The 115,343-nt window shown below is 34.7% G+C and carries 115 protein-coding genes and 1 other RNA gene (1 of these 116 running past the window's edge); 49 read left to right on the top strand and 67 right to left on the bottom strand.

Annotated elements, in window-relative coordinates:
• Positions 1-283 carry the 5' portion of a SnoaL-like domain-containing protein gene (locus JMA43_RS06360; protein ID WP_342155617.1) on the bottom strand. It extends 146 nt beyond the left edge of the window, so only the first 283 of its 429 coding nucleotides appear in the window; its start codon is at positions 281-283; its stop codon lies off the left edge, out of view.
• A 169-nt stretch (positions 284-452) separates the two neighbouring features.
• On the opposite strand from JMA43_RS06360, the gene pyrR reads away from it, so the two are divergent.
• The 8 genes from pyrR (at position 453) to JMA43_RS06320 (ending at position 7,512) form a co-directional block, all read left to right on the top strand.
• Positions 453-992 carry a bifunctional pyr operon transcriptional regulator/uracil phosphoribosyltransferase PyrR gene (pyrR, locus tag JMA43_RS06355; protein WP_342155616.1) on the top strand — a complete coding sequence of 180 codons (540 nt, stop codon included), beginning with the start codon at positions 453-455 and terminating at the stop codon, positions 990-992.
• Between the two features lie 7 nt (positions 993-999).
• Positions 1,000-1,929, top strand: a complete 930-nt coding sequence (locus JMA43_RS06350) for an aspartate carbamoyltransferase catalytic subunit (protein ID WP_342155615.1) — start codon at positions 1,000-1,002, stop codon at positions 1,927-1,929.
• Positions 1,930-1,934: 5 nt separating this feature from the next.
• Positions 1,935-2,267, top strand: coding sequence for a ribonuclease Z (locus JMA43_RS06345; protein WP_342155614.1), 333 nt, complete (start codon positions 1,935-1,937; stop codon positions 2,265-2,267).
• A 29-nt stretch (positions 2,268-2,296) separates the two neighbouring features.
• Positions 2,297-3,211: a ribonuclease Z gene (locus JMA43_RS06340; RefSeq protein WP_342155613.1), complete on the top strand. Its 915-nt coding sequence runs from the start codon at positions 2,297-2,299 to the stop codon at positions 3,209-3,211.
• 21 nt (positions 3,212-3,232) lie between these two features.
• Entirely contained in the window at positions 3,233-3,886 is a 654-nt protein-coding gene (gene pdxH / locus JMA43_RS06335; protein WP_342155612.1) for a pyridoxamine 5'-phosphate oxidase, read from the top strand.
• Between the two features lie 108 nt (positions 3,887-3,994).
• Entirely contained in the window at positions 3,995-4,480 is a 486-nt protein-coding gene (locus JMA43_RS06330; RefSeq protein WP_342155611.1) for a SixA phosphatase family protein, read from the top strand.
• Complete coding sequence (gene ppk1, locus JMA43_RS06325) at positions 4,481-6,586, top strand: polyphosphate kinase 1 (protein ID WP_342155610.1); 2,106 nt, start codon at positions 4,481-4,483, stop codon at positions 6,584-6,586. It begins immediately after the preceding gene.
• An 8-nt stretch (positions 6,587-6,594) separates the two neighbouring features.
• Positions 6,595-7,512 (top strand): Ppx/GppA phosphatase family protein, encoded by a 918-nt coding sequence (locus JMA43_RS06320; RefSeq protein ID WP_342155608.1) that lies wholly within the window; start codon positions 6,595-6,597, stop codon positions 7,510-7,512.
• Between the two features lie 3 nt (positions 7,513-7,515).
• Here JMA43_RS06320 and miaE read toward each other — a convergent pair whose 3' ends face one another.
• Positions 7,516-8,097 (bottom strand): tRNA-(ms[2]io[6]A)-hydroxylase, encoded by a 582-nt coding sequence (gene miaE / locus JMA43_RS06315; RefSeq protein WP_342155607.1) that lies wholly within the window; start codon positions 8,095-8,097, stop codon positions 7,516-7,518.
• Positions 8,098-8,158: 61 nt separating this feature from the next.
• Positions 8,159-8,662, bottom strand: a complete 504-nt coding sequence (locus JMA43_RS06310) for a hypothetical protein (protein WP_342155606.1) — start codon at positions 8,660-8,662, stop codon at positions 8,159-8,161.
• Between the two features lie 106 nt (positions 8,663-8,768).
• On the opposite strand from JMA43_RS06310, the gene JMA43_RS06305 reads away from it, so the two are divergent.
• Positions 8,769-9,776: a hypothetical protein gene (locus JMA43_RS06305; protein ID WP_342155604.1), complete on the top strand. Its 1,008-nt coding sequence runs from the start codon at positions 8,769-8,771 to the stop codon at positions 9,774-9,776.
• A complete protein-coding gene (locus JMA43_RS06300) occupies positions 9,736-12,042 on the top strand; it encodes a hypothetical protein (protein ID WP_342155603.1) in 2,307 nt (768 codons plus the stop codon). The genes JMA43_RS06305 and JMA43_RS06300 overlap by 41 nt, the downstream gene beginning before the upstream one ends.
• Before the next feature lie 7 nt (positions 12,043-12,049).
• On the opposite strand, the gene dnaX is transcribed toward JMA43_RS06300, so the two are convergent.
• On the bottom strand, positions 12,050-13,765 hold the full coding sequence (dnaX, locus tag JMA43_RS06295; protein WP_342155602.1) for a DNA polymerase III subunit gamma/tau: 1,716 nt from the start codon (positions 13,763-13,765) through the stop codon (positions 12,050-12,052).
• An 853-nt stretch (positions 13,766-14,618) separates the two neighbouring features.
• On the opposite strand from dnaX, the gene rnpB reads away from it, so the two are divergent.
• An RNA gene (rnpB, locus tag JMA43_RS06290) (RNase P RNA component class A) lies at positions 14,619-14,913 on the top strand.
• Positions 14,914-14,923: 10 nt separating this feature from the next.
• Here the strand turns inward: rnpB and JMA43_RS06285 are convergent.
• The 3 genes from JMA43_RS06285 to JMA43_RS06275 are packed head-to-tail and all read right to left on the bottom strand — an operon-like array spanning position 14,924 to position 16,921.
• The gene (locus JMA43_RS06285; RefSeq protein WP_342155601.1) at positions 14,924-15,463 is read right to left on the bottom strand and encodes an RsmD family RNA methyltransferase; all 540 of its coding nucleotides are present in this window, start codon (positions 15,461-15,463) and stop codon (positions 14,924-14,926) included.
• The gene (locus JMA43_RS06280) at positions 15,463-16,293 is read right to left on the bottom strand and encodes a DUF3822 family protein (RefSeq protein WP_342155599.1); all 831 of its coding nucleotides are present in this window, start codon (positions 16,291-16,293) and stop codon (positions 15,463-15,465) included. Before JMA43_RS06280 ends, JMA43_RS06285 begins: the two co-directional genes overlap by 1 nt.
• Positions 16,271-16,921, bottom strand: coding sequence for a hypothetical protein (locus tag JMA43_RS06275; protein WP_342155598.1), 651 nt, complete (start codon positions 16,919-16,921; stop codon positions 16,271-16,273). The genes JMA43_RS06280 and JMA43_RS06275 overlap by 23 nt, the downstream gene beginning before the upstream one ends.
• A gap of 109 nt (positions 16,922-17,030) precedes the next feature.
• On the opposite strand from JMA43_RS06275, the gene JMA43_RS06270 reads away from it, so the two are divergent.
• The 6 genes from JMA43_RS06270 (at position 17,031) to JMA43_RS06245 (ending at position 22,265) form a co-directional block, all read left to right on the top strand.
• Complete coding sequence (locus JMA43_RS06270; protein ID WP_342155596.1) at positions 17,031-18,452, top strand: ATP-dependent DNA helicase; 1,422 nt, start codon at positions 17,031-17,033, stop codon at positions 18,450-18,452.
• Between the two features lie 94 nt (positions 18,453-18,546).
• Positions 18,547-19,113, top strand: a complete 567-nt coding sequence (locus JMA43_RS06265) for a DUF4126 domain-containing protein (protein ID WP_342155595.1) — start codon at positions 18,547-18,549, stop codon at positions 19,111-19,113.
• 48 nt (positions 19,114-19,161) lie between these two features.
• Positions 19,162-19,890, top strand: a complete 729-nt coding sequence (gene kdsB / locus JMA43_RS06260; protein WP_342155782.1) for a 3-deoxy-manno-octulosonate cytidylyltransferase — start codon at positions 19,162-19,164, stop codon at positions 19,888-19,890.
• Entirely contained in the window at positions 19,881-20,588 is a 708-nt protein-coding gene (locus JMA43_RS06255) for an HAD family hydrolase (RefSeq protein ID WP_342155594.1), read from the top strand. Before kdsB ends, JMA43_RS06255 begins: the two co-directional genes overlap by 10 nt.
• Positions 20,589-20,634: 46 nt before the next feature.
• A complete protein-coding gene (locus tag JMA43_RS06250) occupies positions 20,635-21,717 on the top strand; it encodes an iron-containing alcohol dehydrogenase family protein (RefSeq protein WP_342155593.1) in 1,083 nt (360 codons plus the stop codon).
• Positions 21,717-22,265, top strand: a complete 549-nt coding sequence (locus JMA43_RS06245; RefSeq protein WP_342155592.1) for a 1-acyl-sn-glycerol-3-phosphate acyltransferase — start codon at positions 21,717-21,719, stop codon at positions 22,263-22,265. Before JMA43_RS06250 ends, JMA43_RS06245 begins: the two co-directional genes overlap by 1 nt.
• Positions 22,266-22,359: 94 nt before the next feature.
• On the opposite strand, the gene JMA43_RS06240 is transcribed toward JMA43_RS06245, so the two are convergent.
• The 4 genes from JMA43_RS06240 to JMA43_RS06225 all read right to left on the bottom strand — a co-directional run bounded on the left by JMA43_RS06240 (position 22,360) and on the right by JMA43_RS06225 (position 25,217).
• A complete protein-coding gene (locus JMA43_RS06240) occupies positions 22,360-23,079 on the bottom strand; it encodes a YebC/PmpR family DNA-binding transcriptional regulator (protein WP_342155591.1) in 720 nt (239 codons plus the stop codon).
• 75 nt (positions 23,080-23,154) lie between these two features.
• A complete protein-coding gene (locus JMA43_RS06235; RefSeq protein ID WP_342155590.1) occupies positions 23,155-23,439 on the bottom strand; it encodes a 4a-hydroxytetrahydrobiopterin dehydratase in 285 nt (94 codons plus the stop codon).
• 96 nt (positions 23,440-23,535) lie between these two features.
• Entirely contained in the window at positions 23,536-24,240 is a 705-nt protein-coding gene (locus tag JMA43_RS06230) for an outer membrane beta-barrel protein (protein WP_342155588.1), read from the bottom strand.
• A gap of 137 nt (positions 24,241-24,377) precedes the next feature.
• Positions 24,378-25,217, bottom strand: coding sequence for a hypothetical protein (locus tag JMA43_RS06225; protein WP_342155586.1), 840 nt, complete (start codon positions 25,215-25,217; stop codon positions 24,378-24,380).
• A 118-nt stretch (positions 25,218-25,335) separates the two neighbouring features.
• On the opposite strand from JMA43_RS06225, the gene JMA43_RS06220 reads away from it, so the two are divergent.
• The 10 genes from JMA43_RS06220 to yidC all read left to right on the top strand — a co-directional run bounded on the left by JMA43_RS06220 (position 25,336) and on the right by yidC (position 37,925).
• A complete protein-coding gene (locus JMA43_RS06220; RefSeq protein ID WP_342155585.1) occupies positions 25,336-26,214 on the top strand; it encodes a PPK2 family polyphosphate kinase in 879 nt (292 codons plus the stop codon).
• Positions 26,215-26,217: 3 nt separating this feature from the next.
• Entirely contained in the window at positions 26,218-27,615 is a 1,398-nt protein-coding gene (locus JMA43_RS06215) for a M20/M25/M40 family metallo-hydrolase (RefSeq protein ID WP_342155583.1), read from the top strand.
• An 18-nt stretch (positions 27,616-27,633) separates the two neighbouring features.
• Positions 27,634-27,999, top strand: a complete 366-nt coding sequence (locus tag JMA43_RS06210; RefSeq protein ID WP_342155581.1) for a DUF1801 domain-containing protein — start codon at positions 27,634-27,636, stop codon at positions 27,997-27,999.
• A 1-nt stretch (position 28,000) separates the two neighbouring features.
• The gene (locus tag JMA43_RS06205; RefSeq protein WP_342155579.1) at positions 28,001-29,371 is read left to right on the top strand and encodes a glycosyltransferase family 39 protein; all 1,371 of its coding nucleotides are present in this window, start codon (positions 28,001-28,003) and stop codon (positions 29,369-29,371) included.
• A gap of 79 nt (positions 29,372-29,450) precedes the next feature.
• Positions 29,451-30,980 (top strand): glutamine-hydrolyzing GMP synthase, encoded by a 1,530-nt coding sequence (guaA, locus tag JMA43_RS06200; RefSeq protein ID WP_342155578.1) that lies wholly within the window; start codon positions 29,451-29,453, stop codon positions 30,978-30,980.
• 83 nt (positions 30,981-31,063) lie between these two features.
• Positions 31,064-33,040, top strand: a complete 1,977-nt coding sequence (locus tag JMA43_RS06195; RefSeq protein ID WP_342155576.1) for a PBP1 and LysM peptidoglycan-binding domain-containing protein — start codon at positions 31,064-31,066, stop codon at positions 33,038-33,040.
• Positions 32,997-33,401 carry an OsmC family protein gene (locus tag JMA43_RS06190; protein WP_342155575.1) on the top strand — a complete coding sequence of 135 codons (405 nt, stop codon included), beginning with the start codon at positions 32,997-32,999 and terminating at the stop codon, positions 33,399-33,401. Before JMA43_RS06195 ends, JMA43_RS06190 begins: the two co-directional genes overlap by 44 nt.
• Positions 33,402-33,961: 560 nt before the next feature.
• Positions 33,962-34,189 (top strand): DUF3820 family protein, encoded by a 228-nt coding sequence (locus JMA43_RS06185; protein WP_342155574.1) that lies wholly within the window; start codon positions 33,962-33,964, stop codon positions 34,187-34,189.
• Between the two features lie 135 nt (positions 34,190-34,324).
• Positions 34,325-35,941, top strand: a complete 1,617-nt coding sequence (locus tag JMA43_RS06180) for a CTP synthase (RefSeq protein ID WP_342155572.1) — start codon at positions 34,325-34,327, stop codon at positions 35,939-35,941.
• A 103-nt stretch (positions 35,942-36,044) separates the two neighbouring features.
• Complete coding sequence (gene yidC / locus JMA43_RS06175; protein WP_342155571.1) at positions 36,045-37,925, top strand: membrane protein insertase YidC; 1,881 nt, start codon at positions 36,045-36,047, stop codon at positions 37,923-37,925.
• A 158-nt stretch (positions 37,926-38,083) separates the two neighbouring features.
• Here yidC and JMA43_RS06170 read toward each other — a convergent pair whose 3' ends face one another.
• Complete coding sequence (locus JMA43_RS06170) at positions 38,084-39,907, bottom strand: fasciclin domain-containing protein (protein WP_342155569.1); 1,824 nt, start codon at positions 39,905-39,907, stop codon at positions 38,084-38,086.
• A gap of 341 nt (positions 39,908-40,248) precedes the next feature.
• Between JMA43_RS06170 and mnmA the strand changes: the two genes are divergently transcribed.
• Positions 40,249-41,436 carry a tRNA 2-thiouridine(34) synthase MnmA gene (gene mnmA, locus JMA43_RS06165; RefSeq protein WP_342155567.1) on the top strand — a complete coding sequence of 396 codons (1,188 nt, stop codon included), beginning with the start codon at positions 40,249-40,251 and terminating at the stop codon, positions 41,434-41,436.
• A 114-nt stretch (positions 41,437-41,550) separates the two neighbouring features.
• Entirely contained in the window at positions 41,551-42,492 is a 942-nt protein-coding gene (locus tag JMA43_RS06160) for an NAD(P)H-dependent flavin oxidoreductase (protein ID WP_342155566.1), read from the top strand.
• A gap of 6 nt (positions 42,493-42,498) precedes the next feature.
• Here JMA43_RS06160 and JMA43_RS06155 read toward each other — a convergent pair whose 3' ends face one another.
• The 10 genes from JMA43_RS06155 to JMA43_RS06110 all read right to left on the bottom strand — a co-directional run bounded on the left by JMA43_RS06155 (position 42,499) and on the right by JMA43_RS06110 (position 56,472).
• Entirely contained in the window at positions 42,499-42,753 is a 255-nt protein-coding gene (locus tag JMA43_RS06155; RefSeq protein WP_342155565.1) for a DUF1456 family protein, read from the bottom strand.
• Between the two features lie 20 nt (positions 42,754-42,773).
• Complete coding sequence (locus JMA43_RS06150) at positions 42,774-43,205, bottom strand: GNAT family N-acetyltransferase (RefSeq protein WP_342155564.1); 432 nt, start codon at positions 43,203-43,205, stop codon at positions 42,774-42,776.
• Positions 43,206-43,316: 111 nt separating this feature from the next.
• On the bottom strand, positions 43,317-45,116 hold the full coding sequence (locus JMA43_RS06145) for an acyl-CoA dehydrogenase family protein (RefSeq protein ID WP_342155563.1): 1,800 nt from the start codon (positions 45,114-45,116) through the stop codon (positions 43,317-43,319).
• Positions 45,117-45,231: 115 nt separating this feature from the next.
• Positions 45,232-46,416, bottom strand: coding sequence for an acetyl-CoA C-acyltransferase (locus tag JMA43_RS06140; protein WP_342155561.1), 1,185 nt, complete (start codon positions 46,414-46,416; stop codon positions 45,232-45,234).
• 46 nt (positions 46,417-46,462) lie between these two features.
• Positions 46,463-46,810: a four helix bundle protein gene (locus JMA43_RS06135; protein ID WP_342155559.1), complete on the bottom strand. Its 348-nt coding sequence runs from the start codon at positions 46,808-46,810 to the stop codon at positions 46,463-46,465.
• Positions 46,811-46,851: 41 nt separating this feature from the next.
• Positions 46,852-49,257, bottom strand: a complete 2,406-nt coding sequence (locus JMA43_RS06130) for a 3-hydroxyacyl-CoA dehydrogenase/enoyl-CoA hydratase family protein (RefSeq protein WP_342155558.1) — start codon at positions 49,255-49,257, stop codon at positions 46,852-46,854.
• Positions 49,258-49,286: 29 nt separating this feature from the next.
• A complete protein-coding gene (locus JMA43_RS06125) occupies positions 49,287-49,724 on the bottom strand; it encodes a MarR family winged helix-turn-helix transcriptional regulator (RefSeq protein WP_342155556.1) in 438 nt (145 codons plus the stop codon).
• A 162-nt stretch (positions 49,725-49,886) separates the two neighbouring features.
• Positions 49,887-51,662 carry an AMP-dependent synthetase/ligase gene (locus JMA43_RS06120; RefSeq protein WP_342155555.1) on the bottom strand — a complete coding sequence of 592 codons (1,776 nt, stop codon included), beginning with the start codon at positions 51,660-51,662 and terminating at the stop codon, positions 49,887-49,889.
• A gap of 295 nt (positions 51,663-51,957) precedes the next feature.
• A complete protein-coding gene (purL, locus tag JMA43_RS06115; protein WP_342155553.1) occupies positions 51,958-55,617 on the bottom strand; it encodes a phosphoribosylformylglycinamidine synthase in 3,660 nt (1,219 codons plus the stop codon).
• 171 nt (positions 55,618-55,788) lie between these two features.
• On the bottom strand, positions 55,789-56,472 hold the full coding sequence (locus JMA43_RS06110; RefSeq protein WP_342155551.1) for an SGNH/GDSL hydrolase family protein: 684 nt from the start codon (positions 56,470-56,472) through the stop codon (positions 55,789-55,791).
• A gap of 315 nt (positions 56,473-56,787) precedes the next feature.
• Here JMA43_RS06110 and JMA43_RS06105 point away from each other — a divergent pair, with 315 nt between their 5' ends.
• Positions 56,788-57,261 carry a GyrI-like domain-containing protein gene (locus JMA43_RS06105; RefSeq protein ID WP_342155550.1) on the top strand — a complete coding sequence of 158 codons (474 nt, stop codon included), beginning with the start codon at positions 56,788-56,790 and terminating at the stop codon, positions 57,259-57,261.
• Here the strand turns inward: JMA43_RS06105 and JMA43_RS06100 are convergent, their stop codons facing one another.
• Both JMA43_RS06100 and JMA43_RS06095 read right to left on the bottom strand, forming a co-directional pair.
• On the bottom strand, positions 57,262-58,047 hold the full coding sequence (locus JMA43_RS06100) for an endonuclease I family protein (protein WP_342155549.1): 786 nt from the start codon (positions 58,045-58,047) through the stop codon (positions 57,262-57,264).
• Positions 58,048-58,218: 171 nt separating this feature from the next.
• Entirely contained in the window at positions 58,219-59,430 is a 1,212-nt protein-coding gene (locus JMA43_RS06095) for an RsmB/NOP family class I SAM-dependent RNA methyltransferase (protein ID WP_342155548.1), read from the bottom strand.
• Positions 59,431-59,616: 186 nt separating this feature from the next.
• Here JMA43_RS06095 and JMA43_RS06090 point away from each other — a divergent pair, with 186 nt between their 5' ends.
• Complete coding sequence (locus JMA43_RS06090; protein ID WP_342155547.1) at positions 59,617-60,654, top strand: WD40/YVTN/BNR-like repeat-containing protein; 1,038 nt, start codon at positions 59,617-59,619, stop codon at positions 60,652-60,654.
• An 18-nt stretch (positions 60,655-60,672) separates the two neighbouring features.
• Here the strand turns inward: JMA43_RS06090 and JMA43_RS06085 are convergent, their stop codons facing one another.
• The 7 genes from JMA43_RS06085 to JMA43_RS06055 all read right to left on the bottom strand — a co-directional run bounded on the left by JMA43_RS06085 (position 60,673) and on the right by JMA43_RS06055 (position 68,037).
• Positions 60,673-61,125, bottom strand: a complete 453-nt coding sequence (locus JMA43_RS06085) for a hypothetical protein (protein WP_342155546.1) — start codon at positions 61,123-61,125, stop codon at positions 60,673-60,675.
• Positions 61,126-61,163: 38 nt separating this feature from the next.
• Positions 61,164-61,670 carry a hypothetical protein gene (locus JMA43_RS06080; RefSeq protein WP_342155545.1) on the bottom strand — a complete coding sequence of 169 codons (507 nt, stop codon included), beginning with the start codon at positions 61,668-61,670 and terminating at the stop codon, positions 61,164-61,166.
• Positions 61,663-62,208 (bottom strand): RNA polymerase sigma factor, encoded by a 546-nt coding sequence (locus tag JMA43_RS06075; protein WP_342155544.1) that lies wholly within the window; start codon positions 62,206-62,208, stop codon positions 61,663-61,665. The genes JMA43_RS06080 and JMA43_RS06075 overlap by 8 nt, the downstream gene beginning before the upstream one ends.
• A 574-nt stretch (positions 62,209-62,782) precedes the next feature.
• Entirely contained in the window at positions 62,783-64,609 is a 1,827-nt protein-coding gene (locus tag JMA43_RS06070) for an ABC transporter ATP-binding protein (RefSeq protein ID WP_342155542.1), read from the bottom strand.
• 140 nt (positions 64,610-64,749) lie between these two features.
• On the bottom strand, positions 64,750-66,468 hold the full coding sequence (locus JMA43_RS06065; protein WP_342155541.1) for a phospho-sugar mutase: 1,719 nt from the start codon (positions 66,466-66,468) through the stop codon (positions 64,750-64,752).
• Between the two features lie 26 nt (positions 66,469-66,494).
• Positions 66,495-67,481, bottom strand: a complete 987-nt coding sequence (locus tag JMA43_RS06060) for a glycosyltransferase family 2 protein (protein WP_342155539.1) — start codon at positions 67,479-67,481, stop codon at positions 66,495-66,497.
• Between the two features lie 34 nt (positions 67,482-67,515).
• The gene (locus tag JMA43_RS06055; RefSeq protein ID WP_342155538.1) at positions 67,516-68,037 is read right to left on the bottom strand and encodes a DUF4199 domain-containing protein; all 522 of its coding nucleotides are present in this window, start codon (positions 68,035-68,037) and stop codon (positions 67,516-67,518) included.
• A 171-nt stretch (positions 68,038-68,208) separates the two neighbouring features.
• Between JMA43_RS06055 and JMA43_RS06050 the strand changes: the two genes are divergently transcribed.
• The 3 genes from JMA43_RS06050 (at position 68,209) to mtaB (ending at position 71,396) form a co-directional block, all read left to right on the top strand.
• A complete protein-coding gene (locus tag JMA43_RS06050) occupies positions 68,209-68,460 on the top strand; it encodes a type B 50S ribosomal protein L31 (RefSeq protein WP_342155537.1) in 252 nt (83 codons plus the stop codon).
• Between the two features lie 206 nt (positions 68,461-68,666).
• Positions 68,667-69,842 (top strand): GlmU family protein, encoded by a 1,176-nt coding sequence (locus tag JMA43_RS06045; protein WP_342155536.1) that lies wholly within the window; start codon positions 68,667-68,669, stop codon positions 69,840-69,842.
• A 216-nt stretch (positions 69,843-70,058) separates the two neighbouring features.
• Positions 70,059-71,396, top strand: coding sequence for a tRNA (N(6)-L-threonylcarbamoyladenosine(37)-C(2))-methylthiotransferase MtaB (gene mtaB, locus JMA43_RS06040; RefSeq protein WP_342155534.1), 1,338 nt, complete (start codon positions 70,059-70,061; stop codon positions 71,394-71,396).
• 51 nt (positions 71,397-71,447) lie between these two features.
• Here mtaB and JMA43_RS06035 read toward each other — a convergent pair whose 3' ends face one another.
• On the bottom strand, positions 71,448-71,825 hold the full coding sequence (locus tag JMA43_RS06035; RefSeq protein WP_342155533.1) for a nuclear transport factor 2 family protein: 378 nt from the start codon (positions 71,823-71,825) through the stop codon (positions 71,448-71,450).
• Positions 71,826-71,856: 31 nt separating this feature from the next.
• Positions 71,857-72,543, bottom strand: coding sequence for a phosphoadenylyl-sulfate reductase (locus tag JMA43_RS06030; protein WP_342155532.1), 687 nt, complete (start codon positions 72,541-72,543; stop codon positions 71,857-71,859).
• Between the two features lie 169 nt (positions 72,544-72,712).
• Here JMA43_RS06030 and JMA43_RS06025 point away from each other — a divergent pair, with 169 nt between their 5' ends.
• On the top strand, positions 72,713-73,117 hold the full coding sequence (locus tag JMA43_RS06025) for a TerB family tellurite resistance protein (protein WP_342155530.1): 405 nt from the start codon (positions 72,713-72,715) through the stop codon (positions 73,115-73,117).
• 128 nt (positions 73,118-73,245) lie between these two features.
• Entirely contained in the window at positions 73,246-73,677 is a 432-nt protein-coding gene (locus JMA43_RS06020; protein WP_342155529.1) for an Hsp20/alpha crystallin family protein, read from the top strand.
• Between the two features lie 53 nt (positions 73,678-73,730).
• Here the strand turns inward: JMA43_RS06020 and JMA43_RS06015 are convergent, their stop codons facing one another.
• Positions 73,731-74,120: a barstar family protein gene (locus JMA43_RS06015; protein ID WP_342155527.1), complete on the bottom strand. Its 390-nt coding sequence runs from the start codon at positions 74,118-74,120 to the stop codon at positions 73,731-73,733.
• An 11-nt stretch (positions 74,121-74,131) separates the two neighbouring features.
• Complete coding sequence (gene uvrB / locus JMA43_RS06010; RefSeq protein ID WP_342155526.1) at positions 74,132-76,123, bottom strand: excinuclease ABC subunit UvrB; 1,992 nt, start codon at positions 76,121-76,123, stop codon at positions 74,132-74,134.
• Between the two features lie 89 nt (positions 76,124-76,212).
• Between uvrB and JMA43_RS06005 the strand changes: the two genes are divergently transcribed.
• Both JMA43_RS06005 and JMA43_RS06000 read left to right on the top strand, forming a co-directional pair.
• The gene (locus tag JMA43_RS06005) at positions 76,213-76,824 is read left to right on the top strand and encodes an alpha-ketoglutarate-dependent dioxygenase AlkB family protein (protein ID WP_342155525.1); all 612 of its coding nucleotides are present in this window, start codon (positions 76,213-76,215) and stop codon (positions 76,822-76,824) included.
• Between the two features lie 63 nt (positions 76,825-76,887).
• Positions 76,888-78,312 carry an L-serine ammonia-lyase gene (locus tag JMA43_RS06000; protein ID WP_342155524.1) on the top strand — a complete coding sequence of 475 codons (1,425 nt, stop codon included), beginning with the start codon at positions 76,888-76,890 and terminating at the stop codon, positions 78,310-78,312.
• A 410-nt stretch (positions 78,313-78,722) separates the two neighbouring features.
• Here the strand turns inward: JMA43_RS06000 and JMA43_RS05995 are convergent, their stop codons facing one another.
• From JMA43_RS05995 to JMA43_RS05985, 3 genes are read right to left on the bottom strand one after another with little or no spacing between them, the layout of a single operon-like run.
• Positions 78,723-80,879 carry a T9SS type B sorting domain-containing protein gene (locus tag JMA43_RS05995; RefSeq protein ID WP_342155521.1) on the bottom strand — a complete coding sequence of 719 codons (2,157 nt, stop codon included), beginning with the start codon at positions 80,877-80,879 and terminating at the stop codon, positions 78,723-78,725.
• A 6-nt stretch (positions 80,880-80,885) separates the two neighbouring features.
• Entirely contained in the window at positions 80,886-81,716 is an 831-nt protein-coding gene (locus JMA43_RS05990) for an ABC transporter permease (RefSeq protein ID WP_342155519.1), read from the bottom strand.
• A 49-nt stretch (positions 81,717-81,765) separates the two neighbouring features.
• The gene (locus JMA43_RS05985) at positions 81,766-82,659 is read right to left on the bottom strand and encodes an ABC transporter ATP-binding protein (RefSeq protein ID WP_342155517.1); all 894 of its coding nucleotides are present in this window, start codon (positions 82,657-82,659) and stop codon (positions 81,766-81,768) included.
• Between the two features lie 99 nt (positions 82,660-82,758).
• On the opposite strand from JMA43_RS05985, the gene JMA43_RS05980 reads away from it, so the two are divergent.
• Positions 82,759-83,829, top strand: a complete 1,071-nt coding sequence (locus JMA43_RS05980; protein ID WP_342155516.1) for a hypothetical protein — start codon at positions 82,759-82,761, stop codon at positions 83,827-83,829.
• Positions 83,830-83,989: 160 nt separating this feature from the next.
• Here JMA43_RS05980 and JMA43_RS05975 read toward each other — a convergent pair whose 3' ends face one another.
• The 5 genes from JMA43_RS05975 to JMA43_RS05955 form a co-directional block, all read right to left on the bottom strand.
• Positions 83,990-85,048, bottom strand: coding sequence for a porin (locus JMA43_RS05975; RefSeq protein ID WP_342155515.1), 1,059 nt, complete (start codon positions 85,046-85,048; stop codon positions 83,990-83,992).
• A 148-nt stretch (positions 85,049-85,196) separates the two neighbouring features.
• Positions 85,197-86,426 (bottom strand): ammonium transporter, encoded by a 1,230-nt coding sequence (locus JMA43_RS05970; protein ID WP_342155514.1) that lies wholly within the window; start codon positions 86,424-86,426, stop codon positions 85,197-85,199.
• Positions 86,427-86,456: 30 nt separating this feature from the next.
• Positions 86,457-86,795 (bottom strand): P-II family nitrogen regulator, encoded by a 339-nt coding sequence (locus tag JMA43_RS05965; protein ID WP_342155512.1) that lies wholly within the window; start codon positions 86,793-86,795, stop codon positions 86,457-86,459.
• Between the two features lie 690 nt (positions 86,796-87,485).
• Complete coding sequence (locus JMA43_RS05960) at positions 87,486-88,607, bottom strand: SRPBCC family protein (RefSeq protein WP_342155510.1); 1,122 nt, start codon at positions 88,605-88,607, stop codon at positions 87,486-87,488.
• A gap of 101 nt (positions 88,608-88,708) precedes the next feature.
• A complete protein-coding gene (locus tag JMA43_RS05955) occupies positions 88,709-88,903 on the bottom strand; it encodes a hypothetical protein (protein WP_342155509.1) in 195 nt (64 codons plus the stop codon).
• A 421-nt stretch (positions 88,904-89,324) separates the two neighbouring features.
• Between JMA43_RS05955 and JMA43_RS05950 the strand changes: the two genes are divergently transcribed.
• Entirely contained in the window at positions 89,325-89,711 is a 387-nt protein-coding gene (locus JMA43_RS05950; RefSeq protein ID WP_342155508.1) for a nucleoside triphosphate pyrophosphohydrolase family protein, read from the top strand.
• A 136-nt stretch (positions 89,712-89,847) separates the two neighbouring features.
• Here JMA43_RS05950 and JMA43_RS05945 read toward each other — a convergent pair whose 3' ends face one another.
• On the bottom strand, positions 89,848-90,918 hold the full coding sequence (locus tag JMA43_RS05945) for a branched-chain amino acid aminotransferase (protein WP_342155505.1): 1,071 nt from the start codon (positions 90,916-90,918) through the stop codon (positions 89,848-89,850).
• Between the two features lie 283 nt (positions 90,919-91,201).
• On the opposite strand from JMA43_RS05945, the gene JMA43_RS05940 reads away from it, so the two are divergent.
• The 3 genes from JMA43_RS05940 to JMA43_RS05930 all read left to right on the top strand — a co-directional run bounded on the left by JMA43_RS05940 (position 91,202) and on the right by JMA43_RS05930 (position 93,420).
• On the top strand, positions 91,202-91,693 hold the full coding sequence (locus tag JMA43_RS05940; protein WP_342155504.1) for a DUF4920 domain-containing protein: 492 nt from the start codon (positions 91,202-91,204) through the stop codon (positions 91,691-91,693).
• Positions 91,694-91,695: 2 nt separating this feature from the next.
• On the top strand, positions 91,696-92,373 hold the full coding sequence (gene mnmD, locus JMA43_RS05935; RefSeq protein WP_342155502.1) for a tRNA (5-methylaminomethyl-2-thiouridine)(34)-methyltransferase MnmD: 678 nt from the start codon (positions 91,696-91,698) through the stop codon (positions 92,371-92,373).
• 108 nt (positions 92,374-92,481) lie between these two features.
• Complete coding sequence (locus tag JMA43_RS05930; RefSeq protein WP_342155500.1) at positions 92,482-93,420, top strand: TIGR01777 family oxidoreductase; 939 nt, start codon at positions 92,482-92,484, stop codon at positions 93,418-93,420.
• Positions 93,421-93,445: 25 nt separating this feature from the next.
• Here JMA43_RS05930 and JMA43_RS05925 read toward each other — a convergent pair whose 3' ends face one another.
• Positions 93,446-94,114 carry a YceI family protein gene (locus tag JMA43_RS05925; RefSeq protein ID WP_342155499.1) on the bottom strand — a complete coding sequence of 223 codons (669 nt, stop codon included), beginning with the start codon at positions 94,112-94,114 and terminating at the stop codon, positions 93,446-93,448.
• Between the two features lie 216 nt (positions 94,115-94,330).
• Between JMA43_RS05925 and JMA43_RS05920 the strand changes: the two genes are divergently transcribed.
• The 6 genes from JMA43_RS05920 to JMA43_RS05895 all read left to right on the top strand — a co-directional run bounded on the left by JMA43_RS05920 (position 94,331) and on the right by JMA43_RS05895 (position 100,894).
• Positions 94,331-94,909 (top strand): nucleotide exchange factor GrpE, encoded by a 579-nt coding sequence (locus JMA43_RS05920; RefSeq protein WP_342155498.1) that lies wholly within the window; start codon positions 94,331-94,333, stop codon positions 94,907-94,909.
• A gap of 117 nt (positions 94,910-95,026) precedes the next feature.
• The gene (dnaJ, locus tag JMA43_RS05915) at positions 95,027-96,163 is read left to right on the top strand and encodes a molecular chaperone DnaJ (protein ID WP_342155497.1); all 1,137 of its coding nucleotides are present in this window, start codon (positions 95,027-95,029) and stop codon (positions 96,161-96,163) included.
• Positions 96,164-96,369: 206 nt separating this feature from the next.
• The gene (locus JMA43_RS05910; protein ID WP_342155496.1) at positions 96,370-97,296 is read left to right on the top strand and encodes an ABC transporter ATP-binding protein; all 927 of its coding nucleotides are present in this window, start codon (positions 96,370-96,372) and stop codon (positions 97,294-97,296) included.
• The gene (locus tag JMA43_RS05905; protein ID WP_342155494.1) at positions 97,297-98,634 is read left to right on the top strand and encodes an ABC transporter permease; all 1,338 of its coding nucleotides are present in this window, start codon (positions 97,297-97,299) and stop codon (positions 98,632-98,634) included. It abuts the gene before it with no gap.
• 84 nt (positions 98,635-98,718) lie between these two features.
• A complete protein-coding gene (locus tag JMA43_RS05900; protein ID WP_342155492.1) occupies positions 98,719-99,567 on the top strand; it encodes a mechanosensitive ion channel family protein in 849 nt (282 codons plus the stop codon).
• 163 nt (positions 99,568-99,730) lie between these two features.
• Positions 99,731-100,894, top strand: a complete 1,164-nt coding sequence (locus tag JMA43_RS05895; protein ID WP_342155490.1) for a sigma-54-dependent transcriptional regulator — start codon at positions 99,731-99,733, stop codon at positions 100,892-100,894.
• Between the two features lie 159 nt (positions 100,895-101,053).
• On the opposite strand, the gene JMA43_RS05890 is transcribed toward JMA43_RS05895, so the two are convergent.
• The 22 genes from JMA43_RS05890 to JMA43_RS05785 form a co-directional block, all read right to left on the bottom strand.
• Positions 101,054-101,413, bottom strand: coding sequence for a DUF2200 domain-containing protein (locus JMA43_RS05890; RefSeq protein ID WP_342155488.1), 360 nt, complete (start codon positions 101,411-101,413; stop codon positions 101,054-101,056).
• An 18-nt stretch (positions 101,414-101,431) separates the two neighbouring features.
• Positions 101,432-101,848, bottom strand: a complete 417-nt coding sequence (locus tag JMA43_RS05885; protein WP_342155487.1) for a hypothetical protein — start codon at positions 101,846-101,848, stop codon at positions 101,432-101,434.
• Positions 101,845-102,045, bottom strand: coding sequence for a hypothetical protein (locus tag JMA43_RS05880; protein WP_342155486.1), 201 nt, complete (start codon positions 102,043-102,045; stop codon positions 101,845-101,847). The genes JMA43_RS05885 and JMA43_RS05880 overlap by 4 nt, the downstream gene beginning before the upstream one ends.
• Positions 102,046-102,279: 234 nt before the next feature.
• A complete protein-coding gene (locus JMA43_RS05875) occupies positions 102,280-102,816 on the bottom strand; it encodes an RDD family protein (RefSeq protein ID WP_342155485.1) in 537 nt (178 codons plus the stop codon).
• Positions 102,817-102,821: 5 nt separating this feature from the next.
• Positions 102,822-103,337, bottom strand: coding sequence for a GNAT family N-acetyltransferase (locus tag JMA43_RS05870; protein WP_342155483.1), 516 nt, complete (start codon positions 103,335-103,337; stop codon positions 102,822-102,824).
• Between the two features lie 14 nt (positions 103,338-103,351).
• On the bottom strand, positions 103,352-103,729 hold the full coding sequence (locus JMA43_RS05865) for a PH domain-containing protein (protein ID WP_342155482.1): 378 nt from the start codon (positions 103,727-103,729) through the stop codon (positions 103,352-103,354).
• 46 nt (positions 103,730-103,775) lie between these two features.
• Complete coding sequence (locus JMA43_RS05860) at positions 103,776-104,204, bottom strand: PH domain-containing protein (protein ID WP_342155481.1); 429 nt, start codon at positions 104,202-104,204, stop codon at positions 103,776-103,778.
• An 83-nt stretch (positions 104,205-104,287) separates the two neighbouring features.
• Positions 104,288-104,764 (bottom strand): thioredoxin family protein, encoded by a 477-nt coding sequence (locus JMA43_RS05855; protein WP_342155479.1) that lies wholly within the window; start codon positions 104,762-104,764, stop codon positions 104,288-104,290.
• 137 nt (positions 104,765-104,901) lie between these two features.
• A complete protein-coding gene (locus JMA43_RS05850; RefSeq protein WP_342155478.1) occupies positions 104,902-105,492 on the bottom strand; it encodes an FEKKY domain-containing protein in 591 nt (196 codons plus the stop codon).
• A gap of 93 nt (positions 105,493-105,585) precedes the next feature.
• Positions 105,586-106,095 (bottom strand): hypothetical protein, encoded by a 510-nt coding sequence (locus JMA43_RS05845; protein WP_342155477.1) that lies wholly within the window; start codon positions 106,093-106,095, stop codon positions 105,586-105,588.
• 206 nt (positions 106,096-106,301) lie between these two features.
• Positions 106,302-106,838 carry a DUF1697 domain-containing protein gene (locus tag JMA43_RS05840; protein ID WP_342155475.1) on the bottom strand — a complete coding sequence of 179 codons (537 nt, stop codon included), beginning with the start codon at positions 106,836-106,838 and terminating at the stop codon, positions 106,302-106,304.
• Between the two features lie 25 nt (positions 106,839-106,863).
• Complete coding sequence (locus JMA43_RS05835) at positions 106,864-107,904, bottom strand: methyltransferase (RefSeq protein WP_342155473.1); 1,041 nt, start codon at positions 107,902-107,904, stop codon at positions 106,864-106,866.
• Positions 107,905-108,216: 312 nt separating this feature from the next.
• Positions 108,217-109,032, bottom strand: a complete 816-nt coding sequence (locus JMA43_RS05830) for an IS3 family transposase (protein WP_342155781.1) — start codon at positions 109,030-109,032, stop codon at positions 108,217-108,219.
• A 44-nt stretch (positions 109,033-109,076) separates the two neighbouring features.
• Entirely contained in the window at positions 109,077-109,448 is a 372-nt protein-coding gene (locus JMA43_RS05825; protein ID WP_342155471.1) for a transposase, read from the bottom strand.
• A 187-nt stretch (positions 109,449-109,635) separates the two neighbouring features.
• Positions 109,636-109,929 carry a type II toxin-antitoxin system RelE/ParE family toxin gene (locus JMA43_RS05820; protein ID WP_342155470.1) on the bottom strand — a complete coding sequence of 98 codons (294 nt, stop codon included), beginning with the start codon at positions 109,927-109,929 and terminating at the stop codon, positions 109,636-109,638.
• Positions 109,920-110,147, bottom strand: coding sequence for a hypothetical protein (locus JMA43_RS05815; protein WP_342155468.1), 228 nt, complete (start codon positions 110,145-110,147; stop codon positions 109,920-109,922). The genes JMA43_RS05820 and JMA43_RS05815 overlap by 10 nt, the downstream gene beginning before the upstream one ends.
• A gap of 633 nt (positions 110,148-110,780) precedes the next feature.
• Positions 110,781-111,665 carry a hypothetical protein gene (locus JMA43_RS05810; protein WP_342155466.1) on the bottom strand — a complete coding sequence of 295 codons (885 nt, stop codon included), beginning with the start codon at positions 111,663-111,665 and terminating at the stop codon, positions 110,781-110,783.
• Positions 111,666-111,852: 187 nt separating this feature from the next.
• A complete protein-coding gene (locus tag JMA43_RS05805; protein ID WP_342155465.1) occupies positions 111,853-112,170 on the bottom strand; it encodes a type II toxin-antitoxin system RelE/ParE family toxin in 318 nt (105 codons plus the stop codon).
• Positions 112,161-112,403 (bottom strand): hypothetical protein, encoded by a 243-nt coding sequence (locus tag JMA43_RS05800; protein WP_342155463.1) that lies wholly within the window; start codon positions 112,401-112,403, stop codon positions 112,161-112,163. The genes JMA43_RS05805 and JMA43_RS05800 overlap by 10 nt, the downstream gene beginning before the upstream one ends.
• 216 nt (positions 112,404-112,619) lie before the next feature.
• Complete coding sequence (locus JMA43_RS05795) at positions 112,620-114,053, bottom strand: ApeA N-terminal domain 1-containing protein (protein WP_342155462.1); 1,434 nt, start codon at positions 114,051-114,053, stop codon at positions 112,620-112,622.
• A 170-nt stretch (positions 114,054-114,223) separates the two neighbouring features.
• Positions 114,224-114,541 carry a helix-turn-helix domain-containing protein gene (locus JMA43_RS05790; protein ID WP_342155461.1) on the bottom strand — a complete coding sequence of 106 codons (318 nt, stop codon included), beginning with the start codon at positions 114,539-114,541 and terminating at the stop codon, positions 114,224-114,226.
• Positions 114,541-114,885 (bottom strand): type II toxin-antitoxin system RelE/ParE family toxin, encoded by a 345-nt coding sequence (locus JMA43_RS05785; RefSeq protein ID WP_342155460.1) that lies wholly within the window; start codon positions 114,883-114,885, stop codon positions 114,541-114,543. The genes JMA43_RS05790 and JMA43_RS05785 overlap by 1 nt, the downstream gene beginning before the upstream one ends.
• Positions 114,886-115,343: the final 458 nt, after the last annotated feature.

The following is a 115,343-nucleotide window of genomic DNA, read 5'->3' as shown; positions in this document are numbered from 1 at the left end:
GTCTGCCAATATCAGAAAAAGTAATATCGCTTGTCATTTTTACCACAAAATAATGGTCGGCTATCAAAGGATCGGAAATAAATTGGCGGTGTATGGCAACGATATTTTCTTCATTTTCGAGATAGTCGTTTACAATGTTGTGTTTTCCTTCCGTAGTAATAGTTTTAGGAAATCCAATTTCACTACTAATGGCATTGATGTCGTACAGTTCGTGATAAACTTGCAAATACAACCCTTGTCTGCAAAGCGAAACAAAGCGTTCGGCAATTTGTTTTGTGTTCATGGCAATATTTTTCAGTAAAGATATAAAGTGTTGTTATTTAAAAAGTTACCTTTACGTTAATCCTGAATTATATTGTTGAGAACTCGGAAAGTTTAACTAAATTCTGTAAATACATCTGTTTTCTCCTTAAAAATATGTAATTTTACAAACCATATATTTCCATTATAATATGAGTCAAAAAGTCTTGCTTTCCGCGAAAGAAATCAATATCATACTTCATCGATTGGCTTGTCAACTCATTGAAAATCACAAAGATTTTAAGAATACCGTTTTAATAGGAATTCAGCCTAGAGGCGTTTTTTTGGCAGAACGTTTAAAGAAACTTCTTGAAAACGAATATCAAATTGCCAATATTGAACTCGGGTACTTGGATATTACTTTTTATCGAGATGATTTTAGACGAGGCGATAAACCTCTTGAAGCCAATAAAACTAAGATTGATTTTTTAGTTGAAGATAAAAATGTGGTTTTTATCGACGATGTTTTGTACACCGGAAGGAGTATTAGAGCGGCTTTAACCGCTATACAATCGTTTGGGAGACCAAATGAAATTGAATTGCTAACCCTTATCGATAGACGTTTTAGCAGACATTTACCTATTCAACCCGATTATAGAGGACGACAGGTAGATGCTATTAACAATGAAAAAGTGAAGGTGATGTGGGAAGAGCAAGAAGGAGAAGATAAAGTATACATGATTAATAAATAGCTGCAAGATGAGCGAATTAAGTGTAAACCACTTACTAGGAATTAAATATTTAAATGAAGCGGATATTCAATTGATTTTTGAAACAGCCGATCATTTTAAAGAAGTAATTAACCGCCCTATAAAAAAGGTTCCTTCTTTACGAGATATTACCATTGCCAATTTGTTTTTTGAAAATAGTACGCGTACTAAACTTTCGTTTGAGTTGGCAGAGAAAAGGCTTTCTGCAGATGTGATTAATTTTTCAGCGGGACAATCTTCAGTAAAAAAAGGAGAAACTCTTATCGATACTGTAAACAATATTTTATCGATGAAAGTTGATATGGTAGTAATGCGACACCCAAATCCTGGTGCAGGCGTGTTTTTATCTAAAAATGTAAAAGCAAGTATTATAAATGCAGGAGATGGAGCACACGAGCATCCAACGCAAGCACTTTTAGATTCGTATTCAATTAGAGAAAAACTGGGCGATGTAGCAGGGAAAAATGTAGTGATTGTGGGAGATATTTTGCATTCGCGTGTAGCGTTGTCAAATATTTTTGCTTTGCAATTGCAAGGAGCAAATGTTAAAGTATGCGGACCAAAAACACTGATTCCAAAATATATTACTTCGTTGGGCGTTGAGGTAGAAACCGATTTGCGAAAAGCGTTAAATTGGTGTGATGTTGCAAACATGCTACGCGTACAAAACGAACGAATGGATATAAGCTATTTTCCTTCAACGCGCGAGTACACGCAACAATTTGGAGTTAACAAGGCGTTGTTAGACTCTTTAGATAAGGAAATTGTAATTATGCACCCAGGGCCAATTAACCGCGGAGTGGAAATTACAAGTGATGTAGCCGACTCAAAGCAAGCTATCATTCTCAATCAAGTTGAAAACGGAGTAGCTGTGCGAATGGCGGCAATTTATTTACTAGCTTCAAAAATTAAACAATAGGGATTATGATAATCGATAGAAATGGAAATACTACGGTAATTACCCAAGAAAGTGTTTCGTTGGCAAAATTTATTGAGCGTTTAAACGAATCGTATGCTACTTATAAAAACGATCATTTAATACTTAATTTACTTTCGTTGAGTAATTTAAAATCGGCCGATTTGGTTGAGTTTTTAGAATTGTCTCGCGATCATCGTGCTGCTAAAAAATCGTTTGTAATAGTTTCTGATTCGGTTGATTTTACCGATGTTCACGACGAACTTGTAGTGGCACCAACACTTGGTGAAGCTTACGATGTTATTGAAATGGAAGATATTGAAAGGGATCTAGATTTTTAACAGCTTGTTAGAAGTCTTCAGAATAAAAAATGAATAATGTAAAACTACATATATTAGGTTGCTACAGCGCAACTCCAAGAGCTTTTACCAACCCAACAGCTCAAATTTTAGAAATAAAAGGGCATGTTTTTTTGATTGATTGTGGTGAAGGAACGCAAGTGCAACTCCGCAAGCAAAAAATTAAATTTTCTCGTATAAAACACATTTTTATTTCCCATTTACACGGCGATCATTTTTTTGGACTTCCAGGTTTGTTGTCTACATTTCGACTTTTAGGAAGAGATACTCCTTTACATGTGTACGGACCAAAAGGAATTAAAGATGCCGTAACTTTAATGCTGAAAGTAGGCAGTGCATGGACAAATTATCCGCTTATTTTTCATGAGTTAACCGAGCCTACTTCCGAAGTAATTTTTGAAGATGAAAAAGTAACGGTAACAACAATACCACTTAAACATCGAGTGTACACCAATGGTTTTTTGTTTGAAGAAAAAGTTGGTGACCGAAAGTTAGACATCAATGCGGTTTTGAACTACAATATCGATAAGTGTTATTATCAGAATATAAAAAAGGGAAAAGACGTAACCTTGGAAGATGGTACCATTGTTAGCAATGAAAAGCTAACACAAGATCCGCCAAAACCTAAAAGTTATGCATTTTGTAGCGATACTTCTTACAAGGAAGATATTGTACCGATAATTAAAGGAGCAACTTTGTTGTACCACGAATCTACTTTTTTAGAGCCACATGAAAAGTTAGCGCTCGAAACGGGGCATTCAACCGCTAAACAAGCGGCACAAATAGCAAAGCAAGCCGAAGTAGGGAAGTTGATTTTAGGGCATTATTCAACCCGTTACAGCAGTTTGGAAGAATTTAAAGAAGAAGCTGCGCAAGTTTTTAGTAATGTGGATCTTGCTGAAGATGGAAAAGAGTTTTTATTTTAAAAACCAGAAAAAAAGAAACAAATGAAAAGCGAAAAAGACCTTAGTGATTATAGAAAAGTGTATCAGAAAAGTGAGTTGTTGGAAGCACAACTTACCGATAATCCGATGCAGTTGTTTCAGACTTGGTTTTATGAAGTTGAGCAGCACGGTGGTGTTGACGAGGCAAATGCCATGACAGTTTCTACAATTGGGTTGGATGGTTTTCCGAAGAATAGAGTCGTACTTTTAAAGAAATATACCGAAGAAGGATTTATTTTTTATACCAATTACCACAGCGAAAAGGGGAGGGCAATTGAAGCAAATCCTAAAGTTTGCGTTTCGTTTTTTTGGCCAAATATAGAGCGACAAGTAATTATAAAAGGAGAGGCAGAAAAGATAGCTGAAAATCTTTCGGATGGGTATTTTGAGTCGCGCCCTAGAGGAAGTCAGCTCGGAGCGATTGTTTCTAACCAAAGTGAAGTAGCAGCTTCCAGAGAAGAGATTGAAGAAAAGTTAAAAGCCTTAGAGGAAGCGTTTGAAGGAAAAACCATAGAACGTCCAGACAATTGGGGAGGTTACATTATCAGGCCTGTTTCTATTGAGTTTTGGCAAGGAAGACCAAATCGACTACACGACCGAATTCGATATACGCTACAAGCCGATTTTAATTGGAAAATGGAGCGTTTAAATCCGTAGAATTCTTTTAAAATAAAGCCTTTCGAAGCTTGATATTTGTAAAAGTTTCCTTAATTTCAAGCATTGTAATTTCGTTTCAATTCCGAAGAAATTAATAACCGAAAACACATGAAACAGCTTTATTTGGTAAGGCATGGAAAATCTTCATGGGACTATAACGTAGCCGATCGCAATCGACCTTTGCAAGAGCGCGGTATTAACGATGCTTTGTTGGTTGCAAAACACCTGAAATCAAATTTCATTCAGCCAGATATAGTTTTTTCGAGTCCAGCAAATAGGGCGTTGCATACCTGTACTATTTTTATGAATTCCCTTGGAATTCCATTGTCAAAATTGCAGGTGAATGAGCAATTATACGATTTTGAAGGACGCGCTGTAGGTGATTTTATAAAAGCATTGGACAATGCTTTTTCTAATGTTATGATTTTTGGACATAACCACGCATTTACAGCAATTTCTAATATCTTTGGAAGTGAAACTATAGATAATCTTCCGACAGCTGGCGTAGTGAAAATTAATTTTGAAGTACAAAACTGGGAAGACATAACAAGCGGAAATACAGAATTAATCATTTTTCCAAAGCAATTAAAATAGATGAACGAGGTAAAACATCAATATATAAATAGAGAAATTAGTTGGTTACAATTTAATGCTAGAGTATTACAAGAAGCTGCAGATACCACGGTTCCGCTAATCGAAAGACTTCGGTTTTTAGGGATTTTCTCCAATAATTTAGATGAGTTTTTTAAAGTGCGTTATGCTACCGTGAAACGTATTGCACTTTCTGGAAAAACAGGAAAAAGTGTTTTGGGAGGTGCGAAAGCTAAAGATTTGATGGATGATATTACGCAGATTGTAATTAACCAACAAACCGAGAGTTTACGCATTTTAAATGATATTGAGCAAGAGTTAGAAGCTGAAAATATTTATATCATCAAAGAAGATGAGGTAACCCCAGAACAAAACGATTTTGTAAAAAATTATTTTTACGATAAGGTGAGTCCTGCGTTGGTAACCATTATGTTGAATGATTTAGATGAAATTCCAAACTTAAAAGACAGTGCGGGGTATTTGGCGGTAAAAATGACCATGAAGTCAACCCAAAAAGTTGAAGGTGTAAAGGGGCTTTTTAAAGGAAATCCAAAGGAGGTACGTTATGCTTTGGTTGAAATTCCGAAAACCATAGAACGTTTTGTAGTGTTGCCAAGTCAAGGAAACAAGCAGTACATTATTATTTTAGATGATTTGATTCGTTATTGTATGGGAGGTATTTTTAATATTTTCGATTACGAATCGCTTTCTGCACACATGATAAAAATTACAAGAGATGCCGAATTGGATATCGATAGTGATTTGAGTAAGAGTTTTATTGAGAAAATTTCGTCGAGTGTAAAAGGAAGAAGAATAAGCGAACCTGTACGTTTTGTATACGATAAGGAGATTGAAAAAGATACACTCAAGTTTCTAAAAGCAAAAATGGGAATAGACGATACCGATAGCGTTATTCCTGGTGGAAGGTACCACAACCGTAGAGATTACATGGGATTCCCGAGTTTGGGAAGAGCCGATTTGATGTATAAAAAGTTTCCGCCATTACCTGTTAAAGGGCTCACTCACGATGGAAGTTTGATAGAAGCAATCGCTAAAAAAGACTATTTGCAGTATGCGCCTTATCATACGTTTTCGAATGTTATTAAGTTTTTACGAGAGGCAGCAATCGATCCGAAGGTAAAAAATATAAAAATTACTGTGTACCGTTTGGCGAGAAACTCTCAGGTGGCGAGTTCGCTTATCAATGCGGTGAAAAATGGAAAAGAAGTAACAGTACAAATTGAGTTACAGGCGCGTTTTGATGAAGAGGCAAATATCGAATATGCGGAGATGCTTCAGTCGGAAGGTGTAAAGTTGATTTTTGGAGTTCAAGGCTTAAAAGTCCACAGTAAAATATGTGTGATTGAGCGTTTGGAAGAAGATAAAATGGTACGTTATGGTTTTGTAAGTACAGGGAATTTTAACGAAGCAACAGCCAAAATTTATACCGACTATACGCTTTTTACTGCCGATCAAGCATTATTAAAAGAGCTAACCAAAGTTTTCGACTTTTTCGAAACAAACTATAAAATCAATAAATACAAACATTTAATTGTTTCACCACATTATACAAAAAGGGCATTTTCAAAATTAATCGACAACGAAATTGAGAATGCAAAAGCAGGTAAAGAGGCTTATATTAAAATTAAAATGAACAGCTTTACCAGTTATAAAATGGTTGATAAATTGTACGAGGCAAGTAAGCATGGCGTAAAAGTACAGCTTATTATCCGTGGGATTTGTTGTTTAATCCCTGGGGTACCTGGTATGAGTGAAAATATTGAAGCCATTAGTATTGTGGATAGATTTTTAGAGCATCCGCGATTGTTTATCTTCGGAAATGGAGGCAACCCTTTGTTTTATATTTCTTCTGCCGATTGGATGACTCGAAACCTCGATTTTAGGGTAGAAGTAGGATGTCCAATTTATGATGAGGATATTAAAAAAGAACTTTTAGAAACCTTCGAAATTTGTTGGAAAGACAATGTGAAAGCACGTGTTTTTTCTGAACGTCACGACAATGCGTACAGAAAGGTAAAGGGCGTAAAATTTAGATCTCAATTTGAGACTTACGAGTATTATTTAAGAAAACAAATTGTAAAAGACTAAGCGTATAGATGTTGAAAATAAGAAAATTTGCCGCAATCGATATTGGCTCAAATGCCGTTAGATTATTAATAAATAACGTAATTGAATACGATCATAAAGAAACTCAGTTTAAAAAGAGTTCGTTAGTGAGAGTTCCCGTTCGTTTGGGACAAGATTCTTTTACCGTTGGCGAAATTTCTAAACAAAATTCCGAACGCATGATTGATACCATGAAAGCCTTTAAGTTGTTAATGAAGGTTCATGGAGTTGAAAAATACATGGCTTGTGCAACATCGGCAATGCGCGAAGCAAACAATGGGAATGAGTTGGTGGAAACCATCAAACGTAAATCGGGTATTGAAATCGAAATTATCGACGGAAAAAAAGAAGCAGCTATTATTGCTTCAACCGATTTGCATGCGCTTATCGAAAAAGATAAAACCTATTTGTACATTGATGTTGGTGGCGGAAGTACCGAGTTTACCATTTTTAGTGAAGGGAAAATTGTAGCTTCAAGGTCTTATAAAATAGGGACCGTACGTTTATTAAACGAAATGATTTCTGCTGAAACTTGGAAAGATATTGAAAAGTGGATTAAGAATCATTCGAAAAAGTATAAGAGTATCGAGATTATTGGTTCCGGAGGAAACATTAACAAGCTCTTTAAAATGTCTGGAAGAAAACCAGGCGAACCGTTGTCATACATTTATTTGAATGCCCAATATCAGTTTTTACAAGAAATGAGTTATGAGGATAGAATTTCTGAACTCGGACTCAATCCAGACCGTGCTGATGTAATTATTCCTGCTTCTCGAATTTATTTGAATGCTTCAAAATGGAGTGGCGCTAAGAAAATACATGTGCCTAAAATCGGACTTTCAGATGGGATAATAAAATTACTTTACAATACCGAGAAAGAACAAAATATGCCTTTGATAAATCAGTAGTTTTTACCCGTGAATGGTTTCCTTTGTTCCGAGGTCTTTCATTATTTGAGCTTCAAAATCTAAAAGTGCTTGCCATTTTTTATTTGTTTCTTCAATACCACCATATTTTCTAGCAAATTGTAAAAACATGGTGTAATGGTTGGCTTCGCTTACCATTAAATTTCTGTAGAAAGTACGAAGTTCTTCATCTTCCAAATGTTCCGATAAAAGTCGGAAGCGTTCGCAACTTCTCGCTTCAATTAAAGCAGCATACAGCAGTTTGTGTACCAAAAATGTAGTTCGGCTTCCGCCTTTAGGGAAAAACGTCATTAATCGGTTTACATACTCGTCTTTTCGGTCGCGTCCTAGTTTCCAACCGCGTGCTATAATTTTATCGTGCACCATTTTAAAATGACTAATTTCTTCTTTTACTAAAGCTGTCATTTCTTGTACGATGTCGGTATATTCAGGAAAAAGAACAATAAAAGAAATTGCAGTACTCGTTGCTTTTTGTTCGCAAAAGGCGTGGTCTGTAAGGATTTCTTCAATGTTTTTTTCAACTATATTAACCCATCTTGGGTCTGTAGGAAGTTTTAAACCGAGCATGGTGCTTAATTTTAATGATATCGCAAATATACCAACTTTCTAATAAATGCAGTAGCGTTACTTATGGCGTTCGTGTTTGCTTTAATTGTGTTGCTACTTCGTTATTTTTTGTTTGAATTAAAACAGCACCTTTTTCACTATGAGCTCCAAAGAGAGCGGCGGCCGTTTTGGGCTCCATGTATTGGATGCTTTTAATATTGCTAGCTGTAATATTTCTTACAATCGGACTCAACGCTGGTTGTTCGTTAATGTCAATTTTATGCGAGTCTATCGTAAATAATATTTTACGACCACATAAGTTATTATTGATATCTGTGTAATTTATTATTGTGGAGCTATGCGGGGTTGTTATTTTAGATTTAAACCTTGTGTATACGGAATCTGCTATTATTTTTTGTTGAATTAATTCTAATTGTTCGGCAAGCGAATTTGTTTGTTTGAACTTTGCCAACCACACTTCGTTTTCCTTTTGAAGATTACATTCTGTTGAAGATTGTGCTTGTGCAATTGAAGTTGTAAAAATTAAAGTGAAAACAATGAGTGTAGTTATGTTTTTTAAATTCATTATCCTGATTTTATTGATGTGTAATGTCATTGCTTTATAGTGGTAAGGAAGTGAATTAATGTGGTATATTTGTGAAAACACAACCTATTTTCAATTTAAAAAATTTGTGCGGATAATCAAAGTCATAAGCGTCCTCTTTATTTTTTTAGTCACATTTTCGTGTACAAAGCAAATCCCGCCAAAAACTTCATTTTATTTCTGGAGAACTACGTATAAATTATCTTCCGAAGAAAAAGAAGCGCTTCAAGAAAATAGCGTTTCTAAACTTTATGTTCGCTATTTTGATATCGACTTAAATAAAGAAAATGAGCCAATTCCGAGAAGTGCAATTAGGTTTGAGGAGTTGCCTGTTGGAATGGAAATTGTTCCGGTGGTGTATATAAAAAATCGTGTTTTTTTAAAAGATACTATTGATCTTGAAGCTTTGGCAACAAAAACATTTAAGTATATTGAAGCTATTTGTGCTTCTGCTAAAATTGATTTTAAAGAAGTGCAGATTGATTGCGATTGGAGTTTAAAATCGCAAGTAAACTACCTTGATTTTATTGAGCTATTTAAACAAATCAGTAAGAAGAAATTGTCGGCTACAATTCGACTTCATCAGGTAAAATATTATACAAAAACAAAAGTCCCAAATGTAGATGAAGGGGTGTTGATGTATTACAATATGGGAACCATAAGTTCCGATTCGTTGAATTCTATTTACGACAAAAGCATAGCGAGACGCTATATAAAAAGTTTAAAAAATTACCCTTTAAAACTAAATTATGCACTGCCAATTTTTTCGTGGGGTGTGCAAATTAGAAACCGTCAAGTTGTTGGAGTTCGAGGAAAGATAAATGAAGCAGACTTAAAAGCAGATGCCAATATTATTGATTTAAAAGATAACTTTTACCAAGTAAAACAATCATTTTACAAAAATGGGGTTTATTACCAAGAAAGAGATATTATAAAAATTGAAGCCATTCAAAAAGCAGATTTGTTGGAAATGGTTTCTGATATTGAAAAATATACAGTAACACCTCCAAACGAAATTATTTATTACGATTTGGATGCCATCAATTTAAAAAATTATGAAAAAAACATCTTTAAAGAAGTTAGCACTAGTTTTTAGTCTTGTTACGATTGGCGCTTACACCATTGTCAACGCTTGTAGTGATTGGGATTGGGGTTTTGAGTATTCGTCAAACTATGCGCCAGAGGCTTTTAATGTAGACACGTCGTACACGCCTTTGTTTTTGTCGCATAGTTCTTTTTATGAAATCGGATTTGAAACTTCGTATGGTTCTCGATTTAATGAAGATATAGTTAAAGATTGGTCTTCGTTTTTGGGAGCTATAATTTCTGAAAAAGATGTGCAGTATTTTCTGCTGAAAGATGAAAGTAATGAAGATGTTAATGAATTGTATCAATATTATTCAACGGGCAATCAAAATTCAGCAGTTAAAAAATGGAAACAAAAAACAACTATTGATAATGCTCGGTTTAAATCGTTTATAGAGTTTTTGTATTTAGCAAAACAGGTAGAGGTAGTTTCGGTTCCAGAAGATGCTTGGTATTACGAACCTGTAACGTATAAGCCGTTGCAAAACAAAACTGTTTTGTCTGAAATCGAAAAGAAATATAATACCGAACAAAACCCTTTTTTAAAAAATAGATATTGGTTTCAAACCATTAAAGCTCATTTTTACAACAGTTTGAGTGTTTCGCCAAGCGAAGATGTATTTTGTTATGCGGTAGATTTTTTCAATACGACGAAAGGGCTCGTTCCGCAGAATTTGTTGTATTACCGAGCTTTGGCGTATGTTGCTGGAATACATTACAAGAAAAAGGATTATAATGTTGCTAATTATTTGTACAGCAGGGTGTTTGATGAGTGTCCGCCAATGCGAACTGTGGCTGCTTATAATTTTCATCCGCAGGAACAAACAGATTGGGAGCAAGCGCTGCAACTAGCAACAACTAATGAGGAAAAAGCAGCTTTGTGGGCAATTCAAGGGTTTTATAAAGATGAAATAAGTGCAATTAGTCATATTTATAGTTTAGACCCTTCCAACAAACATTTGGCGTATCTTTTAACGCGATTGGTAAATAAGCAAGAACGAAAAATTAAGGACTTTTCAAACAGTGTTAGTTTCGATGTTAATAAGAAAGAACAGTATAGTTTAGTCGATAAAAGAGCGTTGGAATTGGTGTCGAAAATTGCACATTCAAACTCTAATGAAAATTCATTTTTATGGTTGTCGTCTTTAGGGTATTTGCAAACTTTAAACGGGGCGTATTCGTCTGCTGAAAAGAGTTTTGAGATTGCTGAAAGTAGCTCGCCGAATACAAAATTGGCGAAAAATCAATTGCAATTACTTCGTTTTATAAATGAATTAAATAAAATTTCTGTTTTAGATGCTACTACAGAAACACAAATCTTGCCGTATTTGCATTGGCTTTATGAAGAAGTTCCAAATACTGAAGAAAGTGAGAGTAAGTTTAGGTATTATAACACCTTAGATTGGAGTAAAAAGTACATTTCGGCTTTGTATAAAAAGCAGGGAAATGACTTTATGGCGGAATTGTTTATGCCAGATTTGGATACTCACGACGATTATTTTTATGATGATAAAAGTAGGTTGGATGCCATGGAGCGTTTTATGCTGAATCAAGAGCATTCAGAGATGGAAACCTTAGCATTAAAATTATATTCAAAAGATATTTCCGATGTGTATTATCATAAAGCTGTGCTGGCAACCTTCGCAAATAATATTCCTGAAGCAATTGTTCAGTTTAAAAAATCTGAAAAAGAAGTGATGCTTTTGGCAAATCCTTTTAATGGATTTATTCAGGACAATCACGATTTTGAACACGCTAAAAATAAACCTTACTCAGTGGAGAAGTTTTTAATTGTAGCAAATGATATGCAAAAGAAAATAAATGAAGGTGGCGATGTTTTTACCAATAGTATGTTGCTCGGAAACGCATTTTACAACATAACACATTTTGGAAATGCACGTGTGTTTTATGAAGCTAGTACAATGGTTGGAGGTTATTCTTCTCCCGACTACTTTAGGAACGCAAGTATGCGCTTAATTACCGATTGTAGTTTGGCAGAGAGTTATTACAAACAGGCTTTTAAACATGCAACTACCAATGAGGAAAAAGCAAAAAGTGCTTATATGCTTGCAAAATGTGAGCGCAACGCATATTACAATACAAAATATTACTATCAAGATATTAATCCTGGTTATTGGAGAAATCGAGATGATGAGACAGACTTTTTAGCGTGGAGCGGATTCCAATTGCTTAAAAACGATTATGCTGATACAAAGTATTTTGAAGAGGTAATTAATGAATGTGGTTATTTTAAAACCTACATTGAAAAGAATTAGGGAACTGTTAAATATCGAGGTCGAACTCACGACGAAGCTTGTCTAATAACGGATTTTTCTCTCGTAACTTTTCGTATTTTTCCATAGGAGTAAAGGCGTATTGCTTTGCAATTTCTTCGTTTACGGTGATTAAAAGTTCGATGTCGTAATTGTTGAGGTTCTTTTTTAGAAACTCCATTAGCGGGTATTGGTCGCGCTCAACTTCCTTTTTAAGGGTGTCGTTGGCAAGTTCAATCCAAATGGTAGTTTTTCCTTTGAGTCTCGGAATGTCAGACCCCAAGGCAGCTCCTAAAATTTTTTTCCCTTCATCATCAATCTTTTTTACATATTGCTCCCAATACATTTGCATAGTTGGCTCGTCAAAAGGGTCTGAAGGCAGATTGTCTTCATCTAAAACTTGGTCTTTTTTTGCCAATTCATGAGCTCTTTTCTTCTGAATACTCGATAATGAAAGTCCAGAGACCGCTTTTTTGTATTCGATTTTTACTTCTGGAGCAGTGTTTTTTTGTTTTTCTTCGGAAGAAATTGTTTTTGGAGTAGTTGAAGTAGGGCTAACTGTTTTCGGAACAGTTACTTGTACTTCACTCTTTAAATCATTTATTTTTTCTGAAGATACTTTGTAAAAAGACGGCGGAATTATGTAGTTGCTACCTTTTTTTTTTTCTCCATCTTGGGTGATGGAGGCGAGTTTCATAAGGCAAAGTTCTACAAGTAAGCGTTGATTTCGACTGCTACGATAATTGAGGTCGCATTCATTACTTATTTCAATACCATCGAGTAAAAATGCTTTAGGAGCTTTTTTACTTTGCTCAAGATATTTCTGTTTGGCTTCATCTCCAACCTCTAAAAGTTGAATAGTAGCTTCATTTTGGCAAACTAGTAAATCTCTAAAATGAGATGCAAGTCCGGCAATAAAGTGATGTCCATCAAAACCTAGAGATAATATCTTGTTGAAGTTGATAAGTAAGTTTGGAATATCGTTTTCCAAAATCAAATCGGTTATCTCAAAATAGGTTTGATAATCGAGAACGTTTAAGTTTTCGGTTACAGCTTGGCGTGTTAAATTTTTCCCTGTAAAACTTACGACTCTATCAAAAATAGAAAGCGCATCACGCATGGCACCATCTGCTTTTTGAGCGATGATGTGTAAAGCGTCATCTTCGGCTTCGATTCCTTGGTTTTCGGCAATGTAGTGTAAATATTCTTTGGCATCTTTAACGGTAATTCGTTTAAAATCGAATATTTGACATCGCGATAAAATCGTAGGGATAATTTTATGCTTCTCGGTAGTTGCTAAAATAAAAATAGCGTGTTTTGGTGGTTCTTCTAATGTTTTAAGAAAAGCATTAAAAGCCGCTTGAGAAAGCATGTGCACCTCGTCGATAATGTACACTTTATATTTTCCAACTTGTGGCGGGATTCGAACTTGGTCGATAAGGTTTCTAATATCATCCACCGAGTTGTTGGATGCGGCATCGAGCTCAAAAATATTAAAGGCAAAATCTTCGTCTTCGGCATGTGTACCGTCGTCGTTTATTTTTTTTGCCAAGATACGCGCACAAGTAGTTTTTCCTACACCACGCGGACCACAAAACAATAATGCTTGTGCTAAATGATTGTTATCGATAGCGTTAAGCAAGGTGTTGGTTATGGCCTGTTGGCCAACCACATCTTTAAAAGTTTTTGGTCTGTATTTGCGTGCAGATACTACAAAGTGTTCCATTACCACAAATATAAAAATTGATATGGGATAAATACTTTTTTTCTATTGATTTTGTTGCTGAATTATTAACAATGGTTTGTTTTTTATTAGCTATAAGTGATAAGGGATATGCTGTAAGCAATAAGCCATTAGCTATAAGCTGTAAGGTTGTGTTTTAAATTGTTTTGAATAGTTAAAGAGTGAAGGAGGTAAGGAGGAAAGGTTTTTTTATAGATTTTGTTTCTTCAAAATTGTTTTAACTAAACTAAGTTTAGAAATACTTTCTTTTCATTTTTGTCTTGACACAAAAACGAAACAAAAAAGTCAAGACTGATTAAAAAAGTATCAGAAAATCTACGGAACCATCCTCCACAGATAAAAAGAACTCGCTTCGCTCAAACAGCTTTTTATCTCCCGCCCAGACTGCTTCCTTGATTTTTAATACTTTTTAAATAGGTCAGTTCTTCAATACTAAAATTTTTATTTAACTGTTTTAGAAAGGTTAAAGAGGTAAGTAGGAAAGGTTTTTTAAGTTTTGTTGCTTTGCGACTTTGAATCTTTGATCCATAGATACTCAGGACAAAGTCATTCCGAACGAGGTACGAGGAGGAATCTCATCTTGCGGAATGTGAATTTGCTTGATTGTTAAATTGAAGGAGTAAAATCGCAAAGGTTTTTAAAACCTTTGTGATTTAATTGATGTTGTAATTCTTTTGGGGTAAGGATTGTAGCGGTTAGCTTTTAGTAAGCTTTTGTTTATGGCTTACTAAAACTAGTAGCGGAAAGCCTGGTTGCGAAATGGAATGAGCAAACCCCTATAATTATTATTGCAATTAGTGCTGTGTAAAATGGTGGAAAAGATTAATTTTGTGCCGCAGGTCTCCTTATCGCTTTGTTTACAAAGAGGAAAGTCCGGACACCACAGCGCAGCATAGCGGCTAACGGCCGTCGGTCGAAAGACTAGGACAAGTGCAAAAGAAAGGATGTACAGGTAATGCTGTAGTGAAATCAGGTAAACTCTATGCGGTGCAACGTCATGTATACCAACGGTTGAGGGTTGCGCGCCCGATGTTGGAGGGTAGGCGGCTAGAGCGGTGCAGTAATGTAACGCCCAGATAAATGATAAGGGTCTATTTATAGATACAGAATCCGGCTTATGACCTGCTTTTTTCTTATTTTTTACTCGAATTCAAAGAAACTGAAAACACTGCCTCCGTATTTTCGTTGGTCGGTGTAGCCTTTGCATTCACTTAAATCGGTGTGTTTGGAATGCTCGATAATAAGGAGTCCTTCTTCGTTTAAAATATTGTTTTCGCGTACGAGGTCGACTATTTTACTGAATTGCTCTAAGGTGAAGTCGTATGGCGGATCGGCAAAAATAATGTCGGCAGTGATGGCTGTTTTTTCTAAAAATGTAAAAACATCACTTTTGATGGTTTGTATTGGAAATTCGAGTTCTTCTTTTATTTTACTAATGTATTGTACGCATCCCGAATGTGCATCGACCGATGTGATAACTTCTGCGCCTCTGCTTGCAAATTCGTAACTGATGTTTCCGGTTCCGGCAAAAAGGTCGAGTACGGAAATTTCGTCAAAATAAAACTGATTGTTTAAAATGTTGAAGAGTCCTTCTTTGGCAAAATCGGTAGTTGGACGAACGGGTAACTTCATGGGAGCCATGAGTCTTTTACCTTTGTATTTTCCTGAAATGATACGCATTAAAGACTGTTTAATAAAATATAAAAGTTTGAGCTGTTGGTGTTTTTTGGGAGGCTGTAGGTGTTGGTTAGCAACTGTTTGTTGTTTATGCTTAGGTGTTTTATGTAGGTGTATGCAATTTTGTATAAATCGCTTTCCTCGGTAATATCGCCAAGCAATAGGGTAGGTGTTTCTTCTGGGTTTAGGTTGAGTTGCTCGATAGTGAAAAGCAAATAATAAATAAAGTCTTCTTTTTGCTGATATGTAAAAGTGTTGTAGTGTATTAATTTTTTCTGATTCAATACAACTATTTCAAAATGACTTTTACTTACATATACATAAATAGTTTCTTGATTGCTTTTGTTGGCACTATTTATTAAGGTTTCAACTAAAATAGAGGAAGCGTGTTTGTATTCAAAATCGCCAAATTTGTCGAATATATAATTGTTTACGTTAGCAAAAGGGACATACACATTATAAATATCGTACGATTTTAGTTCGTCGTAACTTATAAAATCGTTTTCAAGAATTTTTACATTGTACTTGAGGTAGTCTGAAAGATTACGCTCGTTGAATAGTGACTTTGGTATAAACGATGAGAGTTCGTTTTCATGTACTACACTTACTTTATCGAGCGAGTCAGTCGCTATTTTTTCTTCTGAAAACCAAGCTTCGAGATGCGAAATAAGTTGCTCTGGATTTGCTTTTTGGTCGAAGTGAAGTGTTTCTAACAATTCAATTTTATGAGAAGCTCCGTTTAGGATGCAAAAAGAAAGTCCACTCAAGCTAACTTGAATGGACAGTTCTTTAAATGAATTGTTAAGTATATTACTTGTTTTGTTTTGTGTCATAATATGGAGGCCAGTTTGCACTTGTGCTTACTTCTTCAAGGCTACCCACTTTAATTTCAGGACCGTTTACTTCTTCTACAGAGATGGCTGCTTTTTCTTTTGCAACTAAATCTTCTGGTTGATCGTATAATAAAACGTCTTTGTTTAATTTTACTTCAAATACAGGAGCTGTAAATCCGTTAGTAGTAATTGTTTTAGCATCCATAGTAAATGTCTCGTTGTTTTGAGCGTATGGAATAGAAGCTAAATTTTTGTAAGTGTCTTTACCACCAAATAAAGAATCTTTTACAGAAACAAATCCTAAAGTGTCAATAATTTTAACCTCTCTCTCCATATCAATACGGTAAGTTTTATCGTATTCCATGTATGAAGAGTCTCTTTGTTGTGTAAGTGTAAACTGTGCGGTATCAATAAATTTGATAAGTCCAGGAAAATCTTTTGAGAATTTTCCAGTTACAGTTCTGTGAGCTTCTTGAGCATCTCTAATTTTCTTCAGTTTATTAATTACGGCTGTGTATCTTTCTTTCTTTACTTTATCGAACTTGATAGGTTCCATTACCGAAGTGTAAATTTTATACCCGAAAAAGATACTTACAAGCCAAAGAGCAATTTGTAATACTGTCTTCATTTTTTATTAATTTGTATTAATGAGGTTTACGCAAATCTACAATTTTTTTTTATTCATAAAAGAGATAGCCTAAAAAAACATTACTAATTTTGGGTCTGAAATAGATTTTATGGACGCGGCATCATTTTACAAATTATTAAAAGAACAATTTCCTCACCAACCAACATTAAAGCAAGATATTGTGCTTCAGCAACTTTCGGATTTTATTTATGCTGAAGATAAAAACGAATTGTTTCTGATGAAAGGATTTGCGGGGACTGGAAAAACTACTATTATTGGTGCGCTGGTTACCAATTTGTGGAAAACTTTAAAAAAATCGGTGTTATTGGCGCCTACGGGGCGTGCCGCAAAAGTAATTACCAACTATTCAGGGTATTCGGCGCATACCATTCATAAACATATTTACTTTCCGCGGAAACAATCCGGAGGTGGCGTTAAGTTTGTTTTGTCGCCAAATAAACATAAAAACACCATTTTTATCGTGGATGAAGCATCCATGATTCCCGATTCGCCGTCCGATTCAAAAATGTTTGAAAACGGCTCTTTATTGGATGATTTAATTCAATATGTATATTCTGGACATAAGTGTAAACTCATTTTTATTGGAGATACTGCACAGTTACCACCTGTAAATTTATCGTTGAGTCCGGCATTAAACGAAAACACTTTATCGCTTAATTATAATAAGGAGGTAAAGAAAATTGAATTGGATGAAGTTGTTCGTCAGCAGTTAGACTCCGGAATTTTACTCAATGCCACCAATTTGCGCGAGCAATTACAAGATGAATTTTCAGACGATTTTAAATTTGAAGTAAAAGGATTTTCAGATATAGTGCGCTTGGTGGATGGATATGAAATTCAAGATGCCATTAACGATTCGTACAGTGAGCACGGAAAAGACGATACCGCAATCATTGTTCGCTCTAACAAACGAGCAAATTTGTACAATCAGCAAATTAGAAGTCGGATTTTATTTCTAGATAACGAACTCGCAACTGGCGATTACCTAATGGTTGTAAAAAACAATTATTTTTGGTTGAAAACTTCTTCGGAAGCAGGATTTATTGCCAATGGAGACATCATCGAAGTCTTAGAAATTTTTGCAATTAAAGAGTTATACGGATTTAAGTTTGCTGAAGTAAAAGTGCAAATGGTTGATTATCCTAAAATGAAACCTTTTGAAACCGTTTTGTTACTCGATACTTTAGATGTTAATTCGCCATCACTTTCTTATGAAGATAGCAATAGGCTGTACCAAGAAGTAATGAAAGATTACGAAGAAGAAACCTCAAAATATAAGAAGTTCTTAAAGGTAAAAAACAACAAATATTTCAACGCTTTGCAGGTTAAATTCTCGTATGCTATTACTTGTCATAAAAGTCAGGGAGGGCAGTGGAGTACGGTTTTTATAGAACAACCTTATTTGCCAAATGGCGTAGATAAAGAGTATTTAAGATGGTTGTACACAGCCGTTACACGTGCAAAAGATAAGCTGTATTTAATAGGTTTTAAAGACGATTTTTTTGTCTGATTTTTGTTTGTAGTCAAGTTTAAGCTCTTTTCTTGTAAGAATATTTGATGTTTTATTTCGATTAAAATTCTTATTTTTAAAGAAAATATTAAGAATGACATCAGAAACCATTATAAGTATATTTTTAGGAATTGGTTTAGCAGCTTCTGCAGGATTTAGAGTGTTTTTACCACTTTTTGTTTTGAGTTTAGCAGCGCATTTTAATGTGTTGACGCTCAGTGAAGACTGGATGTGGGTAGGTTCGATTGCTGCTTTATTAACGCTTGGAGTCGCTATGTTGATAGAGATTTTCGCATATTACATTCCGTTTATTGATAATCTTCTCGATTCTATTGCTGTGCCTTTAGCCGCAATTGCTGGAACGGCAGTCATGGTTTCTACAATTACCGATTTATCTCCCGTTGTTACATGGGCAATGGCTATTATTGCGGGGGGCGGAACAGCAACTTTAGTAAAAGGAGCTTCAGCAGGAACGCGACTAACTTCATCTGCAACCACAGCAGGATTAGGTAACCCAATAGTTTCAACTGTAGAAACGGTAGGTTCCTTCGCTTTAGCGATACTTTCGATATTTATACCGATTATAGCTATTGTGTTGGTAGTCATTATCTTACTGTTTATTTTTTGGTTTTATAAAAAACTCAAGGCCCGTAGCAACTAAATTCTCAATATAATCCTTATTTTTGTTAACTCTGAAAGGTTATAAATGATGAAAATTATATCTATGATACCGGCTCGTTATGCCGCCTCTCGTTTCCCAGGAAAATTGATGCAAGATCTTGGGGGAGAAACTGTTATTCTTAGAACTTACAAAGCTGCGGTAAATACTAAACTTTTTGATGATGTTTATGTAGTAACCGATAGCGGAATTATCTTTAAAGAAATTGAGCAGAACGGAGGAAAAGCAATTATGAGCATTAAAGAACATGATTGTGGAAGCGACCGAATAGCGGAAGCGGTAGAAAATATGGATGTCGATATCGTAGTGAATGTGCAAGGAGATGAACCTTTTACCGATAAGGAAAGCCTAGAAAAAGTTATCGAAGTTTTTAAAGAAGATAAAGAAAAGGAAATCGATTTAGCGTCTTTGATGACAAAAATTACCGATTGGGATGAAATTAATAACCCAAATACTGTAAAAGTTATTACCGATAGTAGGGATTTTGCATTGTATTTTTCGCGTTCTCCAATTCCGTACCCAAGAGATAAATCTGTTGATGTGAGTTATTTTAAACACAAAGGGATTTATGCGTTTAGAAAACAAGCAATTGTAGACTTTCAAAAGCTTCCGATGCTGTCTTTAGAAGCAACCGAAAAAATTGAGGCAATCCGTTACTTAGAGTACGGGAAAAAAATTAAAATGGTGGAAACCGATTCTGAAGGGATTGAAATTGATACTCCTGAAGATTTAGAACGTGCAAAAAAGGTATGGAAGTAGATTATTCAAACATAAAAGTTATTGGCTTTGATGCTGATGATACGCTTTGGGTAAATGAAACCTATTTTAGAGAAGCAGAAGAAAAATTTGCTAAATTACTCTCGAGTTACGAAACTGAGAATAAAATAGATCAAGAGCTTTTCAAAATGGAAATCAATAACCTAGATATCTATGGATATGGGGTTAAGGGTTTTATGTTGTCTATGGTTGAAAGCGCTATTGATTTGTCGAATGGACAAGTGGATAATGCAACCATTTCAAACATTTTGAATCTTGGTAAAGAGATGCTTTTAAAACCCGTGGAAGTGTTAGAAGGTGTTGAAGAGGTTTTAAGCAATTTGGTTGATAACTACCGATTGATTTTATTAACAAAAGGAGATTTATTAGACCAAGAAAGAAAATTAGAAAAGTCTGGACTTTCAAAATATTTTCATCATATTGAAGTTTTAAGTGATAAAAAAGATGAAAATTATAAGAATTTACTCGAGCATTTAGAAATTTCGGTAAAAGAGTTTTTAATGGTTGGAAATTCTTTAAAGTCAGATGTATTGCCGCTTATAAATATTGGTGCGCAAGCAATTCATATTCCATTTCATACCACATGGGCACACGAAATGGTTACGAATGTAGAGAAAAACGGTACCTATAAAACGGTAAAAAATATAAAAGATATTTTACCACTAGTTCATCAGAATTAGTATTGAATAATGAAAGCAACAAACGAAAATAATTCAAAGAGCATACATGAAATATAAAAATTTTCCAATGGTTCCCAGAGTGGTTTTTGGGCGAGGAAGCTTTAGTCAGCTAAATGAAATATTAATGCCGAAGCGTAAAAACTCTGAGGCACCTTTTATTTTTTTAGTTGATGATGTTTTCGAGAACAATAACTCGATAACGTCTCGAATTCCATTGATGTTTAACGATCAGATGATTTTTATCTCAACCGCTGAAGAACCAAAAACCGAACAGGTAGATGTATTGGTGGAGAAAATTCGTGAAGAGTACCAAGAGTTACCATCTGGTATTATTGGTGTTGGTGGTGGTTCAATAATGGATTTGGCAAAGGCCGTTGCCATTATGCTTACCAGCACTGGGAAAACAGCAGATTACCAAGGTTGGGATTTGGTTAAAAATGAGTCTTTGTATCATGTTGGAATTCCAACAATTAGTGGTACTGGGGCAGAAGTTTCTAGAACTACAGTACTTACGGGTCCCGATAAAAAATTAGGTATTAATTCCGATTTCACTCCTTTTGATCAAGTGGTGTTAGATCCAGAACTTACACGTGGTGTACCTAAAGATCAATGGTTTTACACAGGGATGGATTGTTATATTCATTGTGTGGAATCGTTAAATGGAACCTACTTAAATGCTTTTAGTCAAAGTTACGGAGAGAAAGCAGAAGAGCTTTGTCATGAAGTGTTTTATAATGGAGATCTTACAGAAGAAGAATCTCAAGATAAATTAATGATGGCATCATGGCACGGGGGGATGAGTATTGCTTATTCACAAGTAGGTGTGGCGCACGCAATGAGCTACGGACTTTCTTATTTATTAGGGACGAAGCACGGTGTTGGTAACTGTATTGTTTTTGATCATTTGGAAGAATTTTATCCTGAAGGCGTTGCTTTGTTTAAGAAGATGAAACAGAAGTTTGGCATCGAACTTCCGCAAGGATTGTGTGCTAACTTAACCGATGAGGAGTTTGACATAATGATTGATGTTTCTATGAATATGGATCCGTTATGGGAAAATGCATGTGGTAAAAATTGGAAGGAAACTATCACTAGAGAGAAATTGAGAAGCTTATACGAAAAAATGTAATGCGTAGTTTTTCAAAGTGGATTTTTACAAATGTTTTAGGGTGGAAGCTTAATGGAGTTTTTCCACCGTTAAATAAGTATATAATAGCAGTCGTGCCACATACCAGTTGGCACGATTTTTATTTAGGGGTTTTGGTGCGAAGTATCGTGAAAACTCCGATGAATTATGTTGCTAAAAAGGAATTGTTCGACTCGCCACTTGGTTGGTATTTCCGATGGAGTGGAGGAGCACCTATCGATCGGTCTAAAAATAACAATACGGTTGATGCGGTGGCGGAGTTGTTTGAACAGCGAGATGAGTTTCGTTTGGCAATAGCGCCAGAAGGAACTCGTAAAAAGGTTTCGAATTGGAAAACAGGATTTTACTATATTGCAAAGGGGGCAAATGTACCCATTGTTATGGTAGCTTTTGATTATAAAAACAAAGAGGTCCGCGTTGCACCACCTTTTTATGTTTCTGATGATGTGGAAGCCGATTTTGAATTTATGTACAATTATTTTTCGGGAGTAGAAGGGAAAATTCCAGAGTATTCGTTTACGAAAGAATAATATAAAGAGATGAATTTTTTCTGACAAACAAAAAATCCTCGTTAACAACATAACGAGGATTTTTTTTATATTATTTTTTCTGAAGTAGAAGTGATTAATCTTCCGATTCTTCCATGCTGTGATACACGTTTTGAACGTCGTCATCTTCTTCAATTTTTTCAAGTAATTTTTCAACGTCAGCTACTTCTTCAGCAGTAAGCTTTTTAGTTACTTGCGGAATTCTTTCAAATCCAGAAGATAAAATCTCAATACCACGACCTTCTAATTCTTTTTGGATAGCTCCAAAACTTTCAAAAGGCGCATAAATATGAATCCCGTCTTCATCAGCAAAAACCTCTTCAGCACCAAAATCAATCATTTCTAATTCGAGTTCTTCAGGGTCAATTCCGTCAGCAGGAATTCTAAAATTACACGTATGGTCAAACATAAATTCTACCGAACCACTGGTACCTAAGTTTCCGTTACATTTATTAAAATAACTTCGGATGTTGGCTACCGTACGGTTGTTGTTGTCGGTTGCAGTTTCAACCAAAATTGCAATTCCGTGTGGCGCATAGCCTTCAAATAAAACTTCTTTATAGTCTTCGGTATTTTTATCTGAAGCTCTTTTTATGGCTCTTTCAATGTTGTCTTTTGGCATGTTTGCGGTCTTCGCATTTTGAATTACCGCACGCAAACGTGCATTGGCATCGGGGTCTGGACCACCTTCTTTAACTGCCATTACAATGTCTTTCCCGATACGAGTAAACGCTTTAGACATTGCAGACCAACGTTTCATCTTTCTTGCTTTTCTAAATTCGAAAGCTCTTCCCATAAAGTTCTATTGTTATTAATTTGATAGCAAAAATAAATAAAAAAAGAAAATTACCTCTTTTGCCGAGGTTTAAAGTTATCCTTTTATAATTTCTTCAATTTTATTGGCTAGCATAAAGTCTTTTTCTGTAATTCCTTCTGCATCGTGCGTGGTTAATCTAATAGTAAGATTGTTGTACACATTGCTCCACTCTGGATGATGTTGTTGCGCTTCTGCTTCAAAAGCAATTCTCGTCATCATGGCAAAGGCGTCAGCAAAATCTTTAAAATCTAATGAAGTTACCAAATAACCGTCTTCAAAATCCCAATAATCAAGTTTTTCTAATTTGGCTTTTACTTCTGCTTCAGAATATGTTTTCATAGGTTTACTTTTATCTTTATAATTTCAGTAATAAAGGTAAGGAAGATTGTTGGGTTTTTACTTCCTTACCAATTTTAATTGTTTTGCTATTTATTTTTAAAAGAAATAAGAAACTCCAAAGTACACGTCGGTTAGGTTTAAATCAATAAAGAATCGGTTGGATTCGTAAACGCCGAAGTTGTTAATGTCGTTATCATTATTTGTGTGTTGATATCCTGCTCTACCAACTGTAGTTTCTAATGCCCAGTGATCGTTAAAAAAGTAATTAAGTCCAGGTCGTATTCCAACAAAAATACTTTTGGAGGTGAAATTATCTTCGTTATCTGGATCTGTAAGGATGAAATCTTTTGCTTTAGATTTTGAGTATTGAAAGTTTGTTTCTCCTTGAAAAAAGAAAGTCAAATTTTTACCAACTGAAATGTATCTTCTAACAAATGGATTTATTGAAAAACTGTTGGAGGTGTATTCCGATTTTTCCGTGATACTATCATTTTCAAAGTATTTAGATTTGTTTCTATCATAGATATATCCTATTCCAACACCAACTATCCAATTTTTAGCAAAAGAATAACCTGTTTTTGGTGCAATTGAAAATCTAATATTTTCAGATTCCGATGTATTTACATAGTCAGGGTCTTCGTAATTGTAATTCGATTTTCCATTTCCCGTGTCTATAGAAATAGTTCCGCTAGTCATCCATTTTCCCTTCGGGATATAGGCTTTTTCATTTGTGCGATCGATTTGAGAGCTAACTGTAAAAGCAACAAATAAAAGTAGTGTTAATAGTAATTGTTTTTTCATTTTAATATGGGTTTTGTTAATTTAAAAAACCATATCAAACTTTATTCCATTGTAGAATTTAATCGTTACTAAATTGTTAACTAATCAATGTTATTAGTAAGTAATAGATTATCAATTACTTAATTAAAAAGTTTTTCTTACTCCGCTAGACACTTGTTTAAAGCATTTGCTATTTTTTGTTGGGTTTCGGCGCTTAATTTTAAATAATAAGTGCGTGTTTGTGAAAGAGTTTCGTTATTTAAAACATCGTCTTCACGGGCGTAACCGCCATTTAAGACACTTTCTAGAGATTTACAATTTAGTGTGCGTGCCAATTCTTTAAAGTTGTTTTCAATTTCAAAAATAGACTGTTCTGCTAAATGTTTAAGTTTAAGTTGTTCCTCAAGTTCTAATTGTCGGTTTATGCGAGCCTGTTCTGCAAGTTCATTTTGTTGCTGAATTTTTTCTTCTAGAAGACGTTGTTGCTCGATTAATTTTTGTTTTTCAAGTTCCAGTTGCTGTTGTTGCGCTTGTAGACTTGTAGCTTCCGTATTTGCTGAAGTTGTAACAGTGGTCGTTGTATTGTAGTTTACACTTGGCGTTGTACTGGTGCTTGCTTCGTAGTTTACAGCAGATGCGTTTGCAGTACAATAGTCTAATTTGGTCATCAATGTTTGTAAAAACTCGTAACCGTGTTTGGTGTAAAAACGTCCTGCTTCCCAATCGGCTGGGTCTTCGGCTTGTGTCATATTATCGAGCGCATCTAAAATTGGACTTACAGCGTCTTTACAGCCACAACTTTCTACTAAACCTTTGGCTTTTTCGAGTGCTTCAATCGCTCTCCCAGCATAGTATTTTTGATGGTCAAAATTATCGGCATTTAACGACTTTTTGGTGTGTGCAAGTGCGTAACTCGCTTGCGAATAAGCCGATGTACATTGCGAAATGGCATAATTAGAAAACAATACGAACAGTAGTAAAAGCGTATAATTCTTCATGGTAAATAAGATTTGTTAAATTTGGGCAAAGCAATATTACAATATAAATTGTACTTTTAAAAAACTTTGTGGCGAACTTCTATTTTACGGAGGTTTGTATTAATATATTTTCAAATTTATGGATGCTATAAAAACTTCAGATTACAGAGTAGATTCGGCTATTAGACTTAGTAATGTTCCAACTTTAAATAATTTAAATGCAACAGATGATGCGTTGAAAGAACATTTAAAAGACCTCAGAAAAAAGCTAGGGAAGTTTCAGGATATTGTTTATGCACACGGAAAATACAGTGTGTTAATTTGTATTCAAGGTATTGATACAGCGGGAAAAGATAGTCTAATTCGCGAGGTTTTTAAAGATTTTAATTCGCGCGGAGTGGTGGTGCATAGCTTTAAGGTGCCAACCGATTTAGAACGGAAACACGACTATTTGTGGAGGCATTACATTGCGTTGCCAGCAAGAGGGAAGTTTGGAGTTTTTAACCGTACGCATTACGAAAATGTGTTGGTTACACGTGTGCATCCTGAATATTTGTTAGGTGAAAACCTTCCGGAAATTAATAGTGTTGAAGATGTTACAGATGCATTCTGGCATCAACGCTTTGAGCAAATCAAAAATTTTGAAAAGCACATTGCTGAAAATGGAACTATTATTTTTAAATTTTTCCTTCATCTTTCAAAAGACGAACAAAAAAACAGACTTTTAAGAAGACTGAACTTAGAAGAGAAAAATTGGAAATTCTCTCCGGCCGATTTAAAAGAACGTGCCTTATGGGACGATTATCAAAAATATTACGAAGAAGCCATCAATGTTACCTCGACACGCAAAGCGCCATGGTATATTATTCCTGCGGATAATAAAAAATCGGCTCGTGTAATTGTTGCTGATATTCTGTATGACGAATTGAAAAAATATAAAGATGTTGAATATCCTGAATTGGCACCTGAAATCAAAGAACATTTAAACCAATATAAAAATCAATTAAACCAAGAGTAACACATGTTAAAAAAAATAGGAATCCTCCTTATGCTACTGCCGTTTTTGGTGCAATCGCAAACTGAAGACGAAAAACAATTAAGAGAAATTTACACAACTTCATTAACCAATGGTAAGAGTTATTCGTGGCTCGATTATTTGTCAAACCAAATTGGCGGACGTTTGTCGGGTTCGTATAATGCCGAGAGGGCTGTTGCGTACACCAAAGGACAACTCGATTCTTTAGGACTCGATAAAGTTTGGTTACAATCTGTAATGGTTCCAAAATGGACACGTGGAATTAAAGAATTTGCGTATTTCGAAACTTCGCCCGGAGAAACCACTAATTTAGATATTTGTGCGTTGGGCGGTTCGGTTGCAACTCCAGAGGGCGGACTAAAAGCAGCTGTTGTTGAGGTGAAAGGTATTGAAGATTTGGCGAGTTTAGGCGAAGAAAAAATAAAAGGAAAAATAGTTTTTTTTAATCGCCCGATGCAACCCGATTTAATTCAAACTTTTGAAGCTTACGGCGGATGTGTTGATCAGCGATATTCTGGCGCTGCCGAAGCTGCAAAGTATGGTGCCGTAGGTGTTATTGTTCGCTCGATGAATTTACGTCTCGACGATTACCCGCACACAGGAAGTATGAGTTATGGAGACCTTCCAGCTTCGCAGAGAATTCCTGCGGCAGCCGTAAGTACAAACGGAGCTGAATTATTGAGTACAATGTTAAACTTGAATAAAGACACGAAATTGTATTTCCGTCAAACTTGTAAGGTTTTCCCAGACGCACAATCGTATAACGTTATTGGAGAAATTACAGGAAGCGAGTTTCCAAATGAAATCATTACAGTTGGTGGGCATTTAGATTCTTGGGATTTAGGCGATGGCTCTCACGACGATGGTGCAGGCTGTGTGCAGAGCATGGAAGTTTTAAGACTTATAAAGCAAACAGGTTATAAGCCGAAACGTACTATTCGTGTGGTTTTGTTTATGAATGAAGAAAATGGTTTACGAGGCGGAAAAAAATATGCTGAAGTTGCAAAGCAAAAAGGCGAAAATCATGTATTTGCTTTAGAAAGTGATGCAGGCGGATTTACACCACGCGGTTTTTCTTTTGACGCCGATGATGCTAATTTTAACCAAATACTTTCATGGCAAAAACTCTTTAAGCCTTATTTAATTCATTATTTCAAGCAAGGTGGAAGCGGTGCGGATATTGGTCCACTTAAAGGCGAAGGAACTGTATTGGCAGGGTTAAGACCCGATTCACAACGTTATTTTGACCATCATCATGCAGCAAACGATACTTTTGAGCATGTAAACAAAAGAGAGTTGGAGCTTGGCGCTGCAACCATGACATCCTTAATTTATTTAATTGATAAATATGGAACCGTGCAAACTTCAAAAATAAAGGGATAGAAAATCAGTGCAGATTTTATGAACGAACAAAATGCCTATTATTTAAACAAATTAGAGCCTGTAAAAAGTTGTTTGTTGTCCTTGCGGAATTTTATTTTAAAGCAGGACGAAAATATAACTGAAACTCGTAAGTATGGTATGCCGTGCTTTTGTTTTAAAAATAAGGTATTTTGTTATTTATGGACTGATAAAAAAACAGATGAACCATATATTCTTTTTGTTGAAGGAAAATATTTAGAGACTCCAGAATTAGAAGCAGGAAACCGATCGCGCATGAAAATTTTTAGAGTAAATCCGAGTATAGATATTCCTATCGATAGTATTGAAATATTGCTTAATAAAGCATTGGATTTGTATAGAAATGGTGTTATAAAAATAAAATAGTTTGAATAAAATAGGTGTGTCGGCTTCTGTAAGAGTACTCGTAGTAGCTCTTTTTAGTTTTTTAGCAATCATTTTAATATCTTTTTTTAAAGTTGCTTTAGAGTGGGAAGATGCCGAACAAGCATTTTATTCGCAGTGGTTTCGTTTGGGATACGACGACCAACCACCGCTATACACTTGGTTGCAAATTTGTATTAATAAAATACTTGGACTCAATCGGTTTTCGCTAGTAGGTTTTAGAGCTTTTATTTTTTCTGCTACACTTTTCATAATGTATAAGTTTGCGTATAAAGTTCATAAAAATGAAAACTTAGCGGTTCTCTCGGTTTTATTACTTTTTTTAATTCCTGTTTTTATCGATTTTAACTTTAGAAGACTTACTCATACTTCGTTAATGTGTTTGTTTTCGCTGAGTTTATATTATGTGTTTTTTCTGCTGATGGAGAACAAAAGTTTGAGAAACTACATTTTGTTGGGTTTGATTATAGGTGGTGGACTGCTTACCAAATATAATTTTGCATTAATAATCCCTACATTTTTAATAATTCCATTTTTTGATGCAGAAGCAAAACAGATTGTTTGGAATCGTTACTTTTTTATCAGTATTGGAGTTGCAGGCTTACTTGTAAGTCCGCATTTGTATTGGCTTTTTGATAATACTCAATATGTTTCTGAACTAAAAATGAGTATGGCTCATAAAACAAAATCGGTTGCAAATCATACTGTTTTTTCTTCTTTGTGGGCGTATTTAAAAAGTTTTATTCAACTAAGTATTTTATTGTTTCTTGTATTTGCTGTTGCTTTTTTTAGACGAGGAATTCAGCTAAAACAACAAAAATGGAATAGTTTGTCAAAACTCTTCATAATTCAGTTTGTTATTGCTTCAGTAGTATTTGTAAGTATCGGTTCGTCAAAAGTTTCAGAACGTTGGTTGCTCCCAATTTTTCTGCCTTTTTTAGTGTTATTGTTTAGTTTTTTTCAGTTTAAAAAAATAACTGTTTGGATAAAATGGAGCTTTCGACTTTTTGTAGTTGTGTTGATTGTTCAACTTGTGCGAACTCCCGTTGAAAAAATGTTGAAAATCGATTCGTCTGTACATCATTCTTTTGAACCCATCGCTTTAAAACTTGACGCTTTCAGTAAAAAACAATGGGTATTGCCAGATGTAACTTATGCGGGAAGTGTGAAATTTGAACGCACTAAAAAAATGGTTTTTTCTTCGGATGATTTTACGTTGCCTAAAACTGTAATTGATAGTAGTAACGCAATTTTTGTTCAGAAAGAAAAAGATGCGAATTTAGAAATTATCGATAGCTTGATAGGTTTCGGGGAAGCTAAAGAAGCGCTATATTTTGGAGTGAAGAAAAAATGATAATTTCAAGTTGAAGCTTTGTGTAAAAAAATACTTTGTTCAACCCTTTTCATTTTCTTTATAAATAGTATTTTTGCGCATGCAAAACAACGTACTCATTTTAGATTTCGGTTCGCAGTACACTCAATTAATCGCAAGACGCGTAAGAGAGTTAAATATTTTCTGCGAAATTTACCCATACAACAATTTACCAGACGACCTTTCTTCATACAAGGCAGTTATTTTGTCTGGAAGTCCATTTTCAGTAAGAGCAGAAGATGCTCCGCACCCAGACTTGTCGCAAATACGCGGAAAAGTTCCGATGTTGGCAGTTTGCTACGGAGCGCAGTATTTAGCACATTTTGGAGGAGGAGAAGTAGCGCCTTCGAATACGAGAGAATACGGAAGAGCTAATCTTTCTTTTATTGCTGAAAACGAACTTTTCTTTGAAGATATTTCTGTAGGAAGTCAGGTTTGGATGAGTCATAGTGACACCATAAAACAACTTCCAGAAAACGGAGTTATTTTGGCGAGCACAAACGACGTGCAAAACGCATCTTATAAAATTGAAGGAGAAACAACCTATGCTATTCAGTTTCACCCAGAGGTTTACCACTCTACAGATGGGAAACAATTATTGGAAAACTTTTTAGTGAAAATTGCTGGTGTTGAGCAAAGTTGGACACCAGATAATTTTGTTGATATGACCGTTGCCGAATTGAAACAACAACTAGGAAACGAGCGTGTAGTGCTTGGACTTTCTGGAGGAGTTGATTCGACCGTGGCGGCCGTATTGCTTAACAAAGCAATTGGAGATAATCTGTACTGTATTTTTGTAAACAATGGTTTACTTCGTAAAAATGAGTTCCAAAGTGTATTAGACCAATACGAAGGAATGGGACTTAACGTAAAAGGAGTAGATGCTTCTGAGCGTTTTTTAGATGCGCTTGCAGGTGTTGAAGACCCAGAGTTGAAGCGTAAAGCTATTGGGCGTGTGTTTATTGAAGTTTTTGATGATGAAGCACACGAAATTAAAGATGTAAAATGGCTAGGACAAGGAACTATTTACCCAGATGTTATTGAGTCGATTTCGGTAAATGGACCTTCAGCAACAATTAAAAGTCACCATAACGTAGGAGGACTTCCAGATTTTATGAAATTAAAAATTGTGGAGCCTTTAAAAATGTTATTTAAAGATGAAGTACGTCGTGTAGGTGCTTCTATGGGAATTGATCCTGAATTATTAGGGCGTCATCCTTTCCCAGGGCCAGGACTTGCAATTCGTATTCTTGGAGATATTACTGCAGAAAAAGTTCGTATCTTACAAGAGGTAGATGCTATTTTTATTAACGGACTCAAAGAATGGGGTCTGTATGATAAAGTTTGGCAAGCGGGAGCTATGCTGTTGCCAGTAAACTCGGTAGGAGTAATGGGGGATGAGCGTACTTACGAAAAATGTGTAGCTTTACGTGCTGTAGAAAGTACCGATGGGATGACTGCCGATTGGGTAAATTTACCATACGAATTTCTACAAAAAACGTCTAACGATATAATAAACAAAGTAAAAGGCGTTAATAGAGTAGTGTACGACATTAGTTCTAAGCCACCAGCAACTATTGAGTGGGAATAAAAAAGCACTTTTGTTAGTCACGTTTTATAGAAGAAGTTGTAATTTTTAACTTCATTCTAAAGCAAAAAACTTAATATATTTTTATGAACCTTAACAGAGTTATTTTTATACTGGCAGTTTTCTTTTGTGTAAGTATGCAAGCGCAAAAGTTTGAAACACATGCTGTAAAAGAAGGAGAAACCTTAGAGAGTATTGCAAAAAAATATCAGGTTACACCGTATGCAATTCTAAAGTTAAACCCCGAAGTTAAAAATGGTGTTAAGGCACATACAATTGTTGTTATTCCTGTGTCCGATAAACAAACTCCTACACAACCTGGAGTAAATCAAAATATCGAGTACACTACTACGGAAACAACAAATTTTATTGAGCACAAAGCAAAAAGAAAAGAAACATTGTACAGTATTTCAAAAGAGTACAATGTTTCTGTTGATGATATAAAACGCTATAACAAAGAGTTGTACAGTCGTCAGCTTAAAAAGAATGAGATTATAAAAATTCCTGTGTATGCTACTTCTGCTACCGGAAATACAATTCCGTCAGTAAAAGAAGGTTTGGTGCCACACATTGTAGCACCAAAAGAAGGACCTTGGAGAGTAGCTTACGAACATGGAATTACTGTTGATTCTTTAAAAGCTATCAACCCAACGATGCAAGAGGTTTTAAAAGAAGGAGATACCTTGTGGGTGCCTTTTGTTGCAGGAAATGAGAAAAAACCTGTTGAGGTAGATGCTTACAATTACTATACGGTACTTCCAAAAGAAGGATTTTATAGACTAAAAGTAAAATTGGGTGTAACTCAAGAAGAAATCGAAGCGCTTAATCCAAAAGTAAAAACCGATGGTTTAAAAGCTGGAATGGTTTTAAAATTACCTAAAAATAAAACAGGAGCGCTTACAGTAAACAACGGTCAACTTATCGAAAAGTTCTCTTTGCTAGATAGTATTAATTATGCTGAAAAATCTACGTTAGCAATTATACTTCCTTTTAAATTAGATGAGTTAAACTTTGAAGATATTGAGAGTAATAAAGAAAAACTCAAAAAAGATAGGTTGTTAAGTGTGTCTTTAGATTTTTATACAGGAGCACTTATGGCGATAGATTCTGTTAAGAAACTAGGACTTTCACTAGACGTAAATGTTTTTGATAGTGGAGCGAATGAAACTAAGGTAAGTCAGCTTGCTTCTAGCGGAAAGTTAGCCAATGCAGACGCAATTGTGGGGCCAATTTTGCCATCTACTTTTAACCGAGTTTCAAGTGCAGTGCGTTCGCAAAATACTCCAATTTTCGCACCTTTTTCAAACAAAGGTTTAGATATGTATAGCAATGTCTATCAAACGCTACCACCAGACGATTTGTTGCGTCAGAAAATGATAGATTTTATTGCTGTGAACGGTTTCAATAAAAATGTAATTATTATTGCTGATGCTAAAAATTCAGCGATAAAATCAAAGTTGCAAGCATTGGTGCCAGGAGCAAAAACAATTACTCCTATAAATGATAAATTTATCCGTTTGGACGAAATTAATCCTTTTCTTTCTTCAGAAAAAGAAAACTGGGTAATCGTTGAAACCAATAGCATTCCGCTACTTACCAACATTACTGGCGTGGTAAATTCAGCACAAACAGAAGCTTATAAAATTACACTGCTTACTACTCTTAAAGGAGATGCTTACGATAGCGATAATATTTCGAATATGCACCTTTCTAAATTGCATTTTCATTTCCCAACAATCGATAAGCTTGCAGATGTAAATACAAGTTTCAGTAAAAAATTTGAAGCAAAATACGGTACAACACCAAATCGTTATGCAACACGTGGATTCGATTTAACCATGGATGTTATTTTGCGTTTAGCTTACAATAAAAATTTAGATTATGTGTCTGCAAAAGTGAGCGAAACCGAATATGTAGAGAATAAATTTGACTATAAAAAAGCAACCACTGGTGGTTACATCAACAAGGCGCTTTACATAGTGCAATACGATAATTTACAAATTAAAGAAGCAAAAAACGATGCCAACCTCAATAGTAACATACTTGGGAGCACTTCGAACTAAATGTGTGCACCTAAAAAGTAACAACTCATTTATTACCGACGCCCCAACCGATAACAACGGAAAAGGCGAGGCTTTTTCTCCAACCGATACTGTTGCGACTTCTTTGGCAAGTTGCATGCTCACTGTAATGGGAATCAAGGCGCGCGATATGGATGTCGATTTAACCGAAACCACTGCAACGGTTACCAAAACAATGGAAGCCAACCCGCGTAGAATTTCTAAAATCGAAGTCGTTTTTGATATCCCAGTACATCTAGACGATAAGAGTAAAAAAATCCTCGAAAAAACTGCAAATACCTGTCCGGTGCACTATAGTTTGCATCCAGATATTCAAAAAGACATTACTTTTAATTGGAAGTAACTAACTAATTATTTTTTGGGCATTCCCACACAAAAAAGTGTGGTCGCGCTTTCGCTACTCGCTTTCCAACAAAAAAGTTGGAAGAGCTCAAACATGCCGCTCAATCGCTAATGCGGAGAGTTTTGCTATTAATGAGTAGGAAAAGTGAAGTTCAAAAACACCCATAAAGTCCCCCTGACTACCGCAGGCAGGCTCAAGGGGATAATAAATTCATCCTGTTCGGAGGCTTAATTCCCCCTTTGAAGGGGGCTAGGGGGATGTAAAAGTTTGAAGAGAAGCTGTATTCAAAAATTAACTGAAAAAGAATCTTTCGTCAAACTGAGCTTGACTCAGTTTCTCATCACATAAAGGGAATGTTGAGGTTTAATAAAGATTTAAAAACACCCCTAAAGTCCCCTCAAGGGGACAATTAATTCCCCCTTTGAAGGGGCTAGGGGGATGTATTAAAGTAAGAAGCTAGAAGTACAAAATAGAAAGTAAATAAACAAAAGCAGTAAATAAATGACTTTTGAACCTCTGCAACTTTGTTACTTTAAAACAATTAGAACACTCATAAAAAAATGAATATCAATTCAAATAAAGAATTTCTTCTTCAATTAGCGCATGCAAAAATGCCTTTTGGGAAATACAAAGGACGATTTTTAATTGATATTCCAGAGCCATACTATGTGTGGTTTCGAAAGCAAGGTTTTCCTCCCGGAAAGCTAGGAGCTCAACTCGAAGCTATGTATGAAATCAAGGTAAACGGTTTGGAAGAACTCATCTATAAAATTCAAAAACTTAAGTAACTCGCTGCTAAATCTTACACGAAAAACAATCTTAAAATCCCTTTCTTTTGAAGAGGGTTTTTTAATTCTTATTTGTATTTTTGCCGCGATATTTTCAATAACTGCTTAGGCAGACAATTCAATTAAGTAAAGACAATGGCAGATACCAAATACATTTTTGTTACGGGTGGTGTTACCTCTTCATTGGGGAAAGGAATTATTGCAGCATCATTAGCGAAACTTTTACAAGCAAGAGGTTACAAAACAACTATCCAAAAACTCGATCCGTATATTAATGTTGATCCTGGTACGCTTAATCCATACGAACACGGTGAGTGTTATGTAACTGATGATGGTGCCGAAACCGATTTAGATTTAGGGCACTACGAGCGTTTTTTAAACGTAAATACCTCACAGGCAAACAATGTTACTACTGGAAGAATTTACCAAAGTGTTATTGAAAAAGAACGTAAAGGTGAATTTTTAGGGAAAACAGTGCAAGTTGTTCCGCATATCACCAACGAAATTAAAGAACGCATTCAAGTTTTAGGAAATAGCGGAGAATACGATATCGTTATTACTGAAATTGGTGGAACTGTTGGAGATATCGAATCGCTTCCTTACATTGAGTCGGTTAGACAATTAATGTGGGAATTGGGTGATAATAACGGACTTGTAATTCACCTTACACTTGTGCCATATCTTTCTGCAGCTGGGGAGTTAAAAACAAAACCAACACAGCATTCAGTAAAAACTTTAATGGAAAGCGGAATTAAAGCTGATATTTTAGTTTGTAGAACAGAGCACGAACTTTCGGATGATTTAAGAGAAAAGTTAGCCTTGTTTTGTAATGTTAAGCGCGAAGCTGTAATTCAGTCGATTGATGCTTCAACAATTTACGATGTGCCAAACATGATGTTGAAAGAAGGTTTGGATGCAGTTGTATTGAAAAAACTTGCTTTACAAGATAATTCGCAACCCGATTTAACACGTTGGAATCAGTTTTTACAACGTCATAAAAATCCGAAAGACGAAGTGCATATTGGATTGGTAGGGAAATATGTAGAGCTTCAAGATAGTTATAAATCAATTTTAGAAGCCTTCATTCACGCAGGTGCAGAAAATGAAGTGAAAGTAAAAGTAGAGTATATTCATTCTGAATATATCGATGCAGATATTCTTCAGAATAAAATAGCAAAATTAGATGGAGTTTTAGTGGCTCCAGGTTTTGGAGAGCGTGGTATTGAAGGAAAAATCGAAACTATTAAGTACATCCGTGAAAATAATATTCCGTTTTTAGGGATTTGTTTAGGAATGCAAATGGCAGTTATCGAATTTGCACGTAATGTTCTCAATTTAAAAGATGCCAATTCTACTGAAATGAATCCTGATACAACCAACCCTGTTATCGATTTAATGGAAGAGCAAAAAGACATTACACATATGGGTGGAACTATGCGTTTAGGAGCGTGGGATTGTAATTTAGCTGAAGGGAGTTTGGTAAGTAAAGTGTACGATAGTAACGCCATTTCTGAGCGTCACAGACACCGTTACGAGTTTAACGATTCATATAAACAACAAATTGAAGCAGCTGGATTAAAAGCAACAGGTCTTAACCCAGAAACAGGTTTGGTAGAAGTTGTAGAATTGCCTTCGCATCCTTGGTTTGTAGGAGTTCAATACCATCCAGAATATAAAAGTACGGTAGCAAATCCGCATCCATTATTTGTAGGGTTTGTAAAATCAGCCTTACAACACAAGCAACAAAAATAGTGTCAGTTTGACATATAAATACAATTTGGGCATATCTTTGCAAACTATATTTTGCAACGTGAATGCCCTTTTTGATGAAAAGGAATTTTTTAAATAGAATTAAATGGAAGAAAAGAAATTTGATTTAAACTCAATTATTGGTTTTATACTAGTTGGGATAATCTTAATGTGGTTTTTGTACAATAACCAACCTACCGATGAAGAAATTCAAGCAGAAAAAGCTAAGCAAGAGCAAGTTGAAAAAGCTAAAGAAGTAGAAAAAAATGCAGCTGTTGTAGAGAGCGTTCCTGCTATCGATATGGCCGATTCTACAGCCTTGGCACAATACAAAGGTTCGTTGGGAGCATTTGCATATTCAGCATCGTTGGCTTCAGCAAATGAAAATGCTACAACAACTTTCGAAAACGATTTGGTTCGTTTTAAAATAAGCAACAAAGGAGGGCAAATTGTAGAAGCCGAATTGAAAAAGTTTAAAACGTTCGATTCTATTCCTGTTTATTTAATTAAAGATGGAAACGCATCTTTTAATTTATCATTCGGAACTACAGACAACCGTACGCTAAACACCAAAGACCTTTTCTTTGAACCTACGTTGACAAAAAGTGGAGAAAACCAAGTGTTGTCAATGAAATTAAAAACTTCAAACAATACATTTTTAGAATATAGATACGAGTTGAAACCAAGTGAGTATATGGTAGATTTTACCATTCGTTCACAAGGTTTAAACGGTGTGCTTAACAGTTCGCAACCAGCGCAACTAGATTGGAAGTTGAACGGAATTCGCCACAGTAGAAGTATTGCTTACGAAAACAGATATACGCGTTTAACATACATGCACGATGGCGATGTAAGTAAACTTGCGCAAGGAGGAGAAGACGATGAAGCAGATACAGATGTAAGTTGGATTTCTTACAGACAACATTTCTTTAGTTCTATTTTAATCAATCCAAATTCTTTTTCAAATGTTTCTTTAACGTCAAAGCAAATGTTTGAAGATGAAAATCCATCAGAACAACACGTTAAATTGTACACTGCATCAACACCTTTAGAAATTCAAGGTGGAGAGTTAAATTATAACTTACATTGGTATTATGGACCAACAGATGCTCGTCAGTTTAAAAAATACAAAGATTTAGATTTAGCTGAATCGATTCCTTTTGGATGGGGAATTTTCGGATTCATCAACAAACACGTATTTACACCTTTATACGACTTTTTGAGTTCTGTTTTTCCTTACGGAATTGCAATTATCGTGATGACTATTATTGTACGATTGGCATTGTCGCCAGTAACTTACAAATCGTATGTTTCTCAGGCGAAAATGAAGGTAATCAAACCAGAAGTTACAGAGATTGCCGAGAAGTATAAAGACAACCCAATGAAGCGTCAGCAAGAAACCATGAAGCTTTATAGTAAGGCAGGAGTGAGTCCAATGAGTGGTTGTGTGCCAGGATTGTTACAAATTCCTGTATTCTACGCGCTATTTATGTTCTTCCCGACGGCTATCATGTTACGTCAAAAATCATTTTTATGGGCAGACGATTTATCATCGTATGATATTATTTACAAGTTCCCAGAAGGATTTAAAATTCCATTCTATGGAGACCACGTAAGTTTGTTTCCAATTTTAGCATCTGTCGCTATTTTCTTCTATATGAAAATGACAACAGGACAGCAACAAGCAATGCAACAACCTGCGCAAGAAGGAATGCCAGATATGGGAAGTATCATGAAAGTGATGATTTATATTTCACCAATAATGATGTTGTTTTTCTTCAACAATTATGCAAGTGGTTTGAGTTTGTACTATTTTATTTCAAACTTAATTACAATCGTGATTATGTTAGTAATCAAGAATTATATTGTTGACGAGGATAAAATTCACGCTAAAATTCAGGAGAATAAAAAGAAGCCTAAAAAAGAAAGCCGTTTTCAAAAGAAAATGCGCGAAATGATGGAACAGGCAGAAGCTCAGAAAAAATAATGAGCACTCCATAAAATAATAAAATCCCCGATTTAAAATTTTAAATCGGGGATTTTTGGTTTTATAAATACGTATTAAAACTTTATCAAATTGCACGAATGAAGACAATAAAAAAGAGCCACCCTAAAGTGACTCCTCTTCAAAAAGCAATGATTGTTTTAATTGGTAGTATCTGGGATTAAAACTTTGTTTGTGGCATGAATTACACCATTTGTAGCTTGAACATCTACTGCAATTACTCCGATATCAGAATTTCCAGCACCGTCTGTTAAGTTTGCTATATTAGCACCAGTGCCTGGAAGTGTAATTGTAATATCGTCGCCTTCAAGTGATGTTACCATCATTCCGTTAGATAAATCTTCAGATCTAGCGTTTGCTCCAGCAACTACATGATGTTGTAAAACTGCTGTTAATGTTGCGCCGCTCGGCACAGATTCTAAAGCTTCAAAAGCTGAATTTACGGGAGCAAATACTGTAAACGGACTATCAGTTTTACCAGAAAGGATACTAACAAAGTCTGGCTGATCATCAGCAGTAAGTGCACCAACTAATGAGCTAAAGTTGGCATCTGCGGTAGCAAAAGTTACAATGGTAGGTAAGCCAATAACAGCATCTACAGCGTGTATTACACCGTTACTTACTTCAACATCTGCGGTTGTTACACTAGAAATGCCGTTCAGCGTAACACCTGAAGCAGTGTTTACATAAATACTGAGGTTGTCTCCGTCTGTATTTGTAGCCAACGTATTTGCATACATTGTTGACAAATCAGTTGACATTACTTCTCCTTGAATAACATGATTTAAAAGGACTTGTTTTAGAACTTCAGTAGGCACATCATCTAGAGAATTAAAACTATTTTCTGATAGAAAAGTGGCGAATGCTTCATTGTTTGGAGCAAAAACTGTTAGTCCTGCATCTTCAGCATTTAAAACGTCTACTAATTCTGCTTTTTGTACTGCTGTTAATAAAGATGAATAGTCTTCATTCATGGAAACAAATCCTGCAATAGTAGGATTCATTGTATCAATAATTGCTTGTGGTAATAATACCTTATCAATTGCATGAACAACACCATTTATCGCTTGTACATCAGCAGCAATTACATTTGCAGGCATATCTGTTGCGTCCATTACTTGCACACCTTCAGTAGTCATGATTGTAATATCTTCTCCTTGTGCTGTGGTAATCATTTGTTCGTTGCTCAATGTTTCTGAAGTGGCATTTGCCCCAACAACAACATGATAGGTTAGTACGGCTTCAAGCGTGGCGTCATCAACTTCATCTAAAGAAGAAACTCCAAGTGTGGCCAAGAGTTCTTCAAAAGCTTCGTTGGTTGGAGCAAAAACTGTAAAAGGAGAACCATCGGTACCAGAAAGTAAGTCGGTGTAAGTAGTTCCGAATCTTTCAAGTGCCTCAACTAAAATTGAAAAGTTACTGTTTGCAGCAGCATGATCAACAATAGTAGGTAGTGTAAGTACGCCATCGACTTTATGAATTACACCATTTGAAGCCGTAATATCAACCATTGTAGGGGAGGCGATGTTGTTAAATGTTACTGTGTTTTCGGTATTAATGTACATGCTTAGCATGGTGTCATTAGGACCGCTAGCTAAAGTGTTCTTGTACATCGTACTTAAATCAGAAGCCATTAAAGTTTCATTAAACACATGGTTTAAAAGAATGTTGGTTAGTGTTTCTTCGGAAACTGCGTTTAGATCTGTAATTCCAGCAGCTTCAAAAGCGGCGTTGGTTGGTGCAAGCACGGTGTATGTACCAGCCTCATCAAGCGTTGTGCTCAGTCCTGTTTTTACGAGAGCAGCTGTTAAAATACTTAATTCAGCATCGGCGCTAGCAGTTTGTGTAATAGTTAATTCTGTTTCAGGAAGGTTTTGGTTGTCGTCGTCATCCGAACAAGCTATGGGTGCTGTAATCATAACCAGGGCAACAACGTACTTCGTAATGTTGAGTAGTGTTTTCATGTTGATTTTCTTTTGAGTTTGATTTATTAGGTTTAATATTGTTTAACGAATTTAATATAAAAGTTAAACAAAAATAAAACATTAACTATTTTTAACATCACTAATTGATTGATTGTAAATGTCAATGTGTTTTATGTTGTTTAATGATTAATGTTTTTTTGATGAACATAAAATTTATTTATTTTAATTGAAAGTTAGACTTGTAATACACGACTAATCCTTCCTACTAATTTTGTAATTTTGCAAAGTATTTGAAATTTGCAAATGAGATGATGGTACGCTAAGAAGAATACTTTAGTGTACTATTGATTTCAGAATTGAAAAAGAATAAAAATATACGCATGAAAAGAGTTATAGTTGGTTTATCTGGAGGTGTTGATTCGAGCGTAACGGCCTACCTTTTGAAAGAGCAAGGCTACGATGTTATTGGGTTGTTTATGAAAAATTGGCATGACGATTCTGTAACAATTTCAAATGAATGTCCGTGGTTAGAAGATAGTAACGACGCGATGATTGTTGCTGATAAACTTGGAATTCCTTTCCAAACTGTCGATTTAAGTGAGCAATACAAGGAGCGCATTGTTGACTATATGTTTAACGAATACGAGCGTGGACGTACACCAAACCCAGATGTGCTTTGTAATCGAGAAATTAAGTTTGATGTGTTTATGAAAATCGCATTAGACTTAGGTGCCGATTATGTTGCAACGGGACATTATTGCCGTAAAGAAACTGTTGAGATAAACGGAAAACCAATTCATCGTTTGTTGGCTGGGGTTGATGGAAATAAAGATCAGTCGTATTTTTTATGTCAATTATCACAAGAGCAATTAAGTCGAACTTTATTTCCGATAGGAGAACTTACAAAACCAGAGGTTCGTAAAATTGCTGCGGAAAATAATTTAATTACTGCGGAAAAGAAAGACTCTCAAGGACTTTGCTTCATCGGAAAAGTAAGACTTCCAGAGTTTCTTCAGCAAAAATTAAAACCAAAAGAAGGGCAAATTATTGAGGTTGCAGCTGAAAGTGTTCTTCAAAAAAAGGAAACGCCATCGTTTAAAACCAAAGCGGAAGAGTTGGCTTACAACGCTCAAAAAGTTGTTTACAATCCTCATGACGGAAAAGTTGTTGGGAAGCATCAAGGAGCACATTATTTCACCAAAGGGCAACGAAAAGGACTTAATGTTGGTGGTACTCCAGAACCTTTGTTTATTATCGAGACCGATGTAAACGACAATATAATTTATACTGGGCAAGGTAAAAATCATCCTGGATTGTTTAGAAAAGCACTTTTTGTTACCAACGACGAATTGCATTGGGTTCGAGAAGATTTAGCGCTAAACCCCGACGAAATTATGGAAGTAATGGCTCGTATTCGTTACAGACAGCCATTGCAAAAAGCCACTTTATATCAAGTGGATGGGGGCTTGTATGTAGATTTCGACGAACCTCAAAGTGCCATCACTGAAGGGCAATTTGTTGCCTTTTATCAGGAGGATGAGCTTATAGGTTCTGGTGTGATAAGTTAATTTTATATATCTCAAAAAATATAGAAGGCTATTTGAAAGTTTACTTTTTAAATAGCCTTGTTTTTTCCAAGTTATCTCTGTTTTCATACTCCCACATTCTCCTTATATTTGAGTATGGAAAACAAAATCACTCAACTTTTCGGAATAAAATATCCAATTATTCAAGCAGGAATGATTTGGGCAAGTGGATGGGAATTGGCTTCTGCAGCTTCAAATGCTGGTGCTTTAGGCGCTTTAGGTGCTGGTTCGATGTATCCAGAAATTCTAAGAGAACATATTCAGAAATGTAAAAAAGCGACTAAAAATCCGTTTGGAGTGAATATCCCAATGCTGTATCCTGACCTCGATAAGCTTATGGATATCATTATTGAAGAAGGGGTGAAAATTGTTTTTACTTCCGCAGGAAACCCTAAAACGTGGACTTCTTATTTAAAGGAACATGGAATAACTGTTGTGCATGTGGTTAGCAGTGTGAAATTTGCCTTGAAAGCTCAAGAAGCTGGTGTAGATGCTATTGTTGCTGAAGGTTTTGAGGCAGGCGGACATAACGGACGAGATGAGACAACTACTTTTACATTAATCCCAATGGTGAAGGAAAAAATTACGATACCGATTATTGCTGCTGGCGGAATTGCAACCGGACAAGGGATGCTTGCAGCAATGGTTTTAGGAGCCGATGCAGTGCAGGTGGGGAGTCGTTTTGTGGCTAGTGTAGAGGCATCTTCTCATATCAATTTTAAAGAATTGGTGGTAAATGCACAAGAAGGAGATACACACTTAACTTTGAAAGAATTAGCACCAGTTCGACTACTCAAAAATAAATTTTATAACGATGTACAAGCCTTGTATGCAAAAGGAACTACCAAAGAAGAATTGGTGAAATTGTTAGGTAGGGCGAGAGCAAAACGCGGAATGTTTGAGGGCGATTTAGAAGAAGGAGAACTTGAAATAGGGCAAATTAGCGGATTGATAAATGACATCCTTCCTGCACAAAAAATTGTTGAGAATATGATTGCTGAATTTGAAGCAGCTAAAAAAGCTGTAAGTCTGCTATAAGCTTATTTACTTCTGCTGAGTTGGCTTCTTTTTTTCTGGCATAGGACCACGCAGGTGGATAATAAGTCCGTTTAAAAAATTACGCAAAATTTGGTCGCCACACTCCATGTATTTTGGATGATTTTCATTTCTGAAAAAAGCACCTAATTCACTTTTACTGATTCTAAAATCTACCAATGCTAGGATGTTTACAATATCCTCGTCTTTTAATTTGTGAGCTACACGAAGCTTTTTAAAAATGTCGTTGTTTGATAATGCCATGCTGCAAAGGTAACGATAGTTTATATTTTTTTCTGAAAGTGATAACCAATAATTTGAAACCCTTGGTTAAAATAAAATTTATGCGACCTGCTGTTGGCAACGTAGGTGTTGAGCTCTATGGTTTCAAACTGATTGGTTTTTGCCCATTTTTCAATCTCCTCAATAAATAATTTTCCAAAACCTTTAGATTGATATGTACTGTCGATAATTACATTGTCGAGTTCCAACTGTTTACCAGAATATAGTTTAATGGTCGTCCAACCACTGCAAACACCAACCAGTTCATTGTTATAATAAAACCCAAAGCATTGATACCCATTAAAATCAAACATTTTTTGCAACATTTCAGTAAGCGATACTTTTGTTTTAGTAGGATTTAATTGCAGGGTTAGCGTTGCAATTTCATCTATATTTTCAGCGGAAAGGAGTTTAATTGTGTACAATTGCGACATTGATTTTTTTTGCAAAAGTAAAGATTAACGACAGATAAATATAATAAAAAACGCCCCAAAACTTGGGGCGTTTTTAGAAAACAACTAAATCCTAAAACCTATAGCTTATGCTTAAAAACAATATTTGTTTTCAGCAGTTACTTTATCGGCAATTGTGTTACGCAATGCAACGATATTTGGAAGGTTTACATATTTTGTAAAACGCTTTAGTCCCATAAGCATCATGCGTTGCTCGTCTCCTTCAGCGAAAGAAGAAATAGCTTCTTTTCCTTTTGTTTGAATTTTTTCAACAGCATTGAAAAGGTTTAATTGCGCCATGGCAATTTGTTCTTTCTGGCTGTCTTCTCCAAAACGTTTTGCATTCTTTTCGGTTCTTAAAATAGCCGATTCTGCCATGTATATTTGAATTAAAATATCTGAAGCAGCCATTAATAATTGTTGGTGTTCTTCCAACGCTGGTCCGTATTTTTGAACTCCAGCACCAGCAACCATTAAAAATGCTTTTTTCAATTTGGCAATCATTTCTTTTTCCTCTGTAAAAAGTGCTGAATAATCTGGAGTATCAAAAGAAGGAATTCCCATTAATTCATCTTTTACAGCCGTTGCAGGACCTAATAAATCAACATGTCCTTTCATCGCTTTTTTGATAAGCATTCCTACAGAAAGCATACGGTTAATTTCGTTGGTACCTTCGTAAATTCTTGAGATACGAGCATCACGCCAAGCAGATTCCATTGGAGTATCGGCAGAGAAGCCCATTCCTCCAAAAATTTGAATTCCTTCGTCGGTAGTATTTTGGCAATGTTCAGATACTGCAACTTTTAAAATAGAACATTCTATTGCAAATTCTTCAACTCCTTTTAACTCTGCTTCTTGGTGCGAGTTTCCTTCTTCTTGACGAATAGCAATTCGGTTTTCAATATCTTTTGCAGCACGGTATGCAGCCGACTCGTCTACGTAACAAGCAGTTGCCATTTCGGCAATTTTAGCTTTAATTGCACCAAATTTTGCGATAGGTGTTTTAAACTGAATACGCTCGTTTGCATATTTTGTAGCTTCGGTGATGATACGTCTTTGAGCATCTAAACACGCCGCTGAAAGTTTAATACGACCAACATTTAGAGCATTCATTGCAATTTTAAATCCGTTTCCTCGCTCTGAAAGCATATTTTCAACAGGAACTTTAGTTTCGTTAAAGAAAACTTGACGGGTAGAAGAGGAGTGGATACCGAGTTTGTGTTCTTCTTCTCCTAAAGAAATTCCGTTAGAAGGATCGTTTTCAACAATAAATCCTGTAATATTTTTATCATCTTCAATACGAGCAAAAACAATGAAAACACTAGCAAAACCTGCATTCGAAATCCACATTTTTTGTCCGCTTATCAAATAGTGTTTACCATCTTCAGAAAGTACCGCTTTGGTTTTCCCGCTATTTGCATCCGATCCTGCTCCTGGTTCGGTTAAACAGTAAGCTCCAAACCATTCTCCTGTAGCCAATTTTGGTACGTATTTTTTCTTTTGTTCTTCGGTTCCATAAAGTGTAATAGGCATGGTACCGATTCCTGTATGTGCGCCGAAAGCTGTAGCAACCGATCCAGTAGCTCCCGAAATATAATCACACACAAGCATGGTGGTTACAAAGCCCATTCCGAGTCCGTCGTACTCTTCAGGAACAGCAATTCCTAATAATCCAAGCTCTCCAGCTTTACGCATTACTTCTTCCGTGAGCGCGTAATCTTTCTTCTCGAAACGTTCTTTATTTGGCCAAATTTCGCGATCTACAAATTCGATTACAGATTCGCGCATCATTTTTTGTTCTTCTGAAAAATCTTCAGGTGTAAATATATCTTCAGCTTTCGTTTCTTTTACTAAAAACTGACCACCTCTGGTTATGTTATTCTTTGTTTCCATATTTCCTCTCCCCAATCCTCTCAAAAAAAGAGAATCTTTACGGTTAATTTTATAATTAGTAATTCATTTTTAATTCAATAAATATCATCTCCCTTTTGGGGAGATAGAGGGGCGTTTAGTTTAAAAACTCATAAACACCAGCAGCACCTTGACCTGTACCAACACACATGGTAACAATTCCGTATTTATTTTTTCTTCTTCGCATTTCGTCAAATAATTGAACTGAAAGTTTTGCTCCAGTACATCCAAGTGGGTGTCCAAGTGCAATAGCACCTCCGTTTACGTTTACGATATCTGGATTTAAACCTAGCTTACGAATGACCGCTAGCGACTGCGAAGCAAAAGCTTCGTTTAATTCAACTAAATCGATTTTATCAAGTGATAATCCTGCTTGGTCTAGGGCTTTTGGAATTGCTTTGATAGGTCCGATTCCCATAATACGTGGCGGAACACCAGCAGCAGCGTATGAAACTAATCTAGCAATAGGTTGCAGATTAAGCTCTTTCACCATAGCTTCGCTCATTACCAAAGTAAACGCAGCACCATCACTCATTTGAGATGAGTTTCCAGCTGTTACACTTCCGTCTTGCGCAAATACAGGACGTAATTTGTTAAGCACTTCAATAGAAGTGTCGGCACGAGGACCTTCGTCGGTATCAACTGTGTATGACTTTGTTGCTTTTTTACCGTTAGCATCAACATACGTTTGCTCGATATTGATAGGAACAATTTGATCTTTAAATTTGCCTTCTTCTAAAGCTTTTAATGCTTTTTGATGCGAATTGTATGCAAACTCATCTTGATCTTGTCTTGAAATTTTATATTCATTCGCGACAGCCTCTGCGGTAAGTCCCATTCCCCAATAATAATCTTCGTTTCCGTTTTTGGCAACTTGATAATCGGGTACAGGTTTGTAACCTCCCATTGGAATGTAACTCATACTTTCGGCACCTCCAGCGATGATACAATCGGCCATTCCGGCTTGAATTTTTGCAGTAGCCATTCCGATAGTTTCCAATCCGGAAGCGCAGTAACGGTTTACGGTTACTCCAGGAACATCGTCAATTTTAAGTCCCATTAGCGAGATAAGTCGACCTACATTCAACCCTTGTTCTGCTTCAGGCATTGCGTTTCCTACAATAACATCGTCGATACGAGTTTTATCGAGTTCTGGAATTTCATTTAACATATGCTGAATAGTTTCAGCAGCCAATTCATCTGGTCTTTTAAAACGAAACACACCACGAGGAGCTTTTCCTACGGCTGTTCGATATGCTTTTACGATATATGCTGTTTTCATTTTTTTGAAATTTTAGTATTGAGTATTAAGATGTTAGTATTGAGATTTATAATTTTTTCTGTAATGAATAGTTCATTTTCTGAATTTCAACTATTAGATTTAAAATATCAGTAAGCTTATCTTCATTTATTAAATCAAGCTTTGTACTTAATATTAACTGTGTATGTAACTCATAAGACGATCCATTTGCAATACTCAAAAAATGTTTAAATTCTTTATTTGAATTTCTTCCAGCTCCTTCCGCAATATTTGAAGGAATTGAAATTACACTTCTTTTTATTTGAGAAGTTAGACCATATTTTTCATCAGAAGGAAGTATTTTAATCACTTTATAAACCTGTTTGGATAGTTCTATTGATTTTCTCCAAATCTGTAAATCTTCAATTTTATGCATGTTTACATCTAATTACTCAATACTCACTTCTCAATTCTTTTTTAATTTCTAAGCGGTTTCCCTGCTTTTAACATGTGTTGAATACGCTCTAATGTTTTGCGTTCCGTACAAAGCGATAAAAATGCTTCGCGTTCAAGATCTAATAAATATTGTTCTGTAACCATTGTAGCCTCAGATAAATCACCTCCAGCCATTACGTAAGCCAATTTGTTTGCAATTTTCTTATCGTGTTCAGAAATATAATGACCAGCGTTCATCGCATCGGTTCCAACTAAAAACATTCCGAGAGCTTGTTTCCCTAACACTTTAATATCGTTGCGTTTTGGAGGTTGTGTATAACCTGCTTCTGCCATTAATAAGGCGTGTTTCTTAGCTTCAGCAATTTGGCGGTCTTTGTTTACCACAACAATATCTTTTCCTTTCTGAAGTAAATTTAAATCGAAAGCTTCATGTGCAGAAGTTGATACTTTTGCTGTTCCGATAGTTAAGAAATGTTCGCGGAGTACATTGGTTTCTACATCATCTTTTCTGAATAAATCTGCTGCGCGAAGTGTCATTTCTTTTGAACCTCCACCACCAGGAATTACTCCAACTCCAAATTCAACCAGTCCCATATAAGTTTCTGCAGCGGCAACAACTTTATCGGCGTGAAGCGATAGTTCGCAACCACCACCAAGTGTCATTCCGTGCGGGGCAGAAATTGTTGGAATTGCAGAATAACGCATACGCATCATGGTGTCTTGAAAAGATTTAATAGCGAAGTTTAATTCGTCATACTCTTGTTCGACAGCCATCATAAAAATCATTCCGATGTTTGCTCCAACCGAGAAGTTTGCAGCTTGGTTTCCTACTACCAATCCTTGGAAATCCTTTTCAGCTAAATCAATTGCTTTATTAATTCCCGCAAGTACATCACCACCAATGGTGTTCATTTTAGAACGGAATTCTAGATTTAAAATTCCATCTCCTAAATCTTCAACAACAACACCGCTGTTTTTCCAAACCTCTTTAGAGGAACGGATATTATCTAAAATAATAAACGCATCTTGTCCAGGTTTTTTAGTTTGCTTTTTAGCAAGAATGTCGTAATAATAGGTAGCACCATCTTTAACAGTGTAGAAAGAAGTGCTGCCGTTTTCTAACATTTCAGTTACCCATTTTGCAGGTTCCTTGCCTTCAGCCTTCATTAATTCGATTCCCTTTTCAACTCCAATAGCATCCCAAATTTCAAACGGACCATGTTGCCATCCAAAACCAGCTTTCATAGCATCGTCGATGCGGTATAATTCATCTGAAATTTCAGGAATTCTATGCTGAACATACGCAAACAAAGAAGCGAAGTTTTTACGATAAAATTCGCCAGCCTTATCTTTTCCGTTTACAAGAATCGGAAATCTATCGGCTACATTTTCTACCGTTTTTGTAAGTTCTAAAGTGGCAAAGTTTGCTTTTTTACTAGCAGTGTATTCCATGGAGTCTAAGTCCAATGAAAGGATTTCACTTTTACCATTTTCTCCTTTTACTTTTTTATAAAATCCTTGTCCAGTTTTACTTCCCAACCATTTGTTATCCATCATGGTTTGAATAAATTCTGGAAGTTTAAAAAGGTCGTGTGCCTCATCTTCAGGACAGTTCTCAAAAATTCCGTTAGCAACGTGTACCAACGTATCTAACCCAACAACATCGACAGTTCTGAAGGTAGCCGATTTTTGACGACCAATCACAGGTCCAGTAAGTTTATCTACTTCTTCAACCGTCATTCCAAGTTCTTTTACTTGATGGAATAAACTTTGAATTCCGAAAATTCCAATTCTATTTCCAATAAAAGCAGGAGTGTCTTTTGCAAGTACAGATGTTTTTCCGAGGAATTTCTCTCCGTACTTCATCAAGAAATCTACAACTTCTTTTTTACATGCTGGTCCTGGAACTACTTCAAAAAGTTTTAAGTAACGAGGCGGGTTAAAAAAGTGCGTAACCGCAAAATGCTCTTGGAAATCTTTACTTCTTCCTTCATTCATAAAATGGATTGGAATACCAGAAGTATTTGAAGTGATAAGCGTTCCAGGTGTACGGTGTGCTTCAATTTTTTCGAAAACACTTTTCTTGATATCTAGTCTTTCAACTACAACTTCAATAATCCAATCAACATCTTTGATTTTAGCAATATCGTCGTCTAGATTTCCTGTAGCAATTCTACTAGCAAATTTTTGATTGTATATTGGCGAAGGCTTTGATTTTAGCGCCGCTGTTAAGTTGTCGTTAACGATACGGTTTCTAACCGCTTTGTTGTCTAAACTAAGTCCTTTTGCCTTTTCTTTATCGTTTAATTCTCTTGGTGCAATATCGAGCAGTAACACTTCGGCTCCGATATTAGCAAAGTGACATGCAATGCCGCTTCCCATAATTCCCGAACCAATGACTGCGACTTTTTTAATTCGTCTGTTCATTTTTGCTTTGAGTTTAGTTTTTTGAAACGTTATTCTGTGTATATTTTTTTTTCTGAAATACATTCGTTGATCGCATCTATAACTTTGAAGAATCCGTATAAATCCGAATCGCTTACATGTTTTACGATGGTTTCATTGAATTTAAGTACTACTTCTTTAGAGTATTCTCTTTTTTCTTTTCCGAATTCGGTTAGGCAAATTAAAACACCTCTTCCGTCATTCGGGTTTGGCTTTCTGGTAATAAGCCCTTTTTCTTCCATACTCTTTAAAGTTCTTGAAAGGCTTGTGCCTTCCATACCCATTTTTGGGCCTAATGCAGTTGAGGGAGATCCCTTTTCTGGGTCGATACTAAGCAAAGTAAACCCTGTAGCCATAGTGCTATCTTGCTTCCCAGCTTCTTCATTATACATTTTAGCAACAGCCTGCCAGGTTGCTCTCAATGCGTAATCAATAGTTTTGTCCTTCATTTTTATTGTAGTGGTAAGCTCAAATATACAAATATTTATTATGCACGCATAATAAATTTAGTCAAAATTTGTTAAATCTCAACATAATGGCTCTAAAACTATTAAGGTAATAAAAAAACTCCCCAAAATTGAGGAGTTTAATAAAAATTTATGTTAAGCTTTTTACTTGTGATCGTAAATTTTATTGTACAATTCAATGTACTTTTCTTTTATAATTCTTCTTTTTAATTTCAAAGTAGGAGTGAGGTGTCCTGCTTCAACGCTCCACTCATCTGGTGTGAGTTCAAACATTTTAATACGTTCCCATCGACCGAACTTTTCGTTGTAATGGTCAACTTCTTCTTGAATACGCTCAATTACTTTTGGATTTGAAATAAGCTCTTTATGTCCGCCTTTAACTTCTATTTGATGTCTTTTTGCCCACTCTTCAACAAAATCAAAATTTGGTTGAATAAAGGCAGCTGGCATTTTTTCGCCTTCACCAATTACCATAATCTGCTCGATAAAACGCGATTGTTTCATTAAGTTCTCGATTAATTGTGGAGCAACATATTTACCACCCGAAGTTTTAAAGATTTCTTTTTTACGATCGGTGATTTTTAAGAAGCCATCTGCGTCGATTTCTCCAATATCTCCTGTGTGAAAATATCCGCCTTCAAGCGCTTCTTTTGTTTTTTCTTCGTCTTTGTAATAACCCATCATTACATTTGGACCTTTACAAAGAATTTCGCCATCTTCAGCAATTTTAACTTCTACACCAGGAAGCATTTTACCAACAGTACCAATCTTCCATCCTTTGTTGTTTTGGTCGTTTACAGAGATTACAGGCGATGTTTCAGTAAGTCCGTAACCTTCCATTACCGGAATTCCTGCAGCACCAAAAACTCTAGATAAACGTGGTTGTAAGGCTGCACTTCCAGAAACCATTACTTTAAGATTTCCGCCAAGTCCTTCTTGCCATTTGCTAAAAATTAATTTTCTGGCAATACCTAATTGGAATTCATACCAACCTCCGTTAGCTCCGTAAGGCTCAAATTGATGCCCAAGTTCGATTGCCCAAAAGAAAAGTTTCTTTTTAATTCCTGTAAGTTCTGTTCCTTTGGCATAAATTTTATCGTACACTTTTTCAAGAAGTCTTGGCACCACAGTCATTACGTGCGGTTTAACTTCTTTTAAGTTGTCACTCATCTTATCAATTGATTCAGCAAAATAAATTTTTATTCCGCAGTTTTGATACAGATAAACAACCATACGTTCAAAAATATGGCAAATAGGAAGGAAGCTAAGCGCAACATCTTTTGGATCTAACGGTACACGCTCTTCACTAGATAATACATCAGAAACAATATTTTTATGCGATAACATTACACCTTTAGGGCGTCCTGTAGTTCCAGATGTATAAATAATGGTTGCCAAATCGTCTTCGGAAACTGCATTTTTGCGTTGCTCAACTTCATCTTGGTTAGAAGTATCTTCTCCGAGCGTTAAAATTTCATTCCAATTTTTGGCTGTTGGCAAATCAGTAAAAGCATACACTTCTTTTAAAAGTGGCACATTTTGCTTGATGGCATTTAGCTTTTCAAGAATTTCATTATCTGAAACAATTACATAAGTTGCTTCGGAATGATTTAAAATATACTCGTAATCTTCTTCAGAAATAGTAGGATAAATAGGTACATTTTGCGCTCCTACTTGTAAAATACCAATATCGGCAATGTGCCATTCGGTTCTATTGGTGTGCGTAATCACCGCAATTTTATCGTTTGGTTGGATGCCAAGTCGAAGTAATCCTCTACTGAATTGATTGGCTTTATCAACGTATTCTTGCGAAGATGTATGTACCCATTCGTCTCCATATTTGGTTGAAAAGGCAATATCTAAATTATATTTTTCCAACTGATGGTATGGAAAATCGAACAAACGGGTAACTTTATTCATATTGTTGTATATTATAGTTCAGTTAGCGAAGTGAAATTACCTTATTTAGTACGTAATTCTTCATAAAACTTTCATAATTTGTTGCGATTGCTTCCTTTTGGTTGCAATATTTGTCCGATGTTTTTGGACGCAAATTTTAAAATAAAAGTAAATGTTTCGCTTGTGCCTCCAAAATTGTTTAGGGGAGGTTAACAGAATTGCAAATTAGGAAATTTGCCGAGTATTTTCAAAAGAACTCATAAAAAAAGGAGTTGATTTATGGCAACTCCTTAATTTTAGTTCGATTAAATAAGAATTATTTATTCTCTAACCATTTTTTTGCATTGATAAAAGCTTCCAACCATGGCGAAACTTCGTCTTTTCTTCCGTTAGGGTAATTTGCCCAGTTCCATTGGAAGATCGAACGCTCAAAATGTGGCATTGTTACTAGGTGTCTTCCATCGTCTGAAACTAACATCGCAGTGTTAAAGTCTGAACCATTTGGATTGGAAGGGTAGCCTTCGTAACCGTATTTTGCAACAATATTGTATTTGTTTTCTTCGTATGGGAAACTAAATCTTCCTTCTCCATGAGAAACCCAAATTCCGAGTTTGCTTCCTTTTAAAGTAGAAAGCATTACCGAATTGTTTTCTTGAATTTCTACGGAAGTGAAGATACTTTCGTGTTTTCCACTTTCGTTATGAAGCATTTTAGGTTTTTCTGAATGGTTTGGATTGATTAATCCTAATTCAACAAAAAGCTGACATCCATTACAAATTCCGATAGAAAGTGTGTCTTCTCTTTTAAAGAAGTTTTCTAGCGCTTGCTTCGCTTTGTCGTTGTACATAAAAGCACCCGCCCAACCTTTGGCAGAACCTAAAACATCGGAGTTTGAAAATCCTCCAACTGCTCCAATAAATTGAATGTCTTCTAGTGTTTCACGTCCCGAAATTAAATCGGTCATGTGTACATCTTTCACATCAAAACCTGCCAAATACATAGCATTTGCCATTTCGCGCTCCGAGTTACTTCCTTTCTCTCTAATAATGGCCGCTTTTGGTCTTTTTCCTGTTACTTCAGGAAGTTTTCCTGTGAAATGCTCTGGGAATTTATACGTTAACGGCTGGTTTTTATAGTTGTTATAACGAGTCTTTGCAACATTATTTTTAGTTTGTTTTTGGTCTAATAAGAAGGATGTTTTATACCAAACATCTCTTAACTGACTTACACTGAATGAAAAGCTATCGGTGTGGTTTACTATTTGTAACCTGTCACCTTCTTGTACTTTTCCGATATTGTAGAACGTAATTCCAGCCTTGTTTAAGGCAGTTTCAACGGTAGTATCGTTATTCGCTTGGAAAACAATTCCTGCATTTTCGTTGAATAATAGTTTAATAGAATCTTTTTCTTTGATAGCAGAAAGATCTAGTTGCGCTCCTAAATTTATATCAGCAAAACACATTTCTAGCAAGGTTGTAATAAAACCTCCACTGGCTACATCATGTCCTGCAAGTATTTGATTGTCTTTTATTAATTGCTGAAGCGTGTTAAAGGCAGTTTTTAAACTTTCGGCACTTTGTATCGTTGGTACTTCGTTTCCGATGCTGTTTAAAATTTGCCCAAATGAAGAACCTCCTAGTTTTAAATTATCATTCGAAAGGTTGATGTAATAAATGCTTCCTCCGTTTCTTTGTAAAACAGGCTCAACAACTTTATTAATATCGTTACAATGTGCACCCGCAGAAATAATAACTGTTCCAGGTGCAATAACTTCCTCATTCGGATATTTTTGCTTCATCGAAAGTGAATCTTTTCCTGTAGGAATATTGATTCCAAGTTCAATAGCAAAATCCGAACATCCTTTTACAGCTTCGTATAAACGTGCATCTTCACCTTCATTTTTACAAGGCCACATCCAGTTTGCCGATAATGAAACCGACTGTAAACCGTCTTTTAGCGGAGCCCAAACAATGTTGGTGAGCGCTTCAGCAATAGAATTTCTACTTCCTGCAACAGGGTCGATAAGTGCAGAAATAGGAGAGTGGCCAATTGAAGTAGCCAGTCCTTCTTTTCCTTTAAAATCGAGCGCCATTACACCACAGTTGTTAAGTGGTAATTGTAACGGGCCAGCACATTGTTGTTTGGCAACACGACCACCAACACAGCGGTCTACCTTGTTGGTAAGCCAATCTTTACAAGCAACGGCTTCAAGCTGTAATACTTGCTCTAAATACGTTTGTATGTTTTCGACGCTGTAAGTAGCATCTTTGTAATTTCTTTTGATTGTTGTATCGGTCATGATGGTTTTTGGCGAACTTCCAAACATATCGCTTAGTGCCAAATCCATTGGTTTTTCACCTGTTGTAGCCGACTCAAAACAGAAAACATCGTTATCGGTAACATCACCAACTTCGTACATTGGAGAACGCTCGCGCTCTGCAATGCGCTGTAATTTTTCGGTATGTTCTTTACTGATAACAAGTCCCATTCGCTCTTGACTCTCATTCCCGATAATTTCTTTTGCTGAAAGAGTTGGGTCTCCAACAGGAAGTTTATCTAAATCGATTTTCCCTCCTGTGTCTTCCACCAATTCTGACAGACAGTTTAAATGCCCTCCAGCTCCGTGATCGTGAATCGAAACAATTTCGTTTTCCTCACTTTCAACCATTCCTCTTACGGCATTGGCGACACGTTTTTGCATTTCTGGATTGGAGCGTTGTACCGCATTTAGTTCGATACCGCTACTAAATTCTCCTGTATCAGCAGAAGAAACAGCAGCACCACCCATTCCGATACGGTAATTTTCACCACCAAGTACAACAATTTTATCCGAAGCTTTTGGTGTTCCTTTAATTGCTTGTTCTTCTTTTCCGTAGCCAATTCCTCCAGCAAGCATAATTACTTTGTCGAAACCAAGTTTACGGGCTTCTTCTTCATGCTCGAAAGTTAGTACTGACCCAGCAATTAGTGGCTGTCCAAATTTATTTCCAAAATCGGAAGCTCCGTTGGAAGCTTTTATTAAAATATCGATAGGCGTTTGGTACAACCATTCGCGTTCGTTCATGGCATTTTCCCAAGGTCTGTTTTCTTCTAAACGCGAGTAAGAAGTCATGTACACAGCAGTTCCAGCCAGAGGTAAAGAACCTCTACCACCTGCTAAACGGTCGCGAATTTCTCCTCCCGCACCTGTTGCAGCACCGTTAAAAGGCTCTACAGTTGTTGGGAAGTTATGAGTTTCTGCTTTTAATGATAAAACAGCATTGAATTCTTTTTCTTGATAAAAATCGGGTTTATCGGCAGTTTTCGGTGCAAATTGTACCGCTTTTGGACCTTTTAAAAAGGCAACATTATCTTTGTATGCCGAAACGATATTGTTTGGATTTTCTTCGGAAGTTTTCTTTATCATTTTAAATAATGACATCGGTTTTTCTACTCCGTCGATAACAAACGTACCGTTGAAAATTTTATGACGACAGTGTTCTGAGTTTACTTGAGAAAATCCAAAAACTTCAGAGTCGGTTAACTTTCTTTCTAGCTTATCAGAAAGTTCGTTTAAATATTTTATTTCTTCATCGCTTAACGCCAATCCTTCTTTTAGATTAAAGGCAGCAATGTCTTCAATTTCTTTTATCGCTTCGGGTTCAATATTAATATCAAAAACCTTTTGGTCTAAGCTATTGTATTTTTGCGAAAGCATTGGGTCAAAGTCTGTAGTGTCTTTAGCGCATGCATGAAATTCTTCAATTCTGATAATTCCATCGATACACATATTTTGAGTAATCTCTACAGCATTGGTACTCCATGGAGTTATCATGGCGGCACGAGGACCAATAAAAAAAGCGTCTATAGACGCCGCTTCGATTTGTGGTTGATTGCCAAATAACCACGATAATTTTGCACTGTTTTCTTGTGAAATGTTGCTGTTGGTTTGAACAGCAAAAACCTTGATTTCTGGGTTTCCGAAGAAAAGAATCATACTGTGTTGTGTTTGTGTCTAATTGATTACAGACCTAAATTTGTAATAAAGCGCAAATTTAAGGAATTACTTCTTATTTTTAGTCGTAAAAAAGAAGGTTTTATTACAGTTTTTTTCGCTTTGAAATTGATCTATAAAAAAAGTGCATTCATAAAATTGAATGCACTTTTTTTATTTTAAAACCTTGTCGATTGCTTCTTTTATCATGGGTTCCATAATGTCGTAGCCTTTAGAGGTAGGATGTACTCCGTCAGAAGCGAGTTCCTTACTGAGTCCCTTTTTATCGTCGACCATGGCTGTGTAATAATCAACATATACAATTTGGTGTTTATCGGCGTAAGCTTTTAACATTTGGTTGAGTTCAATAACTTTTTCTGTTGGATTGATGCGTTCTCTCCAAGGAAAATGATTGGCAGGAAGCGTCGAACAGATAATCGGGATGATGTTGTTTGCCTTAGCCAATTCAACCATCGAAATGATATTTCCATACACATCTTCAAGGGCTATGGGTCCTGTGTTTTCTGCAATGTCGTTTATTCCAGCTAGAAAAGTAACGACTTTTGGTTGTAAATCAATCACATCCCTGCGGAAGCGTAAAAGCATTTGCGAAGTTGTTTGTCCGCTAATTCCTCTGTCGATATACGGGTTTTCTTCAAAAAAATCTGGATGCATATTTTTCCATCCTTCTGTGATTGAATTTCCCATAAAAACTACTCGGTTTTCAGTTGGATTAGGGGCTGGAAGCACTTTGTTTTCGGCTTCATATTTTTCGAAATTAGCAAAAGCTACAGTATTGTCTTGAGCAAAACTATTAAATCCTACAAGTGAGCACAGCAGTAAAAAGTATTTTTTCATGTGTTGTTTTATTTGGTTTGACGGAATTTACCAACTAAGGTTTTGTAGTTCTCTACATTACGATGGCTGGTTTTTGAAATTTAATTGGTTAAATCTTTTCAAATATAAGCATCCTTTTTATTTTTGATTTGAATATCCGTAATGTATCATATCAAAATTAGAATGTCAGGTCGAGCCTGCCTTTGTCGGCAGACAGGCGTAGTCGAGACCCTATTTAAAGCTTGTTAAGCCAAATTACTTCTCGACTCCGTTCGAGGTGACAGTGAATTATGATAGATTGCGAAGAATCTTATTTTTGAAACATACTTTTATAAGATGGAATACAGTATTAAAATATTAAAAGAACATTTTCTGGTCGGAAAGTCGGTATCGATGTCGATTCTAGAAAATAAAACTCAAATGCTATGGAAGCAATTTATGCCCAAAAGGAGAAAAATTAAGAATGTTATTTCTGATGATTTTTTCTCTGTTGAAGTATATCCAAACGATTATTTTGATGCGTTTATTCCAACCAAAACTTTTAAAAAGTGGGCGGCAGTTAAGGTTGAAAATTTTAAAAATCAACCTGAGGAGTTTGAACAACTGTACATTCCAGAGGGGAAATATGCTGTTTTTACATATAAAGGGAAATCGTCTGAGGCCTATAAATGCTATCAATATATCTACGGCGAATGGCTTTCGGTTTCTGGAAATTCTTTAGACAACCGACCTCATTTTGCAGTGATGGGTGAGAAATATAAAAATGACGATCCTACTTCCGAAGAAGAAATTTGGATTCCTATAAAGTAATTACCAACGATTTTCGGCTTGTGGACCTCCCCAAATTATGGTTGCCAAAAACGGATTGTCGATAAACGGATTTCTATTTCCTTGAATTTTTTCAATTTTGTTATTTCTGTTGATTTCAAAGGTTGAAACTGGGTCTTCAGCATTCCATTTTAAAAACAATTCAATACTCCCAACATCTTTAATCGACTCGTTGTAACGTAGGTTTAAATACATAATCATTCGAGCCACATCGCCTTTCCATTCATCTCCCGGAAACCAACTTTTATACTTGAGTTCGTAAGCGCCACTTCCGTCAACAAATTTGTTGTTGCTACGTTGCGAATTGATACTTTGGTCACAAACGCGTAAATGGTGTAAATCGCCTTTGGCAGTGTTCTCGATAAGCGACTGCGGATAGACATGCTCGGTGTTAAAGGTTTGCTTTTTATAGGAGTTTTTTCCAGAAACAAATTCTTTCCAAAAGCGTTCTTCACCAGAATAAATAAGCACTACTTGATCTTTGTTTGTAGGACTCGCATCCACATCGTACAAAAAGTTATGACGTTCTCGATAGGTTAAAATATTGGTGTGCTTTGCAATGGTTTCGGTCGCCAATGCTTCGTATAGCGGAATGCTTCTTAAACTGAAATCGACATCCTGATAATAGTTTTTTAATTCCTTCGGAATAGAAAGCGCAGTCGAATCTTGTTTAGGATTTACCCAAGCCGTAGCTGTATTTTCGGCAGAATTTTGCTTGCAACCAAAAGATAATATTAAAAGAAAAAGGAATGCAATTTTTTTAAGCATCAAGAAACTATTGTTTAAATGTAAAATGTTTTTTTAGATTTTAAAGTTAAAGAGTTAAGAAGGAAATAAGTTAAAATAATAAAGTGTTGTAATAATATTTATATTTTAATTTCTACCTACTGACCACTGACCACTGACCACTGACCACTGACCACTGCATACTGGAACTCTCTACTTTTTCTCTAAAAGCGCCATGTAAAATCCGTCGAAACCACTTTCAGAAGCCAATACTTTTTTGTCTTTTATCAGTTTGAAATCTTTTCCACCTTCCGATTTTAAAAAGGTATTTACTTGGTCTTGATTTTCCGAAGGAAGAATCGAACACGTAGCGTAAACTAATTTTCCACCCGATTTTACCATTTTAGAATAATCGGTTAAAATTTGTTGTTGCGTATTTTTGATGTTCTCGATAAACTCTGGTTGCAATTTCCATTTAGCATCTGGATTTCTACGGAGTACACCCAAACCGCTACAAGGCGCATCGATAAGCACTCTATCCATTGCGTTGTGTAGTTTTTTAATCACTTTGGTAGAGTCAATTTCTCGAGTTTCAATGTTATGAACATTGTTTCTTCGCGCTCTTCTTTTAAGCTCTTTTAATTTGTTTCCGTAGATATCTAGCGCAATAATTTGCCCTTTGTTATCCATTTTTGCAGCAAGGTGTAACGATTTCCCTCCAGCACCCGCACAGGTATCGGCAACACGCATTCCTGGTTGCACATCTAAAAAGTCGGCAACAAGTTGAGACGAAGCATCCTGTACTTCAAAAAGTCCGTTTTTAAAAGCTTCAGTTTTAAAAATATTACCACGCTCTTTAAGCTGTAAAGCATCTGGATATCCTTTGATAGTAAGGGTTTCGATTTCTTCTTCCATCAATAAATCTTGAAGCGTAGCCTTGGTAGTTTTTAAAGTGTTTACTCTAATAATTACATCGGCTTGCTCGTTGAGTGCGTGTAATTCTTTGCTCCATACAGCTTTTCCTAATTCTTTTTCACCTACGGCATCTAACCAATCTGGAATAGATTCTTTGAATTTTCTAATTTTTGAAAGCTCATCAAAACGACCTTTAATTTTTCTGCTAGGTGTGCCCTCTAATTGTTTCCAATCTGGAAGTTTAATTCCTTTTAAAACTGCCCAAACGGCAAAAATACGCCACAAGTTTTCTCTAGTAAAAGGTTCTTTTACTTCAGCAATTTCGGCATACAAACGTTTCCATCTTACAATATCGTAAGTAGTTTCAGCAACAAAACCTCTATCGCGTGAGCCCCATCTTTTGTCGCGTTTTAAAAGTTGTTCAACAACTTTGTCAGCATATTTATTTTCGTTAAAAATTAAATTAAGCCCATCAATTACGGCAAATACAAGATTTCTGTGCAGACGCATATACTTTGTTTTTTATAAAAGATTCTCTGTAAAAGTTTTGGTTTATTTTTTCTGAAACTTCAAACTAATTTCAGTAGAATCCTTCCAATTCCCTCGAGGAGATATGATTGTACTAATAAATAAATTGTTTGCAAAGATATTGCTTTGTGCGTGATAAAACTTATTTTTAGGGCAAATTATATTGTTTTGAAGAAAATATTTATTTGCTGTTTGTTTGTAGTTTTTTCGTGTGCGAAAGAACAGTTTACACCTCACAATTTCACAAAAGTTGAAGTTGAAGAAATTTATTCCGATACCATGAGTATTCGGGCAATTACTATGATGCAAGGCAATTTGGGTTTTGCAGGTTCGAATAATATCTACGGAATTTATAATGCTTCGGACGGAAATGTTGTAACACAAAAAATGAAACACGACTCTCTAAAATTGGAGTTTAGAGCGGTTGCAGCTACTAATTCCGATTTTTATATGATGAGTATTGGCAGTCCTGCAATGCTGTATAAAACTGGTGATACCGGGAAAATGGAGTTGGTTTATACGGAAACGCATCCTGATGCTTTTTACGATTCGATGCAGTTTTGGAACGACCAAGAAGGAATTGCAATGGGCGACCCAACCGATGGTTGTTTGTCGGTTATTGTTACCCGCGATGGAGGGAAGAGTTGGAACAAATTAAATTGTGATGTTTTACCCGATGGTGTAGAAGGAGAGGCAGCTTTTGCAGCCAGCAACACCAATATTTGTGTGCTTGGAGATAACACTTGGATAGCGACTGGAGGGAAGAAAGCACGTGTGTTTTTCTCGCCAGATAAAGCTAAAACATGGCAGGTTTTTGAAACGCCAATAGTACAAGGTGAAGCTACACAAGGTATTTATTCGGTTGATTTTTACGATGAAATGAACGGATTTATAATTGGAGGAGATTATACCAAACCTGAAGAAAGTCAAGCCAATAAAGCGTTAACAACCGATGGTGGTAAAACTTGGCAATTGGTTGCTAAAGGGCAGAATCCAGATTATCGTTCGTGCGTGCAATACATTCCTGGGCGCGAAGCAAAAGAGTTGGTTGCTGTTGGTTTTAAAGGAATTTCTTTTTCAAACGACGCAGGGAATTCTTGGAAACAAATATCCGATGAGCCATTTTACACCATTCGTTTTGTAAATGACAGTACTGCCTTTGCTGCAGGGAAAAACAGAATTGCAAAGCTGAAATTTAAAGAATAGCCTCGCTAAACATATAAATTAGTCGTTTTTACGATGATATTCTTTTCTTAAACGGTCTAAAAGTTTTCTATTAAAATCATCTTCCAATTTTTTAAGGAGGATGATTTTTTTTGCTGAAATAACTTTTTCTAAATCTTTGGTGTATTTTCTATTGAGCTCGTATTCATTGGTTTCGATAGCTTCCAATTTTTTCAAAATGACTTTAGCATCGGCATCCGATAGGTTTTCAAAACCTTCACCACGTAACTGCGGTTTTAGTTTTTTATATTCTGAAAATTTAATCTCGTGCATTTTATTTTCATGCGCGTTGTAAATTGGCCAAAACTTCTCAGCTTCTTCCGAAGATAAATTAAGATGCTCTGTAAAATATGCAATTTTAAGCGACTTAATTTGGTCGTGTTTTGATGTTTTTTGCGCGTATGCTTGTATTGAAAACACACTTATAATCAGTAGGAAAATATATTTTTTCATTTGTATTTATCTGTTTAATGTTGGATAAACATCTAGTTTTATTCTTCGTCTAAAGACAAGTCGTTGTAACTACTTATATTTTCTTCGAGGTAGTTAAAAATTTCGTCTTCATTTATAGTTTCATCAATTTCAATATCATTAAAAGAAACATCGTTAAAAGTATCAGAAATATCGTAGGCGTTTAAACTTACATATCCATTTTCGATATAATCATTAATGTCGGATATCGCAATTTGGTTAAAATCGGTTATTGTGCTGTTACTATTTTTACTGATGAAAAAGCCTATGAGAAACACTGCGGCCACTGCTGCAGCTTTGTAAAACCATGAAAGCTGAATAACTTTTGTTTTTTTCTTCGGAAGGGTTTTAGATAAAATTTCGGTTTCTACTTTTTCAAAATAGCCCTTCGGAACAACAAAACCAGATGCTTCAGGAATGCCAGCGGCAGAAGCAATACGCTTAGACAAACGATTGTCGAATTCTTGAAAATAGTTTTCAGGAATTGCGAAACCTTTAGTTTCCATATTTGTTTTGTCTTTACTCATTTTCGTCTTTTAAAAATGCTTCAATTTTTTTTACTGCCAAGTGGTAGCTCGCTTTGAGACCACCAACCGATGTGTCTAAAATAGCCGAGATGTCTTCGTATTTCAACTCTTCGTAATATTTCATATTAAAAACCAAGCGTTGTTTTTCTGGAAGTGTTGCAATAGCTTGTTGTAATTTTAGCTGAATTTCATCTCCATCAAAATATACATCGGCTTTTAAATTTTCTACCAAATAGCTTTGCAATGCTTCGCTAGTGGTTTGCTGTTCTTTCGCTTTTTTCTTTAAAAAACTAAGCGATTCGTTGGTGGCAATTCGGTATAACCAAGTGTAAATAGCGCTGTCTCCTTTAAACGATTGGATGTTTTGATAGACCTTAATAAAGGTGTTTTGCAAAACGTCGTCGGTATCGTCATGGTTTAAAACAATTTTTCGAATATGCCAATATAAGCGCTCCTTGTAAGTAGATACAAGTTCCTGAAAAGCCACTTCTTGTGTAGTGGTTTCTTTTAAATTTTTAATTAAAATATCTTCTTGCAAAGTGCTTATTTACTCGATAATCGAGATTTAATTGCTCCGAGGCTTCCCTCGAAATAAACTTTTATTGTTTTAAAACTACCTCGTGTGCTTGTTTCAAGGAAGTTTACTACTTAGACTCTAAGTTATTAAAAAGGTTTAATATGAAGTGATAAATTGTTGAGTCGTTAATTTGTAGAAGTGTTTAATGTGTATAAGTTTCGTGTTTTTTTATGTTGAAAATTTAAAATATTTAGTCTCAGTTCGATATAAATACCAATATAGATTAATTTTAACTATTTGGATTTTAGTTATTTAGTGTGATTTCATTTTTGTCTTGACACAAAAACGAAACAAAAAAGTCAAGACTGATTTAAAAAGTATGAGAAAATCTACGTAAACAACCGCCACAGATAAAAAGAACTCGCTACGCTCAAACAGCTTTTATCTATTAGCCCACGCTGCTTCCTTGATTTTTAATACTTTTTAAATAGGTCAACTTTGTAGGATACTCATAATTTTCAAGTCGAAATTATGTTATTTAGCGTAAACCTAAAACCTAAAACCTAAAACCCAGAACCTAATTCCCAAACTCACTTTACTCAAAAGACTGCATCTCGACTAATTTTTGATACACACCTTTGCGTTCGAGTAGTTCTTGATGTGTGCCTTGCTCTACAATTTCTCCTTTTTGCATTACAACAATAGTGTCTGCATTTTGGATTGTTGATAATCGGTGTGCAATTACAATCGAAGTACGGTTTTTCATCATGTTTTCGAGGGCTACTTGTACCAATTTTTCACTTTCGGTATCGAGGGCAGAAGTAGCTTCGTCTAAAATCATAATCGGCGGATTTTTAAGAACCGCACGCGCGATAGAAAGTCGTTGTTTTTGTCCGCCACTTAATTTTCCTCCAGCATCACCGATATTGGTATTGAAACCATCAGGGAGTTCAGTAATAAATTCGTAAGCATTGGCAATTTTAGCAGCCGCTTCAATTTCTTCCTGTGTAGCATCTGGTTTCCCGATACGGATGTTGTTGGCAACGGTATCGTTAAACAAAATAGAATCTTGCGTAACAATTCCCATTAAGCTACGTAAGTTTTTAATAGCAATGTCTTTAATGTTGATGTTGTCGATATCGATACTTCCGTTATTAACATCATAAAAGCGTGTGACCAAATTGGCAATGGTACTTTTTCCGCTTCCAGATTGTCCCACCAAAGCAACAGTATTTCCTTTAGGAATGCTTAGGTTAAACTCTTTTAAAACCAATTCATCTTCGTATTTAAAAGAAATATTTTTGATGTCGATAGCAGAGTCGAAACTTGTCTTTTCGATAGCATTCGGGATGTCTTTAATACTGCTCTCCGTTTCAAGAAGTTCTAAAATACGTTCAGCAGCACCATTTCCTCTTTTTAAACTATAGCTTGCTTTAGAGATGGTTTTTGCAGGCGTTAAAATGTTGTAAGCAAGCATGATGTATCCTAAAAAGAAACTCGCTTGCATACTTTGGTCAATAAAAACTAAATACCCTCCGAACACTAGTAAAATTGCAATAACAACTATACCGAGTAATTCACTCATTGGTGAAGCTAAATTTTGTCGGTTTAAAACACTGTTTGAGTATTTGTAATAGCGCTCGTTTGATGCTGAAAAACGTTGATTAAAAGTATCTTCAGCAGTAAAAGCTTTTATTACGCGAAGTCCAGACATGGTTTCTTCTAAAATAGAAAGAAAAGTACCTTGCTCTTGCTGAACTTTTATAGATTTCTTTTTTAGAGACTTCCCGATTTTTGAGATTATAAAACCAGCAATTGGAATAAAAATAAAAACAAATAAGGTTAGTTTTATGCTGAATACAAACATGAAAATAAGCGAGAAAAGAATCGTGAGCGGTTCTCTAACAATCATTTCTAATACTGATAAAATAGAGTTTCTAACTTCTTCAACATCGCCACTCATTCTTGAAATGGTATCTCCTTTTTTCTTTTCAGAATAAAAAGAAAGCGGAAGCGAAACTATTTTGTTGTACATGGTACTTCGGATGTCTTTTAAAACGCCATTTCGTAAAAACGTAATGTAAAACATCGCCAAATAGTTGGATAGATTTTTTAGAAGGAACAGTAAAATGATTACAGAAACCATAATCATAAGGGCGTAAAAACTTCCTTTTTCATCTATTAAATTGGCTAAAAAATAGTTTAAATAGTCTTGTAAAAAGTCTTTTATATGTGCGAATCCTTTTAATACTGGCTTTTGTGCAACAAGTTTTTGGTCGTTAAAAATAACCTGTAACACTGGGATAAGCGCTACAAAAGATAACGTACTAAATAAAGCGTAAAGGATATTGAAAAAAATGTTTAGATAAGCATATTTTTTATAAGGCTTAGCGAAACGAAGTATTTTTTTGAAGTAATTCATTTAATATTTTTATGAGAAATATATAAGGTATTTCAATCTTTATATATCAATAATATAGGATGCAAAGGTACGCTTAATTATGAAATTAGCCTGCCTAAATTAAAAGGCAGGCTAACGGGATTATTTTTTGAAAGATTGTATTAGCTCAGGTTTAACTCTGTAACAATACGCTCTATTTTTTTGTCTAGTTTTTCAACTTCATTATCGTAGTCGGCTACTTTATCTAAAATGCCTTTTACACTGAAGTAGAATTTTATTTTTGGCTCTGTTCCACTTGGTCGTGCTGCGATTTTAGTACCGTCTTCGGTGTAATAAATTAATACGTTTGAAGAAGGAATGTCGATAGACTCTTTATCGCCAGTAAATAAGTTTAAACGAGTTCCACTTTGGTAATCTTCAACATAGTGAACTTTTGAGCTATCTATGGTTTTGATTGGATTTTCTCTTAAATCAATCATCATTTGTTTGATTTCGTCGGCACCAGAAATTCCCTTTTTAGTGAGCGAAATTAATTTTTCTCGATACAATCCAAACTCTTCGTAGCATTTTAAAAGTTCTTTGTAAAACGAACTCCCTTTAGCTTTTGCGTCTGCAGCAATTTCGCAGGCGAGTAGGGAAGCGGTTACGGCGTCTTTATCTCTTACAAAATCGCCAACCATAAAACCAAAACTTTCTTCACCACCACCAATAAACTCTTGCATTGGGTAGTCTTTTACCATTTTGGCAATCCATTTAAAACCAGTTAGCGCTTCTTTGTATTCCACATGATATCCTTTTGCAAGGGCTTTCATCATTGGAGTGGAAACAATAGTGGAAGCAATAAATTGGTTACCATTTATTCTGTCGGAATTTTTCCATTTGTCTAGTAAAAAGCGCGTCATTAACACCATGGTTTGGTTTCCGTTAAGGAGCACCATTTTACCATCGTTGTCTCTTACAGCAATTCCTAGTCGGTCGCTATCTGGGTCAGTACCAATAACCATATCAGCATTGGTTTCGTCAGCTTTTTTTAGCGCCAGTTCTAGTGCAGCAGGCTCTTCAGGATTAGGCGATTTTACCGTTGGAAAATCTCCATTTGGAACTTTTTGTTCTTCAACAATATGTACATTTTTGTATCCAGCTCGTTTTAAAACTTCAGGAATAGCAGTAATTGAAGTTCCGTGAAGTGAAGTGAAAACTATTGAAAAATCGTTTTTTCCGAGTGCGTTAAAACTTCCGTTTTCAACAGAAGCATTGATAAAAGCTTCATCTACTTCGGTATCGATATATTCAATGTTATTTTCATCAGCATTAAAATTTATAGCGTCAAACGACAGACTTTCAATTTCGCTGATAATTTCGTTGTCTTGCGGTGGTACAATTTGTCCTCCGTCTTTCCAATACACTTTGTATCCGTTGTATTCTGGCGGATTGTGCGAAGCGGTAAGTACAATACCACATTGGCAATTTAAATGCCTTACAGAAAACGAAAGTTCTGGCGTTGTTCTTAAATCAGAAAACAAGAAAACTTTAATACCGTTTGCGGCAAAAACATCGGCAACTACTTTGGCTAGTTCTTTGCTGTTGTTACGACAATCGTAGGCAATTACAACTTTTAAGTCTTCCGAAGGAAATGACTTTTTTAGGTAATTACTAAGTCCTTGTGTGTTTTTTCCGAGGGTATATTTATTGATGCGATTTGTTCCAACGCCCATAATACCACGCATTCCGCCAGTTCCGAACTCTAGATTTTTGTAAAAACTTTCGTTCAGCTCCTCTGGATTTGTATCGATAAGGGTTTGGATTTCTTTTTTCGTTTGGGCATCAAAAACATCGGTGAGCCAAGTTTTTGCTTTATGTAAAATTTCTTCTGATATCATTTTGCTGATTAATTTTCAATAGAATTTTAAGATACTAAATTATGCGATGCATCGGTCTTAAAAGTATCTAAATTAATAGTTTGTTGAATTTTATATCTCTTGTCTTGTTTTTTACTTCTCAAAATAAGTTCGCCTAAAAAGCCAGCTATAAAAAGCTGTGTTCCGATTACCATGGCTGTAAGCGAAATGTAAAATTGAGGTCGCTGTGTTATGAGTCGGCCGTAGGGAGTAAAAAACAGCTTGTCAATACCTAAATAGATGGCAAAACAAAACCCAATAATGAACATTAGAACTCCCAAAGCACCAAATAAATGCATGGGTTGTTTACCAAATTTAGAGATAAACCAAATGGTGATAAGGTCGAGGAAGCCGTTTATAAAACGCTCCATTCCAAATTTGGTGGTTCCGTATTTTCTAGCTTGATGTTTTACTACTTTTTCGTTAATTTTTGTAAAGCCTGCATTTTTTGCAAGTACAGGGATGTAGCGGTGCATTTCGCCATGAACGTCAATCGATTTTACAACTGCTTTTCGATATGCTTTTAGTCCGCAGTTAAAATCGTGTAATTGCACACCAGAGGTTTTTCTGGCAGCCCAATTAAAAAGCTTGGAAGGAATATTTTTAGAAATAACCGAGTCGTAGCGCACTTTTTTCCATCCAGAAACCAAGTCTAAGTGCTCGTCTTTTATAAGCTTGTAGAGCTCAGGAATTTCTTCTGGATTGTCTTGTAAATCGGCATCCATGGTAATAACAACATCGCCTTGCGCCAAATTAAACCCAGCGTGTAGTGCTTGCGATTTTCCGAAGTTTTTTAAAAATCTAATTCCTTTTACAGTGTTGTTTTCAGCAGCAAGCGCTTGTATGGTTTCCCAAGAATCGTCGGTGCTACCATCGTCAATAAAAATGAGTTCATACGAAAAACGATTGGACTGCATTACTTTTACAATCCAATCGTGTAATTCTTTTAAAGACTCTTGTTCGTTAAGTAGTGGTATTACTACTGATATATCCATGAATAGTATTTCAAAATAAAATCAAAGATAGGAATTAGTATTCACTTTTAGTTTGTTTCATTACTAAAGCAGGAATTAAAGTAAGAACGAAGCCGAAGAATATACTACCAATTAAACCAAATGCAGCTTGGATAAGTGGCCCTGAGAATTTTTTAGAGACCTCAATTTGGCTTTCAATCTGCTCTGGAGTCATTCCATATTCTACCATTTTTGCTCTTGCTAAATTTAATTGTTTATCTAGCATATCAGGGTCAATTACATTGGAGAGTAATAATTGGAACAACATGCTGATAATTCCTCCAATTAGGCAAAGACCAATACCAATTTTTAATGCTTCTCCAAAAGTCATATAACCACCATTTTCTTTTTTGAATTGATAAAGTGCAAGTAAGATTACAGCTAGCATAATTACAATGCTAACTACAAAAATACTCATGGTTTGCTGATAATGCATGTCCATAAAATACAGCATTAGACCAAAAGCTATGCTTACTCCTCCTAATAAAAGTCCGTACCTCAATGCAAATTTTCCAGTTGTTGGTTGTGTGTTTTCCATTTTTTATAGTTGAATAGTTTATATAAAGTTAGTAGATATTCTCGTATATTTGTTACATCAAAAGCAAATAAAAAATTTTTCCTGTAAATTTCGAGGAAAAAGTATTGTATTTCTAAAATAAATACATAAATTTGCACCTCGAAAAAATTCTGAAGTTTAAAATATATAGCGATGAGAAAAGATATACATCCAGAAAATTATAGATTAGTAGCATTTAAAGACATGTCTAACGAAGATGTTTTTATTACTAAATCTACAGCAGAAACAAAAGAGACGATAGAAGTTGACGGTGTTGAATATCCTGTAATTAAATTGGAGATTTCTAGAACATCGCACCCATACTACACTGGGAAATCTAAACTTATTGATACTGCTGGTCGTATCGACAAATTCAAAAACAAATACGCAAAATTCAAAAAATAAGAATTTAGCTTATAGATACACAAAACCTCTGAGATTTCAGAGGTTTTTTTGTTGCATATACTTAAACGCGAAATTAATCATTTCGCGTTTTTAGTTTTAAATATCTTCTGTATTCAATTATCTTTACGTCAAGTTTGGGCATTATAAATGTCCTAACCAATCAACCAACTTCAAAAGCACCACATAACGATTAATATTATATATATATGAATTATATTCTTTTTGATGGTCCTTCGCGCAACGCCTTGTTGCCTTTTACATATACACGCCCAGTTGCAGATATCCGAATTGGAATTTTAACTGTTCGAGAGAAATGGGAGAAATTTTTAGGATATACCACAACCACAATTACTGAAGATTATTTAGCTGAAAAATATCCGATGGTGGAAATGGAAGAAAACGTATTAATCAATGCTTCCTTTTTGCCAAATGAAGATTTGGTAGAGCTTGTGAAGAATTTAGAGAAAGAACAAGCTATTTTTTCTGGGGAAGAAGTGGTTGCTTTCTATACTACGGAAGGTCAAGAAGATGTTGATTTATCTACATACGAAGCGATTGAGTACGAAGGCGATTGCATTCAACTTCAAAACACTTGGGATATTTTTTCAAAAAACGGAGAAGCGCTCGAAGCCGATTTTAATTTGTTAACTGCAGGAAGAAACAGTCAATCTATTCCTACAACAAATAATGTAATTGCTCCTGAAAACATCTTTTTAGAAGAAGGTGTTACTGTTGAGTTTTGTACGTTAAATGCTACTAACGGACCTATTTATTTAGGAAAGAACTCCTTGGTGATGGAAGGTAGTATTATTCGTGGCGGATTTTCGTTAGGTGAAAATGCTATTGTGAAAATGGGAGCTAAAATATACGGCCCAACTACTATTGGTCCTGGTTGTAAAATAGGCGGAGAAGTTAACAATTCGGTGCTTTTTGCAAATTCTAATAAAGGACATGAAGGTTTTCTTGGGAATTCTGTTTTAGGAGAATGGTGTAATATTGGCGCCGATACAAATAGTTCAAACTTAAAGAACGATTATTCGCCGGTACGTTTGTGGAATTATGAAACCGAAAACTTTGCTAAAACTGGATTGCAGTTTTGCGGACTCATGATGGGCGATCATAGCAAATGTGGAATTAATACCATGTTTAATACTGGAACAGTGGTAGGAGTGAGCGCCAATATTTTTGGAAGTGGTTACCAGCGCAATTTTATTTCTAGTTTTCAGTGGGGAGGAACTGGCGGATTTACTACATATCAGCCCAAAAAAGCATTTGTTACTGCAAAAGCCATGATGGAGCGTCGTAATTGTGAATTTAATGCTGAAGAAGAAGCTATTTTGAGTCATGTTTTCGAGATTACAAAAAGGTGGAGAAAAGAGTAATCTTTACAAATACTTAATTGTTAGGTGTTTAAATGAAAATTTTTTTACTTAAAAATAACTAACAGTCATTCAATTTCTTTAATACCTCCAAATAAGTTGGTATATTTGCAGGCTTATTTATCATGCACAAAAGTTGATAAAATCACACTTTATTTATTAGTGATATTTTTCAGAATTGAATTTTGATAAATAGTGAAAGGCGTTAAAAAAGGATTCATGGAAAGAAAGAAAGTTGCATTTTATACACTGGGTTGTAAGTTGAATTTTTCTGAAACTTCAACCATAGCTCGTAGTTTTACCGAAGAAGGTTTTGATAGAGTAGAGTTTTCTGAAAAAGCAGATATCTACGTTATCAATACGTGTTCGGTTACCGAAAATGCAGATAAACGTTTTAAATCGATTGTAAAGCAAACGCAAAAAGTAAATACCGATGCGTTTGTGGTGGCTGTTGGATGTTATGCGCAGTTAAAACCAGAAGAACTTGCCGATGTAAATGGTGTGGATTTGGTGTTGGGTGCTACCGAAAAGTTTAAAATTACAGATTATCTAAATGATCTTTCTAAAAATGATTTCGGTGAAGTGCATAGTTGCGAAATTGAAGAAGCCGATTTTTATGTAGGAAGTTATTCTATTGGCGATCGTACGCGTGCATTTTTAAAAGTGCAAGACGGTTGCGATTACAAATGTACCTACTGTACAATTCCGTTGGCTCGTGGGATTTCTCGTAGCGACACTTTGGAAAATGTTTTAAAGAATGCCAAAGAGATTTCTGAGCAAGGCATTAAAGAAATTGTACTTACAGGAGTTAATATTGGGGATTACGGAAAAGGGGAGTTTGGAAATAAAAAACACGAACATACTTTTTACGAACTTGTAACTGCTTTAGATGAAGTAGAAGGAATTGAAAGACTCCGAATTTCTTCTATTGAACCGAATTTACTAAAAAATGAAACCATCAACTTTGTTGCTCAAAGTCGTACTTTTGTTCCGCATTTTCATGTGCCTTTACAAAGTGGAAGCAACCATATTTTAGGATTGATGCGTAGAAGATATCAACGCGAATTGTATGTCGATCGCGTAAGTCAAATAAAAGAAACAATGCCTCATGCTTGTATTGGAGTGGATGTTATTGTTGGTTTTCCTGGAGAAACAGAAGAGCACTTTTTGGAGACTTATAATTTTTTAAATGAATTGGATATTTCATATTTACACGTGTTTACGTATTCTGAAAGAGATAATACGCTGGCAACCGAAATGGATGGCGTAGTTCCAAATAAAGTACGTGCAAAGCGCAGTAAAATGTTGAGAGGACTTTCAGCAAAAAAACGAAGAGCATTTTACGAAAGTCAGTTAAATACGCAACGTACTGTGTTGTTTGAAGGAGAGAACAAAGAAGGGTATATTTACGGATTTACAGAGAATTATGTGAAAGTAAAAGCGCCTTGGAATCCTGCTTTGGTGAATACATTACAAGAAGTAACACTTACCAAAATTGATGAAGATGGAATGGTAAGGTTTGATTTTGTTGAGCAAACTGCGTTGGTTGAAAATTAAATTAATATATCTTCAACTTTACTTCATTAAATGTTGGCCTAGAGCATTGGTCTAATACATTGTATTTGGATTTGCTGACTTTTTAGGGACTTGTTGAATGGAATCCCAATGCTCGCAGATTTTACCATTTTCGTCAAACCGGAAGAAATCCATTGTTACATATTGGTCATTATTTGGCCAAATTTGATGCGTGTGTAAAGCAACCAAATCACCTTCAGCTATACATCTTACAAATTCTATAGACTTTTTAGGATACTCCTTTTGCATTCTATCAAAATATGCTATAAAAGCATTTGGTCCGTCAGCGACAAGCGGATTGTGTTGAATGTATTCATTCCCTACGTAAAGTTCTACTGCCTTTTTTGGGTTTCCCTCATACGCTGTTTTGTAAAAAGCAATGGCATTGGCTTTATTTCTTTCTAAGTCCATACTTCATGTTAAATTATTAAATCAAATCTAATTACAAATGCAATCCGCATTCCGTTTTCGGGCTGTTGTTCCACCTTCCGCTTCGGTCTTCTCCAGGAATTGTACAATGTTTACAACCGATAGAGTTGTAGCCTTGTGAGACTAATGGATGAAACGGTAGTTGATGTTTTTGAATGTATTCGTCTCTTTCTTCTTTTGTGATATCAAGTAACGGATAAAACTTTAAAATTTCGCCTCTCATCTCAAAAATATCGAGTGTAGCGCGGTGGTCGCTTTGCCATTCCATCAACCCAGAAACCCAAACATTAAATTTCTTTTTAATCAAATCTAATGGCTTTACCTTGTTAATACTACAACAAAACTCAGGATTTTTTTTATAGGTTTCGTCTTTTACTGTAAACTCATATTCTTCTTGAAGTGCGCTTATCGAGCTTACGTTTAAGTTGTATAATTTGGTCAACTTTTCCTTGTACGCAAGTGTTTCAGGAAAGTGAAATCCTGTATCGATAAAATATACTTTTTGCTCATTTTTTACTTCAGAAAAAAGATGTAATAAAAAGGCCGATGTAGCTGCAAAAGAACTGGTAAGCATTACTTCTGCTTCATCAAAATCGTCGTATAATGCAGCAATTCGTTCTTGAATTGATAAGGATTTGTATTTTTTGTTTAACTGCTGAATTTCTTCTTCAGTATATATTCTTTTTTCAGTCTCAATCATAATTAATCTATTTAACCAATAGGGTAATAGTGAATTTAGTGCAAGATACACTTTTTTGAGTTAATTAGTTTGATTTAATTTATTTTCTACGGAAGATTTATGATAAAATTAAGGGTTCAGAAAATAATTTTCTATTTTAGAGTTACAATAACGATTAGCCCCAAAAAAAATGAATGAAAAAAATCAAAAGTTGAGTCTGCTTGCCGAAATGATTGCTTTGGTAAATGCAGATAAAGTGGTACACGAGCAGGAGTACGCTTTTATTAAAACGATTGCCACGCATTTAGGTGTTTCTGAAACCGAATTGGAAACCTTGTTTAACAATACTTCTACTCCGTATGTGCCACCAGTCCCAGAGTCGCAACGTATCTTACAATTTCATCGCTTGGTGTTGTTGATGAATATCGATCAAGAAAATCATCCAGAGGAAATACAGCGCTTAAAAGAGTTTGGTTTGCGCATGGGCTTGAGTCCTTTTGCGACCAATCAAGTGTTAAAAGTGATGAATAATTATCCAAACAAAGTTATTCCGCCAGAAGTGTTAATAGATATTTTCAAGACACATTATAATTAAAAGCGACATTTTGTCATTAATCATCAGCGTAAAGACGTCAAAAAGTCATTAAAATTGAATTGGAACTAAATTTGTTTTAAGGCTTGTAACAATTATTAAAATTAAAGTTTAATTAAAAATATAAAGTTATGAGCCTAGTAAAAAGAAGTAACCCAGTATTTCCAACATTTTTTGATGAAGTGTTTAATCCAGATTGGTTTGGAGGTACTATGAATGCAAAATCGTTTGTACCTGCTGTAAACATTAAAGAAAGTGATGCAGGATTCAACTTAGAGTTTGCAGTACCAGGATTTAAAAAAGAAGACTTTAAAGTTGAAGTAGATAAAAATGTATTAACGGTTTCTGCGGAAGTAAAAAACGAAAGTGAAGAGCATAACGATTCAGCTAAATACAGTAAAAAAGAATTTGGTTTAGCTTCGTTTAAAAGAATGTTTACACTACCAGAATCAGTAAATACAGATAATATTGATGGAACTTATGAAGCTGGAATTTTAGTATTGAATTTACCTAAAAAAGAAGAAGCTTTACCAAAACCAAAAAGATTGATCGAACTTTCGTAATAGGAGTTAGTTAGTTTAAGTATTTTTAAAAGCCTCAATTATTGAGGCTTTTTTTATGCATCTATAAAACGTATCTGCGAATGACTTTCGATAATCTCAACTATAATTTCAAAATATGTTTGTCCTTCACCGTTTTCTAATTCCTGTATTTTTTGCTGAACAAACTTAGTATTGAAAATTTCGGGCGCTTTTAATTTGTTGTAGTAATACGCTAACGTTGTTTTTTTACCTAAATCTTCTTTGCTTTTTTGTGAGTTTGTCCAAACCAAATCGAAGTCATCAATTTCTTTTAGCGCTCCAAATCCGCCGTAAAAAAGATCGTTTAAAGCATCTAAACTTTCACCTATTTTCCAATCTTCATCAGCCATAAAAACCCGATTTATTTCAGTATAAAAAGATGAAATATCGTGTATGTTGGCTCCGTTTATAGTAAAAGTAGGCATGGGAAATATTTTTAGACGCGTTCCTGTAAACTTTTAATTTCGTCACGAAGTTTGGCAGCTTCCATAAAATCTAAATCTTTTGCCGCTTTTTCCATCGCTTTACGTTTGTCTCTAATAATTTTTTCAATTTTCTCTTTTGGCAAATAATCTAATTCAGGTTCAGCGGCTTGTCGAGCGGCTTCTTTTTCAAGTTGGTAGGTAGAAATTGAATTTTTTCCCAAAGCACTATCCAGATTCTTATTTAAAGCTTTAGGTGTAATATTGTGTTTGGTGTTATAATTTATTTGCTTCTCACGACGGTAATTGGTTTCGTCAATTGTTTTTTGCATACTATCGGTAATCTTATCAGCATACATAATTGCTTTTCCGTTTAAATTTCTAGCGGCTCTACCAACCGTTTGTGTAAGCGAACGAGCACTGCGTAAAAATCCTTCTTTGTCGGCATCTAAAATGGCTACCAAAGAAACCTCGGGCAAATCCAAACCTTCTCTTAAAAGGTTAACACCAATCAAAACATCAAAAATACCTTTTCGTAAATCTTGCATAATTTCAACGCGTTCTAAAGTGTCAACATCACTATGAATGTATCTACATCGAATTTGTATGCGAGTGAGGTATTTACTCAATTCTTCAGCCATACGTTTGGTTAGTGTAGTCACCAAAACGCGTTCGTCTTTTTCTACGCGTTGCTGAATTTCTTCCACTAAATCGTCAATTTGATTTTCACTTGGGCGCACTTCAATAATAGGATCCAACAACCCTGTAGGGCGAATAACTTGCTCAACATAAACGCCGTCACTTAACTGAAGTTCGTAATCGGCAGGTGTCGCACTTACGTACAACACTTGGTTTTGTAAGGCTTCAAATTCCTCAAATTTTAGCGGTCTGTTATCCATGGCTGCAGGAAGTCTAAATCCGTATTCAACCAAATTTTCTTTTCGGCTTCGGTCGCCACCATACATGGCATGTACTTGTGGAACTGTAACGTGACTCTCATCAATCACCATTAAATAATCGTCTGGAAAATAATCCAGCAAACAGAAAGGACGTGTTCCAGGTTGTCGGCCGTCCAAATACCTTGAGTAATTTTCAATCCCGCTACAATACCCCAATTCACGAATCATTTCTAAATCGAAATTGGTACGCTCTTCAAGACGTTTAGCTTCCAAAGGTTTTCCAATTTCTTTAAAATAATCGAGTTGTTTTACCAAATCATCCTGAATTTGATGAATTGCATTTTGCAATACATCTGGCGAGGTAACAAACATATTCGCAGGATAAATATTCAGTCGGTCGTATTTTTCTAAAACTTTATTGGTGGTAGGATCAAAAGCTTCAATTTCTTCAATTTCATCCCCAAAAAAGTGAATTCTAAAAGCATCGTCAGCATAACTAGGATACACATCTACAACATCGCCTTTTACACGAAAATTTCCGTGGGTAAATTCGGCGGTTGTTCGCGCGTATAAACTTTGCACTAAACGGTGTAATAATTTGGTGCGAGAAATGACCTGATCTCTTTCAATAGAAATTACATTTTTTTGAAATTCGATAGGGTTTCCGATACCGTACAAACACGAAACCGAAGCTACTACTAACACATCTCTTCTTCCAGAAAGTAAAGATGAAGTGGCGCTCAAACGGAGCTTTTCAATTTCATCATTAATTGAAAGATCTTTTTCGATATAAGTTCCAGTTACCGGGATGTATGCTTCAGGTTGGTAATAATCGTAATACGACACAAAATATTCCACAGCATTATCAGGAAAAAATTGCTTGAATTCAGAATACAATTGCGCCGCCAATGTTTTGTTATGCGCCAAAACCAAGGTAGGTTTTTGCACCGTTTCTATAACATTTGCAACCGTAAAAGTTTTTCCCGAACCCGTAACACCCAAAAGTGTTTGGTATTTTTCTTGACTTTCAATTCCTGCTGCCAATTGCTTAATTGCATTGGGCTGATCTCCTGTGGGTTTGTAGTCTGATTGTATCTTAAATCGCATCTTACAAATTTAGTGAACAAAAAGCGAGATTGCTGTTTATATTATGTGAAAATTTTCGTTGTTGTGATGATATTTCTTTATTTTGAACTATGGATTTATTTGATGCAACACCTCCTCATTTACGAAATTTATTACCTCGTGACGGTACAGTTTTTTACTACGGAAAAATATTTAATCAGCAGGAAAATGAAAATTTCTACATTACTTTATTGAAGGAGATATCTTGGAAGAATGATGAAGCTATTATCTTCGGAAAAAGGATAGTTACAAAACGGAAAGTGGCTTGGTACGGAGATGAAAAATATCCGTACACCTATTCAAAAACTACAAAATTTGCACTTCCGTGGAGTGAAACTTTATTACAGTTAAAAGCAAAAGTAGAAGCGCATACGGGAGAAACGTTTAATTCTTGCCTTTTAAATTTATATCACGATGGAAGTGAGGGAATGGCTTGGCACAGCGACGGAGAAGTAGATTTAAAAAAAGATGGAGCGATTGCCTCGGTGACTTTCGGGGCAACTCGAAAGTTTTCATTCAAACATAAAGAAACAAAAGAGAAAGTAGATGTTGTTCTAGAAAACGGGAGTTTATTGGAGATGAAAGGCACTACGCAAACTTTTTGGTTACATCGATTACCGCCTACAAAAACAGTACATTCGCCAAGAATTAACCTCACTTTTAGAACTATCGAAAAAAATTGATTTTGAGTTTCAATTTCTTTCATAACAAAATGTATATTTGCCACCATCTTAAACGATTTCGTAATGGAGTGTATTAGTGTTTTCGACATGTTGAAAATTGGAGTGGGACCATCGAGTTCTCACACTTTAGGACCTTGGAGAGCAGCCGAACGTTGGATTGCTGAACTAAAAGAAGGAGGAAACTTTCAAAAAGTCGAAGCAGTAAAAATACATGTGTATGGCTCACTTTCTTTAACTGGTAAAGGGCATGCAACCGATTTGGCAATTCTACTCGGATTGTCGGGTGCAGATCCAGAGTACGTACCCATTGAGGATATTCAAGGCATTGTAGATGCTATAAAAACCGATTGTATTTTAAACTTTAATGGTGAAAAATCGCTTGATTTTAACTGTGAAGAGGGAATCGTTTTTCATAGAGATTTTTTACCATTTCACGCCAATGGACTCACTTTTGAGGCTACACTTAGTTCTGGAGAAAGTATTTCTGAAACATACTATTCCATTGGAGGAGGTTTTGTGGTGAAGGAGGAGCTGACACATGCAAAAGAAAATTTACAAACCTTAAAAACCTTTCCATTCCCTACACAAAAAGGGACAGAATTATTGGCTTACTGTCATCAAGAAGATAAAAGTATTTCTGAAATTGTTTTGGAAAACGAGCGTTCACTACGTTCAGATGAGGAAATCGATAGGGAACTTCAACGTGTTTGGAACACTATGTTGGAGTGTATGTACACGGGTTGCCATACGGAAGGGAATTTGCCAGGAGGATTAAATGTACGCCGAAGAGCTTTTGATACGCATCAAAAATTAAAAGGAGATATCGCTTATAATTCACCCCAAGAGTGGTTGGAAGCCATCCGGAAAACAGAGGTGAAATTCCGACAAATTTTAAAATGGGTAAGTTGCTTTGCAATTGCAGTAAACGAAGTAAACGCAGCACTTGGGCGTGTTGTAACAGCGCCAACCAATGGGAGTGCTGGGGTAATTCCTGCAGTGTTGATGTATTATATGGTGATTGAAAATCACGATGCTGGCTTTGATGAAATTAAAAGATTTTTGTTGGTAGCAGGAGAAATAGGAAGTATTTTTAAGAAAGGAGCTACTATATCTGCTGCTATGGGTGGTTGTCAAGCAGAAATAGGTGTGTCTTCGGCAATGGCAGCAGGAGCGCTTACGGAGCTTTTGGGTGGTAATCCAGATCAAGTGCTAGTGGCTGCGGAAATTGCTATGGAACATCATTTAGGACTTACCTGCGATCCAATTGCTGGACTTGTGCAAGTTCCATGTATCGAGCGAAATTCGATGGGAGCTATCAAAGCGATTAATGCTGCGGAATTAGCTTTAGAAACCGATCCAAAAAATGTAAAAGTGCCTTTGGATAAAGTGGTAAATACCATGTGGGAAACCGCAAAAGACATGAATTCTAAATATAAAGAAACTTCCGAAGGAGGCTTGGCTGTAGGGGTTAATCTAAGTGACTGTTAATTTAACCTCAGTTCAGTATAAATGTGAATATAGGGTAATTTTAACTTTTTAATCATACTTTCATTTTTGTCTTGTCACAAAAACGAAACAAAAAAGTCAAGACTGATTAAAAAAACATAAGAAAATCTACGGAATCCTCCTCCACAGATAAAAAGAACTCGCTACGCTCAAACAGCTTTTTATCTATCGGCCTACGCTGCTTCCTTGATTTTCAATGTGTTTTTAATAGGTCAATTTTATCATATATTCATTTTTTTATGTAGAACTCACGTTAATTTAGTTTGTTTTCGTGTAAAGACAATTACGAAGCGCATCAACGAACACAAATAAAAAAATGTCTTTTGTAAGTTTAAAATGAAAAATTAATAGAGCTTAACATTCAATTCTTAAAATGATAGTTTTTTAAAACTCTATCTCTTTAAAGTAAAATGCCCTTTAAAATCTCTACCATCTTCTAGTTTTACAGTAAACCAATAATCGGAAGCAGGGAGAGGAATGCCGTTAAAAGTTCCATCCCAACCTTGATCTAGCGGATGTAGTTGCTTGAGAAGTTTTCCGTATCTGTCATAAATATATATTATTGTATTGGCTTGTGTTGTAGCGTTGATCCCGTATATTTTCCAATAATCGTTATAATTATCTTCATTTGGAGTGAAAAACTTATCATAACCTATTACCGAAATAGTTTTATCTACAATACCACAGCCATTCTCATCTTTCACATAAATAGTAGAAAATCCTTTTGGTACATTTTCTAATACGTTACTTGTTTGGTATGGCCCAGCGGCATTGTCAATTGCATACGTATAATTCCCTTCACCATTAACAAAAACTGTAATTCTGTTATTATCGGAAATATCTTCAATTAGTGGTTCTTGAGTGAAAGTTGCCACATTTGAAGCTGAAATATTAAAGTCTGCAACGTTCGAACATGAATTTATAATGGTAGTTCCAGTAGCGTCATAATAATTGTTGCTTATAACAAGCTGATGCATTCCTGGGGAAGTTATGATTACTTTTCTGTTGTTGCTGATAGTTATTGTGCTTCCATCAGAATTAACTTTTACCCATTCGTATTGATCAAAACCACTGTCGGCTTCTAGTTGTATGGATGGATTGTTTAAGCAGAGAAGCGGTATGTTTTTAGGGAGATTAACAATAGGTTTCTTGTCAACAATCAAATCAAATTGTTTTACACTTTCGCATCCTAATGAATTTTCTATTCGTGCATAAAGCGTGATATTTTCCGTAGTGAAAATGTCGGTTGTAATTTTATTATTTTCTAATGAAGCATCTGTTTTAGACTCGTAAAGTGCAACATCTAAGTTTTTAAAATATACTTCTTTGATATCTTTTAAATTGAAAGTTCCTGTTACAGGAGTAATACCTGACATATCCTCACAAGTATGAAAAGGACCAATTTCTTGTAAACTGGCAAGTGTTGGTACGACATTCAAGGTAAGAGTTCCTTCCGAAGAGCAACCAAACGGACTTACAGTTTTAATATAGATTTTATCTTGGTCAGTAGCAAAATAATTTTCTGGAGTTGTAATGGGGGTATCTGCATTTCTATCAGTAATACTTTTATAAAAAAATACGGTATTTGTTGGAGAAGGAGTAATTCTATCGATTGCTTGAAGCAGGTTAAATCTAGTTTTTTTGTCGGTGGAATTGTTATCCAAATCACATTGTGATAAATCTATATCGTTGGTTTCTGGAATTGAATATGCCGAAATTTTAAAATCTGTAATTGAAAAACATCCGTTCGGGTTAGTTACTCTTACGTAAATAGTTTTTTCTTCTTCTGAAAGTAATTGAATGTTTGACAAAGGAGAAATATTGTCGTTAGCATTTGCTTCAGTATCAAAAAATGAAATTTTATTGGCAGGGTCAGAATTTATCTGGCTTTTAAAATTATTCAGGTCAAATGTTTCGCTTCCTGATGTATTACAAATATTTTGATCTGCAATCTTTGCCGCAGTTGGAGCAGGAGGGAAAGGCGATTTACCAACGGTAGTGCTTCCTGTCCATTCAATGCTAAAGCCACCATCTCCAATTGGTCTGTCAATTACAATATAATACGATTCACCTACTTTAACGTCTAACCATTTAACAAAACTATCACCATCTCTTCCAGGCCCTTCCGAGGTTTCTATTGAGGTTTCATTGAGTCCAGTTAAATTGTTTGATTGACCAGCTGCCATCGGATTTGTTGTAGAACAGCGTATAGCATAGCCTAAACTTGTACAGGTTGCATTAGGTCCATAAATGAAAAAGTCGTAATCTACATTGATATCAGGATTGTCGGGACGTAAAATAAAACCAAGGGTGCCGTTTTGAACAATAGAAATTTTTAGCCAATAACTATTGTGTTCCATGCTAGAACATGAATTGTTAGTGTTGATTTCTTGAATGCCAATTCCTGCAGCATTGGAAGAATATCTAGTACTTTCGCAAACGGTAACAGCATTTACACAATCATTTGGTAAAGTGTTAGGGGTTTGCGCAAAAAATGTACTTACAAAAAGTAAAAATAAATAGGTTAAATGATTGGTTGGGGATTTCATTTGTACTTATAGGTCTCGTTTTTCAAGTAATTTGTAAGATAAGAAAATAAAGATATATGTCCACGCAAGTACAATTAAAATTTCATACCAATGTACCGAATAATCAAGCGTGTAGGGTTCTCCAATTTGGTTGGCTACCGATTGTACAGCCTTTAAACGACTAAAAGGTTCTTTGATAAGATTGCTCAATGCTGTGAGCGGGAAAAACTGTAAAATGCTATTTGCAGTATCCATGGATGTTCTCCAGCTTATAATTCCGAAGAAAATCCCTTCAATAATTTGCCAAATAATTAAAAATCCGAGTGCAAACGCTGAACGTTTTACCAAAATTCCTAAGAATAAACAGAAGGAAAAGAATCCGAGTAACTTAGTGAAAAAGGCAAAGAGAAATTCTAAGTCAGAAAAAATGATGCTCAATTCATTAAAATCAGAATAAATAAGTCCTAGAATAAGTGAAATGATAAAGATGAAAACGGTAGAAATAGCTGCAAAAACAACTACAGTATAAAATTTTGAAAGGATGAATTCCTTTTTACTCAAACCATCAATAAGGTTTTGTTTGATAGTTTTATTGCTGTATTCATTAGACATCATCGAGACGATAACAATCGCCAAAAAGAGTTTGAAAAAAGCCGCAATATAGGTGTTAAAGTGCCAAATATATGGGAAGTTAAAAATGCCCTGATCTGCCAATTGAAAATGTACATTGCCAATATCAAATTTTATTGCAGCAAAGAGTGCAATAAAAGTTAGCAGCACAAAGTATGTAATGATTAAAACTTTGCTGGCGCGGTTGTTCCACAATTTTATAAATTCTATTTGAAGAAGTCGTTTCATCTGTATTTTTATTTGTTGGAAAGTAAAATAATGTGTTGGTTGTTTCGATTTAGTTTTTGGTGAGCGTCAAGAATTGTTCTTCTAAACTTTCTTTTCTTTTTACTAAATGCGAAAGAATTATTCCGTTATCAAACAGTAATTGATTAAGCGAGTTTGCATCCAAAGGTTCGTTCAAAAAAGCTGTAATTAGTCCGTTTTCATTTTTAACTGAACCAAAGGCTGCATTGTTTTGTAAGAAAGTTAAAAGTTCGTTTTCCTTTTCGGTTTTCAATTCAAAAAAACCATGACTAGAAATCATTTCATCAACACGTCCGGAATACAATTTTACACCTTTGCGTAGAATAATTACATGCGAGCATACTTTTTCAACTTCATCTAACAAGTGTGAAGCCAGAAGAATAGTTGTTCCAGTAGCTGCAATTTTCTTGATAATTTCTCTTATTTGGTGTATTCCTTGCGGATCGAGACCGTTTGTGGGTTCATCTAAAATTAAAATCTCAGGATCGTTTAACAGTGCAGAAGCAATTGCTAAACGCTGTTTCATCCCTAGCGAATAGGTTTTGAAATTACTGTTTTTACGTTCTAAAAGACCAACGAGCTCTAACTTTTCCTCAATTTTACTTTCGGGAACTTCTTTAATTCTGCAAACCAATTTTAAGTTTTCAACAGCCGACATGTACGGGTAAAAGTTAGGGCGCTCAATAATAGCACCTACTTTTTTTAAGGCTTGGTGCGTTGAGGTATTCCCGTCAAACCAATGGAAATCTCCCGAAGTTTTATTAACCACATTTAGTACAATACCAAGTGTAGTCGACTTTCCGCTACCGTTGGGGCCTAAAATTCCGTATACGTTTCCTTTTTTTATAGTGAAAGAAAGATCGCTGACAGCAGTTAAAAAATTAAATTTTTTAGTTAGATTGTTAACGGTAAGAATAGTTTCCAAAATTTTCTTTTTAAAGTTGATGCTATTAACTTGACGATTCCGTGATAGAATTGTTACAATAATATAGATTAAATTTGATAAAAACCTAAGAAAAAATATATGAGCGAGAAGTTAATGTCGAAGAAAAAGCCATCGTATCCTGTAAACGAGCGGTTTTTAACTTATTTAGAGCGCTATAACAGAACAACTAAAATTCCGATTTCGTATGACGATTTATTGCGATTTTCGGGGTCGGTTGTAGTGTATGATGAGGATGATAATGATACGCTTTGGATACGTGTTTATTATTCTGAATTTGAGCGTCCAGAGATTGATTATCATTTGAAAAAGGTATATACTTTGATTTTTTCTGATGGAAATGAAGATATTTTTCAGTATTTAAATATTGATGCGATAGATTTTTGCACCTTCGGAAATTCGCAACCTTTCAGAATAAAAGTTAGAAACATTTTAAATGATAATTACACCTATATCTACGTTAAAAAAGCTGATGCATCTCGGATTTATGGTTTAGAATTGGAGCATATTTTGTCGCCAAATCGTATAAATTTTGCTGTTTTTGAAGACACTTTAATTGAGGAGCATATTTCAGGAATTCCGGGCGACGATTTTATAAAAAATGCATTGCCAAATTGTACCGAAATACAAAAAAGTCAAATAGCAAAAGAGTTTGTTAAGTTTAACGAGCGTTGCATGATCAGGCTTTTAGGCGATATGCGTTCTTATAATTATGTGGTAATTCCTGTGCACGATTTTGATAATGTAATTTTTAAAATACGAGCAATCGATTTTGATCAACAATCATACGAAGGGAATTTTAAGGTGTATAAACCACAGTTTTTTAAAGAGAATTTTAAAATGGTTGAAATGGTGCAAGAGCGATTAAAGCCAGCATCTATTGAGCAGTACAAAAAAGAAGAGCGTTCGTTATTAGCAAAGCGTGTGTTAACCTCCAAAAAGCGACTCAAAGCGTTGTTGCGTTGTATGGTAAATGATACAATTACAACCCCTAAAAATTTACAGCAATTAAAATCTGAACTTTATGACTATACCATGGATATGAAGTTTAAAAAATGTAGATCGATGGGGCAGGTAGTGCGTGTTGCGTTGGAGTTTGTTCGAAGAAATTACGAAGATGTAAACATGAAGCGTTTGCTGCATGGGAATTAAAAAGAGTTAAAATAAAAAAGCCTGGTGGAGCCACCACCAGGCTTCGTAACCCTCGGGTTACTACTTAGAACGAGTAAACGGCTACTTTTAAATTTCTTTTTATCCTCGTGTTTTGAGGAGGTATTCTTTGCGGTTTAAGACAAAGAATTTTTTTGGTTGATTAAAAAGAATATACAGCCGCTATTAAAAACGATGCAAGACTTCCAGTTGGTTCGTCATCTCCGTCAAGGAAAATGTCGTTGGAAGCGCTATCAAATCTTAATTCTGGCTTGATGGTTAAATCGCTAATTGAGTAGTTTCCAGTAAGGGTGAACTCAAAAACATCGGCATCGCTATCTGGAGCTAATCCAAATACACCAACGCCTCCGTCAAATTCTTTAAAGTATTCCCCACGTAACCCAATTGAGAATTTTTCTGAAGTTGTCATTTGTGGATATAGTGCAAATCCGTAAAATCCAGAACCATCTGTAGTGTTGTACGTTGTATTAATTCCTAAGTAGAAAGCATCAGATAAATCAAATCCACCTGTGTAATCAATTTGGAAAGTTTCTCCAGGAAGTCCAGTTTGTGCTCCGTAGATAAGGTTTAAATACTGTCCTTTATATCCTAATTGAGCACCTGCTGTATAACTTCCGTCAAGGTTAATTTCAGTAAAATCTGTACTATTCATCACACCTACCATTAAAGATAAATCATCAGAAAGTGTAAAATCTGCTTTAATTCCTGTGTGTGAGAAAGGTCCGTAAGAAAACATATAAGACGTAGAGTAGTTGAAGTTTCCAACAGGAGAAATTACTTCGTAACCTAAGAAAGTATTGAAGTTACCCATGGTTAGTCTTACTTTTTCACTTACATTCCAATATACGTATAACTGATTTACAATGTTTGATGAACCTGTAGATAAAAACACAGCGTCTTCTCCACGAGGACCAAAAACTAAATCGGCTACAAAACCTACTTTTTCACCTTCATAGCTAGCAATTAAGTTTGCCATTCCTAATGAAAATCCGCTTCGGTTTGCGAATGAAGTAGGAGGAGTGTTAAAGTTACCGTCTTCATCGGCTTCATTTGTTCCGCTTAAGTTTGCTTTCCAATAAACATCGGCAGAACCGCTAAATGAGAATTTTTTATCTTCTTGTGCAAAAGTGCTTAAACTAGCTAAAGAAATAGCTAAGAAAAATATATTTTTTACGACATTTGTTTTTGTAATCGCTTTCATAATATATAGTTAATTTATTGTTTGGTTGTTTTAATGAATTGGTCAAATGGTAATAAATGTTAACTGTTACATTTTAAGTGGGTTACCGAACGGAGCGTACCGCCAAATACCGCTCCGTTCTTTTTTAACCCAGTTAAATAAAAACTAACTAACGATCTATCGTGAAGTCTGGATATGCTGCACCATCGTGCTCGTGCATATCTAGTCCTTCAATTTCTTCTTCTTTGGTAACACGAAGTCCCATTGTTTTCTTAAGGATGTAAAGTACTATAAACGAAGTTACAACTGCCCAAGCTCCAATACCGATAACACCGATAGCTTGTACACCTAATTGCGCAAAACCACCTCCGTATAAAAGTCCGCCATCAGTAGCAAAAACTCCAACAAGTAGTGTTCCTAAAGCACCGCATACTCCATGTACAGAAATAGCACCAACAGGATCATCGATTTTAAGTTTTTTGTCGATAAACTCAATAGAGAAAACAACTGTTAATCCAGATAAAATCCCGATAATAGCTGCACCTCCAGGACTTACGGCTGCACATCCAGCTGTAATTCCTACTAAACCAGCAAGCGCACCATTTAGTGTCATAGATACTTCAGCTTTTCCGTATCTTACCCAAGTAAGTACTAAAGCAGTTACTGCTCCAGCAGCTGCTGCTAAATTGGTAGTGATAATAATTCCAGCAGCGTTAAAAGAACTCTCGCCACTAATTGCAAGCTCAGAACCTGCGTTAAAACCAAACCAACCTAACCAAAGGATGAATACCCCCAAAGCACCAAACATCATGTTGTGTCCAGGAATAGCATTCGATTTTCCTTCTGTGTATTTTCCAATTCTAGGTCCTACTAAAATAGCACCTACTAATGCAGCCCAACCTCCTACAGAGTGTACAACAGTCGAACCTGCAAAGTCTATAAATCCAAGACTTGTTAACCAACCATCTCCTTGCCAAACCCAATGTCCAGAAATAGGGTAGATAATGGTGGTCATGATTAATGAAAAGATAACATACGTAGAAAACTTAGTTCTCTCGGCAACCGCTCCAGATACAATTGTTGCAGCTGTAGCACAGAATACCGTTTGGAAGAATAAGTTGTGCATATCTTCTCTTACATTATAAAATAAGGAAGGGGTGCCTATAAAGCTCCCGATGGATTCCCCGTACATTAGGGTGTATCCGATAAACCAAAAAGCTAGTGATCCTACTGCAAGGTCCACTAAGTTTTTCATTACTATATTGATTACATTTTTAGATCTTGTAAAACCAGATTCTACAAGTGTAAAACCTGCTTGCATAAAAAACACGAGGATTCCCGCGATCATTATCCACATTATATCTAGAACTGCGTTCACTTCTATAACGTTTGTTTCCATAAAAGAGTTTTTTAAATTAGTTTAGTTTGGTTATTTTAATGATTCTTTGCCTTTTTCTCTCGTTCTAATTCGATAGGCGTCTTCTACAGGAGATACAATTACTTTTCCATCACCAACATTTCCTGTGTATGCTGATTTTAAAATTGCTTCAATCGTACGTTCAGCAAATTCATCTGAAACAATGATTGACAAATACCGTCTTTGAATGTCGGTTGTACTGTAACTTACACCACGATACACATGGCCTTTCTTTTCGTTACCTACTCCCGTAACATCCCAGTAACTAAAAAAGTTTACTTCTACTTGATGTAACGCATCTCTTACGTCATCAAATTTCGATTTACGAATAATAGCTTCAATTTTCTTCATATTTAAATGATTTGTTTCCTTAAAACTATGTTAAAAAAATGTTATGAGAAAAAAATAAGGGGGTGTATCTTTAATTTTTATTGAATTATTAAAAATACCCCTATTAAAATTAGGGGTGTGTATAAAAAAATATCATTTTTTGAATTTAAAAAATCAAACTCAAACGATTTTTTATAAAATTGAATGTATGTTTTTGCTGATTTCTGTATTGAGAATAGTATTCAGTTATAAGTAAGAATTTTTACTGAATAATGTTTCTACTATTCATCTTAAAGTGAAGAATTTGTAATATTATTAATATTTAATGTGAACTTGATTTAAGAATGATAAATATGTAATAAAATGGACCTATTTAAAAAGTTTTGAAAATCAAGGAAGCAGTAGGGGTGAGAGATAAAAAGCTGTTTGAGCGTAGCGAGTTCTTTTTATCTGTGGATGGTGTTTCCGTAGATTTTCTGATATTTTTTAAATCCGTCTTGACTTTTTTGTTTCGTTTTTGTGTCAAGACAAAAATGAAAATATTATTAAATAATTATAATACAGATTTTTAAAATCCTCTATTTTGATATTTATATCGAACTATGTTTATTTAGCATAGCATTTTTAGCCATACTTTCTAATAAGAAAGAGGCGTGGTCGTTAAGAAACTTAATTGAAAAGTAAGTCTAAGAAATAAATACGATCGTGTCGTTATTGTATTTCTTCTGTAGTTGTAGTAGGTTCCTTATATACTGAAGATGAATAAATTGGTGCCGCAGTTGATACTGGTTTTACATATTGAGGTTTTACAGGAATGTATATCTCAGTAAGTAATTCTGCAGGATTGAATGTTTTTTGTGGAGTTATTACATAAGCTTCAAACGGATTCTTAGTAGAGTCAACTACAATAGTATTATTGGTTTTAATTGTTTCTCTAGCTTTGCTCCAAGCTTCGTTTAAATTAGAATAATCTCCTTTTAATATCGTTTTAAAATAACTGCCAGTTTCTATAAATCCGCATAAAATAGTACTTCCAGGTGGAGTAATTACTTTTTCTTTTATAGGAACGCATACCGAAAATATAACGGTGTTATTGTCATGATCTTCCTCTTGGAAAATAGTGAAAGCGTCTCCAGACGAGTGCATGTAGTTTTGCTCCATAAAAGCTTCAATTTCTGGAAACATTTTTTGTGTAGCTAAATGTACTTCGTTTTGTTTGGTGCTAGTAGTTTGGTATAAATAATAACCACCTCCGTATTCAATGGTGCCCTGTGTGGTAATTTTATACTTTTTCATATCGGTAGTTACAACACTGTCTAGTTTTATGAGTCCGCTTTTAAAATCGGTTTCAAAATTGTGTTGCATACTGTTTTGAAAAAGTAGCACAAATTTATCTGTAAAACTAAGTTTACCTTCTATACCCGATGTAACAAGAATTCCGTCTTTATTTGCAGTATCGTCTAAAGACCAAAAACGGTGTGCTTTAGATTCTTTTGGTTTTATAAACTCTAAATTATGACTTACGGAATCTAGTGTAGCATATGTAGTAACAATATTTCCTTTTCCTAAAATATCGCTATTCCATTTAAAAGAAGCATTTTCTCCTTCGGTAACAGCTCCATATTCAATATGCATATTAGGATCTTGGTCAAACCAAACAGACCATTTATTCCATTTTTTAAAATCGCTTACATAGTTGTAAATAACAGGCTTTGGCGCGTTAACAACTCTTGTGGTTACTATTTGGTAATCATCTGGTTGGATGGCTACATAAATAGATAAACCAATTGCTACTATTAAAAAAAGAAATATTAGATATTTTAAAATTCTCATAGGAATGCTTGGTATATAATAATCCTAATGTACGAAAAATATACGTTTTTCCTGAAGAATTTTTAAATACATTCTTTTTGAATAATTAAAATGTGCGTAAATTATATTGCTTCTTTTAAAACAACATCGTATTCTTCGTTATTTACTCCTTTTTCAGCTTTTAAACTTTTAGTAGACTGTTTAGTGTAAACAGCACTCGTTTTGCTTGTTGCTTTTGGAAGTTTGTTAACGCTGAATAATAATAATACCACATTAATTATTAACAGACTGAATAAAATTGTAAAGAAAATCATCATTGCTTAAGTTGATTGCTTTGGGACAAATTTAAGAAAATTATAATAAAAATTCTCAATTAAGGTAGGAAAATTAACAATAAAAGCCGATATATGAACTTATGGTTTGTTTATTCTTAGTTTTTTGTTAAATACTTAATAAAAGTTAAGCTAATTAAGAAAATGATAAAGCCGATTAAAACCCAAATTGTTCCTTTATATTGCTTTTTATGCGTTTTACTGTCTTTTTTATAGCTAATAATCGTAACTATAATAAAAGTAATAGCAAATAATCCTGCAAAAAGTATTTGACCTCGACTAAACATAATCTTTGAATTTTTGGCAAAATTAATGAAATATGTACTTTGTACTACTATTAATGCATTACTTTTATTGAGTACATAAAAATAGCCTTTTACATACAAACTAATAATTACTGAAATACATGAAAGATAAATTACAAGCAGTAGCTAAGTTTCATAATGCTTTTGGATTGGGTGTTGCAAATACGCCCAAAGCACAATTGGAAGCGTCTAAAATAATATTACGTCATAACTTAATGGCAGAAGAGAATGATGAATATTTAGAAGCTGCAAAAAATAATGATTTAGTTGAAGTTGCCGATGCCCTTGGCGATATGCTTTATATATTGTGTGGAACAATTTTAGAACATGGAATGCAACATGTAATTGAAGATGTTTTTGATGAAATTCAATTAAGTAATATGAGTAAGTTAGGGGAAGACGGAAAACCTATTTACCGAGAAGATGGTAAGGTTTTAAAAGGGCCAAACTATTTTAAACCCAATATTAAAAAAGTATTAGATAAATAAAAAAGAATGTCCGAAAAGTTTATAAAAAAGTCATTCTGAATTTAATTCAGAATCCCATCATTTTTTTAAAAGTAAGATGAGAAACTGAGTCAAGCTCAGTTTGACGAAAAACTAACTTTTCGGACAAATTCTTATATTATTTTACTTCAACACGCCAACCGTATTTGTCTTCGGTTAGGTTGTATTGTATATCTAAAATTGCCTTTTTAATTTGTGTTGCAAAAGCATTTTCTACTTTAGGAAGCTCCCATTTATCACCTTTGTATCCAAAACCAACAATTGGGTTGATAACTGCAGCAGTACCACTTCCAAAAATTTCTTTTAAGCTTCCGTTAGTGGCAGCTTCGATAACTTCCGTTACTTTTATAGGTCTAATTTCTACATCAATTCCCATGTCTTCAGCAACAGCAATAACACTTTTTCTGGTAATTCCATCCAAAATTCTATCGCTCGTAGGGCAGGTAATCAATTTATCTCCAATTCTAAAAAAGATATTCATGGTTCCCGCTTCTTCTAAGTATTCGTGCGTATTGGCATCTGTCCAAATAATTTGCTGAAAACCTTCTTTGTTTGCTAAGCTTGTTGGATAAAATTGCCCAGCGTAGTTTCCAGCGGCTTTTGCAAAACCAAAACCTCCACTGGCAGCCCTACTGTAATGATCGGCAATTTTTACACGAACCTCACCACCGTAATACGATTGTGCTGGCGAACAGATAATGATGAATTTGTATTTTGATGAAGGCGAAGCCGAAACACCAGCCTCTGTTGCAATAACAAACGGACGGATGTACAAACTATTTCCAAGCCCTTTTTTAATCCAATCTTTATCTAGTTTTAAAAGTTCGTTTAAGCCTTCCATGAAAAATTCCTTCGGAAAAGCTGGCATAGCCAAACGCTCAGAAGATTTATTGATACGCTCAAAGTTATCTTCTGGTCTAAACAACCAAACTGCATCTTGCTCATCTTTGTAAGCTTTCATTCCTTCAAACACTGCTTGTCCGTAGTGAAAAACTCTAGCCGAAGGGTCTAAAGAAATTTGTTGATATGGAGTAATTTTTGGTGTAGTCCACGCTCCGTTTTCATAGTCAGAAACAAACATATGATCCGTAAAAACACTTCCAAATGTTAAGTTGTTAAAATCTACTTCGTTTATTTTTGAAGTACTCGCTTTTTCAATTGTAATTTTTGTAATGGTTTCCTTGCTCATAACTCAACTTTTATCCCGCTTTTTTGGGAATTTATTTTTTTGACGGTTAGTGTCAAAAACTATTTTTTATTTTATTCTGAATACCTCAAAAAAGATAATGAGGCGGTTGGTTTGGTGTGTTCAGTTTAAATTACTTTTTGGTTTTAAAAGAAGTAAACTGATTTAGGTTTTTTACTCCCTGCTAAATTAGAAAATATTCTAGCAAAAAATGGATTATTTCTTGTAAAAATAAGTTATTTTGTATGAATGTTTATAAACTCCAATTTGAAAATTAAAATTTAAGATGATAAAAATTAAACACATTATTTATAGTTTGGCAATTGTATTGGTTTCGTGTAACTCAAACACAACTTCTAGTGAAGAAATCGCAAAAAACTACAATGTATATGGCGACACAATTGCTGTGAACAATGTAATTTCTAGTGCCGATGCACAATTGACGTACCAAAAGCTACCTGCTGGCGATACTACAAACTTTACTTTTAAAGCCAAGGTTGTAGATGTTTGTCATGCAAAAGGATGTTGGATGAAACTCGATTTGGAAAATGGCGAAGAGGCAATGGTAAGGTTTAAAGATTATGGCTTTTTTGTGCCAAAAGATATCAAGGGAAAAGAAGTTGTTTTGGGCGGAAAAGCTTTTGTCGATTTAATGTCGGTTGAAGACCAAAAGCACTATGCAATGGACGCAGGAAAGCCTGAAGAAGAAATCGAACGAATTACAACTCCAATTAAAACGTATAGTTTTGAAGCTACTGGAGTGCTTTTAAAGAAATAGTTTTGAAACGAAAAATTATTCAAACTTCCGATGGTTCTTCAACCATTTATTTAGAAGATTTAGATGAACATTATCATTCAAAACACGGAGCCATTCAAGAGGCGTATCATGTGTTTTTGCAAAGCGGTTTTTTTCCGTTTTTAAAAGAGAATAAAGCAAAACAAGTTGCTGTTTTAGAAATTGGTTTTGGAACAGGCTTAAATGCTTTTATTACTTTTTTGGAAGCTCAAAAGCTTGGTGTTGATGTTTTGTATGAAGGGGTAGAGGCGTATCCTGTTTCTATGGACGAAATTAATCTGTTAAATTATTCCGAGCAATTGGAAGCGCAAAACTTGCATGCTGATTTTTTGAAGATGCATCAATGCGAATGGGAAACTTTTCAATCCATTTCAGAAAACTTTCAGCTAAAAAAAAGAAAACAATTCTTCTCAGAAATTACAGATAATACAGTTTTTGATATTATTTATTTTGATGCTTTTGGGGCACGTGTTCAACCCGAACTTTGGGAGGTTTCCATCTTTCAAAAAATGTACGACGCATTAAAGCCAAACGGAGTTTTGGTAACTTATTCGGCAAAGGGAAGTGTGCGTAGAGCAATGCTTGAAGTTGGCTTTTTAGTTGAAAAGCTTCCTGGCCCTCCTGGAAAGCGAGAAATGTTAAGGGCTGTTAAAAAAGCTTAAGGATTTTCTGTAATACCGTTAAATATTCATAATGAGAGTGTTAAACCTTATTTAATATGTGCAGGAAGACAACCGAAAGTTTATACTTTTATAGTAGAATTTGATATTATGAAAATTTTAATTGCAGGTGCAACAGGATTGATAGGAGAAGAGATTGTGAGAATTGCTCACAACAGAGGATATGTTGTGCACTATTTAACTACCAGCAAGGATAAAATTGAGCATGAAAATAACTACAAAGGCTTTTATTGGAATCCGCAAAAAGGGAAAATAGATTTAGATTGTTTTAATGAGGTTGATGCAGTTATAAATTTGGCTGGTGTTTCAATTTCTAAACGTTGGAATTCTATGAACCGCAAGCGAATTCTAAACAGTCGTATCAAGTCGATTGAAACCTTAGATAATGGAATTTCAAAAGTTGTAAATCATCAAATAAAGTCGTTTGTTTCTGCATCGGCTATAGGGATTTACCCACATTCGTTTACTAATTATTATGATGAAGATACAAAAACTGTCGATGATTCTTTTTTAGGTGAAGTTGTTGCGCAATGGGAAGCCACAGCCGATACTTTACAGAAGCATAATTTTAGTGTAGCAAAAGTTAGAACAGGGTTAGTTTTAGCTCCCAATGGAGGCGCGCTACCCAAAATAGCAAAGCCAATTCGCTATTATGGAGGTGCTATTTTTGGCGATGGCGAACAATGGCAAAGTTGGATTCATATTACCGACATTGCAAAAATGTATCTTCATATTATAGAAAACGGTTTAGAAGGCGTGTATAACGGTGTGGCACCAAATCCTGTAACCAATAGTAAACTCACACACGAAATTGCCGAAGTTTATAAAAAGCCATTATTGCTACCCAATATTCCGTATCAATTAATGAAATTGATTTTAGGCGATATGGCATACTTACTTTATGCGAGCCAGAGAGTAAGTGCTAAAAAGATTGAAGAAACAGGTTTCAATTTTAGTTACACCAAAAGTTCGGTTGCTTTAAAAGACGTATTAAATGAAAAAAGCCAATTCCGAGAGGAACTGGCTTAATCATAATTTTATAAAGTGTTTGTAATTAAGCTTTTTTAGCTTTTACAGTAACTTTAATTTCGATATCGTCGTTTACAAACTTATCTCCAAGGTCATCAAAAACCGACTTAGAACCGTAGTTTACATTCCACTCAGTTCTGTCAATTGTAAAACTTTCACTTGAAACAGTAACAGTATCTCCGTTTTCAGAAACAGTAACAGGGAAAGAAATATTCTTTTTATTTCCTTTAATTGCTAAGTTTCCTTGTAAATAAGTTTTACCTTCTTTTTGCTCAACACCAGTAACTTCAAAATATGCAGTTGGGTGCTCTTTTACATTAAAAAAGTGGTCTTCTTTACCTTCAACAGTTCCTTTAAGGTGTGCTTCAAGATTTGCTTTTTGGTCACCGTCTAAATCAGTAACTGTAATCGAATTCATATCGATTAAAAAGTTTCCGCTTTCAACTTTACCATCTTTTAAACTCACTACACCAGACTCAATTGCAATAGTACCAGTGTGCTCTCCTGTTGGTTTTGCTCCAACCCATTCGATAGTACTTTCAGCAGGAATTGCTTTAAACTTAACCGCTTCTGCAGTTACAGCCGTTGCAGCCTCTGCTTCAGAAGTTGTAGTTTCATTCTTTTTATCACTCTTACATGCAGTAAATACAGCTAAACAAGCTATTACTGAAATCGATAAAATACGCTTTTTCATTTTTTACTTTTTATTGATTAGTAATTCAAAAATATAAATACTCTTTGATAAGACTACTAAAATTATGATAAAATTTATTGGTGACATTTTGACATTTTATCATAAATGGCAATACTTTTGCCAACTCATTATAGATAAAATTAAACAAACACTTGCCAGTAGAAATACCAAGGCAAAATACATATATAACAACAATTGTTATTTAAAAATATATTTATGTCGAAGAAGGAAGATATTAATAAAGAAGAAATTACTGCTGAAGAAAATGTAGCAGCTCAAGAAGCAACAGCACAAGAAGCAGAAAATGAAACAGCAAACAAAACACAAGAAGAAGTAGAAGAGATAAGTGCTGAAGAAAAACTTAAAGGAGAATTAGCTTCTGAAAAAGATAAGTTTTTAAGACTTTTTGCTGAATTTGAAAACTACAAAAAGCGTACTTCTAAAGAGCGTATCGAATTGTATAAAACGGCAGGGCAAGACATTATGGTTTCTATGCTTCCTGTTTTGGATGATTTTGACAGAGCTTTAAACGAAATTGCAAAAACAGAAGACAAAGAGTTATTGAAAGGGGTAGAACTCATCAGTAATAAATTGAGAAATACTCTAAACAATAAAGGTTTAGAACTTGTTGAAGCAAATATAGGCGACGCTTTTGATGCCGAATTTCATGAAGCAATTACACAAATTCCAGCGCCTTCAGACGATTTAAAAGGGAAGTTGGTAGATGTAATTGAAAAAGGATACAAGTTAGGCGACAAAGTAATTCGTCATCCAAAAGTGGTAGTAGGGCAATAATTTAAAGACTATTTGTCAGTTAAATTAGTTTAGATGAAGTATGAGCAAAAGGCTCATAAGATTGATGTAAAATAAAAAACATAAAACCGAAAGGACAAACCTTTCTAACATATTTATATGAAGGAAGATTATTACGAAATATTAGGAATTGATAAAAGCGCATCGGCTGCAGAAATTAAAAAAGCATACCGTAAGAAAGCCATTCAATATCACCCAGATAAAAACCCTGGTGATAAAGAGGCCGAAAACATGTTTAAAAAAGCTGCGGAAGCCTATGAGATTTTAAGCGACCCAAATAAAAAACAGCGTTACGACCAATATGGACATGCTGCTTTTGATGGTGCTGGTGGCTTTGGTGGTGGTAGCGGCCATATGAATATGGACGATATCTTTAGCCAATTTGGAGATATTTTCGGCGGTGCCTTTGGTGGTGGCGGAGGTTTTAGTGGCTTCGGTGGTTTTGGTGGCGGAGGCGGTAGAGCCCGTGTTAAAGGTTCAAACCTTAGAATCCGTGTTAAATTAACACTTGAAGAAGTTGCTAATGGTGTTGAGAAGAAAGTAAAAGTTAGACGTAAAGTTCAAGCTTCCGATGTAACGTATAAAACATGTCCGACCTGTAACGGTTCTGGGCAAACAATGCGTGTAACCAACACTATTTTGGGCAGAATGCAAACCGCTACTACGTGTAGTTCTTGTGGTGGAGCAGGACAGATTATCGATAAACGTCCAGCCGATGCTGATGCACAAGGAATGATAGTTAAAGAAGAAACAGTTTCTATCAAAATTCCTGCGGGAGTTGTAGACGGAATGCAACTTAAAGTTACCGGAAAAGGAAATGAAGCTCCTGGAAGCAACAGTATTTCTGGAGATTTGTTGGTGGCTATCGAAGAGCAAGAGCACGACACACTTAAGCGTGAGGGTGATAATCTTCATTTTGATTTGTATGTAAGTATTGCTGAAGCAGTCTTAGGAACTTCAAAAGAAATAGATACCGTATCTGGTAAAGTGAGAATTAAGTTGGAAGAAGGTATCCAATCTGGAAAAATTCTTCGCCTTAAAGGAAAAGGTATTCCAAGTATAAATGGCTACGGACAAGGTGATTTACTCGTACATATAAATGTATGGACGCCTAAAACACTTAATAAAGAACAACGCGAATTCTTTGAGAAAATGTTAGGAGATGATAACTTCAATCCTACACCAGAGAAAAGCGATAAATCGTTTTTTGAAAAAGTAAAAGATATGTTTTCATAATTTAACACTTGTGTTATCTAAAAAAATATATCTTTGTAAAGACACTAGTTCTAACCTAGTGTTAATTTTTTCTTTTTCATAGCAATTTTTTCCCATCCTTGATTTTTTTGAGGGTGGGTTTTTATTTTATATAAAGAGAAAACTATAATGAAACTTTCTTTTTGTAGTTTTTTAATATCCAATATCTTTGAAAAAATCAATTTGATATGCCGAATTTATTAGTCGCTCAAAACGTTTCTAAAAGTTACGGAAATTATACGGCGTTAAACAATGTTTCTTTGGAGATTCCCGAAGGAAGTATTTTTGGTCTTCTAGGTCCAAACGGAGCAGGGAAAACAACTTTTATACGTATCATTAACCAAATTACATATCCAGATACCGGAAGTGTAATTTTTAATGGGGAACAATTAAAACCAGACCACGTACAATTAATAGGCTATTTGCCAGAAGAACGCGGACTCTACAAAAGTATGAAGGTTGGAGAGCAGGCAATGTACCTAGCGCAACTAAAAGGAATGACCAAAAGCGATGCGCAAAAAAAACTTAAATATTGGTTTGAGCGTTTAGAAATTGGAGACTGGTGGCATAAAAAAGTACAAGAGCTTTCAAAGGGAATGGCGCAAAAAATACAGTTTGTGGTTACGGTACTTCACGAACCTAAACTTTTAATTTTTGACGAGCCTTTTAGTGGCTTCGACCCTATAAATGCAAGTTTGATAAAAGACGAAATTCTTCATTTAAAAGAGAATGGCGCAACCGTTATTTTTTCTACACACCGAATGGAATCTGTGGAAGAACTGTGCGACCATATTGCTTTGATAAATAAATCGAAAAAAATTCTCGACGGAAAACTTATCGATATTAAAAGAAACTTTAGAAACGGTACGTATGAAGTTAGTATTGATACGCATCAGCAGGAAGTTTTAAAACAAGAATTGGCAACCAAATTTACAGTTTCGGATGCGCAGTTTAAATCGTTGGACGACGAATTGAAACTCAGAATTAAATTAAACGAAGGCGATACAGCCAATGATTTACTAGGTTTTCTTTCAACGAAAGGAATTGTAAAACACTTTGTAGAAGTAATTCCAACTGCCAACGAAATTTTTATTGAAACGGTAAAACGCAACTAAATGGATAAATTATTACTTATAATTAAACGCGAATATATGGCCAAGGTAAGAAACAAATCCTTTATTGTTCTTACCATTTTGAGTCCGATTATAATTGTTGCCATGATTGCGCTTGTGGTGTATTTGGCACGTGTAAATAGCGAAGAAAAACGCACCATTGCTGTGCTTGATGAGAGTCCGTTTTTTTCCCATCAATTTACAGAAGGAAAAGAAGCTACTTATGTAGATTTTCAGGATATTTCTTTGCAGAATGCTATAGATTCGGTTCATAATGCAGGTTACTACGGACTTATCCATATTCCGGCAGGAAATAAAATAGATGCTGTTGCTGATAAAATACAGTTTTACACAAAAGAATCGCCAAGCATGGATATTCTAAACAGTATCGAAGGTAAAATTGGGCATAACGTTCGTGAGCATAAATTACAAGATTTACATATTTCTCCTGAAGTTTTAGCTACCTTGGAAAGTAATTACGAAATGGATATTGTGAACTTTAGTGGAGAGAAAAACCTCAAAGGAATCAATGAACTAAAAGCCTTTATTGGCGGTGGTTTTGGGTATTTGATAATGATGTTTATTATTATTTACGGAGCTTTTGTAATGCGAAGTGTAATCGAAGAAAAAACAACTCGAATTATCGAAGTTATCATTTCTTCGGTGCGTCCGTTTCAATTGATGCTTGGTAAAATTCTCGGAACTTCTTTGGCTGGAATAACACAGTTTGTCATCTGGATAATTTCCGCAGGAATACTTACTTACGTAGTTTTATCGGTGATGGGAATCGAAGTCGATGCACTGCATTCCAAAGCAAATATTTCTCCAGATGCAATGCAAACTATCAACGAAGTGGCATCACAAGATAAGGTGCAGTTATACGTAAACGAGTTGGTTAAAATTCCGTGGGGAACTTTACTTATTTGCTTTTTCGTGTATTTCTCGTTGGGGTACTTAATTTACAGTTCGATTTACGCAGCCATTGGTGCTGCTGTGGATAACGAAACGGATACGCAACAATTTATGTTTCCTGTAATAACACCATTGATGTTAGGAATTTACGTTGGGTTTTTCTCGGTATTCGAAAATCCGCACGGACCCATTGCTGTTGCGTTTTCACTATTTCCGTTAACATCGCCCATTGTAATGATGATGCGTTTGCCAAATGGCGTTGGCGGAGCAGGCGTACCTTGGTGGCAACTTATTACTTCAATTATATTTTTAATACTTACCTTTTTGTTTATTGTGTGGCTAGCTGCAAAAATTTACCGAGTAGGAATTTTAATGTATGGAAAGAAACCAAGCTACAAAGAAATTTATAAATGGTTAAAATATAAGTAGAGAATATTCTATATTGCAGTTGGTTTTAAATGTTCTTTTTGGAGAAGGATTTTTTCCTTTCCAATAGACAAAAAAAATATACTGATGAAGGAGATTCTTGGCGATATCATAGGGGCTATTAAAAGTTTCTTAGCGTATCCTTTGTATAAAGGCGATTCTACATTTATAAGTGTAGGTACGGTATTGCTTATTATTTTTAGCTGTGTAATAGCGTATTATATTTTAAAATTAATACGAAAACTAATTACCGCAAAACTCCCGTTAGACGACCAACGGAAGTTTATGAGCGTGTTTAAGTTTGCAAATTACATTGTTTACATTCTAGTTGTCATTGCGGTATTAAGTTCGTCTGGAGTCGATTTAACCGTGTTGCTCACTGCCTCGGCAGCTTTGTTTGTTGGTTTGGGGTTTGCTTTGCAATACCTGTTTCAAGATATTATTTCCGGTATTTTAATCATCATGGACCAATCGTTGCATGTTGGCGATATTATTGAAATCAATGGAAAGGTAGGGAAAGTAGTAGACATCCGACTTCGAACAACACGTGCCATTACGCGCGATGATAAAATTATTATTATTCCGAATCATATATTTTTAGTTGAGGTTGTTTATAATTTCACTCAAAACCACAAAACAACTAGAGAAACTATTACTGTTGGAGTTGCTTACGGAAGCGATACTCGTTTGGTAGAAAAACTGCTTTTACAAAGTGTAGAAGAGCAAAAAGGAGTACTTAAAAATCCCAAGCCTAATGTAGTTTTTAACGACTTTGGAGACTCGGCACTTATTTTTAATTTAAACTTTTTCATCAACGATAGTTTTTCCGACCCTCGTATAAAAAGTGATGTACGTTTTAGAATCGATGCTTTGTTTAGAGCCAACAAAATTAGCATTCCGTTTCCGCAGCGAGATATTCATATTATCAATAAATAATTTTTCTGCTGAATTATTTCAGATAAAAACTTTCAATCTTTTTTAAAACACATTAATTGTTTTATTTTTATCAGACTGCATTTTATTGCTGAAGATAAATTGATGATTTTTCAGAAGAATAAAATGTTTAACAGAACTTTTTTCAGCATCAAACACATTAATAATGGCAAAAATACTGGTTATTGAAGACGAAGCAGCAATTCGTCGTGTACTTGTAAAAATACTTTCAGAAGAAAATAAAAACTACGAATTGGCGGAAGCTAGCGACGGACTAGAAGGTATTGAGCTTATTAAAAAGAATGATTACGATTTGGTGCTGTGCGATATTAAAATGCCAAAAATGGATGGGGTTGAAGTGCTGCAAGCGGGAAAAAAATTAAAACCCGAAATTCCGTTTGTTATGATTTCTGGACATGGCGATATTGATACGGCAGTCAATACTATGCGTATGGGTGCCTACGACTATATTTCGAAACCGCCAGATTTAAACCGACTGTTAAACACTGTTAGAAATGCACTCGATAAACAGCAATTGGTGGTTGAAAACAAACTTTTAAAAAAGAAAGTTAGCAAGAATTATGAAATGATTGGAGAAAGTAAAAACATCTCCATGATTAAAGAAATGATTGAAAAAGTAGCACCAACCGATGCTCGTGTGATGATTACGGGTTCTAACGGAACTGGGAAAGAATTGGTAGCGCATTGGATACACGAAAAGAGCGAACGTTCTAAAGCACCGATGATAGAGGTGAATTGTGCAGCAATTCCTTCGGAACTTATAGAAAGTGAATTGTTTGGGCATGTTAAAGGGGCGTTTACATCGGCGGTTAAGGATAGAGCAGGAAAGTTTGAAGCTGCCAATGGAGGAACTATTTTTTTAGATGAAATAGGAGATATGAGTCTTTCTGCACAAGCAAAAGTGCTACGTGCGTTACAAGAAAACAAAATTTCGAGAGTTGGTAGCGATAAAGATATTAAAGTAGATGTGCGTGTTGTTGCAGCGACTAACAAGGATTTGAAAAAGGAAATTGAAGACGGAAAGTTTAGAGAAGACCTTTACCACCGTTTAGCGGTTATTTTAATTGACGTTCCTGCGTTAAACGACCGCAGAGAGGATATTCCGTTACTTATTGAACACTTTAGTAGTAAAATTGCAAGTGAGCAGGGGAGTACGCCAAAGTCGTTTTCGAAAAATGCTATTAAACTTTTACAAGAATACGATTGGACAGGGAATATTAGAGAGTTGCGAAATGTTGTTGAGCGATTAATTATTTTGGGCGGTAAAGAAGTGTCTGAAGAAGATGTAAAACTTTTTGCGAGTAAATAATAATTAACGTGGATTTGGAATAGATATCAATACAGGGGGATATTAACTATCTGTATTTTAATTATTGAATAATACTTTCATTTTTGTCTTGACACAAAAACGAAACAAATAGGTCAGTTTTGCTATAGATTTTTTAATTTTATGTTGAGCTCATTTTAACTATCGTAAAATTTTTTCCATTTTTCGTCCTTTAGCAAGCTCATCAACAAGCTTATCTAAATAACGTACATTTTTGGTTAAAGTATTGTCGATTTCTTCAATTCTGTAGCCACAAATAACACCTGTAATTAAAGTCGCATTAGGATGTAATGTAGCTTTTTCGAAAAAGGTTTTAAAAGTGACTTTGTCTGTAATTAGTTGTTGTATTTGCTGGTTGTCAAAACCTGTAAGCCATGAAATAACTTGAAGTAATTCTGCTTTGGTTCTTCCTTTTTTTTCAACTTTTGTTACATAATGTGGATATACAGAGGCAAACGTCATATTTGCAATTCGTTCGTTGTGTTTGTCGGTAGTTTTCATTTAGAGAAATACAATTAGTTAAGATGCTAAAGTATAAGAAATCCCTATGTTTTTAAAGAAATCGATGAACTGTTTTCTTTCAGTTGTTGAGGTTGAATCGGTTAAGGTTCTTTCTTTTCCATTTTTCAGCTGAAGGTGTATGTTTTTTCTTCCGAAGAATTTACGCTCTGCAACAGACTTTATATCACTAATAGAAATTTCTTCCGCAGTAGATTTTTTCAGTAAAAAATAACTATAAAATAGTAGTGTAATTACCCCGATTAAAATCCAAATAAACCCCATCCACTTTTTTTGTTGTTCATCTAAAAAGAAGAAAAAGTACAAAATAGCGTTTATAACATTAAAAAGAGCAGTAGCTGTGAGAAAAAAGAACTGCATTTTTACACCGTCTTTTATATGGATGGTTTGTGTATCTTGATTGTAACTAAGCTTCATTTGGTTTTATTGTCTCTTTTATATCTATTTCTAGCATCTAAGCCAGATAAAAATCCAAATGCTAGAAAGAAAAATATAAACTTTTTTATTTGAAATGGCGTTCTGTCAGCAACGTCAAACAAAGCCATAATTGTAGCAAATATTAAACCACTAAAAATAAAGAAATAGATAAATTTTTTGTTTTCTGGAGCTAACATACCTTTTACAATTTACACTAAGATAGTAAAAAATCGATATAAATAGTATTACTCGCAATGAGTATTTTCTTTTTATCTGAAAATACTACCAATTCTTTTAAAGATTGAAGGTTTTGAAATAATAACTACACCGTCCAAGACAGAAGTGTAATGATTTCATTTTTCAGAGCAAGGTGTTGGTATGTGTATTTTATATTTCAACTATAAAAACGGTTGTTCTATAAATTTAGCACATTATTTTTTAATAACATAAGTTTTTGCCATTCTATCTTTTAGACTTCTTCCTTTTTTCTCATCATCTGCAAGAAGCATAATTAAATCGATTAAAAAAATCATGGAAAAAACTAAGTTGATGATTCCGGCAGTTGGATACGTTATTCCTAGTTGCGTTGAAAAGTCCCAATAATTTTCAATTTCTACAAGGTTAGGGTTGTTAAATCCTAAATATTGTAGCGGAATACTAGACAGTAGTACAGGAACCATAAAAATTAAACTACGGACTAAAGATTTTTCGAAGTTTATTTTCTGAAAATCAACATCGGTTACTTTAATTTGTAGAATCATTTTACCTAAAGTAGCTTGATATTTACTTTCCATATATGGCTTGTACAGCATCCCTAAAAGAACAATTGGCAGTACTATATAAAAGCTTCTAGCGGTATTGTAATTTAAGTAATTTAAGGTGTAAGACGGAATTCCTATAATAATACTATCAAGGATATACGCGCCAAATCGCTCCCAAAAAGTTGCGTATTTTACAGTGTTATTCATATTGTTTATTTATTTTCTATTTTATAAAGTAATAGTTCTTCAGAATCATTAGGGAGGGTGGTAGTTCCCGAGTATTTTAGTCCGAGTTTCTCTAAAAGTTTTTGAGACGAAGTATTTTCTTTTGAAGTAATAGCCAAAAGTGTTTTCAATTTAAAATGTATAAAAGCAGCTTCTTTTAATATATTAGCAGCTTCAAATGCAAACCCCATTTTTTCATAAGCAGGTAAAAAAGCAAAACCAAGATCTATTCCGTCCAATCCATCGCGATTGTACAATCCGCAGGAACCTATTTTTTGTTGATCTATTTTTCGAATAATGGTGTAGTTTGAGTATCCAAATTCTTTTAGTTGAGGGAGCATTTTTTCTTCGATATACTTTTGAGCAACTTCAACAGAAGTGATTTGTCTATCACCAATATATTGAAGCCACTTGGGCGTATTTAAAAGCTCGTAAATAAAAGGAGCATCATCGATGTTTGTTGGTCTAAGGATTAACCTATCTGTTTCGAAAGTTTGATACATTTTTGTTTTTGCAATTACATTATTTTTTCAGCTAGGTATTTTTGAACTTCATAAACATCAATACTTTTATTGAATTTTTTGCTTACCGATGGCGTATTTTCACTCGAAATCCAAATTTTTAATTCAGCATCCAAATCAAAAGTCCCAGCAGTTTCTAATGAAATTCTAGAAATGTTTTTATAAGGCAAAGACTTGTATTCAACCTTACTGCCAGTTAGCCCTTGAACATCAATTAAAATAAGCCTTCTGTTTGTAAACATAAAAGTATCCCTTAGGAGTTTAAAGCCTAATTCTACGGTTTCGTTTTCTACTAAAAGACGTTTGTATTTTTCGTTTAGTTTTTCAGAAGAAACTTCGCTGGCGTTTCCCATCAACTTATTGAATATTCCCATTGTGTTGAATGCTTGGTTAAGCCATAAATATACAAAGTTTAACTAATTAAGAAGGGATGTTGATTTTTATATTCGGATTGATATTTTTTAAATCTTGTATGAAATTTTGCTGGTCTTTAGGTGAAATAATAAACTCGTTATAGGTTCCGTATTTAATGCTAATACGATTAAAAGATGGAGCAGGGGATGAGAGTATGCTTTTGGTTTTTGAAATATCTGTTATCTGATTAATTTCGATAGGAGCGTAAGAAATAAACCCTGATTTTACTTTTAAAATAGTATTGTCGATTGTATAAGTAGTTTTTAAAAAAAGGTGTAAAACAAATGCAATTATTAAAACTTGTAAGGCGATAACACCAACTGAAACTTCATCATTATTCACTCCAACAAACTGTGTTATTATAGGAATTATTAATGCAATTAATATAATAATAAGTAGCGGATATGAAACTTTGGATTTGTATGTTTTTTTCATTGGTTGTTGTTTCTGTGAAGAGTTGTAATTTTTTCTGCAGAGAAGATTTATCGAATATATTTGGTTTGAACCATATTAAGTAGCTACTTAGCTTCTGTCCTTTGAAGCATTTCTAAGAACTCTTTTTTGTTAATTTTCCCAACAGCATATTCCAAAACTTCTCCTTCAGAATTAACAATAATTGTTGTAGGAGTTACTCCAATTTTAAAATGTTTTACGAGTTCCATAGTGCTTGGATTGTCTATATCAATCAGTACAGGAATAACTTGCGAATTGATAATTTTTTCAACTTCAGTATCTGCAAAAACTTCACGTTTCATAATTCGGCATGGTACACACCATTTTCCTGTGAAAAAAAGGAGGGTGTTTTTATTGGAATTATTAGCGAGTTGGCGGGTGGATGTAATATTTTCGGCCCATTTAACTTCATTTGATGGCGCATAAAACGAATACCAAGCATAGGCCAACGATAACACAAGGAAAGTGAGCCAAAACCATTTCCAAAAAGGATGAGATTTTTTATGTGTCATTTTTTTAGAGGATGTTTCTGTTGTACTCATTTTCGTAATATACTTTTAATTCTGAATAAAAAGAGGAAAGCTGTAATTCGAAATAAAGATACGATATATTTATTGGTATTAATATAATTTGAAACAGCTACGGTTCCAATCGATTTTTAATAGGAACTTTATGTTCATTAAATTCCAAAAGGTTTGGTTTTTAATTCCTTTTGCCATTTAGTTCCGTATTTCTCGTTTAAAAAATTAGAAATCATTTTATTGTTTTCGGTTACTCTTTTGATAGAAAAAGGATCAACTACGCAGTTTTCTTTTTCGAGTCCAATTCCGTATTTATTTTTAAAAACAATATATTCTTCAGGGATAGAATTATCTATTCCGAACATTATAAAATTCACACTACCTTCAGCAATTTGTTGTTCAAATGATTGTGTGTTTTCAGTATTTAAATTTTTAGAAAGCGAAGTTTTATCCATTAAAATAATGGTTATTGAATGCTGTCTGTTATTTATTCGAGTAGGGTAGACAGTATGCGTAATAAAGTCGTCTGAAATAAAATTGAATTGATATTTCCCTTTTTTAGGGAGTGTAATTTTGAAACTTTCTGTTGAGGTTACTTTTATAGTTTGATTTAAACTGATAATTGTAAACGCTCCTGATGAAAAATTCTTGTTTGTTTGATTCTGAAAACTAACGGTTGCAACAATTTCAGTAGCAAAAATAATAGAGGTAAATAGGAGGAGTGTTAAGGTAAAGAATAATTTTTTCATGATTTACTTTTACTAAAGGACGACATAATTTTTAAATCGTTTCAAAATGTTATTGGTGGGGTAGATTAAAAATATTTGGTTATGTATGAAGATTTATTTAAACTTTTTATAGTTCATCCCAGTTTTAAATCCACAAAATGCTAGAAAAACCATTAATAAAATTAGGAAGTAAAAAATAAAACTAGATAAAATATCTAAATAATTTTCTTTTGATTCTGGATTTTGGTCAATTTGATCTATTGCGTTGTTTGTACTTAATGGCAGACTTATGGACCAATTTGAAGTTTGTAAGCTGAAGATATCTATAATCGATTTGATTTCGTTTAAAATCAATATCAGAAAAATTGTCGAAATCATTAAAATTAGATTTGAAGTTAAATTTTTAAAACTTTTATTAAATGTTCTGATGAGGTAGGTGATGAAAAAGACAAAAATTCCTAATAGGGCTATAAAGTGAATGCTGGGCAAAATGAAATAACTGTCGTGAATATTTATGTCAATACTTGAACCAGATTGTAGTCTATCAATTCCGAATATTATTATATTCAAAATTAGAGCGACTGTTATAGTACCTACAAACCAAAATATTTCTTTCTTCTTCAAACTATTAATTTTATATTAAACGTTCAATTATTATAGTATATAATTTTTAAGTATAGGTAAATATACGATAATTTTAGTTTGACACTCTCGTTAGTAACTTCAAGGGGATAACTTAAATAGTTCGTAATTCATACTCATGTCAGAGGAAGTTAACTTCGGTGTAATTTCGGTTAAATATTGTTGTAAACAGATGTTTCACTCAGTTTTTAATCTTCACACAACTGGAGTAACTTTAATACAGTTTTCCAATTTCTTGTTGTAGCTCGAACTTTCAAGTGTTTTTCGAAAAAAATGTTTGTGAGTTTAGATTGATGATACTTCCCTGAACAAAAAATATATGCGTCTTTATTATCAATTTTGAATTTGTCTGGTTCAGCATTGAAAGTTAGTGCTTTTTGAAAGTTTTCTATATCTGGTTTTTCTTTCAAAAAGGTTAAATGCAGTTGCTTGACATCTGTATCTTTATCAATGAAAGGGTTGTTGTTTATTGAATTATCAAGTTCTTTTTCCGTTCTTACAATTACAGGAACATCAAATCCATATTTTTCGGTAATTGCTTTTTCAAGGATGTTTTCTAATTGAGAGTTTGGTTTGTCGGATTTAAAAATTAGATTTCCGCTTTGAATGTAAGTTTTTACATCTTCTAACCCCAATTGTTCACACATCGACTTAAGATCGTGCATTATGATTTTACGTTTTCCTCCAACATTTATTCCTCTTAAAATTGCAATTTTTTTGTTCACTAAGCTAGTTTTTTAAATTGTTGTTTTATTTGTACGCTATTGCTGCACTTGTTGGTCCTGACAAAGGTAGAATTGTAGTTGATTTAAAACCAGTCTTTTTAGTCCATTTACTAAAATCGGATAGTGTGTAATCAAAACCAGTACCAGTTTCTATCAGCATATTTAGACTCATCATTAAACCGAAAGCATTTTCATTTCTATTTTCGTCAATAATTCCCTCGATAGCTATTAAAGCACCACCTTCTGGAATAGCGTCATAGGCCTTTTGGATGAGCATCATTTTTGTGTCTTCATCCCAATCGTGTAAAACATTTCCCATAGTTATAATATCTGCTTTAGGGAATGGATCTTTAAAGAAGTCGCCAGATTTAACTTTGACTCTATCTTGAAGTTGAAATTTCTCTATTGTATCAATTGCAATAGGTGAAACTTGTGGTAAATCCCAAGTGGTACAATTCATATGAGGATTATATTTAGCAACCGTCGACGAAAGGAGCCCTCCAGAACCTCCAACGTCTACTAAAGAATTAACATTTGAGAAATCGAATCCATGAGCCAAAGCCATGAAGTTTCCCATCTGGATGCCACTCATTGCATGCACAAACTCTCTAAGCCTATCTGAGTCTGCATAAATTTTTTCAAATATATTGTCTCCGTTTTTAGCTTCATTTTGAGGTTGTCCGGTTAATAGTCCATTCTCAAGATTTCCCCAAAAGGAGTAGAGTCTGTTATTTAGCATTTCAAGAATTCCTCCTATATAAGATTGTTTATTTTTATCTAAAAAGAAATCGGTATTGATACTATTCGAATAATTGGCTGTTTCTAAAATACCATCACGATTTAAAAAACCAAATGAAGTTAAGGCATCAAGAAAATCAAATGTATGCCTATCGGAACATTTAAAACCTAAAAGAGATTTTATTTGATTGGCAGTCATTGTTTTTTGCTCGGCAAGAATAGTGAATAATTGAAACTTAATTGCACTCAATAGAATTTTTGAAGCCCAAAATCCTGAGCCAATTTGCATTATTTTTTCTGGTGTTGGTTGGTTAGGTTGATGTTCCATTTTTATGTTTATATAGTTTTTATTACATTAAAACAACGTGTAATTAGTTGTTTTACAGTTTATTATTTGGAACTTATAAATAAAAACAGGAAAATGAGAACGTTTATTGAGAAAAGGATTTTTTCAAAGGGAAAATCCCCAGTAATGGTTTTTACAGGGGGTTGTGCACAAGTACTTTTATGCTCTAAATTATTTCTGAATAAAAAATTAAATAGTTTTATTTTTAAATTCGGTTTTCGATTAATTTCTTGGTAATAAAGAATCCGATTATTGTAAGATTTAGGGTGTCTTGTCCTGAAATATGGCTACAGGTTAAACTTGATTTAAGCAGTTAATTTGTATACCATATGGTGTTTTAAAATCTAAAGATAAGTGTAATCTTACTTCGTTGTATAATTTAATTGCATTTTTTGTTGCTCTTTTAGCGTGTGTAGTATTTATAAAGGTCTGGTCAAGATAAAACTCGTCTTTTAAAATACCATTTACACGTTCTGCAAGCGCGTTTTCGTAACAATGATTTTCTTCTGTCATACTTATATCAATATGCTTTCTTTTAAGTATCTGGGTGTATACGTTGCTACAATATTGTATGCCTCTGTCAGAGTGATGGATGAGACCATCGATGTTTTTTGCTTGATATAAAGCTTTATTTAATGCCCTAACACAGCCACTTAGTTCTAAGCTATCACTTAGGTCGTAACCTACTATTTTTCTTGAATAAGCATCGGTTATGAGAGCCAAATAGCAAAAGCCTTTTAAGGTTCTGACGTAGGTTATATCACTAACCCAAACCTGGTTAGGTCTTTTTACAATTACATCTTTAGTAATGTTTTTGTACTTACGGAACCTGTGTAAAGAATTAGTTGTTCTAGCACTATATTTTTTGCGTAAGGTGAGCATATTATTAGCTCTAAGCACCTTGAACAGCGTATCTCTTCCAACTTTAATATTGGCTTTATCAAACTCAGCGTTTAATGATCTTATCATTTTCCGAACACCTTCTCTAGGTAAGGATTTGCGTCGCTCCTTGATAATTTGAATGATTTGGTTTTCTATTTCCAGACGTTTTTGTTCTCTGGTTTTAAACTTATAGTAAGCATCTCTTTTTAAACCAAAACAAGCACAAATAGTAGTGAGTGGAGCAAATCCATTACTCTTGATTTTAGCTTTGATTAAGGCTTGATACTTAGTTTTTTTTTAAGTTCAGTAACACTCTTATAGCCTAGTTTCTCAGCAGCTACTTCCAAATAGGATTCTTCAACCATGGCATCTAGATCCTTTTTTAATAAAAGCTTTTTAAGCTGTTCAATCTCTTTTTGTAGCTCTTTAATACGTGTTATTTCATCTTTTGTTTCCACTTTAATTCTGGTGTTCATTAGGTCTTTACGTTCGTATTTCCTGATCCATTCGTTGATGGTTGTAGGGTTTATTCCGTAGAGTTTACCTAATTGGTTTTTGTTAAGTTTTCCAGTGGTAAGTTCGTCTAAAATTTTCAATTTAAACGATTCGCTGTAGCGTCTAATTACTTTGTCATTTTTGTACATAATTATTAAAATTATGTAGCCTTATTTCCGGACGGGTCATTATACTGCACAACGGTCTCGGCTATGAGTAGTTGCGTGGTTTATCACTAAACTTTGCAAGTACATACCAAACTGAAAATCCGAGAGGATTTTCAGAAGTAGGCGAGACCGAGCAATTACTTATAGCCATTGTTGGCTTTTAGTGCTTTTATTTTATTGGCCTTTGTTTTGTCCCTCGAAAGTTAATGATTTCAATTAATTCCTTTTCTGGTCGAATTCTGTAGATTATATAATTGTTTTTATCAACTAATCCTTTATGAACATTTTTAAACTTTCCAGTTTGAGGACAAATTTTTGGGTATTTACTTATTCGGTTTACAAGGTCTTTTATATTCTGTTCTAAATTCAGAATTTCTATTATTGTCCATTCCTTTTCTAAATAATCTAAAACCTTATTTAATCCATTTTCAGCTTGTGGTGTCCAAACGATTTTTAATGCCATTTATCAAAACGTTTCATTACTGTTTCATTAGCTTTATACTCTTCTTTATCAGCTTGGGCTAAACCAGTTTTGATTTCTTCTTGTTCCTTTTTAGACATTTCACTCCACCAGTCAACTTGCTCTTCTTCGAAAACAGATTTAAGTTTTTTTAAAATACTTTCTTTCTGTGTTTGAAGTAAAAGATGCATTAATTCTAATTTTGTGGTTTCTATATTCATAATCCCAACTTTTATTATAACAAAGATAGTTTTTTATCCGTAAACTTTATTCCGAATTAATTTAATGATAATATCTTGGCTTAAGATTTGATGATTTTTAATGTTTTTCAGCATTAAAGCCAACGGTTACATGTATGGTTTGTTGCGTGAAAATCCGTAGGATTTTCAGGTTTAAGAAACTAAGATAGCAAAAACGCCCGAATTTCCGCAAGGAAATTCCGTAGCAATGAACTGTACATATTGTTGTGCAGTGTAAGTCAAAACGCAAACCTTAGCAAACTAACTGCAAAAAGCAAAGTTGTTACGTATTGCTTACGTACAGATTGGTGGCAGGCTACCGTGCGTTTGCTTTTTGCCTTTGTCTTTAAAAACTGAACTTTTAAATAAACACCGATGGAAAGGGAACTGCATTTAGATGCCTTAAAAAACTAAAAAACGAGTAGAGAAGAAGTTGGCTTTTTTAAACACTTTTTATACTGCACAACGGTCTCGGCTATGAGTAGTTGCGTGGTTTAGCACTTAACTTTGCAAGTACACACCAAACTGAAAATCCTCGCGGATTTTCAGAAGTAGACGAGAAAAAGCAATTACTTATAGCCAATGTTAGCAACTGGTTTTATTTAAATTAGTTTATTAGTCAATTCCAAGTCTTTTTTCCATTTCTCGCCATTGTTTACCGAATTCAATTTGTTCTTCTACTGCTTTTCGTTTTTCTTCAGGTAAACATTGAATACAAGTCGGATATTGAATTCCCTTGTAAAACTCCTTACACTTTGGACATAATTCCATTCTGTGCAAGTCATAGTTAGAAGCACACTTTCTACAAGCTGTTATTGTATCTTCAAACGAAAGGTATTTGATGTTGTCGTTTAGATATAGCAAAAATGCTTTTTTTTCAATAGATTCAGTGTCTTTATCCTTTGCTTTATTCCTTTGAAACCAATATTTAATATTTGATAGGTTATGTTTGTTGTTCCATTTGTCTTTAGACACGAAACACTTGTCTCTCACTTCATAAGCGTCCTCATCTTCGAAAAAAATGGAAATCAGTTCGCTTGCTGACCTATAATTTGCTTCATCAAATTCGTGTTTACAATCTGCACAACGATATTTTGGCATTTTTCTTACCCTTTCGCTTGGGTTTTTACTATTACAATTTGGACACAAAGGAATAGGGATATATTCATAATCATTTAATACGTGATTCCGAAATTCAGTTTTATCTATTTTGGAATTGCTATTAATATATTGATTAGTATAATTTCTTGTTATCTCTTTCAAATATTCGCTGTATTTTTTTGGATGAGAAAGATGCTGTAGTGTTAAAGTTTCTTTACTATTACATATTTGGCATTTTTCTTTAATGATTTTCAATCTTCTTTCTTTCCAATCTTTTGAGTGCCAAGACCGTTGTCCTTCTTTGAAGTCTTTCCAACACTGCTCTTTTGCAAGTTCTATCCCAATCTCATTATTTATGAGTTTGTCTCTCAATTCTATAAGCTCGTTATATGTTAACATTCGATCTTTATGTATGAGTTGATGAACGCAATGTTGGTTTAACTTGTTGCCAACGGGCTCGGCTATGAGTAGTTGCGTGGTTTTGTACTTAACTTTGCAAGTACACACCAAACTGAAAATCCAAGAGGATTTTCAGAAGTAGGCGGGAATAAGCAATTACTTATAGCCATTGTTGGCAACTGGCTTTTTATTCAGTTTCATTTATTTTATCAGGGTCTTGTCTCGTGTCAAAAACATTTGCAATTTCGATACGTCTAAAGTCATAATTTATCCAATAAACTATTTTGTAATTCTTAAACACTAAATATCGAAATTCTTGTTCTCTATGTTTCAAGCTGGTTTCAACTTGTCCAATTTCTGGTTGCTTTTCAATACCAATAGTCGAATCAACGATTCCATTAACTAAATTTTCAGCTACTCTTTTACTTGCTTTGATTAAATAATAGCTGTAAATATCCTCAAGTTTGTTTTCCGCAAGCTCTAACCAATAAACTTCTAACTCCATTTTTGGATTTTAGCCTTTAAATCCGTTGCTTTTATCATTCGTCCATTTTTTGAGTCTTCCATTGCTTGGTCAATTTCTGCGTTATATTGCTCCATTGTCATTGGCTTGAAGTTCTTTTCAGTTAATTCAGCTTTTCTTTTGCGTAATAATTTTTCAAGTCCGCTAACGATTTCCTCATTTTGAAGTCTTAAAAATTCTTGAACAAATGATATTTTTCTTGCTTCTAAATCCATTTCCTTTTGTCTTTTTATCAAAGATACAAAATTATCAATTTCGGTTGATTTGTATGATTGTCGATTTTTTTTTCAGCTTGTTGCCAACGGTTTTGTGTATGATTAGTGGCGTGTTCCACGCACCTAATTTAGAAAAAAAACGAATAGAAAATCCGCGAGGATTTTCGTAAGCAAGCTCGAACTAGCAATTAATTATACACGGTGTTGTACGCTGGCTTATTTTTTATTTTCTCTCCAATTAGCTAACTGGTTAAAAAGATTCCATTTAACATTATCTAGTGATTTTGATAATTCTTCTTTACTAAATCCTGATTCCATAAGAAATGAACAAACTAGTAAAAGCTTTAATTTTTCTGACAGATAGAATAAATCACTTCCTTTAAGTGCATTTTTCTTACTACTACTTGAATAATGTGTATAGTAGTTTCTAGAATGTTTTACTTGAAAAACGAATTTATCTTTATCAGGAATTATTTTGTCAATTATTTCATTAGAGTATTTTTCCGTTATTTCCTCAAGTCTCAAATGTAGATTAAGATTATTGCCAAAGTTGAATTGTTCTTTTAACCATTTATGATATTTTGAATCTGTTGTTTTTAAGATTTCTTCTTTCATAATGTTGTATTCTTCTCTGGGAATTTTTGTGTGATTATGAATTCTAGCGTGAAATGTTTCGGCAGATTGAGCAAGGTTTAAGAAAGAATTTTCATTAAATCTTGTTCCTTGATAGAATTGGTCAAAAAGAAGATTAAAGGCTGGTTCTAATAAGTCATATTTTCCATACCAGTTTTTAATTAATTCAGGGAATTTAGATGCTATTTCTCGATAACTAAAAATCATTTCTCTAAATGATTTAGGTTTGTCATAATTTCCAGAATCAAATGTTGAGAAAAATAATTCAATGTTTTTTTTAAATTCTATTCCATCTGGTAATATTTCTTTATGGCTTTCCCCTTTCAATTTTACAGATAAAATAAAAGTGTTCTTGTAAAGTGCTAGAAGTAAAAAGTTTTGAAATCTATTAACTTTTTTTAGAAGTTCAGAAAAATTAGTTTCTTTCTTTGAGTCAATTTGAAATTGTACTTGTTGACTAATTTGTTGACTTTTTTGATAAATTGACAAGCCTGAAATATTTACACTAAAACTAAATTTACCAGAGTATGTCTTATCTATTTCAAATTCAATTGATTCAGGTAATTTATAATTAATGCTATATTCGTGATTTTTAAATTTTTCATAATCAAGTTTATCTCTTTTAAAACCACTAATTCCTACCCATTCATCTAGGTTAAATATTTCAGCTGATATATTATCAAATATTAATTCGTCAGTTTTAGAAACGTGTAAACCAATAAAAATATATGAGATTAAATAAGTTATGGAAGATTTTCCAGATTCTTTACCTTGTACTAAAGTTGCTCCTCCGGATTTTGTCATAAAGCAACCCGAAAGAGTGATTTCTTTACTTTTACTTGATATTCCAAGTATTATTTCTTGATCTTTAAATTCTGGGAAAATTTCATCAGAAGTTAAACTGCCATATAATTCAAGAGTAGATTTACCGTTTTTCTCAAAGTTTAATGTACCGTGAACTCTATTTTGTTGATTAGGTAGAAACCATTCACCAATTATTTTAAAATTTTCTTTCATTAATATGTAAGTGGTTTTTTAAAGCTTGCGTACAACGGTCTCGGCTATGAACAGTTGCGTGGGTTAGCACGGACTTTTACAAGTACACGACAAGCTGAAAATTCCGCAGGAATTTTCAGGGTAAGCCTGTGATAGCAATTGTTTATAGCCATTGTTGTGTGTAGTGCTTTTTATTCAGTCGCCAAATCCAGTTTCTGGTTTAGCAATTCCACATTAAAATTAATTTTTGCGTTCAAAGCTCTAAAAACCTTTAGAATGGTTTCAAATCTGGCATCGGTCAGATTATTTTCGATTTTCGAGATTTGTGCTTTTTTAACGCCAATCAGTTCTCCAAGTTGGGTCTGGGTCAACTTTCTTTCTTTTCGAGCCTGCTTGATTGCCTCTCCGATTAAGTCAAGCCGCAATTCGTTTTCATAAGCATCTCTTTCCGCTGTACCTTTTTTTCCAAGGTATTTGTCTTTTACTTCGTCAAGCGTGTATGTTTTCATCACTTCTTGTTTTTGAATTCAAAATATTTGTTCATCACTTCGGTCGCTTTGTCAATTTCCTTTTTTGGTGTTTTCTGCGTTTTCTTGACAATTCCGTGAGTTGCGATTACGATAGTCACTTTGTTGTCCGATTTATCCCAAAATGCAAATAATCGGTATTGTTTTTTGTTATACAAAGTCCGAAATTCCCAAATATCCGAAGTCAGTTTTTTAAAGAGAGTGTTATCAGTTTTAACTTTCGCTCTGTCAATATTAAACAGGATTTTATTCCGAGCTTTTCTGTCAATTCCATCGAGAAATTCAAAGACTTCTTTAAAAAACTCAACTTTAAATTTTTCTGTCATTCAGATATTAGTTTGCTACAAAGGTAAAAGTTTCCTTTTTAGGAAACAAATTTAATTTTGAAAATGGATTTTTTTTGCATTACACACAACGGTTGCATGTATGGTTTGTTGCGTGAAAATCCGTTAGGATTTTCAGATTAAGAAACTAAGATAGCAAAAACGCCCGAATTTCCGCGAGGAAATTCCACAGCAATGAACTGTACATATTGTTGTGCAGTGTAAGTCAAAACGCAAAACTTAGTAAATTAACCGCAAAAAGCAAAGTTGTTACGTATTGCTTAAGTACAGATTTGTGGCAGGCTACCGTGCGTTTGCTTTTTGCCTTTGTCTTTAAAAATTAAACTTTTAAATATACACCGACGGAAAAGGAACTGCATTTACCTGCCTTAAAAACTAAAAAAAGGAGTAGAGAAGAAGTTAGTTTTTTTTAAACACTTTTTATACTGTACAACGGTTAA

Origin of the sequence: Joostella sp. CR20 (assembly GCF_038433465.1) — a bacterium.
Taxonomy (GTDB): Bacteria; Bacteroidota; Bacteroidia; order Flavobacteriales; family Flavobacteriaceae; genus Galbibacter.
The sequence above is the reverse complement of the archived record's forward strand: the minus strand, read 5'-3'. Positions and strand labels throughout refer to the sequence as shown.

Coding starts and splice junctions, on each gene's coding strand:
- pyrR (WP_342155616.1), top strand. CDS start 453: ATGAGTCAAAAAGTCTTGCTTTCCGCGAAAGAAATCAATATCATACTT.
- JMA43_RS06350 (WP_342155615.1), top strand. CDS start 1,000: ATGAGCGAATTAAGTGTAAACCACTTACTAGGAATTAAATATTTAAAT.
- JMA43_RS06345 (WP_342155614.1), top strand. CDS start 1,935: ATGATAATCGATAGAAATGGAAATACTACGGTAATTACCCAAGAAAGT.
- JMA43_RS06340 (WP_342155613.1), top strand. CDS start 2,297: ATGAATAATGTAAAACTACATATATTAGGTTGCTACAGCGCAACTCCA.
- pdxH (WP_342155612.1), top strand. CDS start 3,233: ATGAAAAGCGAAAAAGACCTTAGTGATTATAGAAAAGTGTATCAGAAA.
- JMA43_RS06330 (WP_342155611.1), top strand. CDS start 3,995: ATGAAACAGCTTTATTTGGTAAGGCATGGAAAATCTTCATGGGACTAT.
- ppk1 (WP_342155610.1), top strand. CDS start 4,481: ATGAACGAGGTAAAACATCAATATATAAATAGAGAAATTAGTTGGTTA.
- JMA43_RS06320 (WP_342155608.1), top strand. CDS start 6,595: ATGTTGAAAATAAGAAAATTTGCCGCAATCGATATTGGCTCAAATGCC.
- miaE (WP_342155607.1), bottom strand. CDS start 8,097: ATGCTCGGTTTAAAACTTCCTACAGACCCAAGATGGGTTAATATAGTT.
- JMA43_RS06310 (WP_342155606.1), bottom strand. CDS start 8,662: ATGAATTTAAAAAACATAACTACACTCATTGTTTTCACTTTAATTTTT.
- JMA43_RS06300 (WP_342155603.1), top strand. CDS start 9,736: ATGAAAAAAACATCTTTAAAGAAGTTAGCACTAGTTTTTAGTCTTGTT.
- dnaX (WP_342155602.1), bottom strand. CDS start 13,765: ATGGAACACTTTGTAGTATCTGCACGCAAATACAGACCAAAAACTTTT.
- JMA43_RS06285 (WP_342155601.1), bottom strand. CDS start 15,463: ATGCGTATCATTTCAGGAAAATACAAAGGTAAAAGACTCATGGCTCCC.
- JMA43_RS06280 (WP_342155599.1), bottom strand. CDS start 16,293: ATGACACAAAACAAAACAAGTAATATACTTAACAATTCATTTAAAGAA.
- JMA43_RS06275 (WP_342155598.1), bottom strand. CDS start 16,921: ATGAAGACAGTATTACAAATTGCTCTTTGGCTTGTAAGTATCTTTTTC.
- JMA43_RS06270 (WP_342155596.1), top strand. CDS start 17,031: ATGGACGCGGCATCATTTTACAAATTATTAAAAGAACAATTTCCTCAC.
- JMA43_RS06265 (WP_342155595.1), top strand. CDS start 18,547: ATGACATCAGAAACCATTATAAGTATATTTTTAGGAATTGGTTTAGCA.
- kdsB (WP_342155782.1), top strand. CDS start 19,162: ATGAAAATTATATCTATGATACCGGCTCGTTATGCCGCCTCTCGTTTC.
- JMA43_RS06255 (WP_342155594.1), top strand. CDS start 19,881: ATGGAAGTAGATTATTCAAACATAAAAGTTATTGGCTTTGATGCTGAT.
- JMA43_RS06250 (WP_342155593.1), top strand. CDS start 20,635: ATGAAATATAAAAATTTTCCAATGGTTCCCAGAGTGGTTTTTGGGCGA.
- JMA43_RS06245 (WP_342155592.1), top strand. CDS start 21,717: ATGCGTAGTTTTTCAAAGTGGATTTTTACAAATGTTTTAGGGTGGAAG.
- JMA43_RS06240 (WP_342155591.1), bottom strand. CDS start 23,079: ATGGGAAGAGCTTTCGAATTTAGAAAAGCAAGAAAGATGAAACGTTGG.
- JMA43_RS06235 (WP_342155590.1), bottom strand. CDS start 23,439: ATGAAAACATATTCTGAAGCAGAAGTAAAAGCCAAATTAGAAAAACTT.
- JMA43_RS06230 (WP_342155588.1), bottom strand. CDS start 24,240: ATGAAAAAACAATTACTATTAACACTACTTTTATTTGTTGCTTTTACA.
- JMA43_RS06225 (WP_342155586.1), bottom strand. CDS start 25,217: ATGAAGAATTATACGCTTTTACTACTGTTCGTATTGTTTTCTAATTAT.
- JMA43_RS06220 (WP_342155585.1), top strand. CDS start 25,336: ATGGATGCTATAAAAACTTCAGATTACAGAGTAGATTCGGCTATTAGA.
- JMA43_RS06215 (WP_342155583.1), top strand. CDS start 26,218: ATGTTAAAAAAAATAGGAATCCTCCTTATGCTACTGCCGTTTTTGGTG.
- JMA43_RS06210 (WP_342155581.1), top strand. CDS start 27,634: ATGAACGAACAAAATGCCTATTATTTAAACAAATTAGAGCCTGTAAAA.
- guaA (WP_342155578.1), top strand. CDS start 29,451: ATGCAAAACAACGTACTCATTTTAGATTTCGGTTCGCAGTACACTCAA.
- JMA43_RS06195 (WP_342155576.1), top strand. CDS start 31,064: ATGAACCTTAACAGAGTTATTTTTATACTGGCAGTTTTCTTTTGTGTA.
- JMA43_RS06190 (WP_342155575.1), top strand. CDS start 32,997: ATGCCAACCTCAATAGTAACATACTTGGGAGCACTTCGAACTAAATGT.
- JMA43_RS06185 (WP_342155574.1), top strand. CDS start 33,962: ATGAATATCAATTCAAATAAAGAATTTCTTCTTCAATTAGCGCATGCA.
- JMA43_RS06180 (WP_342155572.1), top strand. CDS start 34,325: ATGGCAGATACCAAATACATTTTTGTTACGGGTGGTGTTACCTCTTCA.
- yidC (WP_342155571.1), top strand. CDS start 36,045: ATGGAAGAAAAGAAATTTGATTTAAACTCAATTATTGGTTTTATACTA.
- JMA43_RS06170 (WP_342155569.1), bottom strand. CDS start 39,907: ATGAAAACACTACTCAACATTACGAAGTACGTTGTTGCCCTGGTTATG.
- mnmA (WP_342155567.1), top strand. CDS start 40,249: ATGAAAAGAGTTATAGTTGGTTTATCTGGAGGTGTTGATTCGAGCGTA.
- JMA43_RS06160 (WP_342155566.1), top strand. CDS start 41,551: ATGGAAAACAAAATCACTCAACTTTTCGGAATAAAATATCCAATTATT.
- JMA43_RS06155 (WP_342155565.1), bottom strand. CDS start 42,753: ATGGCATTATCAAACAACGACATTTTTAAAAAGCTTCGTGTAGCTCAC.
- JMA43_RS06150 (WP_342155564.1), bottom strand. CDS start 43,205: ATGTCGCAATTGTACACAATTAAACTCCTTTCCGCTGAAAATATAGAT.
- JMA43_RS06145 (WP_342155563.1), bottom strand. CDS start 45,116: ATGGAAACAAAGAATAACATAACCAGAGGTGGTCAGTTTTTAGTAAAA.
- JMA43_RS06140 (WP_342155561.1), bottom strand. CDS start 46,416: ATGAAAACAGCATATATCGTAAAAGCATATCGAACAGCCGTAGGAAAA.
- JMA43_RS06135 (WP_342155559.1), bottom strand. CDS start 46,810: ATGCATAAAATTGAAGATTTACAGATTTGGAGAAAATCAATAGAACTA.
- JMA43_RS06130 (WP_342155558.1), bottom strand. CDS start 49,257: ATGAACAGACGAATTAAAAAAGTCGCAGTCATTGGTTCGGGAATTATG.
- JMA43_RS06125 (WP_342155556.1), bottom strand. CDS start 49,724: ATGAAGGACAAAACTATTGATTACGCATTGAGAGCAACCTGGCAGGCT.
- JMA43_RS06120 (WP_342155555.1), bottom strand. CDS start 51,662: ATGAATAAAGTTACCCGTTTGTTCGATTTTCCATACCATCAGTTGGAA.
- purL (WP_342155553.1), bottom strand. CDS start 55,617: ATGATTCTTTTCTTCGGAAACCCAGAAATCAAGGTTTTTGCTGTTCAA.
- JMA43_RS06110 (WP_342155551.1), bottom strand. CDS start 56,472: ATGAAAAAATACTTTTTACTGCTGTGCTCACTTGTAGGATTTAATAGT.
- JMA43_RS06105 (WP_342155550.1), top strand. CDS start 56,788: ATGGAATACAGTATTAAAATATTAAAAGAACATTTTCTGGTCGGAAAG.
- JMA43_RS06100 (WP_342155549.1), bottom strand. CDS start 58,047: ATGCTTAAAAAAATTGCATTCCTTTTTCTTTTAATATTATCTTTTGGT.
- JMA43_RS06095 (WP_342155548.1), bottom strand. CDS start 59,430: ATGCGTCTGCACAGAAATCTTGTATTTGCCGTAATTGATGGGCTTAAT.
- JMA43_RS06085 (WP_342155546.1), bottom strand. CDS start 61,125: ATGAAAAAATATATTTTCCTACTGATTATAAGTGTGTTTTCAATACAA.
- JMA43_RS06080 (WP_342155545.1), bottom strand. CDS start 61,670: ATGAGTAAAGACAAAACAAATATGGAAACTAAAGGTTTCGCAATTCCT.
- JMA43_RS06070 (WP_342155542.1), bottom strand. CDS start 64,609: ATGAATTACTTCAAAAAAATACTTCGTTTCGCTAAGCCTTATAAAAAA.
- JMA43_RS06065 (WP_342155541.1), bottom strand. CDS start 66,468: ATGATATCAGAAGAAATTTTACATAAAGCAAAAACTTGGCTCACCGAT.
- JMA43_RS06060 (WP_342155539.1), bottom strand. CDS start 67,481: ATGGATATATCAGTAGTAATACCACTACTTAACGAACAAGAGTCTTTA.
- JMA43_RS06055 (WP_342155538.1), bottom strand. CDS start 68,037: ATGGAAAACACACAACCAACAACTGGAAAATTTGCATTGAGGTACGGA.
- JMA43_RS06050 (WP_342155537.1), top strand. CDS start 68,209: ATGAGAAAAGATATACATCCAGAAAATTATAGATTAGTAGCATTTAAA.
- JMA43_RS06045 (WP_342155536.1), top strand. CDS start 68,667: ATGAATTATATTCTTTTTGATGGTCCTTCGCGCAACGCCTTGTTGCCT.
- mtaB (WP_342155534.1), top strand. CDS start 70,059: ATGGAAAGAAAGAAAGTTGCATTTTATACACTGGGTTGTAAGTTGAAT.
- JMA43_RS06035 (WP_342155533.1), bottom strand. CDS start 71,825: ATGGACTTAGAAAGAAATAAAGCCAATGCCATTGCTTTTTACAAAACA.
- JMA43_RS06030 (WP_342155532.1), bottom strand. CDS start 72,543: ATGATTGAGACTGAAAAAAGAATATATACTGAAGAAGAAATTCAGCAG.
- JMA43_RS06025 (WP_342155530.1), top strand. CDS start 72,713: ATGAATGAAAAAAATCAAAAGTTGAGTCTGCTTGCCGAAATGATTGCT.
- JMA43_RS06020 (WP_342155529.1), top strand. CDS start 73,246: ATGAGCCTAGTAAAAAGAAGTAACCCAGTATTTCCAACATTTTTTGAT.
- JMA43_RS06015 (WP_342155527.1), bottom strand. CDS start 74,120: ATGCCTACTTTTACTATAAACGGAGCCAACATACACGATATTTCATCT.
- uvrB (WP_342155526.1), bottom strand. CDS start 76,123: ATGCGATTTAAGATACAATCAGACTACAAACCCACAGGAGATCAGCCC.
- JMA43_RS06005 (WP_342155525.1), top strand. CDS start 76,213: ATGGATTTATTTGATGCAACACCTCCTCATTTACGAAATTTATTACCT.
- JMA43_RS06000 (WP_342155524.1), top strand. CDS start 76,888: ATGGAGTGTATTAGTGTTTTCGACATGTTGAAAATTGGAGTGGGACCA.
- JMA43_RS05995 (WP_342155521.1), bottom strand. CDS start 80,879: ATGAAATCCCCAACCAATCATTTAACCTATTTATTTTTACTTTTTGTA.
- JMA43_RS05990 (WP_342155519.1), bottom strand. CDS start 81,716: ATGAAACGACTTCTTCAAATAGAATTTATAAAATTGTGGAACAACCGC.
- JMA43_RS05980 (WP_342155516.1), top strand. CDS start 82,759: ATGAGCGAGAAGTTAATGTCGAAGAAAAAGCCATCGTATCCTGTAAAC.
- JMA43_RS05975 (WP_342155515.1), bottom strand. CDS start 85,048: ATGAAAGCGATTACAAAAACAAATGTCGTAAAAAATATATTTTTCTTA.
- JMA43_RS05970 (WP_342155514.1), bottom strand. CDS start 86,426: ATGGAAACAAACGTTATAGAAGTGAACGCAGTTCTAGATATAATGTGG.
- JMA43_RS05965 (WP_342155512.1), bottom strand. CDS start 86,795: ATGAAGAAAATTGAAGCTATTATTCGTAAATCGAAATTTGATGACGTA.
- JMA43_RS05960 (WP_342155510.1), bottom strand. CDS start 88,607: ATGAGAATTTTAAAATATCTAATATTTCTTTTTTTAATAGTAGCAATT.
- JMA43_RS05955 (WP_342155509.1), bottom strand. CDS start 88,903: ATGATGATTTTCTTTACAATTTTATTCAGTCTGTTAATAATTAATGTG.
- JMA43_RS05950 (WP_342155508.1), top strand. CDS start 89,325: ATGAAAGATAAATTACAAGCAGTAGCTAAGTTTCATAATGCTTTTGGA.
- JMA43_RS05945 (WP_342155505.1), bottom strand. CDS start 90,918: ATGAGCAAGGAAACCATTACAAAAATTACAATTGAAAAAGCGAGTACT.
- JMA43_RS05940 (WP_342155504.1), top strand. CDS start 91,202: ATGATAAAAATTAAACACATTATTTATAGTTTGGCAATTGTATTGGTT.
- JMA43_RS05930 (WP_342155500.1), top strand. CDS start 92,482: ATGAAAATTTTAATTGCAGGTGCAACAGGATTGATAGGAGAAGAGATT.
- JMA43_RS05925 (WP_342155499.1), bottom strand. CDS start 94,114: ATGAAAAAGCGTATTTTATCGATTTCAGTAATAGCTTGTTTAGCTGTA.
- JMA43_RS05920 (WP_342155498.1), top strand. CDS start 94,331: ATGTCGAAGAAGGAAGATATTAATAAAGAAGAAATTACTGCTGAAGAA.
- dnaJ (WP_342155497.1), top strand. CDS start 95,027: ATGAAGGAAGATTATTACGAAATATTAGGAATTGATAAAAGCGCATCG.
- JMA43_RS05910 (WP_342155496.1), top strand. CDS start 96,370: ATGCCGAATTTATTAGTCGCTCAAAACGTTTCTAAAAGTTACGGAAAT.
- JMA43_RS05905 (WP_342155494.1), top strand. CDS start 97,297: ATGGATAAATTATTACTTATAATTAAACGCGAATATATGGCCAAGGTA.
- JMA43_RS05900 (WP_342155492.1), top strand. CDS start 98,719: ATGAAGGAGATTCTTGGCGATATCATAGGGGCTATTAAAAGTTTCTTA.
- JMA43_RS05895 (WP_342155490.1), top strand. CDS start 99,731: ATGGCAAAAATACTGGTTATTGAAGACGAAGCAGCAATTCGTCGTGTA.
- JMA43_RS05890 (WP_342155488.1), bottom strand. CDS start 101,413: ATGAAAACTACCGACAAACACAACGAACGAATTGCAAATATGACGTTT.
- JMA43_RS05885 (WP_342155487.1), bottom strand. CDS start 101,848: ATGAAGCTTAGTTACAATCAAGATACACAAACCATCCATATAAAAGAC.
- JMA43_RS05880 (WP_342155486.1), bottom strand. CDS start 102,045: ATGTTAGCTCCAGAAAACAAAAAATTTATCTATTTCTTTATTTTTAGT.
- JMA43_RS05875 (WP_342155485.1), bottom strand. CDS start 102,816: ATGAATAACACTGTAAAATACGCAACTTTTTGGGAGCGATTTGGCGCG.
- JMA43_RS05870 (WP_342155483.1), bottom strand. CDS start 103,337: ATGTATCAAACTTTCGAAACAGATAGGTTAATCCTTAGACCAACAAAC.
- JMA43_RS05865 (WP_342155482.1), bottom strand. CDS start 103,729: ATGGGAATATTCAATAAGTTGATGGGAAACGCCAGCGAAGTTTCTTCT.
- JMA43_RS05860 (WP_342155481.1), bottom strand. CDS start 104,204: ATGAAAAAAACATACAAATCCAAAGTTTCATATCCGCTACTTATTATT.
- JMA43_RS05855 (WP_342155479.1), bottom strand. CDS start 104,764: ATGAGTACAACAGAAACATCCTCTAAAAAAATGACACATAAAAAATCT.
- JMA43_RS05850 (WP_342155478.1), bottom strand. CDS start 105,492: ATGAAAAAATTATTCTTTACCTTAACACTCCTCCTATTTACCTCTATT.
- JMA43_RS05835 (WP_342155473.1), bottom strand. CDS start 107,904: ATGGAACATCAACCTAACCAACCAACACCAGAAAAAATAATGCAAATT.
- JMA43_RS05825 (WP_342155471.1), bottom strand. CDS start 109,448: ATGTACAAAAATGACAAAGTAATTAGACGCTACAGCGAATCGTTTAAA.
- JMA43_RS05820 (WP_342155470.1), bottom strand. CDS start 109,929: ATGGCATTAAAAATCGTTTGGACACCACAAGCTGAAAATGGATTAAAT.
- JMA43_RS05815 (WP_342155468.1), bottom strand. CDS start 110,147: ATGAATATAGAAACCACAAAATTAGAATTAATGCATCTTTTACTTCAA.
- JMA43_RS05810 (WP_342155466.1), bottom strand. CDS start 111,665: ATGTTAACATATAACGAGCTTATAGAATTGAGAGACAAACTCATAAAT.
- JMA43_RS05805 (WP_342155465.1), bottom strand. CDS start 112,170: ATGGAGTTAGAAGTTTATTGGTTAGAGCTTGCGGAAAACAAACTTGAG.
- JMA43_RS05800 (WP_342155463.1), bottom strand. CDS start 112,403: ATGGATTTAGAAGCAAGAAAAATATCATTTGTTCAAGAATTTTTAAGA.
- JMA43_RS05795 (WP_342155462.1), bottom strand. CDS start 114,053: ATGAAAGAAAATTTTAAAATAATTGGTGAATGGTTTCTACCTAATCAA.
- JMA43_RS05790 (WP_342155461.1), bottom strand. CDS start 114,541: ATGAAAACATACACGCTTGACGAAGTAAAAGACAAATACCTTGGAAAA.
- JMA43_RS05785 (WP_342155460.1), bottom strand. CDS start 114,885: ATGACAGAAAAATTTAAAGTTGAGTTTTTTAAAGAAGTCTTTGAATTT.